Origin of the sequence: Arthrobacter sp. zg-Y1116 (assembly GCF_024385485.1) — a bacterium.
GTDB lineage: Bacteria > Actinomycetota > Actinomycetes > Actinomycetales > Micrococcaceae > Arthrobacter_B.
In genome coordinates this window covers 57,672-170,929 of the sequence record NZ_JANFLR010000005.1, presented here as the reverse complement: position 1 = coordinate 170,929, position 113,258 = coordinate 57,672, and the positions used below count along the sequence as shown (strand labels likewise).

Annotated in this window: 105 protein-coding genes and 3 tRNA genes (2 of these 108 cut by a window edge); 63 read left to right on the top strand and 45 right to left on the bottom strand. The window is 66.3% G+C overall.

Annotated features, from left to right (window positions below; translation table 11 throughout):
* A protein-coding gene (locus tag NNX34_RS15560) for an FAD/NAD(P)-binding domain-containing protein (RefSeq protein WP_255767435.1) crosses the window boundary here: on the bottom strand, positions 1–1,619 show its 5' portion. The gene continues 403 nt to the left of window position 1, outside the view; 1,619 of the gene's 2,022 nt are visible here — the first part of the coding sequence; its start codon is at positions 1,617–1,619; its stop codon lies beyond the left edge, outside the window.
* 99 nt (positions 1,620–1,718) lie between these two features.
* On the opposite strand from NNX34_RS15560, the gene NNX34_RS15555 reads away from it, so the two are divergent.
* The 4 genes from NNX34_RS15555 (at position 1,719) to NNX34_RS15540 (ending at position 5,781) form a co-directional block, all read left to right on the top strand.
* On the top strand, positions 1,719–3,848 hold the full coding sequence (locus tag NNX34_RS15555; RefSeq protein WP_255767434.1) for a prolyl oligopeptidase family protein: 2,130 nt from the start codon (positions 1,719–1,721) through the stop codon (positions 3,846–3,848).
* An 82-nt stretch (positions 3,849–3,930) separates the two neighbouring features.
* Positions 3,931–4,018, top strand: a tRNA-Ser gene (locus NNX34_RS15550).
* 84 nt (positions 4,019–4,102) lie between these two features.
* Positions 4,103–4,729 carry a GNAT family N-acetyltransferase gene (locus tag NNX34_RS15545; protein WP_255767432.1) on the top strand — a complete coding sequence of 209 codons (627 nt, stop codon included), beginning with the start codon at positions 4,103–4,105 and terminating at the stop codon, positions 4,727–4,729.
* An 11-nt stretch (positions 4,730–4,740) separates the two neighbouring features.
* The gene (locus NNX34_RS15540) at positions 4,741–5,781 is read left to right on the top strand and encodes an aldo/keto reductase (protein WP_255767431.1); all 1,041 of its coding nucleotides are present in this window, start codon (positions 4,741–4,743) and stop codon (positions 5,779–5,781) included.
* A gap of 40 nt (positions 5,782–5,821) precedes the next feature.
* On the opposite strand, the gene NNX34_RS15535 is transcribed toward NNX34_RS15540, so the two are convergent.
* Positions 5,822–6,379 (bottom strand): hypothetical protein, encoded by a 558-nt coding sequence (locus NNX34_RS15535; RefSeq protein WP_255767430.1) that lies wholly within the window; start codon positions 6,377–6,379, stop codon positions 5,822–5,824.
* A gap of 89 nt (positions 6,380–6,468) precedes the next feature.
* Between NNX34_RS15535 and NNX34_RS15530 the strand changes: the two genes are divergently transcribed.
* Positions 6,469–7,305 carry a crotonase/enoyl-CoA hydratase family protein gene (locus NNX34_RS15530; protein WP_255767429.1) on the top strand — a complete coding sequence of 279 codons (837 nt, stop codon included), beginning with the start codon at positions 6,469–6,471 and terminating at the stop codon, positions 7,303–7,305.
* On the opposite strand, the gene NNX34_RS15525 is transcribed toward NNX34_RS15530, so the two are convergent.
* The gene (locus NNX34_RS15525) at positions 7,268–7,843 is read right to left on the bottom strand and encodes a hypothetical protein (protein WP_255767427.1); all 576 of its coding nucleotides are present in this window, start codon (positions 7,841–7,843) and stop codon (positions 7,268–7,270) included. The two genes, NNX34_RS15530 and NNX34_RS15525, sit on opposite strands and share 38 nt — an antisense overlap.
* Positions 7,844–7,996: 153 nt before the next feature.
* Between NNX34_RS15525 and NNX34_RS15520 the strand changes: the two genes are divergently transcribed.
* Positions 7,997–8,839, top strand: coding sequence for an alpha/beta fold hydrolase (locus NNX34_RS15520; RefSeq protein WP_255767426.1), 843 nt, complete (start codon positions 7,997–7,999; stop codon positions 8,837–8,839).
* 64 nt (positions 8,840–8,903) lie between these two features.
* On the opposite strand, the gene NNX34_RS15515 is transcribed toward NNX34_RS15520, so the two are convergent.
* Positions 8,904–11,060, bottom strand: a complete 2,157-nt coding sequence (locus NNX34_RS15515) for a RecQ family ATP-dependent DNA helicase (RefSeq protein WP_255767425.1) — start codon at positions 11,058–11,060, stop codon at positions 8,904–8,906.
* A gap of 97 nt (positions 11,061–11,157) precedes the next feature.
* Here NNX34_RS15515 and NNX34_RS15510 point away from each other — a divergent pair, with 97 nt between their 5' ends.
* The gene (locus tag NNX34_RS15510) at positions 11,158–12,564 is read left to right on the top strand and encodes a phosphomannomutase/phosphoglucomutase (protein ID WP_255767424.1); all 1,407 of its coding nucleotides are present in this window, start codon (positions 11,158–11,160) and stop codon (positions 12,562–12,564) included.
* Positions 12,565–12,566: 2 nt separating this feature from the next.
* The gene (locus NNX34_RS15505; protein ID WP_255767423.1) at positions 12,567–13,019 is read left to right on the top strand and encodes a hypothetical protein; all 453 of its coding nucleotides are present in this window, start codon (positions 12,567–12,569) and stop codon (positions 13,017–13,019) included.
* A gap of 67 nt (positions 13,020–13,086) precedes the next feature.
* Here NNX34_RS15505 and NNX34_RS15500 read toward each other — a convergent pair whose 3' ends face one another.
* Positions 13,087–14,973 carry a phosphoenolpyruvate carboxykinase (GTP) gene (locus tag NNX34_RS15500; protein ID WP_255767422.1) on the bottom strand — a complete coding sequence of 629 codons (1,887 nt, stop codon included), beginning with the start codon at positions 14,971–14,973 and terminating at the stop codon, positions 13,087–13,089.
* Between the two features lie 303 nt (positions 14,974–15,276).
* Here NNX34_RS15500 and NNX34_RS15495 point away from each other — a divergent pair.
* From NNX34_RS15495 to NNX34_RS15475, 5 genes are all read left to right on the top strand, one after another.
* Positions 15,277–15,352: transfer RNA gene (locus tag NNX34_RS15495), tRNA-Arg, on the top strand.
* Positions 15,353–15,510: 158 nt separating this feature from the next.
* On the top strand, positions 15,511–16,242 hold the full coding sequence (locus tag NNX34_RS15490; protein ID WP_255767421.1) for a GAF and ANTAR domain-containing protein: 732 nt from the start codon (positions 15,511–15,513) through the stop codon (positions 16,240–16,242).
* Between the two features lie 44 nt (positions 16,243–16,286).
* The gene (locus NNX34_RS15485) at positions 16,287–17,720 is read left to right on the top strand and encodes an NAD(P)/FAD-dependent oxidoreductase (RefSeq protein ID WP_370647283.1); all 1,434 of its coding nucleotides are present in this window, start codon (positions 16,287–16,289) and stop codon (positions 17,718–17,720) included.
* Between the two features lie 134 nt (positions 17,721–17,854).
* The gene (locus tag NNX34_RS15480; RefSeq protein ID WP_255767419.1) at positions 17,855–18,526 is read left to right on the top strand and encodes an ABC transporter ATP-binding protein; all 672 of its coding nucleotides are present in this window, start codon (positions 17,855–17,857) and stop codon (positions 18,524–18,526) included.
* Entirely contained in the window at positions 18,523–20,589 is a 2,067-nt protein-coding gene (locus NNX34_RS15475; protein ID WP_255767418.1) for a YhgE/Pip domain-containing protein, read from the top strand. Before NNX34_RS15480 ends, NNX34_RS15475 begins: the two co-directional genes overlap by 4 nt.
* Here NNX34_RS15475 and NNX34_RS15470 read toward each other — a convergent pair.
* The 3 genes from NNX34_RS15470 to upp all read right to left on the bottom strand — a co-directional run bounded on the left by NNX34_RS15470 (position 20,586) and on the right by upp (position 23,237).
* Entirely contained in the window at positions 20,586–21,110 is a 525-nt protein-coding gene (locus NNX34_RS15470) for a histidine phosphatase family protein (protein WP_255767417.1), read from the bottom strand. The genes NNX34_RS15475 and NNX34_RS15470 overlap by 4 nt on opposite strands.
* Before the next feature lie 71 nt (positions 21,111–21,181).
* Complete coding sequence (locus NNX34_RS15465; protein WP_255767416.1) at positions 21,182–22,051, bottom strand: winged helix-turn-helix domain-containing protein; 870 nt, start codon at positions 22,049–22,051, stop codon at positions 21,182–21,184.
* Positions 22,052–22,604: 553 nt separating this feature from the next.
* Positions 22,605–23,237: a uracil phosphoribosyltransferase gene (gene upp / locus NNX34_RS15460; protein ID WP_255767415.1), complete on the bottom strand. Its 633-nt coding sequence runs from the start codon at positions 23,235–23,237 to the stop codon at positions 22,605–22,607.
* Positions 23,238–23,312: 75 nt separating this feature from the next.
* Here upp and tadA point away from each other — a divergent pair, with 75 nt between their 5' ends.
* From tadA to NNX34_RS15445, 3 genes are all read left to right on the top strand, one after another.
* Positions 23,313–23,783: a tRNA adenosine(34) deaminase TadA gene (gene tadA, locus NNX34_RS15455; RefSeq protein ID WP_255767414.1), complete on the top strand. Its 471-nt coding sequence runs from the start codon at positions 23,313–23,315 to the stop codon at positions 23,781–23,783.
* 70 nt (positions 23,784–23,853) lie between these two features.
* The gene (locus NNX34_RS15450; protein WP_255767413.1) at positions 23,854–24,339 is read left to right on the top strand and encodes a pyridoxamine 5'-phosphate oxidase family protein; all 486 of its coding nucleotides are present in this window, start codon (positions 23,854–23,856) and stop codon (positions 24,337–24,339) included.
* 75 nt (positions 24,340–24,414) lie between these two features.
* Positions 24,415–24,504 (top strand) — tRNA-Ser (locus NNX34_RS15445).
* A 60-nt stretch (positions 24,505–24,564) separates the two neighbouring features.
* Here NNX34_RS15445 and NNX34_RS15440 read toward each other — a convergent pair.
* From NNX34_RS15440 to NNX34_RS15430, 3 genes are read right to left on the bottom strand one after another with little or no spacing between them, the layout of a single operon-like run.
* Positions 24,565–25,557, bottom strand: a complete 993-nt coding sequence (locus tag NNX34_RS15440) for a phosphatidate cytidylyltransferase (protein ID WP_255767411.1) — start codon at positions 25,555–25,557, stop codon at positions 24,565–24,567.
* Entirely contained in the window at positions 25,554–26,288 is a 735-nt protein-coding gene (locus NNX34_RS15435; RefSeq protein WP_255767410.1) for a 1-acyl-sn-glycerol-3-phosphate acyltransferase, read from the bottom strand. The genes NNX34_RS15440 and NNX34_RS15435 overlap by 4 nt, the downstream gene beginning before the upstream one ends.
* Entirely contained in the window at positions 26,285–27,019 is a 735-nt protein-coding gene (locus NNX34_RS15430) for a CDP-alcohol phosphatidyltransferase family protein (RefSeq protein ID WP_255767409.1), read from the bottom strand. The genes NNX34_RS15435 and NNX34_RS15430 overlap by 4 nt, the downstream gene beginning before the upstream one ends.
* Positions 27,020–27,104: 85 nt before the next feature.
* Between NNX34_RS15430 and NNX34_RS15425 the strand changes: the two genes are divergently transcribed.
* The 4 genes from NNX34_RS15425 (at position 27,105) to NNX34_RS15410 (ending at position 30,148) form a co-directional block, all read left to right on the top strand.
* The gene (locus tag NNX34_RS15425) at positions 27,105–27,704 is read left to right on the top strand and encodes a hypothetical protein (RefSeq protein WP_255767408.1); all 600 of its coding nucleotides are present in this window, start codon (positions 27,105–27,107) and stop codon (positions 27,702–27,704) included.
* A gap of 265 nt (positions 27,705–27,969) precedes the next feature.
* On the top strand, positions 27,970–28,992 hold the full coding sequence (locus NNX34_RS15420) for a hypothetical protein (RefSeq protein ID WP_255767407.1): 1,023 nt from the start codon (positions 27,970–27,972) through the stop codon (positions 28,990–28,992).
* A gap of 447 nt (positions 28,993–29,439) precedes the next feature.
* Positions 29,440–29,715, top strand: a complete 276-nt coding sequence (locus tag NNX34_RS15415; protein WP_255767406.1) for a hypothetical protein — start codon at positions 29,440–29,442, stop codon at positions 29,713–29,715.
* Between the two features lie 118 nt (positions 29,716–29,833).
* The gene (locus NNX34_RS15410) at positions 29,834–30,148 is read left to right on the top strand and encodes a hypothetical protein (protein WP_255767405.1); all 315 of its coding nucleotides are present in this window, start codon (positions 29,834–29,836) and stop codon (positions 30,146–30,148) included.
* 27 nt (positions 30,149–30,175) lie between these two features.
* Here NNX34_RS15410 and NNX34_RS15405 read toward each other — a convergent pair whose 3' ends face one another.
* Positions 30,176–31,042, bottom strand: a complete 867-nt coding sequence (locus NNX34_RS15405) for a patatin-like phospholipase family protein (RefSeq protein WP_255767404.1) — start codon at positions 31,040–31,042, stop codon at positions 30,176–30,178.
* A 110-nt stretch (positions 31,043–31,152) separates the two neighbouring features.
* Here NNX34_RS15405 and NNX34_RS15400 point away from each other — a divergent pair, with 110 nt between their 5' ends.
* The 6 genes from NNX34_RS15400 to NNX34_RS15375 all read left to right on the top strand — a co-directional run bounded on the left by NNX34_RS15400 (position 31,153) and on the right by NNX34_RS15375 (position 39,738).
* On the top strand, positions 31,153–31,608 hold the full coding sequence (locus tag NNX34_RS15400) for a 23S rRNA (pseudouridine(1915)-N(3))-methyltransferase RlmH (RefSeq protein WP_255767403.1): 456 nt from the start codon (positions 31,153–31,155) through the stop codon (positions 31,606–31,608).
* Positions 31,609–31,738: 130 nt separating this feature from the next.
* Positions 31,739–32,359 (top strand): hypothetical protein, encoded by a 621-nt coding sequence (locus NNX34_RS15395; protein ID WP_255767402.1) that lies wholly within the window; start codon positions 31,739–31,741, stop codon positions 32,357–32,359.
* A gap of 66 nt (positions 32,360–32,425) precedes the next feature.
* A complete protein-coding gene (locus NNX34_RS15390) occupies positions 32,426–33,148 on the top strand; it encodes a YcnI family protein (RefSeq protein ID WP_255767401.1) in 723 nt (240 codons plus the stop codon).
* A gap of 120 nt (positions 33,149–33,268) precedes the next feature.
* On the top strand, positions 33,269–33,943 hold the full coding sequence (locus NNX34_RS15385) for a DUF4232 domain-containing protein (protein ID WP_255767400.1): 675 nt from the start codon (positions 33,269–33,271) through the stop codon (positions 33,941–33,943).
* 69 nt (positions 33,944–34,012) lie between these two features.
* Complete coding sequence (locus tag NNX34_RS15380; RefSeq protein ID WP_255767399.1) at positions 34,013–38,902, top strand: ATP-dependent helicase; 4,890 nt, start codon at positions 34,013–34,015, stop codon at positions 38,900–38,902.
* Positions 38,903–38,940: 38 nt separating this feature from the next.
* Complete coding sequence (locus tag NNX34_RS15375; RefSeq protein ID WP_255767398.1) at positions 38,941–39,738, top strand: DNA-formamidopyrimidine glycosylase family protein; 798 nt, start codon at positions 38,941–38,943, stop codon at positions 39,736–39,738.
* 16 nt (positions 39,739–39,754) lie between these two features.
* On the opposite strand, the gene NNX34_RS15370 is transcribed toward NNX34_RS15375, so the two are convergent.
* Positions 39,755–40,621, bottom strand: a complete 867-nt coding sequence (locus tag NNX34_RS15370) for a LysR family transcriptional regulator ArgP (protein WP_255767397.1) — start codon at positions 40,619–40,621, stop codon at positions 39,755–39,757.
* 69 nt (positions 40,622–40,690) lie between these two features.
* On the opposite strand from NNX34_RS15370, the gene NNX34_RS15365 reads away from it, so the two are divergent.
* Complete coding sequence (locus NNX34_RS15365) at positions 40,691–41,287, top strand: LysE/ArgO family amino acid transporter (protein WP_255767396.1); 597 nt, start codon at positions 40,691–40,693, stop codon at positions 41,285–41,287.
* 40 nt (positions 41,288–41,327) lie between these two features.
* Here the strand turns inward: NNX34_RS15365 and NNX34_RS15360 are convergent, their stop codons facing one another.
* Genes NNX34_RS15360 through NNX34_RS15345 form a run of 4 tightly spaced genes read right to left on the bottom strand, consistent with a single transcriptional unit; the run spans position 41,328 to position 45,868 of the window.
* Positions 41,328–42,686: a hypothetical protein gene (locus NNX34_RS15360; RefSeq protein ID WP_255767395.1), complete on the bottom strand. Its 1,359-nt coding sequence runs from the start codon at positions 42,684–42,686 to the stop codon at positions 41,328–41,330.
* Entirely contained in the window at positions 42,683–43,600 is a 918-nt protein-coding gene (locus tag NNX34_RS15355) for an ABC transporter ATP-binding protein (RefSeq protein WP_255767394.1), read from the bottom strand. Before NNX34_RS15355 ends, NNX34_RS15360 begins: the two co-directional genes overlap by 4 nt.
* Positions 43,597–44,745, bottom strand: a complete 1,149-nt coding sequence (locus NNX34_RS15350) for an iron ABC transporter permease (RefSeq protein ID WP_255767393.1) — start codon at positions 44,743–44,745, stop codon at positions 43,597–43,599. Before NNX34_RS15350 ends, NNX34_RS15355 begins: the two co-directional genes overlap by 4 nt.
* Complete coding sequence (locus tag NNX34_RS15345; protein ID WP_255767392.1) at positions 44,720–45,868, bottom strand: ABC transporter substrate-binding protein; 1,149 nt, start codon at positions 45,866–45,868, stop codon at positions 44,720–44,722. The genes NNX34_RS15350 and NNX34_RS15345 overlap by 26 nt, the downstream gene beginning before the upstream one ends.
* 165 nt (positions 45,869–46,033) lie before the next feature.
* Here NNX34_RS15345 and NNX34_RS15340 point away from each other — a divergent pair, with 165 nt between their 5' ends.
* Together NNX34_RS15340 and NNX34_RS15335 are read left to right on the top strand one after the other, a co-directional pair.
* Positions 46,034–46,558 carry a MarR family winged helix-turn-helix transcriptional regulator gene (locus NNX34_RS15340; RefSeq protein WP_255767391.1) on the top strand — a complete coding sequence of 175 codons (525 nt, stop codon included), beginning with the start codon at positions 46,034–46,036 and terminating at the stop codon, positions 46,556–46,558.
* Between the two features lie 122 nt (positions 46,559–46,680).
* Positions 46,681–47,565: a serine/threonine-protein kinase gene (locus NNX34_RS15335; protein ID WP_255767390.1), complete on the top strand. Its 885-nt coding sequence runs from the start codon at positions 46,681–46,683 to the stop codon at positions 47,563–47,565.
* Positions 47,566–47,596: 31 nt separating this feature from the next.
* Here NNX34_RS15335 and NNX34_RS15330 read toward each other — a convergent pair whose 3' ends face one another.
* On the bottom strand, positions 47,597–49,051 hold the full coding sequence (locus NNX34_RS15330) for a SulP family inorganic anion transporter (protein WP_255767388.1): 1,455 nt from the start codon (positions 49,049–49,051) through the stop codon (positions 47,597–47,599).
* Between the two features lie 235 nt (positions 49,052–49,286).
* Between NNX34_RS15330 and NNX34_RS15325 the strand changes: the two genes are divergently transcribed.
* The gene (locus tag NNX34_RS15325) at positions 49,287–50,192 is read left to right on the top strand and encodes an RluA family pseudouridine synthase (protein WP_255767439.1); all 906 of its coding nucleotides are present in this window, start codon (positions 49,287–49,289) and stop codon (positions 50,190–50,192) included.
* A 25-nt stretch (positions 50,193–50,217) separates the two neighbouring features.
* Here NNX34_RS15325 and NNX34_RS15320 read toward each other — a convergent pair whose 3' ends face one another.
* The 4 genes from NNX34_RS15320 to NNX34_RS15305 form a co-directional block, all read right to left on the bottom strand.
* Complete coding sequence (locus tag NNX34_RS15320; RefSeq protein ID WP_227924039.1) at positions 50,218–50,523, bottom strand: hypothetical protein; 306 nt, start codon at positions 50,521–50,523, stop codon at positions 50,218–50,220.
* Positions 50,524–50,697: 174 nt separating this feature from the next.
* The gene (locus tag NNX34_RS15315) at positions 50,698–51,144 is read right to left on the bottom strand and encodes a hypothetical protein (protein WP_255767387.1); all 447 of its coding nucleotides are present in this window, start codon (positions 51,142–51,144) and stop codon (positions 50,698–50,700) included.
* A gap of 917 nt (positions 51,145–52,061) precedes the next feature.
* A complete protein-coding gene (locus NNX34_RS15310; RefSeq protein ID WP_255767386.1) occupies positions 52,062–53,282 on the bottom strand; it encodes an acyl-CoA dehydrogenase family protein in 1,221 nt (406 codons plus the stop codon).
* Between the two features lie 5 nt (positions 53,283–53,287).
* Entirely contained in the window at positions 53,288–54,061 is a 774-nt protein-coding gene (locus NNX34_RS15305; RefSeq protein ID WP_255767385.1) for an SDR family NAD(P)-dependent oxidoreductase, read from the bottom strand.
* A gap of 117 nt (positions 54,062–54,178) precedes the next feature.
* On the opposite strand from NNX34_RS15305, the gene NNX34_RS15300 reads away from it, so the two are divergent.
* Positions 54,179–55,297 carry a glycoside hydrolase family 76 protein gene (locus NNX34_RS15300; RefSeq protein ID WP_255767384.1) on the top strand — a complete coding sequence of 373 codons (1,119 nt, stop codon included), beginning with the start codon at positions 54,179–54,181 and terminating at the stop codon, positions 55,295–55,297.
* A 9-nt stretch (positions 55,298–55,306) separates the two neighbouring features.
* On the opposite strand, the gene NNX34_RS15295 is transcribed toward NNX34_RS15300, so the two are convergent.
* Positions 55,307–56,179, bottom strand: coding sequence for a class II glutamine amidotransferase (locus NNX34_RS15295; protein WP_255767383.1), 873 nt, complete (start codon positions 56,177–56,179; stop codon positions 55,307–55,309).
* Between the two features lie 72 nt (positions 56,180–56,251).
* Positions 56,252–56,878: a YdeI family protein gene (locus NNX34_RS15290; RefSeq protein ID WP_255767382.1), complete on the bottom strand. Its 627-nt coding sequence runs from the start codon at positions 56,876–56,878 to the stop codon at positions 56,252–56,254.
* 115 nt (positions 56,879–56,993) lie between these two features.
* Between NNX34_RS15290 and NNX34_RS15285 the strand changes: the two genes are divergently transcribed.
* Complete coding sequence (locus NNX34_RS15285; RefSeq protein WP_227924051.1) at positions 56,994–57,533, top strand: NUDIX hydrolase family protein; 540 nt, start codon at positions 56,994–56,996, stop codon at positions 57,531–57,533.
* Positions 57,534–57,605: 72 nt separating this feature from the next.
* Positions 57,606–58,472: a DUF6707 family protein gene (locus NNX34_RS15280; protein ID WP_255767381.1), complete on the top strand. Its 867-nt coding sequence runs from the start codon at positions 57,606–57,608 to the stop codon at positions 58,470–58,472.
* Here the strand turns inward: NNX34_RS15280 and NNX34_RS15275 are convergent.
* Positions 58,469–59,485, bottom strand: a complete 1,017-nt coding sequence (locus tag NNX34_RS15275) for an FUSC family protein (RefSeq protein WP_255767380.1) — start codon at positions 59,483–59,485, stop codon at positions 58,469–58,471. The two genes, NNX34_RS15280 and NNX34_RS15275, sit on opposite strands and share 4 nt — an antisense overlap.
* A gap of 209 nt (positions 59,486–59,694) precedes the next feature.
* On the opposite strand from NNX34_RS15275, the gene tgt reads away from it, so the two are divergent.
* Entirely contained in the window at positions 59,695–60,969 is a 1,275-nt protein-coding gene (gene tgt / locus NNX34_RS15270; RefSeq protein ID WP_255767379.1) for a tRNA guanosine(34) transglycosylase Tgt, read from the top strand.
* Positions 60,970–61,042: 73 nt separating this feature from the next.
* Here tgt and NNX34_RS15265 read toward each other — a convergent pair whose 3' ends face one another.
* The gene (locus NNX34_RS15265; RefSeq protein ID WP_146364031.1) at positions 61,043–61,246 is read right to left on the bottom strand and encodes a hypothetical protein; all 204 of its coding nucleotides are present in this window, start codon (positions 61,244–61,246) and stop codon (positions 61,043–61,045) included.
* 176 nt (positions 61,247–61,422) lie between these two features.
* On the opposite strand from NNX34_RS15265, the gene NNX34_RS15260 reads away from it, so the two are divergent.
* Positions 61,423–61,653 carry a hypothetical protein gene (locus NNX34_RS15260; RefSeq protein ID WP_255767378.1) on the top strand — a complete coding sequence of 77 codons (231 nt, stop codon included), beginning with the start codon at positions 61,423–61,425 and terminating at the stop codon, positions 61,651–61,653.
* 28 nt (positions 61,654–61,681) lie between these two features.
* Here NNX34_RS15260 and NNX34_RS15255 read toward each other — a convergent pair whose 3' ends face one another.
* A complete protein-coding gene (locus tag NNX34_RS15255; RefSeq protein ID WP_255767377.1) occupies positions 61,682–62,416 on the bottom strand; it encodes a queuosine precursor transporter in 735 nt (244 codons plus the stop codon).
* Between the two features lie 191 nt (positions 62,417–62,607).
* Between NNX34_RS15255 and NNX34_RS15250 the strand changes: the two genes are divergently transcribed.
* The 3 genes from NNX34_RS15250 to NNX34_RS15240 all read left to right on the top strand — a co-directional run bounded on the left by NNX34_RS15250 (position 62,608) and on the right by NNX34_RS15240 (position 68,460).
* A complete protein-coding gene (locus NNX34_RS15250; RefSeq protein ID WP_255767376.1) occupies positions 62,608–63,261 on the top strand; it encodes a TetR/AcrR family transcriptional regulator in 654 nt (217 codons plus the stop codon).
* A gap of 93 nt (positions 63,262–63,354) precedes the next feature.
* Positions 63,355–64,200, top strand: coding sequence for a bifunctional hydroxymethylpyrimidine kinase/phosphomethylpyrimidine kinase (gene thiD, locus NNX34_RS15245; RefSeq protein ID WP_255767375.1), 846 nt, complete (start codon positions 63,355–63,357; stop codon positions 64,198–64,200).
* A gap of 354 nt (positions 64,201–64,554) precedes the next feature.
* The gene (locus tag NNX34_RS15240) at positions 64,555–68,460 is read left to right on the top strand and encodes a S8 family serine peptidase (RefSeq protein WP_255767374.1); all 3,906 of its coding nucleotides are present in this window, start codon (positions 64,555–64,557) and stop codon (positions 68,458–68,460) included.
* Between the two features lie 93 nt (positions 68,461–68,553).
* Here NNX34_RS15240 and NNX34_RS15235 read toward each other — a convergent pair whose 3' ends face one another.
* Positions 68,554–69,438: an Fpg/Nei family DNA glycosylase gene (locus NNX34_RS15235; protein WP_255767373.1), complete on the bottom strand. Its 885-nt coding sequence runs from the start codon at positions 69,436–69,438 to the stop codon at positions 68,554–68,556.
* 32 nt (positions 69,439–69,470) lie between these two features.
* The gene (locus tag NNX34_RS15230) at positions 69,471–70,919 is read right to left on the bottom strand and encodes a helix-turn-helix transcriptional regulator (protein ID WP_255767372.1); all 1,449 of its coding nucleotides are present in this window, start codon (positions 70,917–70,919) and stop codon (positions 69,471–69,473) included.
* A gap of 196 nt (positions 70,920–71,115) precedes the next feature.
* Here NNX34_RS15230 and aceA point away from each other — a divergent pair, with 196 nt between their 5' ends.
* The 3 genes from aceA to NNX34_RS15215 all read left to right on the top strand — a co-directional run bounded on the left by aceA (position 71,116) and on the right by NNX34_RS15215 (position 74,963).
* Positions 71,116–72,414, top strand: a complete 1,299-nt coding sequence (gene aceA / locus NNX34_RS15225) for an isocitrate lyase (protein WP_255767371.1) — start codon at positions 71,116–71,118, stop codon at positions 72,412–72,414.
* A gap of 89 nt (positions 72,415–72,503) precedes the next feature.
* Entirely contained in the window at positions 72,504–74,135 is a 1,632-nt protein-coding gene (gene aceB, locus NNX34_RS15220; RefSeq protein ID WP_255767370.1) for a malate synthase A, read from the top strand.
* Between the two features lie 120 nt (positions 74,136–74,255).
* Positions 74,256–74,963 (top strand): DsbA family protein, encoded by a 708-nt coding sequence (locus tag NNX34_RS15215; RefSeq protein ID WP_255767369.1) that lies wholly within the window; start codon positions 74,256–74,258, stop codon positions 74,961–74,963.
* On the opposite strand, the gene NNX34_RS15210 is transcribed toward NNX34_RS15215, so the two are convergent.
* Genes NNX34_RS15210 through NNX34_RS15185 form a run of 6 tightly spaced genes read right to left on the bottom strand, consistent with a single transcriptional unit; the run spans position 74,960 to position 83,943 of the window.
* The gene (locus NNX34_RS15210; RefSeq protein WP_255767368.1) at positions 74,960–76,312 is read right to left on the bottom strand and encodes a M1 family metallopeptidase; all 1,353 of its coding nucleotides are present in this window, start codon (positions 76,310–76,312) and stop codon (positions 74,960–74,962) included. The two genes, NNX34_RS15215 and NNX34_RS15210, sit on opposite strands and share 4 nt — an antisense overlap.
* A gap of 57 nt (positions 76,313–76,369) precedes the next feature.
* A complete protein-coding gene (locus NNX34_RS15205; RefSeq protein WP_255767367.1) occupies positions 76,370–76,561 on the bottom strand; it encodes a hypothetical protein in 192 nt (63 codons plus the stop codon).
* 32 nt (positions 76,562–76,593) lie between these two features.
* Complete coding sequence (locus NNX34_RS15200) at positions 76,594–77,679, bottom strand: hypothetical protein (RefSeq protein ID WP_255767366.1); 1,086 nt, start codon at positions 77,677–77,679, stop codon at positions 76,594–76,596.
* A gap of 5 nt (positions 77,680–77,684) precedes the next feature.
* The gene (locus NNX34_RS15195; RefSeq protein WP_255767364.1) at positions 77,685–79,049 is read right to left on the bottom strand and encodes a heparan-alpha-glucosaminide N-acetyltransferase domain-containing protein; all 1,365 of its coding nucleotides are present in this window, start codon (positions 79,047–79,049) and stop codon (positions 77,685–77,687) included.
* A gap of 14 nt (positions 79,050–79,063) precedes the next feature.
* Entirely contained in the window at positions 79,064–80,032 is a 969-nt protein-coding gene (gene dapA / locus NNX34_RS15190; protein ID WP_255767363.1) for a 4-hydroxy-tetrahydrodipicolinate synthase, read from the bottom strand.
* Positions 80,029–83,943, bottom strand: coding sequence for a Pls/PosA family non-ribosomal peptide synthetase (locus NNX34_RS15185; RefSeq protein WP_255767362.1), 3,915 nt, complete (start codon positions 83,941–83,943; stop codon positions 80,029–80,031). The genes dapA and NNX34_RS15185 overlap by 4 nt, the downstream gene beginning before the upstream one ends.
* 566 nt (positions 83,944–84,509) lie before the next feature.
* On the opposite strand from NNX34_RS15185, the gene NNX34_RS15180 reads away from it, so the two are divergent.
* The gene (locus tag NNX34_RS15180; RefSeq protein WP_255767361.1) at positions 84,510–85,655 is read left to right on the top strand and encodes a heparan-alpha-glucosaminide N-acetyltransferase domain-containing protein; all 1,146 of its coding nucleotides are present in this window, start codon (positions 84,510–84,512) and stop codon (positions 85,653–85,655) included.
* Here the strand turns inward: NNX34_RS15180 and NNX34_RS15175 are convergent.
* From NNX34_RS15175 to NNX34_RS15165, 3 genes are read right to left on the bottom strand one after another with little or no spacing between them, the layout of a single operon-like run.
* Positions 85,652–86,341, bottom strand: a complete 690-nt coding sequence (locus NNX34_RS15175) for a 4'-phosphopantetheinyl transferase superfamily protein (protein ID WP_255767360.1) — start codon at positions 86,339–86,341, stop codon at positions 85,652–85,654. The genes NNX34_RS15180 and NNX34_RS15175 overlap by 4 nt on opposite strands.
* 59 nt (positions 86,342–86,400) lie before the next feature.
* Positions 86,401–87,078: a LytR C-terminal domain-containing protein gene (locus tag NNX34_RS15170; protein ID WP_255767359.1), complete on the bottom strand. Its 678-nt coding sequence runs from the start codon at positions 87,076–87,078 to the stop codon at positions 86,401–86,403.
* Complete coding sequence (locus tag NNX34_RS15165; protein WP_227904874.1) at positions 87,071–87,370, bottom strand: type II toxin-antitoxin system VapB family antitoxin; 300 nt, start codon at positions 87,368–87,370, stop codon at positions 87,071–87,073. Before NNX34_RS15165 ends, NNX34_RS15170 begins: the two co-directional genes overlap by 8 nt.
* 139 nt (positions 87,371–87,509) lie before the next feature.
* Between NNX34_RS15165 and NNX34_RS15160 the strand changes: the two genes are divergently transcribed.
* Positions 87,510–88,409 carry a hypothetical protein gene (locus NNX34_RS15160; protein ID WP_255767358.1) on the top strand — a complete coding sequence of 300 codons (900 nt, stop codon included), beginning with the start codon at positions 87,510–87,512 and terminating at the stop codon, positions 88,407–88,409.
* A 21-nt stretch (positions 88,410–88,430) separates the two neighbouring features.
* Here the strand turns inward: NNX34_RS15160 and NNX34_RS15155 are convergent, their stop codons facing one another.
* Positions 88,431–88,943 (bottom strand): glutathione peroxidase, encoded by a 513-nt coding sequence (locus NNX34_RS15155; protein ID WP_308219754.1) that lies wholly within the window; start codon positions 88,941–88,943, stop codon positions 88,431–88,433.
* A gap of 159 nt (positions 88,944–89,102) precedes the next feature.
* Between NNX34_RS15155 and NNX34_RS15150 the strand changes: the two genes are divergently transcribed.
* Entirely contained in the window at positions 89,103–90,131 is a 1,029-nt protein-coding gene (locus NNX34_RS15150; protein ID WP_255767357.1) for an isopenicillin N synthase family oxygenase, read from the top strand.
* 75 nt (positions 90,132–90,206) lie between these two features.
* On the opposite strand, the gene NNX34_RS15145 is transcribed toward NNX34_RS15150, so the two are convergent.
* The gene (locus tag NNX34_RS15145) at positions 90,207–92,141 is read right to left on the bottom strand and encodes a BCCT family transporter (protein WP_255767356.1); all 1,935 of its coding nucleotides are present in this window, start codon (positions 92,139–92,141) and stop codon (positions 90,207–90,209) included.
* Between the two features lie 399 nt (positions 92,142–92,540).
* Here NNX34_RS15145 and NNX34_RS15140 point away from each other — a divergent pair, with 399 nt between their 5' ends.
* The 3 genes from NNX34_RS15140 to NNX34_RS15130 are packed head-to-tail and all read left to right on the top strand — an operon-like array spanning position 92,541 to position 96,306.
* Positions 92,541–92,849 (top strand): zinc ribbon domain-containing protein, encoded by a 309-nt coding sequence (locus NNX34_RS15140; RefSeq protein WP_255767355.1) that lies wholly within the window; start codon positions 92,541–92,543, stop codon positions 92,847–92,849.
* Positions 92,850–92,887: 38 nt separating this feature from the next.
* Entirely contained in the window at positions 92,888–94,144 is a 1,257-nt protein-coding gene (gene fmdA, locus NNX34_RS15135) for a formamidase (RefSeq protein ID WP_255767354.1), read from the top strand.
* A gap of 50 nt (positions 94,145–94,194) precedes the next feature.
* On the top strand, positions 94,195–96,306 hold the full coding sequence (locus NNX34_RS15130; protein WP_255767353.1) for an NAD(P)/FAD-dependent oxidoreductase: 2,112 nt from the start codon (positions 94,195–94,197) through the stop codon (positions 96,304–96,306).
* Here NNX34_RS15130 and NNX34_RS15125 read toward each other — a convergent pair.
* Entirely contained in the window at positions 96,303–96,893 is a 591-nt protein-coding gene (locus NNX34_RS15125) for a TetR/AcrR family transcriptional regulator (protein WP_255767352.1), read from the bottom strand. The genes NNX34_RS15130 and NNX34_RS15125 overlap by 4 nt on opposite strands.
* A 55-nt stretch (positions 96,894–96,948) precedes the next feature.
* Between NNX34_RS15125 and NNX34_RS15120 the strand changes: the two genes are divergently transcribed.
* The 6 genes from NNX34_RS15120 (at position 96,949) to NNX34_RS15095 (ending at position 101,002) form a co-directional block, all read left to right on the top strand.
* Positions 96,949–98,436, top strand: coding sequence for an MFS transporter (locus tag NNX34_RS15120; protein ID WP_255767351.1), 1,488 nt, complete (start codon positions 96,949–96,951; stop codon positions 98,434–98,436).
* A 130-nt stretch (positions 98,437–98,566) separates the two neighbouring features.
* A complete protein-coding gene (locus NNX34_RS15115; protein ID WP_255767350.1) occupies positions 98,567–99,232 on the top strand; it encodes an SDR family NAD(P)-dependent oxidoreductase in 666 nt (221 codons plus the stop codon).
* A 301-nt stretch (positions 99,233–99,533) separates the two neighbouring features.
* A complete protein-coding gene (locus NNX34_RS15110) occupies positions 99,534–99,803 on the top strand; it encodes a YciI family protein (RefSeq protein ID WP_255767349.1) in 270 nt (89 codons plus the stop codon).
* A 10-nt stretch (positions 99,804–99,813) separates the two neighbouring features.
* A complete protein-coding gene (locus NNX34_RS15105) occupies positions 99,814–100,113 on the top strand; it encodes a hypothetical protein (RefSeq protein ID WP_255767348.1) in 300 nt (99 codons plus the stop codon).
* Positions 100,114–100,200: 87 nt separating this feature from the next.
* Positions 100,201–100,416: a helix-turn-helix domain-containing protein gene (locus tag NNX34_RS15100; RefSeq protein ID WP_146363983.1), complete on the top strand. Its 216-nt coding sequence runs from the start codon at positions 100,201–100,203 to the stop codon at positions 100,414–100,416.
* A gap of 4 nt (positions 100,417–100,420) precedes the next feature.
* On the top strand, positions 100,421–101,002 hold the full coding sequence (locus NNX34_RS15095) for a Clp protease N-terminal domain-containing protein (RefSeq protein ID WP_255767347.1): 582 nt from the start codon (positions 100,421–100,423) through the stop codon (positions 101,000–101,002).
* Positions 101,003–101,028: 26 nt separating this feature from the next.
* Here NNX34_RS15095 and NNX34_RS15090 read toward each other — a convergent pair whose 3' ends face one another.
* The 3 genes from NNX34_RS15090 to NNX34_RS15080 all read right to left on the bottom strand — a co-directional run bounded on the left by NNX34_RS15090 (position 101,029) and on the right by NNX34_RS15080 (position 102,948).
* Complete coding sequence (locus NNX34_RS15090) at positions 101,029–101,652, bottom strand: maleylpyruvate isomerase family mycothiol-dependent enzyme (RefSeq protein ID WP_255767346.1); 624 nt, start codon at positions 101,650–101,652, stop codon at positions 101,029–101,031.
* 66 nt (positions 101,653–101,718) lie between these two features.
* Positions 101,719–102,324 (bottom strand): bifunctional 2-polyprenyl-6-hydroxyphenol methylase/3-demethylubiquinol 3-O-methyltransferase UbiG, encoded by a 606-nt coding sequence (locus tag NNX34_RS15085; protein WP_255767344.1) that lies wholly within the window; start codon positions 102,322–102,324, stop codon positions 101,719–101,721.
* A gap of 75 nt (positions 102,325–102,399) precedes the next feature.
* A complete protein-coding gene (locus NNX34_RS15080; RefSeq protein WP_255767343.1) occupies positions 102,400–102,948 on the bottom strand; it encodes a hypothetical protein in 549 nt (182 codons plus the stop codon).
* Positions 102,949–103,174: 226 nt separating this feature from the next.
* Here NNX34_RS15080 and NNX34_RS15075 point away from each other — a divergent pair, with 226 nt between their 5' ends.
* The 6 genes from NNX34_RS15075 to NNX34_RS15050 all read left to right on the top strand — a co-directional run bounded on the left by NNX34_RS15075 (position 103,175) and on the right by NNX34_RS15050 (position 107,951).
* Entirely contained in the window at positions 103,175–103,300 is a 126-nt protein-coding gene (locus NNX34_RS15075; protein ID WP_255767342.1) for a hypothetical protein, read from the top strand.
* Positions 103,301–103,379: 79 nt separating this feature from the next.
* Positions 103,380–103,772, top strand: a complete 393-nt coding sequence (locus tag NNX34_RS15070; RefSeq protein WP_255767341.1) for a hypothetical protein — start codon at positions 103,380–103,382, stop codon at positions 103,770–103,772.
* Between the two features lie 56 nt (positions 103,773–103,828).
* Positions 103,829–104,851 carry an NADPH:quinone reductase gene (locus NNX34_RS15065; protein WP_255767340.1) on the top strand — a complete coding sequence of 341 codons (1,023 nt, stop codon included), beginning with the start codon at positions 103,829–103,831 and terminating at the stop codon, positions 104,849–104,851.
* A 158-nt stretch (positions 104,852–105,009) separates the two neighbouring features.
* A complete protein-coding gene (locus NNX34_RS15060) occupies positions 105,010–106,548 on the top strand; it encodes a sulfatase-like hydrolase/transferase (protein ID WP_255767339.1) in 1,539 nt (512 codons plus the stop codon).
* Positions 106,549–106,647: 99 nt separating this feature from the next.
* On the top strand, positions 106,648–106,794 hold the full coding sequence (locus NNX34_RS15055) for a hypothetical protein (RefSeq protein ID WP_255767337.1): 147 nt from the start codon (positions 106,648–106,650) through the stop codon (positions 106,792–106,794).
* An 8-nt stretch (positions 106,795–106,802) separates the two neighbouring features.
* Positions 106,803–107,951 (top strand): N(5)-(carboxyethyl)ornithine synthase, encoded by a 1,149-nt coding sequence (locus tag NNX34_RS15050; RefSeq protein ID WP_255767336.1) that lies wholly within the window; start codon positions 106,803–106,805, stop codon positions 107,949–107,951.
* 13 nt (positions 107,952–107,964) lie between these two features.
* Here the strand turns inward: NNX34_RS15050 and NNX34_RS15045 are convergent, their stop codons facing one another.
* Complete coding sequence (locus NNX34_RS15045; RefSeq protein WP_255767335.1) at positions 107,965–108,390, bottom strand: helix-turn-helix domain-containing protein; 426 nt, start codon at positions 108,388–108,390, stop codon at positions 107,965–107,967.
* Between the two features lie 116 nt (positions 108,391–108,506).
* On the opposite strand from NNX34_RS15045, the gene NNX34_RS15040 reads away from it, so the two are divergent.
* The 4 genes from NNX34_RS15040 to NNX34_RS15025 all read left to right on the top strand — a co-directional run.
* The gene (locus tag NNX34_RS15040) at positions 108,507–109,379 is read left to right on the top strand and encodes an aldo/keto reductase family oxidoreductase (protein WP_255767334.1); all 873 of its coding nucleotides are present in this window, start codon (positions 108,507–108,509) and stop codon (positions 109,377–109,379) included.
* A gap of 37 nt (positions 109,380–109,416) precedes the next feature.
* Positions 109,417–111,132 (top strand): murein biosynthesis integral membrane protein MurJ, encoded by a 1,716-nt coding sequence (gene murJ / locus NNX34_RS15035; protein WP_255767333.1) that lies wholly within the window; start codon positions 109,417–109,419, stop codon positions 111,130–111,132.
* Positions 111,133–111,223: 91 nt separating this feature from the next.
* On the top strand, positions 111,224–112,279 hold the full coding sequence (locus NNX34_RS15030) for a DNA polymerase IV (RefSeq protein ID WP_255767436.1): 1,056 nt from the start codon (positions 111,224–111,226) through the stop codon (positions 112,277–112,279).
* Positions 112,280–112,594: 315 nt separating this feature from the next.
* Positions 112,595–113,258: the start of an amino acid permease gene (locus NNX34_RS15025; protein ID WP_255767332.1), read on the top strand. It continues 830 nt past the right edge of the window; 664 of the gene's 1,494 nt are visible here — the first part of the coding sequence; its start codon is at positions 112,595–112,597; the stop codon falls past the right edge of the window.

Genomic DNA, 113,258 nt, shown 5'->3' with positions numbered 1-113,258 from the left:
ATGGCCTCCACCAGGGTGGAAGCGGCGTATTCAGTGCCCACCCACGGGGATGAGGCGGTGAACACGCCCCGGGCCTCGTCCACGTCAAAGCGTGGATCCGGCCCGACAAAGTGCACCAGTCCGGCGCGGACCAAGGCCGCCAGCTGTTCGATCCGCTCCGGCGGCGGACCGCTGGCCAGGCCCTCGACCAGCGGCTCAAACCAGCCCCGCAGCTCGGTGAGCCAGGAAGGTTCGGCCAGGCCGCCGTCGGCCACCACTGCCTTCAGGAGGCTGCGTCCGGCGTTCAGGGCTCCGATTGCCATCTTCAACGGGTCGTCTTCCCCGGCGGCGCTTCCGGCGGCGTCCTCCTCCAGATAGGCCAGGACGGCGTTGTCCGCATCCTCGGCGCCCTTGAAGGGGCGGCGTCCCAGCGGCTGGGCCAGGGCTTCAAGATTGGTACGGCGGTTGGACGGAACGCAGGCATCCAGCACCGCTTCCTTCGCGGCGTCCCACTCCGGGCCCGGAAGGTTAAGGGCCGCTTCCAGCTGGTCAGAGAATTGCGCAGCGGTGCCGTTCAGCTCGCCGGGGGCCACCCGGGCGAGCGTGCTGTAATACGCCCAGACCGCGTCACGGTGCAGCAAGGGCCAGAGATCGTGGTCAAAACCGGGCAGCAGTCCGTCAGCCCGGAAGGCGAGCGCCCTCTCACGGGTCAGCCAGCGCAGGTGCACTCCGCGGGGGACGTAGGAGTCCAGCTTCGCCTTCGCCCGGTAGGGGGTGCCGCGGCGTGAGGCCGCAATCAGCTGCGGTTCCCGGCCAGAGGGTTCGTAGCGCAGGGCGCGGCCTGCAGGCTGCCCGGTGGACACGTACCGCCCGCCGCGGCCGACGGTGGCCGCGGCCATCACGTCAAAGAAATTCAGGCCCAGTCCGCGCACCAGCACCGGTTCCCCGGCGGGCAGGCGGGAGAAGTCGACGTCGGCCGGCACGGCAGGCGGAAGGTAGGTCAGTCCGTGGCGTTGGGCGGCGTCCTGCAGCCGTGCCTGTTCCGGGGAGAGCAGTGCGGGCAGGTGCCCCAGGGCCAGCACCACGGCGTCCGTTGCCAGAACCTGCTGTCCTTCCAGCTCGACGATCAGCCGGCCGTCCGCTTCTCGGGAGATGCCCAAGGCTTCGGTGCGGCGGTGTACGAGCTCCACGCCGTCGTCGGCAGCGGTTCTCCGCAACTGGTCGTAGGTCCACTCCAGATACCGCCCGTACAACGGACGGCTGGGGAAATCCGCGGGACCAAGCGCGGCCAGCTCCTGGCGGTCACCGGCGGAGAGACCATCCGCCGCACGAGTGCCGGCACCCATCAGCTCGCGCCACTGGTTAAAGGAGAGTCCGGCGGGCGAGGGCAGCAGGTCGCGGACCGTATCCCCGGCCGGGACCACGGTGGGGAACAGCGCCGGTGTGTTCATCAGGAAAAGCCGCGACTGATTGGTCCGCCAGACGTGGCCCGGACCCGGGTTGAAAGGGTCAATCAGCTCAATCCGGAGGGGCTGGCGCTGTGCAGCGGCCCGCCGGTTGGTCAGAAGCCGGTCCACTACGGAGAGGCCGCGGGGTCCTGCGCCAATGACAGCTACCCGGAAACTCTGCGTGTGATCCATCCATCTAGGGTATCCGGAGCCGGAGCGGCACGGGTTCGGGCAGGCGCGGGCACACCCCGTCGAGCACGACTGGAAAGCCGCGGTAGCTAGGATGGGCGCATGACATCCCCGAACCTCGACGCCGCCGATTCAGCCCCTACCGACGAGTTCCTCTGGCTGGAGGACATCTACGGAGATAAGCAGCTGGACTGGGTCCGCTCCGAGAACGCCGTGACCGAAAACCTGCTCTCGCGCACCGGATTTGAGCAGACGGAGGAACGGCTGCTCGAAGTCCTGGATTCCACGGACCGGATCCCCATGGTCGCCAAGCGCGGGGAGCACTATTACAACTTCTGGCGCGACGCAGAACACCCGAAGGGCCTGTGGCGCCGCACCACGTGGCAGAGCTACACGGCAACGGAAACCGAGTGGGAGGTGCTGCTGGACCTGGATGAGCTCAGCGCGGCCGAGGGGATCGAATGGGTGTGGGGCGGGTCCATGTTCCTGCGCCCGCAGGACGGCGTTTCCTACCGCCGCGCACTGGTGGCCCTCTCCCCCGACGGCGGCGACGCGGCCCGTTACCGGGAGTTCGACGTCGTCGACCGCGCCTTCGTGCCCGGCGGGTTCGACATCCCCGCAGCCAAGAGCCGGATCAGCTGGGCCGGCGAGGACAGCCTGTATGTGGGGACGGACTTCGGCCCGGGTTCCATGACCACCTCCTCCTACCCGCGCACCAGCCGCATCCTGCGCCGCGGGCAGGACTTGTTGGACGCCGAACCCTTCTTTGAAGTTCCCGAAGACCACATGATGGCCGTGGTGCAGCGGGACCAGACGCCCGGCTTCGAACGGGACCTGGCCGTGGACATCATCGACTTCTACAACACGCGTACTTTCCTGCGGGAGGGCGGCGACTGGGTGCAGCTTGATGTCCCGCTGGACGTGAACGTGGATGTTCACCGCCAGTGGCTGCTGCTGCGGCCGCGGACGGACTGGGAGCTCGACGGCGTTCCCCACCCCGCCGGTTCGCTTCTGGCCGCGTCGCTGGAAGAATTCACCGCCGGAAACCGGACCGTCCACCGCCTCTTCACCCCGGATGCGTCCACGTCGCTGCAGTCCTGGAGCTGGACCCGGGACCGGCTCCTGCTGAACCTGCTGCGCGATGTGAGCTCCGAAATCCTGGTCCTCACCCCCGAAGACGGCTGGCGGGCGGACATCCTGGACGCCTGCCCGCCGCTGCACTCGGTGGACGCGTACGCCGTGGATGACGAGGACGAAGAAGCCGGCAACGATTACTGGCTGATCAGTACCGGGTTCCTGACGCCGTCCACGCTGTCCCGCGGCACCTTGGCCGGTCCCGGTTCCCGGGACGGCCGCCGGGCCGAGGCGGTCAAGACCTCCCCCACCATGTTCGACGCCGCGGGACTGGCTGTCGAACAGCACTTCGCCGTGTCTGCGGACGGCACCAAGGTTCCCTACTTCCAGGTGGGCCCGCAGGACCTGGTGCTCGACGGCTCCAACCCCACCCTGCTCAACGGATACGGCGGATTCGAAGCTTCCCTGACCCCCGCGTACAGCGGAGTAGTGGGCCGCGGCTGGCTGGAGCGGCGCACCACGGACGCCGACGGCGTCGAACGGCACGGCGTCTATGTGCTGGCCAACATCCGCGGCGGCGGGGAATACGGACCCGAATGGCACCGTGCCGCCCTGCAGGAAAACCGGCACCGGGCCTACGAGGACTTCGCCGCCGTGGCCGAGGACCTCGTGGCCCGCGGCGTGACCTCCCGGGAGCACCTGGGCTGCACCGGGCGCAGCAACGGCGGACTGCTGGTGGGCAACATGCTCACCACCTATCCGCACCTGTTCGGTGCTGTTTCCTGCGGGGTGCCGCTACTGGACATGCGCCGCTACACCAAGCTTTCCGCCGGCTATTCCTGGATCGCCGAATACGGTGACCCGGACGATCCCGCGCAGTGGGAGTTCGTTCAGACGTTCTCCCCCTACCACCTGATCAAGGAAGACGTTTCCTATCCGCCCACGCTGATCTGGACGGCCACCAGCGATGACCGGGTAGGTCCGGTGCAGGCCCGCAAAATGGCTGCCCGGATGAAGGCCATGGGTGCGGACAAGGTCTGGTTCCACGAAGCGTTGGAGGGCGGGCACGCCGGTGCGGCGGACAACCGGCAGTCGGCCCGGATGCACGCCATGTCCTACGAATTCCTCTGGGAAGCGCTCACCGGAAGACTGGCCTGAGGCGTTTTGCCCTAATCGGCAAGTTGCCGGTAGTCTTGTCAGGCTGGCAGCGGAAGTTGCCGGCGTTGCAAGTATGCAAGTTGGAGACGTGCCAGAGCGGCCGAATGGGCTTCACTGCTAATGAAGTGTGGGCCTAAAGCCCACCGGGGGTTCAAATCCCCCCGTCTCCGCGCTGAAACCCCCGGGCAACCGGGGGTTTTTTTGCGTCTACCCTAGATTCACCACCGAATCGCTTCAGAAGGGGCCGCGCGTCCATGGAACACGAGAGCATCCTGCTTCACGGACCGCGGGTGACGCTGCGGGATTTCCGGGCCGACGACGTCGACGCCGTGCACGCGTTTACCTCCGATCCGGTGGTTACGCAGTGGTCCACGTGGGGACCCAATACCTGGGCCGATACGGCGTCCTTCGTCGCGGACGCTGCCGCCGAGCCTGCTGCCCCGGAGAGGACCCGGTTCACGCTGGCCGTGCTGTTCCAGAACCGTCTGGTGGGGACGGCGGCGGTGTGGACCACCAGCCCGTCCGACCGCAACGGGGAACTGGGATATACGCTGGCGCATGATGTGTGGGGGCAGGGCCTTGCCACCGAGGCCGCAGCGCTCCTGCTCGGCCATGCCTTCGGTCCGATGGGGCTGGTGCGGGTGGAAGCCACCTGCCATCCGGAGAACGCGGGTTCGGTCCGGGTATTGGAAAAGAACGGCTTCGCCTTCGAAGGCCGGCTCCGGGAACACCGGCTGGTACGCGGGAAGCGGCGGGATTCCCTGTTGTTCGCCGCCCTGCTTTCGGACCGGGAGCTTTCGGGCCGGGACCTCTGGGACCGGGAGCTTTCAGACCCCTCGGCGGATAAGCTGGCAGCCGGTTCACCAGCTTCCCTACCGTGAAGGAACTATCCATGGAAATGCGACTGCTCGGCAACAGTGGAACCTCGGTCAGCAACTATGCACTGGGCACCATGACCTTCGGCAACGAATCCGATGAGCGGGCCTCACACGCCATCCTCGACGATTACGTCCGGGCCGGCGGAAACTTCGTGGACACCGCGGATGTTTACACAACCGGTGCGTCCGAAGAGATCATCGGCCGCTGGCTGCACGCCCATCCCACGGAAGCGGCCGACGTCGTCCTGGCCACCAAGGGGCGCTTCCCGATGGGCGGCGGGGCCAACGATCTGGGCACGTCCCGGCGCCACCTGCGCCGCGCATTGGACGATTCCCTGACCCGGCTGGGCGTGGACCACGTGGACCTGTACCAGCTGCATGCCTGGGATCCCTGCACTCCGCTCGAGGAGAGCCTGGGCTTCCTCAATGACGCCATCACCGCGGGGAAGATCAGCTATTACGGGCTTTCCAACTTCACCGGCTGGCAGCTGACCAAGGCCGTCTATGTGGCCCGCGAACACGGATGGGCATTACCAGTCACGCTCCAGCCGCAGTACAACCTGCTTGAGCGGGAGATCGAATCCGAGATTGTTCCCGCAGCGCTCGACGCCGGGCTGGGGTTGCTGCCCTGGTCGCCGCTTGCCGGCGGCTGGCTCACCGGCAAGTACCACCGCGAGACGGTACCCGCCGGGAACACGCGCGTGGGCGACAACCCCACGCGGCAGTTCCAAGGGTGGGACCTGCGCAGCCACAACGAGCGGACCTGGCGGATCGTCGACGAGCTGCGGACGGTGGCTGCCGCACACTCCGCCACGCCGGCACAGGTGGCACTGGCCTGGCTGGCGGACCGTCCCGGAGTGACCTCGGTAATCCTCGGCGCGCGCACGACGGACCAGCTCGCTGACAACCTGGGGGCGGCGTTCCTGGTGCTGGCCGACGAGGAAAAGCAGCGCCTGACGGAGCTGAGCGTCCCGCAGGTCGGCAACTATCCGTACGGTCCGGACGGCCGGAACCAGCGGGAGCGTCTGCTCGAGGGCGGCCGGGCCGGGCGGTAACGCTGCTGTGCCCCTGGGAGTTCCGGGGCCCCTGAGTGCCCTACGGCTTGAGGAAGTCCTCGGGGCGCAGTTTCTGCGCCCATTTGCTGATCTCTTCTTCCCGGACCGCTTCTGATTCTGCCCCGGCTGCGGGTTTGGCTGCATCCGGCGCGGCCGCACCGGGCTTCGCGGCGTCGGGCGTGGCCGCGGACCCGGGATCCGGGATGGGCCGTACATACGGCTGCGGGTGCGCAGCCATGTTCGTGATGGCAGCCCCCGAGGCACGGATGCCGGCGCCGGTGAACATCGCGTAGAGCTTCAGCGCCTTTACCGGCTGGCCCTGTCCGAGGGCGGCATAGATCTGCCGGTGCTGATCTGCGCTCAGCAGCGCGGCAGCATCCCTGGCGGCCTGCGGCGACGTGCCGGTTGCCGCCGGCTCGGGACGGGGACGTGCAGGCCGTGCCGGCCGCGCCGGGCGTGCACCGCCCGAACCGTCGGCACCGCTGGAAGCGCCTGCCTCCGGCTTGGGGTTGGCGGCGCGGCGCTTCTCGAACCTGCCCCAGAGCGCACTCAAAACAGCGATGGATAGGACGAAGAGGATGATAACCGCAAGCTCCATACCTTGATCCTAGCTTTGCTTTCTTCGGGCCTTAAAACGACCGGTATATTGACGTCCAGCACAATGACGCCCAAATCAACGGAGATGCCATGACGTCCAGCGCCGCTTCACTGCCTTCCCTGAAATCCCTGAGTGTCGAAATTCATGACGGCGTGGCCGAAGTGCAGTTGATCGGACCCTCCAAAGGCAACGCCATGGGACCGGATTTCTGGGCCGAGCTGCCCGCAGTGTTTGACGCGCTGAGCACCGACGACGCCGTCCGGTCCGTCCTGCTCTACGGCTCCGGCGGGAATTTCAGCTACGGCCTGGACCTGCCCGCCATGGCTCCGCTGTTCGCGCCGCTGCTCGCCGCCGGCGGCATGGATGCCAAGCTGCGCGAAGGTTTCCTCCGGCAGATCAAGGACCTCCAGGACGCCGTCACCTCGCTGGCCTGCTGCGCGAAGCCGGTCATTGCAGCGGTGGACGGCTGGTGCATCGGCGGAGCCATTGACGTTATTGCCGCAGCGGACATCCGTATTGCCTCCCGCACCGCGCGCTTCAGCGTCCGTGAGGTTCGGGTAGCCATCGTGGCGGATCTCGGCTCGCTGCAGCGGCTGCCCGCCATCATCGGTGAAGGCGCCACCCGGCAGCTGGCCCTGACCGGAGAGGATTTCGACGCCGACCGCGCCGCGTCCCTCGGCCTGGTCACGGAACTGGCGGACGACGTCGTCGCGCGCGGACGCGAGCTGGCCGTGCAGATAGCTGCGAATCCCCCGTTGGTGGTGCAGGGCGTCAAACAGGTGATGAACCGGCGGACCCAGGCGCAGGTCCAGGATGGGCTGGATTATGTGCAGGTCTGGAACACGGCGTTCCTGGCCAGCCACGATTTCGGCGAGGCTACCGCTGCCTTCACTGAACGGCGTCCGCCGGTTTACCGCGGCCGGTAGGGTTTCCGGAGGGCGAGGTTCTGCCCGGCCGCACCGCGACCGAGAGGGCGGCAACGGTCACCAGCCCCAGCATCACCGCCGCCCCGGGCAGGTCGGGAAACACCGCAGGCACGATCGCTGCAGCAAGTGCCGTGATGCCCATCGCCGCAGTCCGGGCATCGCGGGTCCGCACCGCAAGCAGCAGCAGGGCAGCCCCGAAAACCGGGCTGAAGACCAGATCCGGGGTGAAGGGAACGCTGAACACTGCGAGTCCTGCGAGCGCTGCCAGGGCTCCCCGCTGCTGCCGGATCCCCCGTCTGCCCTCCCACCGTGCCGTGAGCACCCAGGCGACTACGAGCAGCGCCGCGGCCAGGATCCCGGCGCCGAAACCGACAAGCAGGGAGCCGAACCAGTTCTGCGGAAGGAAAGGGAGCTTGCCAGCGAGGTGCCAGGCCGCGCCCAGCACTGCTCCGGCACCTGTCGCCGCCGCCAGCCACCGTGTCGCGTTGTGGTCCGCCCTGCGTTTGGTGCCCGGCTCTTGCGAATCATCCTGACGCATGCGCTTCCCCTCCCGGCTACACGTGCCGCCTCCCGGATAGAGTCTGCAGCATTTGCGGGCAGCCCGCACGCTTACCGAATGGCGTTCCTTCTCTTAGCATCTTCCTCGCAACGGGAACGGCCGTTCCCGCCCGATCCGAGAGGGGAACCCCTGATGGGTTACATCGAAGCTGGCACCGAAAACAGCACCGCCATCCACCTCTACTACGAAGACCAGGGCGCCGGCCAGCCGGTAGTGCTGATTCACGGGTATCCCCTGGACGGCCATTCCTGGGAGCGCCAGACCCGCGAGTTGCTCGCGGCAGGCTACCGTGTCATCACCTATGACCGGCGCGGCTTCGGGCAGTCAAGCAAAGTCGGCTCCGGCTACGACTACGACACCTTCGCGGCGGACCTCAACACCGTGCTGGAGACGCTCGACCTCCGTGACGTGATCCTGGTCGGCTTCTCCATGGGCACCGGGGAACTGGCCCGCTACGTCAGCCGGCACGGCCATGACCGCATCGCCAAACTCGCTTTCCTCGCCTCGCTCGAGCCGTTCCTGGTGGCCAAGGAAGACAATCCCGAGGGCGTGCCGCAGGAAGTGTTTGACGGCATCGCAGCAGCCGCCCGCGAAGACCGTTACGCCTGGTTCACCAACTTCTACTCCGATTTCTACAACCTGAAGGAGAACCTGGGCAGCCGCATCAGCCAGGAGGCCGTCACCGCCAGCTGGAACGTGGCCATCTCCAGCGCGCCGGTCGCCGCCTACGCCGTGGTGCCCACCTGGATTGAAGACTTCAGGGCCGACGTAGATGCCGTCCGCGAAAGCGGCAAGCCCGTGATGATCCTGCACGGCACGGCGGACAACATCCTGCCGATCGACGCCACGGGCCGCCGCTTCCGGAAGTTGGTCCCCGCAGCGGACTACGTGGAGATCGACGGCGCACCCCACGGCCTCCTGTGGACGCATGCCGCCGAGGTCAACTCAGCCCTGCTGGAATTCGTTGGCAAATAACCGGTGGGAACTCAGCGGCGGCACGGGTTCGCCCGTCCCGCCGCTGTTGCACCGCAGGGCGCCGCTAGGCCTTCAGCGCCAGCACGAACGGCAGCACCGCTTCGGCCCCTGCTTCCCGCAGCACCCGCCCGGCTTCGGTGAGGGTCCAGCGGCTGTCCGCGAAGTCGTCCACGAGCAGCACCGGTCCGGGGTTCGCCGCGAACCAGGCGGCCCCTTCCGGAGGAACCGCAAACTGGTCCCAGACGGCGGCCAGCCGGAAGGCACTGTTGCCGCCGGGGCCACCTGCGGGTCCGCCGTGCGGCAGTTGGAGCGTCCCCAGATACGGAATCCGGCCAAGCTCCGAGAGGCCGCTCGCAAGCGAGTCCACCAACTGCGGCCGGGACCGGGACGGAATGGACACAATGGCCACCGGGCGTTCGGCCCAGCCCCACTGCGCCAGGACCTGCACGCAGCCGTGAAGCAGTGCCGAGTCCACCGGCATGTCTTCGGCGCCCGGGGCGAAGATTTCCCGCAGCCGTCCGCCCCAGCCCAGGTCGGTCAGCCGGGCCAGGGCACGCCCGCTGGAAACGGTCCGGTCCGGCTTGATCTTGCCCTTGACCGGCACACCCAGCCGGTCCATGCCCGAGGGGTACATTCCGCGCGGATCCACCTCCACGCCAACCTTGTCCAGCGCCTGGGCCGCGTTGTCGGTGGCCTCCGCCGCGACGTCGTCGCCGAACCAGCGGCCGGCACAGTTGTCGCAGCGCCCGCAGGGCGCGGCTGCCGGATCGTCGAGCTGCTGGGACAGGAACTGCATGCGGCAGCCGGTGGTGCTCTCGTAATCGAGCATCGCCTGCTGTTCCTTCACCCGGGCAGCGGCAATGCGTTCATAGCGTTCCCGGTCGTAATGCCACGGCTGCCCGGTGCCCCGCCAGCCGCCGGACACCTTTTCGACGGCGCCGTCCACGGACAGGACCTTCAGCAGCAGTTCCAACGGCGAGCGCTTCAGGTTGACCCGGGTCTCCAGCACACCGACGGACAGCACCTCCCCGGAGGCCAGCTCGGAGAGCACCGCGGTGGCCGGACCCTCGGACGGCATGGAGGATGTGGCGAAGTACTGCCAGATATCACGGTCCTCCGCACCCGGCAGCAGCAGCACATCGGCGTTCGGGGTGCCACGGCCGGCACGACCCACCTGCTGGTAGTACGCCACCGGCGACGACGGCGCGCCCAGGTGGATCACGAAGCCCAGATCGGGTTTGTCGAAGCCCATGCCCAGCGCACTGGTGGCCACCAGCGCCTTGACCCGGTTCTCCTTCAGGGCGGCTTCGGCCTCTTCCCGGTCCGCCGGGTCGGTGCGGCCGGTGTAGGCAAGGACCGGGTGTCCGGCCTTCTGCAGCAGCCGGGCGGTGTCTTCGGCGCCGGAGACGGTCAGCGCGTAGATGATGCCGCTGCCGGGCAGCTCGTCCAGGTGCGTCAGCAGCCAGGCCAGGCGCGCCTTGGGGTTGGGCAGCCGCAGGACACCGAGCCGCAGCGATTTGCGGGCCAGCGGGCCGCGGATGGTGAAGACGTCTTCGCCGCCGGCGGCGAGCTGTTCCTCAATGTCCTTCACCACGCGGCTGTTGGCCGTGGCAGTGGTGGCCAGCACCGGAACCGTAGAGGGAAGCCGCTCAATCAGGTGGCGGATGCGGCGGTAGTCCGGACGGAAGTCATGGCCCCAGTCGGAGATGCAGTGCGCTTCGTCGATCACCAGCAGCCCGGAACGCCGGATCAGCTCGGGCAGGTGCTGCTCGCGGAACCCGGGGTTGTTCAACCGTTCCGGAGAAACCAGCAGCACATCCACCTCGTCGGCCTCGAGCTTCGCGGAAATGTCCTGCCACTCCAGCTGGTTGGCGGAGTTGATGGCCACCGCGCGGACCCCGGCCCGCGCGGCGGCGGCCACCTGGTCCCGCATCAGCGCCAGCAGCGGGGAAACAATCAGCGTGGGACCTGCCCCCCGTGCCCGCAGCAGCAGGCTGGCGACGAAGTACACCGCGGACTTGCCCCAGCCGGTGCGCTGGACCACCAGGGCGCGGCGTCCGCCGGCCACCAGGGCCTCAATGGCTTCGAACTGGTCCTGGTGGAACTCCGCGGAGTCATTGCCCACCAGCGCCCGCAACAGCTCCACAGCCTCGCTGTGCAGCGAACGCGTGCTTTCGGAAACAGTGTCAGAAGCGGTGCCTTGCGTATCAGTGCTTTCCATACCATCCACTATCCCAGCCCCTTGGAACTGTTCCCTGCACCGGATTTGAACTGTGGACAAGACCGCCGCGGCGGGCGCCCCCTATAGACTGGCCAACGTGAACAATGCATTCGACCTCTCCGCGTCCTTCAAGGCCTACGACGTCCGCGGCGTCGTGGGCGAGACCATCACCCCGCAGATCGTCGAGGCCGTAGGGGCCGCGTTTGTAGACGTCCAGGGCCTGTCCGGGCAGACGGTACTGGTTGGCGGTGACATGCGTCCGTCCTCTCCCGAGTTCATCCGCGACTTCGCGCGCGGCGCCACCGCCCGCGGCGCCGATGTGCTCCTGCTGGACCTGATTTCCACCGATGAGCTCTACTACGCCTGCGGAGTGATGAATGCGGCCGGTGTGACCTTCACCGCAAGCCACAACCCGGCGCAGTACAACGGCATCAAGATGGCCAAGGCCGGCGCCGTGCCCATCTCCTCGGAGACCGGGCTCAAGGAGATCCAGGCCCTCGCCGAGCAGTACCTGAACGAGGGCGTCATTCCGGCGGCGGCGGCCACGGGTTCCATCTCCGTCCGGGACGTCCTGTCCGACTACGCCAAGTACCTGCGCAACCTGGTGGACCTGTCCGGGATCCGGCCGTTGAAGGTAGTGGTGGATGCGGGCAACGGCATGGCCGGCATGACCACCCCCGCAGTGCTCGGCGACAGCATCCTGTCCGGGCTGCCCCTGGACATTGTTCCCCTCTACTTTGAACTGGACGGGTCCTTCCCGAACCACCCGGCCAACCCGCTGGAGCCGGAGAACCTGCGGGACCTGCAGGCCGCCGTCGTCGAACACGGCGCCGACATCGGCCTCGCCTTCGACGGCGACGCCGACCGCTGCTTCGTGATCGACGAAAAGGGCGAGCCGGTCAGCCCCTCCGCCGTCACCGCCCTGGTCGCACGCCGCGAGATCGCCCGGGCCAAGGCCGCCGGCGAAGAGACACCCGTGATCATCCACAACCTGATCACCTCCCGCGCGGTGCCCGAACTGGTGGCGCACGACGGCGGCCGTGCCGTCCGCACCCGGGTGGGCCACTCCTTCATCAAGGCAGTGATGGCCAGCGAAGGGGCCGTCTTCGGCGGCGAGCACTCCGCCCACTACTACTTCCGCGACTTCTACAACGCCGACACCGGCATGCTTGCGGCCATGCACGTGCTCGCGGCCCTGGGCGAGCAGCCCCGCAGCCTCTCGGATCTGGCCCGCGAGTATGAGCCATACATCTCCTCCGGCGAAGTGAACTCCCGGGTCGAGGACGTCCCGGCCGCCGTTGCCCGCGTCCGCGCCGAATTCGAGCGCGACGGCGTCACGGTGGACACCCTCGACGGTGTGACGTTCACCGCCGACGACGGCTCGTGGTGGTTCAACCTCCGCGCGTCCAACACCGAACCCTTCCTGCGTCTGAACGCTGAAGCAGAGGATCTGCCCACCATGGAGCGGGTCCGCGACCACGTATTGAAACTAGTAAGGAAATAACAATGGCTGATGTAGAACTGAACGGATCAGAGCCCTCCGCCGAGGTCCAGGAGGACCTGAACTCCCTGCTGGGCACCGCCCTCGGCGTGACGCAGGAGCAGCTTGAGGCGCAGGGTGCGTTCCTGCCGGCCGCGCTCGTGGTGCAGAACGACGGCGAACTGCGGATGATCGCCGTCGCCCCCGAGGACAGCGACGAGGACCTGGATGCGGACTCGATGATCGAGGACCTGTACACGGTGCTGACCGAGCAGAAGGGCGAAAACCGCGCGGTTGCCGTGTTCTCCGACATCCACCTGCCGGAGGAAAACACCGACGCCATCCACATCGTCACCGAACACTCCGAAGGCGTCTGCATCTCCGCCATCCAGACCTACTCGGAGCAGGACGGCGAGTGGACGTTCAACGAACCCATCTGGGAGGGCGGCGAGCCCATCGTCTGGGCCGACGCTGAGTAACCAGCCCTAGCACTGCAAAAGGGAAGCCCCGCCGGCGTTCCGGCGGGGCTTCCCTTTTGCCTGCGGGTCAGGCGGTGGCGAAGCGGTCCTTCAACTCGGCCAGCCGGTCCTTCAGTTCCTGCGGCAGGGTGGGACCGAAGCGGTGGTACCACTCGTCGATGCCGTCAAGCTCGGTGGCCCACTCCTGCGGATCCACGCGGACGGCCTGCTCCACGTCCTCGGGGGTCATGTCCAGGCCGGTGAGGTCAATGGAATCCCCCGTGGGCACAAACCCGATGGGGGTTTCCACCGCATCCGCCTTGCCCTCGAGGCGTTCAATGACCCACTTGAGCACCCTGGCGTTGTCGCCGAAGCCCGGCCAGGCGAACCCGCCGTCGGCCGTGCGGCGGAACCAGTTGACCAGGAAGATCTTCGGCAGCTTCTCCTGGTTGGCCTTGCCGCTGAGTTCGATCCAGTGCCGCAGGTAGTCGCCGGCGTCGTACCCCATGAACGGAAGCATGGCCATCGGATCGCGCCGGACCACGCCCACCTGTCCGGCGGCGGCAGCGGTGGTTTCGGAGGACAGCGTAGAGCCCATGAAGATCCCGCTGGCCCAGTCGCGGGCCTCCGTCACCAGGGGAACGGTGGTCTTGCGGCGCCCGCCGAACAGGATGGCCGAGACCGGAACCCCGTTCGGTGAGTGGTATTCGTCTGCCAGCATGTCGATCTGGTCGATCGGCGTGCAGAAGCGCGAGTTCGGATGCGCTGCCGGGCGGCCGGCGTCGGGCGTCCATTCCTGCCCGAGCCAGTCGGTGAGGTGCGCCGGCGCCTCATCCGTCATGCCTTCCCACCAGACACCGCCGTCGTCGGTGAGTGCCACGTTGGTGAAGATGGAGTTGCCCTTGGCGATGGCACGCATGGCATTGGGGTTGGTACTCCAGCCGGTGCCGGGAGCGACACCGAAGAGGCCCGCCTCCGGGTTCACCGCACGCAGTTCGCCTTCTTTGCCGAACCGCATCCAGGTGATGTCATCACCCAGGGTTTCGACCTTCCAGCCCTCGATGGTCGGGTCCAGGAGCGCCAGGTTGGTTTTGCCGCAGGCCGAGGGGAAGGCGGCGGAGACGTAGTAGTCCTTCTGCTCCGGGCTGGTGAGCTTGAGGATGAGCATGTGCTCGGCCAGCCAGCCTTCGTCCCGGGCCATGATGGAGGCAATGCGCAGGGCGTAGCATTTCTTGCCTAGCAGCGCGTTGCCGCCGTAGCCCGAACCGTAGGACCAGATGGAGCGGTCCTCGGGGAAATGCACGATCCACTTCTCGTCGCTGCAGGGCCAGGTGACGTCCTCTTCGCCCTCGGCCAGCGGGAAGCCTACGGAGTGGAGTGCCGGCACGAAGAAGGCGTCCAGCTCTTCCATCTTGCGCAGCACGTCGGTGCCGATGTTGGCCATGATGCGCATGGAGGCGACCACGTAGGCGCTGTCGGTGATTTCGACGCCGAACTTCGGGTCTTCCGCGGCAAGGTGGCCCATAACGAAGGGCACCACGTACATGGTGCGCCCGCGCATGGAACCGGCGAAGAGGCCGTTGAGCTTGGCCCGCATCTCGCCCGGGTCCATCCAGTTATTGGTGAAGCCGGCGTCTTCGCGCTTTTCGGAGCAGATGAAGGTCTGCTCTTCGACCCGGGCCACGTCCTTGGGGTCCGAGAAGGCAGCAAAGGAATTCGGGAAGGTCTCGGGGTTCAGCCGCACCAGGGTGCCGGCATCCACGAGTTCATTCGTGAGGGCCCGGTTTTCCTCTTCGGAACCGTCGACCCAGTACACGCGGTCAGGCTGCGTCAGCTCGGCTACTTCTTTTACCCACGCAAGGAGGGCCTGGTGGGTGGTGGGTGCAGCAGCCTCTCCCGTGGTGCTGTCCAGCGGCTGGCTTGCAGCATTCTCGCCGTTCTCATCGAGAACTAGCTGACGCGCGTCATGGCCCATGACTCTTCCCTTCGTTGGGTCAGTGGTGTGTTTTGATGCTAGTTGTGCCTTTCGGGACGCTTTGCCGGTAAAGATCGCACCTTTATTGCCGCATTCGTGATCGGTCCCACAAATCCAAGAGAATCAGGGCCCCTCCCCTACTCTAATGTGACCAAGGTCACGTAGACCGGTCTAGTGACACAGACGACATGCTTCTCGATTGGTGTTGCCCTCAAAAGCCCGCTATAGTTATCTACGGCCAAACAGCCACGGAAGAACTTGAAAGAAACCGATGAGAATCGGTTTTGATACAATAGTTCTTATGCGTGCGTAGCTCAACGGATAGAGCATCTGACTACGGATCAGAAGGTTGGGGGTTCGAATCCCTTCGCGCGCACCACTCGGACCCGGTCCGATCAGGACAACTGATCGGACCGGGTTTTTTGTTGTCTCTGGATACCCGCTCCTGCCCTGCGTAGGGTGGTCGGTAAGCAACCGGGCCGGCAGCCTGCGCCGGAAGGCCTTTCCCGCAGCCGCCGGACCCCTAAGGACGCCGGTATGCCCAGTCCGAATTCCACGCAGCTGCCCTCGGTACTCATAGATCTGGTGCTGGAGAGCCCGGATGTACAGGATTTCCTCAACAGGTCAGCAGTCCTGGCCTCCCGCGAATTCTCCGGGCCGGACGGCCCCGTCTCCTGCGCCGTGACGCTCCTGCACAAATCCCGGCCCCGTGTCGTTGCCAGCAGCAGCGAGGAGGCCAGGCACCTGGATGAGATCCAGTATTCCTACGGCGATGGCCCCTGCCTCACCGCAGCACGCAGCGGCACAACGGTCCTTGTGAAGGACCTGGCCGCCGAGCAGCGCTGGCCGGGCTACACCAGCGAGGTTTCCCGTCGCGGCCTGCGCTCCATCCTCGCCGTGCCCATTGCCCTGTCCGGCGACTACCTCAGCGCCCTGAACCTGTACGCAAACCGCGAAAACGCCTTTCCCGACGCCACGGTGCAGGCGGCTGAGAGTTTTGCCCGGCACGCTGCGGCAGCCGTACGGCTGGCCATCCGCATTACCGACACAACCGCAAGGGCAGAGGACCTTGTGGCCGCCATGCGTTCCCGCACCAGCATCGATATTGCCATCGGCATCATCATGGGACAGAGCCGCTGCTCCCAGCAGCAGGCCTTCGATGTCCTGCGTGCAGCCTCCAGCCACCGGAACATGAAACTGCGCGAGGTCGCCGAATCCGTGGTGGCCTCGGTGAACGGACGACCCGCAGAAACGTATTTCGACGGGTAGGACAAGCTACCCGGTTGCCCCGCTCCCGCCGCGGTGCAAGGCTCATGTCCATGACTGAGACTCTGCAGACCGACGTAGTGGTGATTGGGGCAGGTGCCGTGGGAGAGAATGCGGCAGACCGCATTGTCCGCGGCGGGCTGGCCGCCGTCCTGGTGGAAGCGGCCCTGGTGGGCGGCGAATGCTCCTACTGGGCCTGCATGCCCTCAAAGGCGCTCCTGCGGCCCGGCACGGCGCTGAAGGAAGCACAGTCGCTGGCAGGTTCCCGTGAGGCGGTCACCGGCACGCTGGACGCCGATGCCGTCCTGGAGCGCCGGAACTCGTTCACCTCAAACTGGGATGATGCAGGCCAGGCCGAGTGGGTCGCAGGCGCCGGCATTGAACTGGTCCGCGGCCGGGCACGGCTCACGGGAGAACGCGAGGTGGAAGTGGCCGCCAACGACGGCCGGACCCTGCGGATCTCCGCGCGGCACGCCGTCGTCCTCGCCACCGGCTCCACCCCGTCCGTTCCACCGATCGAGGGCCTGGATACCACTGAGTACTGGGGCACCCGGGACGCCACCTCCGCCACCGGGATTCCGGGCCGCCTCGTCGTCATCGGCGGCGGGGTGTCCGGCGTCGAACTGGCGCAGGCCTACGCGCGCCTGGGCTCGAAGGTAACGCTGCTGGCCCGTCACGACATCCTGGGTTCCTTCCCCGACCCGGTACGTACGCTGGTGCGGGAAGGACTCGAGGCCGACGGCATCGACGTGCGCACCTCCGCCTCCCCCGCGTCCGTGCGGACGTCCGACGACGGCGGCGTGGAAGTATCGCTCGAGGGCGGCGACACCGTGGGCGGGGATCGGCTGCTGGTTTCCACCGGGCGCCGCCCTGCCCTGGACGGGCTGGGCCTTGAGGACATCGGCCTGGCCCCGAAGGCGCTGGACACCGACGATTCCGGCCGGGTGCTGGGCGTCGACGGCGGATGGCTGTACGCCGTGGGGGACGCGGCGGGGAAGGTGCTGCTCACCCATCAGGGCAAATACGAGGCGCGGGCAACCGGCGACGTGATCGCCGCGCGGGCCAGGCAGGAACCCGGCAGCGCCGAACCGGCTGCCTGGAGCCGGTACACGGCAACCGCGGACCGTTACGCCGTGCCGCAGGTGGTGTTTACCGACCCGGAAGCGGCGATGGTCGGGCGGACTCTCGAGCAGGCCCGGGCGGACGGCGTCAACGCCTCGGAAACATCGCTGGAAATCGCCGTCGCCGGCTCCTCGCTGTATGCGGACAACTACCGCGGCTGGGCTCAGATGGTCGTGGACGAGGACCGGCGAGTGCTGGTCGGGGTGACCTTCGTGGGACCGGGCGTCTCGGAACTGCTGCAGGCGGCAACGATTGCCGTCGCCGGCGAGGTGCCGCTGGACCGCCTCTGGCATGCCGTTCCCGCCTACCCCACCATCAGCGAGGTGTGGCTCCGGCTGTTGGAAAAGTACGGTCTCTGACATTATGCCGGTCCCGGTGTGGCAGACCTCTCCGCACCCCTATTTGGACTGACTAGTCAGTTTCCCGTAGGTTGGCAGATGCGCCTCTGAAGCGTGCCAGGCGCACAGCTACCCTAAGGACCAAGGCGAAGACCATGCTCAGTGCGGAAACCCTCTTTATGAAGGGGCGCCACAGTGCCCTCCTTCCTCCGACAACCCTTGAGGTGGATACCGGAGGGCTGCTGCTGGTCTCCGGCGATGACCAGTCCACCCGTACTGCCCTCGCCCTGGTGCTTGCGGGCAGGATGCGCCCCACCTCCGGCAACCTCTCATGGGGGCACAGTGCACGGCTTGAGCATCTGCGCCGTTCCGCGGCACTGATCGATTCGCCGGAGGTCAACGAACCCGAACGCCATTTCCGCGTGCGGGACCTGGTTGCCGAAGACCTGGCGCTGATCCCCCGCCGGAACCGGCCGCGGGGAAAAGCCGCCGACTGGCTGTCCGACGAAGGCCTCTCGGATCTGGGTCCCCGGTGGGTCGAGGAGCTGGAGCCGCACATCCGGCTGGATCTGCTGACCCGGCTGGCACTGGCGGATGTCGACGTGGAGCTGCTGGTCTTTGACTCTCCCGACCGCCACGACGCCGATCCGGAGGCTTGGCTGCCCGTGCTGACCGGCAGCGTGTCCTCGCCCATACGGCTGGTGACCGCCGTTGCCGTGGTGGCGCAGATCCCGCCGGACTGGACCGGACCCACTGCTGCTGCGGGGGCCGCCGCGGACACCAACGCAGCCTCGGGCACCGCCGCCGCCGAGGAGGTCTCGGCATGACCGCCTTCCGCCTGGCACTCAGCGAGCTTCGCCGCATGACCAGCGGCACCCTGCCGAAGCTGGCCATCCTCGCCCTCTCATTGGTCCCCCTGCTCTACGGCGCCGTCTACCTGTATGCGAACTGGGATCCCTACGGAAACCTCGACGGCGTCAAGGCCGCCCTGGTGGTCGACGACGACGGGGCCGACACCGCTGACGGCAGGCTCGACGTCGGCGCCACGGTCCGCGAAAACCTGCTGGAGGACGGGACCTTCGACTGGGAGATGGTTGACAGTCCCGCTGCCGCGGAACGCGGCGTGAAGGACGGCACCTATGAATTTGCCCTGACCATTCCCGGGGACTTTTCCGCGAACCTGGCCTCGGCGTCGGATCCGGCGACCGCCCGGAAGGCGACCCTGCACGTCACCACCAATGAAGCGAACAACTACCTGCTCAGCAGCATCGTGGACAAGCTGACCTCTTCCGTCCATGACACCGTGGCGGCGGAAGTCGGCGAGGAAACCGCCAGCCAGCTGCTGACCGGATTCAGCACAGTGCACGGCCAGCTGGAACTGGCCGCCGACGGCGCCGGGCAGCTCGCCGGTGGTGCAGCGACCGCGGATTCCGGGGCCGCCGAGCTCGTCACAGGGCTGGGCACCCTGTCCTCCGGAGCGCAGGCATTGGTCGCCGGGCAGGAGCAGCTGGTAGCCGGAGCCAACCAGCTGTCGACGGGCGCCGGCGAGCTGTCCGCGGGAGCGAATCAGTTGTCCTCAGGTGCGGCCGAGCTTTCCTCGGGCCTGGGCCAGCTCTCCGCCGCCACGGCACAGCTGCCGCAGCAGACACAGCAGCTGGCAGACGGCGCCCGGCAGGTGGCGGCCGGGACGGCCGGCGTGGAGGCCGCCGTAACGGCTTCGGCCGACACCGCCCGGCAGGGTGTCACCGATGCCGTGACGCGGCTGGTGCAGCGGGGCGTCCTGACGCCGGAGCAGGCCGCGGCCCTGCAGCAGGAGCTTGCCGGAACCACCGCCGGAACCGGCGGGCTGGAGCAACTGAAGGCGCTCTCCGACGGGGCTGCAGCAGTCTCGGCCGGTGCGGACCGACTTGCAGGCAGCGCTCCGCAGCTCGCCTCGGGCATCAGCACTGCGAACGACGGCGCTTCCCGGCTTTCCGCCGGCGCAGCGGACCTGTCCACCGGCGCCGCCGAGCTGTCCTCGGGGGCAGACGGGCTCGCGGGCGGCGAGCAACAGGCCATGGGCGGCACCCGGGAGCTGGCGGCAGGAGTCGACACCGCCGCCGCCGGTGCAGGCAGTCTCCAGGACGGATTGGGGCAGCTACGCGACGGATCGGACGATCTGGCCCGGCAGCTGAAGGACGGCGCGGGTGAAATCCCCAACCCGAACGATGAGGAACGGGCCAACGGCTCCGCGGTAATCGCCGATCCGCTGACCGTCAGCACGGTGGACCAGGCCGAGGCAGGCAGCTACGGTGCGGGACTGGCTCCCTATTTCCTGACGCTGGCCATGTGGGTGGGTATCTTCATGCTCGCGCAGGCTCTGCGTCCCATCAGCCGCCGGGCGCTGGCCTCCAATGCCCCGGGCTGGAAGATTGCCCTGGGCGGCTGGCTGCCGTTCCTCGGTGTCTCACTGGTCCAGGCAACGCTGCTGTATGCAGTGGTGCGGTTCGGGCTGGGACTGGACCCCGTCCATCCGGTACAGGCCTGGGGGCTGCTGTTGATGGCTTCCATGGCGTTCTCGGCTTTGATCCAGGGCATCGTGGCGCTGCTGGGTTCGGTCGGCAAGTTCGTGGTGCTGGTGCTGCTGGTGCTGCAGCTGGTCTCCTCGGGCGGCACTTTCCCGTGGCAGACCATCCCGGCGCCCTTGCATCTGGCCCACGACGTGCTGCCGATGGGCTACACCGTGACCGGGCTGCGGCAGCTGCTGTACGGAGGGGACCTAACCCAGGTCACCGGCGTCGCCGTCGGGCTGCTCGCCTACACCGCCGTCGGACTGCTGCTCTCCCTGCTGGCTGCCCGACGGCACCGGCTGTGGACCCTGAAGACGCTGCAGCCGGAAATCAGCATTTAGGCCCGGCGCACCACGAAGTCCGTGATGCGGGCGTCGCGTCCGTCCAGCTCGGCCCACGGCAGCGCGTGTTCCATGACGGTGAGGCCCGACGTCGGATAGCGGGTGGCCATTTCCATGACGGCTTCTTCGTCCGAGTCCGCCGAGGCAAGCCGCATGGCCAGGTCCTGGACGCCGGGGAGGTGTGCGATTACCAGCAGGCTGGTGACCGTTTCCGGAACGTGGTTGATGAGGCTGAGGATCCGCTCCGGCGTCGCCGCGTAGAGGCCGTCTTCAAGCTTCGCGGTCGGTGCCTTATCCCCGAGTTCCTTGCAGACCCAGGTGCAGGTCTGCCGCGCGCGCAGGGCGGACGAGCAGAGGATGAAGTCGGGAATGCTGCCGTGCTCGCGCATCCACTGCCCGGCCAGCGGCGCGTCCCGGTGTCCGCGCCCGGAGAGCGGGCGCTCGTGGTCTGCGACGTCGCGGGGCCAGTCCGCCTTGGCATGGCGCAGGAGCTGGAGTTTCTTCAGGTGGTGGCCGGTCATTAGCCAAGCTTAGCCGCGGACGGAGCCCCCGCTCCGTCCGCGGCTGCGGTCCTAAGGACCGCGGCTGGCAGCTAGATGCTGTATTCCGGCGCGGCCCAGACAACAACCTCGGGGTGCTCGTAGAAGCGGTACCCCTGCCCGCGGACCGTGCGGACGGTGTTGGCCAGCCGGCCCAGCTTGGAGCGCAGGCGCCGGATGTGGACGTCGATGGTGCGTTCGTTCGGTACCTCTTCGGCGTTGCGCCACAGGCCGGCCAAAAGCTCTTCACGCCCGACGGTCCTGCTGGCGTTCTCCACCAGGTAGTTCAGGAGCTCGAATTCCTTGAAGGTCAGGTTCAGCGTGTCCCCGTCGAGGTGCACCTCGCGGCGGGACAGGTCAATCAGGACTCCGGAGGGCCGGATAGCTGCCGGAACCGGGGGTGCCGGGACCTGCTGCGGGGCCGGCTGCCGCCGGACCGTGGGGTCCCCGAGCGCCTGCCGGACGACGTCGATGTCCGAGCCGACGGCTCCGGCAGGGGCAAGCGCCACGGCCGCATGGCTTTGGGCGCCGGGCACCAGGGTCTGCACGTAGGCCCTGATTTCCTGCGCCAGCTTGCTCAGTGACGTGCCGTTGGCCGCAGCGGTTTCTTCATCGAGGCCTACATAAATAACGAATCCACGGGCAGCCGTGTCATTGCTGACCGGCTGCGGCCCGGGAATACCGTTCGGAGTGACCACCGGCATGGGGGCGGTCATGGGGCTGGCATCCTGGCTCTGAACTGCACGGAGCGGACGGGCTCCGGTACCGCTGGAGGCCGGGATGCCATAGGACTGGTTCCCAAACGGCTGCGCGCCGTATGAGCCGGGGAAACCGCCGACGGCGGTCTGGCGCTGGGAACCTGATCCGGCGCGGTTCTGCGCGTTGCGCAGGGAGATGTGGACGTAACCGGATGCTACTGACATGTGGGACCTCATCGTGACTTGACGTCATCACGGCTCGATTGCTGGGGGTGTGCCCGGTCGAGACGGCGCCTATTATGCCCATAGTTGGGCCTGAGTCTTACCTCGGGATAGGGGTGGTTCCAGAGGTATGCATTCGACAACAACCAGTTTCCTTCGCGGCCCGGAGGCCACTCGGGAAGCCTGTGACTGCTGCTGCCGTGTTGGTGTTCACACTCCGGATTATTGCATGTCACAAAGGGATACATGCAAGTAACAAAGGGTCCGTTGTCTCACATAGTGGACGTTATGGGTCGTTTTGTGACGTAGTTCACAAAAAGACACAATGAATAGCTATGCATAAATATGTATAAGACCTAAATCTATTTCGCACCACTTCGCGGCACTGTTCGGCCATATCGAACGGCATTAAGAAAAAAGGCACCTACTCCGCAAGCAAGCTTACGAAGCAGGTGCCGTCAAGCATCGAAGCAATTGTCCACATAGTGGACAGGGTTCCGGAGCTTTTTCACTGGCGGAAGAGCCGCCGTCGCCGGCGGCCCTTCGGACGAGGTGGTTAGACGACGCCGTAAAGCCGGTCGCCGGCGTCGCCGAGGCCGGGAACAATGTAGGCGTTCTCATCGAGGCGCTCGTCGATCGAGGCGAGGACCACGGTGACGTTCGCGTCCTGGAGTTCCTCCTGGAGCACCGAGAGGCCTTCTGGGGCGGCCAGCAGGCAGATGCAGATGACTTCCGCGGCACCGCGCTGGAACATGAACTTGATGGCTTCGCGCAGGGTTCCGCCGGTGGCCAGCATCGGGTCCAGGACGAAGACCTGGCGGCCGGTGAGGTCATCCGGAAGACGCTCGGCGTAGGTGATGGCTTCCAGTGTTTCTTCATTCCGGGCCATACCCAGGAATCCGACCTCGGCCGTGGGGACCAGGCGGGTCATGCCTTCGAGCATGCCGAGGCCGGCACGCAGGATGGGAACCACCAGCGGGGTCGGCTTGACCAGGCCCGTGCCGACGGCGGAGGTGACGGGAGTCTCGATCGGAACCGGCTCCACGCGGACGGTTCGGGTGGCTTCATAGGCCAGCAGGGTGACCAGTTCTTCCGTCAGCTGACGGAAGATCGGTGACGGGGTGTCCTTGTCGCGGAGAACGGTGAGTTTGTGGGCAACGAGGGGATGATCCACTACAAGTACGCGCATGCTTCAAAACTACCATTGCGCCCTGCCTCTCTCCGCGTTCGCCCGTGCGCGCGTGAATGGGAGACGATGGCAGGCATGGAGTCCCTTTCCCGAACACACGAAACCTGGATGGACCTCGCCCTGGCCGAAGCCCGCAAGGCGCTGGAGACAGGCGACGTGCCGATCGGCGCCGTCGTACTGGCCCCCGACGGCGAGGTGCTGGGTACCGGGCGCAACGAGCGTGAGGCAACCGGGGACCCGACAGGCCACGCCGAGGTGCTGGCCATCCGGAAGGCGGCTGCCGCCGTCGGCGAATGGCGGCTGGAAGGCTGCACCCTGGTGGTGACGCTCGAACCGTGCGCCATGTGTGCCGGGGCGATTGTCCTGGCGCGGGTGCCGAAGGTGGTGTTCGGCGCCTGGGATGAGAAGGCCGGGGCCTCCGGTTCTGTGTTCGACATCCTGCGTGAGCGTCGCCTGAATCACTGGGTGGAGGTCTTTCCCGGTGTGCGCGAAGAGGAATCGGCACGCTTGCTGCGGGACTTCTTCGGCTCAAAGCGCAACTCCTAGCGTTCCGCCCGCTTCGGTTTGTACGTAGGCTTACTGATTCCGGAACGCGACAACTAAAGGAGTTTCCGTTATGGGATCAGAGCAGGACGGACGGGACACCGTCGTCAAGATTCTTGAAAAGGCTCGAATCGCCACGCTGACCACGGTGGACCTGCAGGGAAACCTGGTCAGCCGGCCGCTGCAGCTGCAGGAGGCGGACTCGGACGGCAACCTGTGGTTCTTTACTCCGGACCCCTCCCCCAAGGCCGACGAGGTCCGTGCGAACCCGCACGTGAACGTGGCCATCAGTGATTCCGAGGGCTTCCTGTCCATCAGCGGCACGGCCACTCTGACAAAGGATCAGGGCAAGATTTCCTCCCTGTGGAAAACCTCGGTGGAGGGCTGGTTCGAGCAGGGCCGCGAAGACCCGTCGGTGGCGCTGCTCAAGGTGGACTCGCATACCGCCGAATACTGGGCATCGGACGAACCGAAGATCGCCAGCCTGTTCAAGATCGGCAAGGCAGCAGCAACCGGCGGCACTCCCGATATCGGCAAGAACGACGTCGTCGACCTCTAGTTCCAACTGGGCGCCCAGGCCCTGGCGGGACTGCTTTTGGGTGTTGGGCCTTCCACCCGGTAAGGTTGACGCGTTGGTGACGTGTCCGAGCGGCCGAAGGTGCAACACTCGAAATGTTGTTTGGTGTAAAAGCCAACGTGGGTTCAAATCCCACCGTCACCGCCAGCGAAAACCCCCGGGAAACCGGGGGTTTTCTGCATTCTACGAGCCTTCGTGGTGCGTGTTTCAGGTGTACAGGAATCGCACGGCGTGAAAGAAGACCGGCGCCGCAAAGCAGAGCGAGTCCAGGCGGTCCATGATGCCGCCGTGCCCGGGGATGGTGGAGCCGAAGTCCTTGATGCCGCGGTCGCGCTTGATGGCAGACATCACCAGCCCTCCGGCGAAACCCATCACACAGGAGATGAATGCCAGGAGCGCGGCCATCAACGGGGTGAACGGTGTGACCCACCATAGGGCCGCCCCCAGCGCGGTAGCCGAAAGCACTCCCCCGATGAACCCTTCCCAAGTCTTGTTGGGACTCACGCTCGGCGCGATCGGGTGCTTCCCGAGCGTCTTGCCCCACACATACTGCAGCACATCGGAGCCCTGCACCACGATCAGCAGGAACAGGAGCAGATGCGCGCCGGTAGCCCCACCAGTCCCAGGCGCCGAGCCTTCGGCCGCATCCCGGCCTGCCTCCATGGCCAACGGAAGCTGCAGGAGCGCCGGGGCGTAACTGATGGCGTAGACGCATACCATCAGCGCCCACTGAATGGCTGCGGTTCGCTGCAGGAACCCGGTGGTCTGCCCGGCGAGTGCATTGCGCGCCGGCAGGAAGAGGAAGGCGTACACCGGGATGAACACACTGAACATGCCGTACCAGTGCTCCCACAGGAACCAGTAGTGCGCCGCGGGGATGATGAACACCAGCCACACGAGCACTTTGTGATCTCCGCGGCCGGTTGGGGAGATGGTGATGAACTCGCGCAGTGCCAGAAGTGACAGCAGCAGGAACAGCACAATCGTCACCGTCTCGCCGGCTGCCAGGACACCGCCTATCAGTGCGACCATCAACCACCAGGCGTTGATGCGCTGCTTCAGGTTCACGATGGTGCTCGTGGTGCCCAACCGGCGGCCCAGGAGCCACGCGATCACGGTGGCTAAAACCAGAACAAGGACGACGCCGCCGAGGAGTTTCAACGACGTCGAGTCCAGCAAACCCAGTTCCCAGTCGTTCACGGGTTGTCCTTCCGGGCCTGGCTACGAGGCTCCGAGCCGCCGTCGTCCTGTTTAGGGGTATCTGTGGATTGCGGCCCTTGGTGCTTAGCCAGGCCTTCCACGAGAACCTGCCGGGCGCGGGTCAGGAACGTCTGCCTGTCCTCATCGGGATCCAGGTGGAGGGGCTCGCAGAAGATGACAGTCGAGAGGTGCGGCACCGGGATCACCGCACCTTTGGGGAGGATCCGTCCGAGGTTGGCGAGCGTCACGGGGACCACAGGCACCTCGGGGTGGAGACGAGCCAGTTTGTACAGTCCGCCGTGGAACTGGGCGATCGTATCGCCGTCTCCGCGGGTGCCTTCAGGGAAGATAATCAGCGAACCACCGGCGGCCAGCACCTCACCCATGCCCTCCACCTGGCCCTTGGGGCTGACCCCCGAGTCCGACGTGCGTTGCCGGCGGCTGCTGGAGCCGTGGCGTTCGACCAAATAGGCGTTGAAGATCTGTTCGGCAAAAGCCTTACGCACCCCGGAGCCCCAGTAGTCCTTGGCTGCCACCGGGCGGGCGCGTTGCTGCAGCTCTGCCGGCAGCGCGGCCCAAATGGTGAGGAAGTCCAGGTGGCTTGAGTGGTTCGCGTAGTAGATGGCCTGCTCGGGCAGATCCAGCTCTCCGGCTGCAGCCACTACGCGCGCACCGGCGAAGGCACTGATAAGTTTCGCGAGGCTGCGCCGGGAGGCCCTGCCGACGTTCATGATGGCAAGTCCTTGCTGCGGGCACGCAGCGCAGCGCTGACACGGCGCAATCGGCGAATACAGGTGAGCAGGGAGCCTAACGCGATGAGCGCCAGCGTGCCGAACAGTGCCCATCCTTCCGACCAGGGAAGCCATGGTTCGGCGATGCCCACCAGGACGCCGATCATCAGCAGCCACATGCGGTGCGGTTTAGCCAAGGGCCCGTCAAAGAAGTTTCCCGTGCCGAGGGCTGCTCCGAGGCACCGGATGTAGGCGGTGAGTACGGCGAGTATCGCCGCAAGGAATCCCAGCGTCACCCCGAAATCAACTCGGTCGGCGGTCACCAGCCCGGCGGTGGCGATGCCGGCTGCCCCCAGGAACAGCACATCGGAGATCCGATCAGGCAGTTCATTGTAGATATCACCCACCGGTGAGCTCATACCCTTTTCCACGGCCAGCATTCCGTCGAGCATGTTCAACAACAAACGCAGCGGTATACAGGCAGCAGCCGCGGCCAGAAGGACAGCACGAATTATGGCGTCGTCGGTATGTGCCGACCAGATCAACGCAGCGGCGCCCACTGCAGCGAATACCACTGAACCGACGGAGATCTGATTGGGGGTGAGTTTCGCCGCCGCAAGAATATCCGCAGATTTAGCCGCCCATCGGCTGCTGCGCTGCGGAATTTCCCGCCTGTCCGTTCCTTGGCTCATGTAAAGTGTCCGTTCATTTGGCCCTTTGTCGTAGCTCATACGCTAATGCGAGCCGAGCGGCGGAAATGGCAGCAACCCGCGATCAATCCCGTGGTTCCACTTCACCATTCATTAGAGTGTAAGCATGAGGCGCAAATCACCCTCCAGGAACGCCCTGCGGGACCACGGAATCGCCGGCGCCTGGGGCTTCGCAGAAGCGACGTTCTTCTTTGTGGTCCCCGATGTGTGGACATCCTGGGTGGGGCTGCGCCGACCGAAACGCGCGCTCGGCACCACGGTCTCAGCCCTCGGCGGCGCAATGGCCGGAGGGGCAGTGACGTACTGGTGGGGCCGCAAGGTAGCCGCAAACACCTCGCGTAAGGCGTTGGTGAAAGTGCCGGCGGTCACGGATGCCATGATCAGCGAGGTGGAGCAGGAGATCGCCGAGTCGGGGGCCGCTTCTTTGCTGCGGGGCCCCACGCGTGGAATCCCGTACAAGCTCTACGCGCGGGCAGCCGGGCTGCAGCGGACCCCGCTGCTGACGTTTCTTGCCTGGAGCGTGCCCGGCCGGATGATCCGGTTCGTAGTGGTGACAGCGGCAGTATCCGGGATTGCTGCCCTGGGCCGCCGCAGGCTCCTTGGACTCTCTGAACGGAGCATCTCAACCGTCTTCTGGATCTGCTGGGGTGCGTTCTACGCGGTATTCATTCCGTTGAAGGCCCGTCGCGGGTCATCCCGCAATTAACCGGAACTTGATAGAGCGCGAATTGCGCTGGCTTTAAACTGAGAAGAACGCCTTAGGGCACAACAGGCTTTGACACCGTCTCCATCTAAGTCATCGCTGCATGCACTGCACTCTGATTTATAGCCGCTCGACGCAGGGCTAGAGGTTCGTCGTCATTTTGAGCAGGAGGTCTGGCACATTTCAAGGTCACCTCGAGGGATATTGAATAGGATTTTATCGGCGCGGTTGCAATCATGCTAAGAACGATTGTGCGAGTGTGTTGTGCATGAAGAACCCGCCGATCTATACGTCCGAACCAATGGCAACTCGTGCCCTCGCTGCAGAGATCCGTCAAGCACCTGAGAAGTTCATAGATCTTCTCGCGCGTCGCTGTGGAATTGTTGGGCTCAACCGTTTTCAAGGCGTGCGGTGTGAAGCCTCTGCCAGACTTGATCTGGAGCTCGAGTTCGCGATTCCTGAGTCTTTTATCGTGGGAATCGAGGCAAAGTTCGACCACGAGCTCACTCGGGACCAGGTCGACAGGCAGCTTCGCGTCGCCGATCACCTCGTGGTGCTCCTCCTCGGAGAAGAAGCAGCACCCTCCTGGCTCGTCAGCCTCGACCGCGTGCACGTCCTCACATGGGCCGAGGCACTCGCCTGTTTCGTCGATTCGCGACTCACGGTCGAGGACATCGCATCCATGCCGGTCCCGAAGTCCACAGTGGAATCCTGCTTCCGGGCGCAGCATCTGGACCAGCGCTTGCCCGAGGGCTGGCGGGTCGACGTGCGACGAGGAGGTGGCGGCATGCCGGCGGTCGAAATCGAGTCGCCAATCCTGCCCAACGGGCGGACACTGCGCGGGCAGATACAGGTAGCTGGCCGCGGAATGCCCCAGCCCGGCAAGCCGATCCTTGTCGAGTACAGCATCGGCGTTTCAGTGCCTGCTACCGCACAGGAGTATCCTGACCCAGAGCTTCCCCACCCCGAGCCCGGCTGGGTCGAGCCTCTACGGGCTCTCAACCGGGAGGTCCTTTGCGGTGAGGAGCAACGGCTGCTGGTGAGCACCCGCATGCCCGGCAAAGGTAACTCCGAATTCGGCAAGCGCAAGATTCCCCTCGCCAAGAAATACTTGCACGACACCCTGTGGCTGGCCAAGGGGTACACAGATGGATGGGCACTCGGCATTAAGTCGGTGAACCGACCGCTCGGAGAACTCGACGAAATCGCTTCGGCTACTGTGGAGATCTTCACCCGCTGGTATATGGCAGAGACCGAACGGCTGGCTGCCAGTACTCATGCCTTCGGGTGATTCACAACGTGCCCACGGTGGGCGCAGGATCAGCGCGTGAAAAAGCATGAAGCTCCGCGGTTAAAGACGTAGCCCGCAACCATCGCTGAGGCGAACGATAAATGCCCGGACGCAAAGCGTCCGGGCATTTATCGCTTTGCGGATTATCCGCAGGTGCGCAATTACTCGCGGTTCAGCTTGTCCTGAACCGTGCCGGCGACCGGCCGGTTTTCCTGTTGGACCCATCTCCACGACATGATCCCCACGAGCCCTGCCCTGCCCGACTTGCCTTCATCCGGATCCGCCGTTTACCCTAAATTTCGAGGCCCAGCAGTGCGCCCCGGAACTCCTATTTTTTTGGAATCCTGTGGACCACAAACTGCGCCTACTCGTTCGGCTCGATGCCGACCCTTCCTCCGCTGTCCTTGAAGCAACGGACTGCCTCGCGTCCGCCGGAGCGGCGAAGCCATGACTCTTTTCCGCTCCCGGCACGCTTCTGCCTTGTCCCTGTTGGACCTGCCGGCAGATCCCTTGGATGTCCAGGCGCTGGCCGCGCTGCCCCAGGGGACTTTGGAAGGCCTGACAGACCGTGTCTACCGGCAACTGGATTCCGAGCATCCTTCCGCCTACGCGCTGGAGTGGTACAGCGCATTGACCCACGAATGGGCGAGGCGGATGAGGTCCGGCGCCCGTCTGGAGGCTCCGGCCCACCATGGCGGGGCGGGGGATCACGAGGAACCGTGAGGCTCCTTGCCGGGCGTACCCTGCGCAGCGTCACCGACAAGCCGCGAGGACTGTCACCGCCTCGGCTTGGGTATTCGGCCTGCAAATTGTGTCCCGGAAAGCCTTTGTAGGATGAAGCATGGACACCAACGAACCACAGCCCACTATTGCCCAGCTGCGTGCACGCCAGACCGACCTCGTGCTCGCCCTGGCGACTGAGTCCCGCACCGACCGCCTGCAGCAGTACAGCGACGAACTGGAGTTCCTCATGAAGTACATCAAGGAGCGCGAAGAAGCCGAGGCCGCCGAAGCGGAAGCGCCCGCCGCTGCCTCAGCAGCCTCTCCCGCCGCGGACACCGCTCCCCGGGCCGACGGCGTCGAGCAGCGTGAAGACGGTGTGGTGATTGAACCGGGCTCCGATCTTGAGGCCGACGTCGACCGCGACAACCGCTAGCCGCTAGCCGCTAGCCCTCCGGGAGGGCTACCCCTCCCAGAAGCGCCGGACGACGTCGGCCATCTCCTTCGCCTGCCGCCGGCCAGCCGCCACGGAGGGACGGCGGGTGGAATCCAGCAGCATGTTGGTACCGAAAGCCTGCAAAGCCAGCGCGTCGGCTTCGATCAACAACGGCTTTCCGTCCTTCCGGATCGTTTTCAGCGCCTGCGGCAGGGTGGGGCCGAAGGGACTCTGCGGCGCCTCGAGGCCGCAGGAAACCACGAGTACCTTTCCAAAGCCGGCGGCGACGTCCGCATTGGTACCCGACCGCATACCGCCGTCCATGTAGACCCGCCCGTTGATGTGCACGGGCGGCCACACCGTCGGGACAGTGCAGCTGGCGGTGACCGCCAGGCCAAGGTCCACGCCGGAATCGCCGTCGAACACCTTGAAGCTGCCGTCTTCAGCGTCCACCACCGTGACGCCCAGTGCCTTCTCCGGCCAGGCCGGGAAGGGAACCAGTGAACGGATGCTGTTCACCCACGCTTCCTCGGTCAGCTGCGTGTCCGCTTTCAGTGCCAGCTGGCCCAGCCGTGCGCGGGCGGCCTTCTCTCCGCCGCCGCCGAAACCGGCCGCGCCCATGAGGTTCATGAACCGCTCGCCGTCGAATGCGTCCGGCTCCTGGTAATCCGGAGCACTGGCACCTTCCTCAGCAGTCTCCTGGGCGAGCGCCGCGGCCGGCACCTGCCCGAAGCGAAGCGCCGTTCCCACCACGGATCCGGCCGATGTACCGACAACGAGGTCCGCCTCGTTCAGGTCGATGCCCTGGTCCAGCAGTTCCGCCAGCAGGCCGATCTCCCAGGCGATCCCGGCAACTCCGCCGCCGCCCAACACCACCGCACGCGATTCCAACACGTTGTACCCTCCTGGCCTGCGCCGTCGAAGTGCCCTTCCATGTCCCCGCAGTGTAAGCCCGGCGCCCGCCCGGTTACCGGACCTCGGCGGTTCCGGGCTTGAATGGTTGCATGGCATTAAAAGTTCTGATGGTGGGCCGCAAGCACGAGGACTGGGTGGTTGACGGGATCCGCCGGTATGAAAAGCGGCTGAAGAAACCCTTCGACCTGACCTGGGTCCCCATTCCGCATTCGGCCCGCGAAGGCGACGCCGCCCGCAAGGAGGAGTCCGAGCGGCTGCTGGCGAAGGTCGGATCCGACTACGTGATCCTGCTGGACGAGCGGGGCAAGGCCATCACCTCGCCGACGCTGGCCCAGACGTTGCAGAGGCCGCTGGATTCCTCGCGCAACGTCACCCTGATCATCGGCGGGGCCTACGGCGTGGACCAGAGCGTCCACGACCGCGCCGACTTTGTCTGGTCCCTCTCACCCCTGGTGTTCCCACACCAACTGGTCCGGCTGATCCTCGCGGAGCAGGTGTACCGGGCCCAGGAGATCGCCGGCGGACGCCCCTACCACCACGAATAGGACAGGGGACGGCGGCGCCTGCCGCCCTGGCTCCGCGTGCGCCGGTTCTGCGGCTGCACGGTAAAGTAGGAGCAGTTTTTCAGCAGTCCGGCAGGCTCCGAGCCGCGGCCGGCGGGACCGGAAGGGAAGCATGCCCCAGCGCACCGATCCCTTCCGCCTGCTCCGCGCCGGCGTCGCCACTGCAGTCATTTTCGCGCTGGCCACGGGTGCGCACCTGGCCGGCGGCGGGATGCTCCCCGAACCGGTCCTCCTCTTTGCCCTGGCGGCCTTCACCCTGGCCGGAGTCAGTATTACCGCCGGGCGACGGTTCCGGCCCGGCAGCCTCTTCCTGGTCCTCGGCGCCGCGCAGCTCGGGCTGCACGAAGCCTTTGGCCTCCTGACCTCCGGCGTCCAATGCCTGCCCGGTGCTTCCTCCCACCACGGCGTTGCCGTGGTCTGTCCGGAGGCGGCGCCGCTGCCCGGGACCCAGGACGCCCTCTCCGGTCTCCACGCGCTCCAGCACGACGCCGGCCCCGCACTGTTCCTCGCGCACCTCGCCGCCGTGGCGCTGTCCGCGCTGCTGCTCGCGCGGGGCGAGGACGCCCTGCACGCCACGGCGGCCTGGCTGCGGCCGCTGTTCACGCCGCCGGCCCCGGTGACGTTCCGGCCCGTCCGGCCGCCGGCGATTTCCGGTCCCGCCGCCGGAACCCCGCGCGCCCGGTACTGCTCCGCGCGCCCGCTGCGCGGGCCGCCGTCGTACGCATTGGCCTAATTCCTTTTCCAGTATTTCCCGCCTCCAGCGCGGTTTTTTGGCAATGCGCCACCGAAAGGCTTTTCCATGCGTACCTCCTCCTCTGTCCTCCTTGCCGCCGGCGGCACCGCCGCTCTGATGGCGCTTGGCCTGGGCCCCGCGGCCGCCCATGTGCATGTCACCCCCGACACCACCGGCGCCGGCGAGTCCGCCCTGCTGACCTTCGACCTCTCGCACGGCTGCGAGGGCTCCCCGACCACGGCCCTGACCTTCACTCTCCCGGACGAACTGGCGGACGCCACCCCCACGGCCCACCCCGGCTGGGACATCAGGAAGGTCACCGAGGAGCTCGCGGAGCCGCGGACCCTGCCCAACGGCTCACAGGTCAGCTCGCGGACCAGCGAGATTATCTACACGGCCAGGGAACCGTTGGCCGACGGCATCCGGGACACGATTACCCTCGGCGTCGACCTGCCCGACGCCGAAGACACCACCCTGGCCTTCCCCGTGCTGCAAAGCTGTGAAAAGGGGGAAACGGACTGGTCCCAGGTCCCGGCCGCCGGCCAGTCCAGCCACGACCTCGACTCTCCGGCGCCTACGGTCACCATCACCGAAGCGGACGACGACGATGATCACGCCGCCGGCGATGAGCACGGCAGCACCTCCGGCACGCCGGAAAGCGCCGATGACCGGGATGACGACGTCGAGGCCGCCGAAGTTGCCGGCTACGTTGGCCTGGGTGCCGGGTTGCTGGGCCTTGCGGCAGGTGTCACTGCCCTGATCCGCACGCGCGGCCGCAGCCGGGCCTAGCCCGCGGACCTGAGCGGGCGCCGGGCAGCTTGCTTCCGGCGCCCGTAACGGTTTTGCGTCATTCCGTTCCGCCGGGCGGGGCGGATTGACGCGCCCCCGCCCGACGGGAAAGGTGAGAGCATGATCACCTTGGCACCTGCCTCCCCCGTCAAAAAGTCCTCCCCGTCCCGCAAGGCACTAGCCCTGGTGGCTTTGCTGACTCTCTCCGGTTCCGCGCTGGCCGGCTGCGGCGGCTCAGGGGACGACGGCGACGCGTCGGTGTCCCCGTCGGCGTCAGCCAGCGAGACCACGCCCGCTCCGTCCCCATCGACCGAATCTGCTTCTGCTCCGGCGTCCTCACCGGCCACCGGAGGCGGGGCAGCGGCCGTTGGCCCCGTTCCCTGCACTGCCGACATGCTTGCCGGCGCTGTGGAGAACGTTCCCGGCGGCGCCGGTGCGGACGGTATCTCCCGCGTCCTGGTGCTGACCAACATCTCCGCTGACGGTACCTGCACCGTGGCCGGCTATCCGGGTGTCTCCTACCTCGACGCCGCCGGACAGCAGGTGGGCGCACCGGCCGCCCGGAGCGAGGGCGCGGCCGCCGTTCCCGTCACGCTGGCACCCGGCCAGGCTGCGGCCGCCGAGCTGCGGGAAACCGTGGCGCAGAAGTACGGAAACTGCCAGGTGCAGGAGACTGCGTCCCTGCTGGTCTACCCGCCGGAGGACACCGCTTCCCTGACCGTCCCCTACCCCTCCACGGGTTGCACCAACGCGGATATCGAGCTGATGCAAGTGGGTATCCTGCAGGCACGTTGATTTTCGGCCCGCAGCCGAACCCCCGGTGGCAGCAGCCAAACTGTCACCGGGGTGGGGAAGAATAGTGGCATGACATCGGCATCTTCGGTGCTAGCCAAGTTCACCCCCGCCACCCGGGAATGGTTCGAGGGTGCCTTCACTGCGCCCACCCCGGCGCAGGTGGGAGCTTGGGATGCGATCTCGGAGCGGGCCAATGCGTTGGTGGTCGCCCCCACCGGGTCAGGCAAAACCCTGGCCGCGTTCCTCTGGGCGCTGGACAGCTTTATCGCCTCTGCCGCCGCTGCCGGCCCCGAAGGCCTGCCGCCCGCCGAACTGCCGCTTCCGGAACTGCCGGAAGCCGCTCCCAAACCCGCGGGACGGAAGCGCACCCGGGAACCCAAACGCAAAACCAAGGTCCTGTACATCTCCCCGTTGAAGGCCCTCGGCGTCGACGTGGAACGCAACCTCCGCTCGCCGTTGATCGGCATTACGCAGACGGCCAAACGGCTGGGGCTGCCGGCGCCGTCCATCACCGTGGGCGTCCGGTCCGGGGACACCCCGCAGAATGAGCGGCGCGCCCTGCTGACGCGGCCGCCGGACATCCTCATCACCACGCCCGAATCCCTGTTCCTGATGCTCACATCCTCCGCCCGGGAAACCCTGACCGAAGTGGAAACCGTGATCGTGGATGAGGTGCACGCCGTGGCAGGCACCAAACGCGGCGCCCACTTGGCCGTGACGCTGGCGCGGCTGGACGCCATGCTGGAAAAGCCCGTGCAGCGGATCGGGCTCTCCGCCACGGTGGAGCCGCACGAAACCGTGGCGCGTTTCCTTGGCGGCAACGCTCCGGTGCGGATCGTGGCGCCGCAGTCCCGGAAGAACTGGAACCTCACCGTCACCGTTCCGGTGGAGGACATGACGGATCTGGGCAACGCACCTACCACTGAGGACACCGTTGAGGGCGGTTACGCTCCGCAGGCGAGCATCTGGCCGCATGTGGAGGAGAAGATTGTCGACCTCATCGAGGCCAACCGCTCCACCATCGTGTTCGCCAACTCCCGGCGCCTCGCCGAGCGCATCACCGCCCGCCTGAACGAGATCCATGCCTTCCGGCTGGAGGCTGCGCAGGCGGCCACCGGAACGGACGGGATCCCGGCCCCGGCAGCACCTGCACGTCCGCCGGCCCAGATCATGGCGCAGGCCGGGGTGTCCGTGCTGCGGCGCGAGGACCTCGCCGTCGAAGACGACACGCCCGTGCTCGCGCGGGCGCACCACGGCTCGGTGTCCCGGGACCAGCGGGCCCTGATCGAAGACGACCTGAAATCCGGCCGGCTGCGCTGCGTGGTGGCCACCAGCTCGCTGGAGCTCGGCATCGACATGGGGGCCGTGGATCTGGTGGTGCAGGTCGAATCGCCGCCGTCGGTGGCCAGCGGCCTGCAGCGGGTGGGCCGGGCCGGGCACCAGGTGGGCGAAATCTCCCAGGGCGTGATGTTCCCCAAGCACCGCGGCGACCTGCTGAACTCGGCCGTCACCGCCGAACGGATGCTCGCGGGCCAGATCGAACCCCTGGCCATACCGGCCAACCCGCTGGACATCCTCGCCCAGCAGACCGTGGCCGCCGCCGCGCTGGGTTCCATCGACGTGGAGGAATGGTTCGACGTCGTCCGCCAATCCGCGCCCTTTGCCGGCCTGCCGCGCTCCGCGTTCGACGCCACCCTGGACCTGCTTTCCGGCCGCTACCCCTCGGACGAGTTTGCCGAGCTGCGGCCGCGGATTGTCTGGGACCGCACCGAAGGCACCATTACCGGCAGGCCCGGAGCGCAGCGCCTCGCCGTCACCTCGGGCGGCACCATCCCCGACCGCGGCCTCTTCGGTGTCTACCTGGTCGGCGATTCCGAAGGAAAGAACAGCCGCCGGGTCGGTGAACTTGACGAGGAAATGGTCTACGAATCCCGGGTCGGGGACATTTTCGCCCTGGGTGCCACGAGCTGGCGGATCGAAGACATCACCCATGACCGGGTGCTGGTCTCCCCCGCCTTCGGCCAGCCCGGCAAACTGCCGTTCTGGCGCGGGGATACCCTCGGCCGGCCGGTGGAGCTGGGCCGTGCCCTGGGCGCCTTCGTCCGTGAGATGGCCGCCGCTGATGACGCAGCGGCCCGGGAACGCCTGACCGCCGTCGGTCTGGATGATTGGGCCGCCGGCAACCTGATCAATTACCTGCGCGAGCAGCAGCAGGCCACCGATGTGGTGCCCAACGACCGGTCGCTGGTGGTGGAACGCTTCCATGACGAACTCGGCGACTGGCGGGTAGTCCTGCACAGCCCGTACGGCATGCCTGTCCATGCGCCCTGGGCACTCGCTGTCGGGGCGCGGCTGCACGCCCGCTACGGGCTGGATGGATCTGCCATGGCATCCGACGACGGCATTGTGCTGCGCGTGCCGCTGATGGAGGACGAACCGCCCGGCGCCGAGCTGTTCCTGTTCGACCCCGAGGAACTCGATTCCATTGTCACCGCCGAGGTTGGCGGCTCGGCGTTGTTCGCCTCACGGTTCCGGGAGTGCGCGGCGCGAGCGCTGCTGCTGCCGCGGCAGAACCCCTCCAAACGCACCCCGCTCTGGCAGCAGCGGCAGCGGTCTGCGCAGCTGCTGGATGTCGCCAAAAAGTACCCCACGTTCCCGATCCTGCTCGAAACGGTCCGCGAATGCCTGCAGGATGTCTATGATCTGCCGGCCCTGAAAGACATTGCGTCCGGGATTGAACGGCGCGAGATCCGGTTGGTGGAAACCACCACGCCCTCGCCGTCGCCGTTCGCCCGCTCCATGCTGTTCGGCTATGTAGGTGCGTTCCTGTACGAGGGCGATTCGCCGCTGGCCGAACGCAAGGCCGCCGCCCTGTCCCTGGATCCCACGCTGCTCAATGAGCTGCTGGGCCGGGCCGAACTGCGCGAACTGCTGGATGCGCGGATCATCGCCCGGATCGAAAGTGAACTCCAGCGCCTGGCTCCGGACCGCCATGCGCGCGGACTGGAAGGCGTGGCGGACCTGCTGCGGCTGCTCGGCCCGCTCTCCGTTCCCGAGGTCGCCGCCCGCCTGCAGCCGGTGGAGCTCCTCACGGACGACACCGGGACGGCAGTGGAACCGGCTCCGGCCGCCGCCGCTCCGGAGGATGCCGAAGAGCTGCTCGAGCAGCTGGTCCGCGCCAACCGGGCCCTGAAAATCGGCATGGCCGGCAGCACCCGGTATGCGGCCATCGAAGACGCCGCCCGGCTGCGGGACGCCCTCGGAGTTCCGTTGCCGATGGGCGTGCCGCTGGCGTTTATCGAACCCGTTGCGGATCCGCTCGGTGACCTGGTGGGCCGGTATGCACGGACCCACGGGCCTTTCACCGCCGCTGAAGCCGCCGCCCGGCTGGGCCTCGGCGTCGCCGTCGTCACGGGCACCCTGCAGCGTCTGGCCGGCGAGGGACGCGTCGCGGAGGGCGAATTCCGCCCGGCCGAAACGCTGCTTCTGGACGCGGCCGACGGCGTCGACTCCACCCCCCCTGCCACCGTCACCGTTCCCGGCTCACCCGCCGGAACCGAATGGTGCGACGTCGAGGTGCTGCGGCGGCTGCGCCGCAGTTCGCTGGCGGCCCTGCGTTCCGAGGTGGAGCCGGTGGACCCGGCCACCTACGGGCGGTTCCTGCCGGTCTGGCAGAACGTGGGTTCGGCGCTGCGCGGGCTCGACGGCGTGGCCACCGTGATTGACCAGCTTTCCGGCGTGCCGATTCCGGCATCGGCCTGGGAACCGCTGATCCTGGGCTCCCGGGTGCGCGACTACGCCCCGGCCATGCTGGACGAGCTGACCGCCACGGGCGAAGTGGTGTGGTCCGGCAGCGGTTCCCTGCCGGGCAACGACGGCTGGATAGCCCTGCACCTGGCCGAAAACGCGCCGCTGACGCTCAACCCCTCCCCCGATTTCGAGCCGGGCAGGCTGCACCAGCGGCTGCTGGAACTGCTGGGCAACGGCGGCGCGTACTTCTTCCGCCAGCTCGGCGACGGCCTCGCCGCGGACGGCATGGCCGAAACGGATGCGAACATCATTTCCGCGCTCTGGGAACTCGTCTGGGCCGGGCGGATCAGCAATGACACCTTCACCCCGGTGCGGTCCCTGCTCTCCGGCGGGAAAACCGCCCATAAGCAACGGGCCGCCACCCCGCGTGCCCGCACCGCACGGATGGGACGGCTGGGCCGGGCACCCGGGGCGTCGCTGACGGGCAGCTCCATGCGGCTGGCGGCCGGCGGCGCGTCCTCCCCGGCACTCCGCAACGCTCCGCCCCTGGTCGCGGGGCGGTGGAGCATGCTCCCCGCAGTGGAAACCGACGCCACCCTGCATGCGCACGCCACGGCCGAGCTGATGCTGGACCGGTACGGTGTGGTCACCCGCGGCTCCGTGGCCAGCGAAGGCACCCCGGGCGGTTTCGCCCTGCTGTACCGGGTGCTGGCCCGGCTGGAGGAGATGGGCAGGTGCCGGCGCGGCTACTTCATCGAGCAGCTCGGCGCCGCCCAGTTCGCCGTGCCCGCCACGGTGGACCGGCTGCGTTCCTTCTCCGAAGACGCGCAGTTGAAGCAGCCCGAACCGTCCGCCGTCGCCCTGGCTGCCACCGATCCGGCGAACCCCTACGGCGCCGCCCTGCCCTGGCCCACGCTGGAGGGCGGACACCGGCCCGGCCGCAAGGCCGGGGCACTGGTGGTCCTGGTCGACGGCGAGCTTGCACTGTACGCCGAACGCGGCGGCAAGACCCTCCTGACCTTCACCGAGGAGCCGGCCGCCTTGGAGCTTTCCGCTGCCGCCCTGGTGCGGATTATCCAACGGGGCGCGGCGGAGAAAATGGCCATCGAGAAGGTCAACGGGACGGATATCCTCGATACGGACGCTGCACGGGCACTGACCGCTGCCGGTTTCTACACCACGCCGAAAGGGCTGCGCTACCGTGTCTGACGTGCTGGCCCAGTGCGGAGTCGAACCGGGGAGGAACCGTGCCTGAGGGCGATACCATCTGGCGGGCGGCGAGGGACCTCAATGCCGTCCTGGCCGGCAAAGAGCTCACCCGGTGCGATATCCGCGTCCCGAAATTCGCCACCACCGATTTCACCGGCTCCGCCGTGCAGGACGTCGTGTCCCGCGGCAAGCATCTGCTGATCCGCGGCGGCGATCCCGTGGACGGCTGGATCCTCCACTCCCACCTGAAAATGGAGGGGCTTTGGCACGTTTACGCGCGCGGCGAGAAGTGGCGCCGGCCCGCGTTCAAGGCCCGCTGCATCCTCGAAACGGACACCCACCAGGTGGTCGGCTTCGACCTCGGGTTCCTTCGGGTCCTGCCCCGGTCGGACGAGGATGACGCCGTCGGCTACCTCGGCCCGGACCTGCTGGGGCCCGACTGGGACGCCGAAGAAGCGCTGCGCCGCCTCTCCGCCCAGCCGGACCGGCCCATCGGCCTTGCCCTGCTGGACCAGCGGAACCTCGCCGGAATCGGCAACATCTACCGGTGCGAGCTGTGCTTCCTGGCCGGCATCCACCCGCTGACCCCGGTCTCGGACGTCCCGGATCTACCCCGCCTGGTGGACCTGTCCAAGCGCCTCTTGGAGGTCAATAAGGCCCGCTCCCGCCGGATCACCACCGGCGCCATGGGCCGGGACCAGCTCTGGGTCTATCGCCGGGAACGGCGGGGCTGCCTGCGCTGCGGCACCAAGGTGGCGCATGAGCTGCTCGGCGACACCGAGATGGAAATGCGGGACCTGTATTACTGCCCGCACTGCCAGCCGTTTCCGAGTTAGCCGGGGTCGGGCTTCCTTACCTGAGCTGCCGGCCGGCCCGCCGGATTGAGTCACCGATGCGGTGCAGCCGTTCCGAGTCCAGCTTCCAGGCCTGCCAGTACAGCAGGACGTCCCGGTGCGCACGCTCATCGAGCAGCACCAACGTCCCGTCCTTGAGCTCGTTACCCAACTGCAGTTCCGGCAGCATGCCCCAGCCGAGTCCTGCACGGACCGCAGCCACGAAGGCCTCCGAGGACGGGATCGTGTGCCGGGGCGGTCGTCCGTCAACGCCGCGTGCCTGCAGGAACCGGCGCTGCAGATCGTCCTTGGCATTGAATTGAACCACCGGCATGGCTGCCCAATCGACACCGTCTTCGCGCGCGAAGCGCTGCTGCAGGTCAGGCGTCGACACCGGGAGATAACGCATGGCGCCCAAGGCCTCGACCCTGCAGCCGTTGACCGGTGTCGGATCGGCAGTGACGGCGCCGATTACGTCCCCTTGGCGCAACAGCTGCGCACTGTGGTCCTGGTCTTCGACGTGCAGGTCCAGGGTGCTGTCCGTCCACTCGGCTGCTTCAGAGAGGACGGGGACGAACCATGTGGCGAGGGAGTCCGCGTTGACGGCCACCGGCGTCGGCGTCCGCGGTGACGTGCCACCCGAGAGCGCGGAACGGGTTTCCCCTTCCAGCAGCTGCACCTGCCGTGCCATGCGCAGCAGAACCATGCCCGCATCCGTCGGAGTGCAGGGTGTCCCCCGGCGAATGACGACCTGGCCCACGGAGCTTTCCAATGCCTTGATGCGCTGGCTTACCGCGGACGGACTGATATGCAGCCGATCCGCCGCCGCTTCGAACGTGCCCTCGTCTACGACGGCGGACAGTGCGCGGAGATGCTCAAAGTTCATGAAGCAAACCTAATGCATCCTTCAAATCATTCGTTTGTCTGAACCACTGCAGCTGGTTACCGTCGAGGAATGCTAAGTATCTGGGCAACCGGAATGGTCACCGGTTTCGGACTGATTGTGGCCATCGGGGCGCAGAATGCCTTCGTCCTGCGGCAGGGACTGCGGCGGGAACACATCGGCGCGGTAGTGGCCCTGTGCATCATCAGCGATGCCCTGTTGATCTTCGGCGGCACCGCCGGAATCGGGGCATTGGTGTCCCGTTTCCCGGCGGTCCTGGACATCCTGCGCTGGGCCGGCGCCGCCTATCTCGCCTGGTGGGGTATCCGCTCGCTGATCTCCGCCGCCAGGCCCTCGGCACTGGAAGCACAGGCACCGCGGGCCAAGGGCACCGTCATCCTGACCACCCTTGCCCTGACCTTCCTGAACCCGCACGTGTATCTGGACACCGTGGTGCTGCTGGGCAGCCTGGCAAACCAGTACGGTTCAGACACGCGCTGGATTTTCGCCGCCGGCGCCGCAGTCGGCAGCCTCATCTGGTTTACCGCGCTGGGCTACGGTGCCCGCAGCTTATCTGGGGTGCTGAACCGGCCGCGCACCTGGCAGATTGTGGACCTGCTGATCGGCGTCGTTATGCTGTTCCTCGCCGTCCGGCTGGTCTTGGGCTGATCCGGACGACGGCGGTGGTCCGGCCGTGCGTGCTCGCCGGCTAGGCCCGCGGGGCGTGCGTGGCCGTGACCCAGCGCAGCAGCGAGTACAGCAGCTGGGAAGCGCCGGGCATAAAGCCGGATCCGTGGTGGTAGACCGGGTCCATGGTGGTCACCAGCAGGCGGGCAGGCTGGTTTGCCTCATCCACATACAGCAGCGTGCCGGATTCGGCGCCGTCCTCTTCCATCACCACCAGCGAGCGGGCACCGGGACGCGGATGCAACAGCCCGTGATGATGCCAGGACACCGACCAGGGGGTGAAGAACTCCCACATCGGATCCTCAGGCAGCCGCAGCCGGGTGCCGTTGTCCTCGCCGGTGCGCCACATCCAGAACACCGTGGGGCGGAAACTGTAGCCGACGCCCGGCAGCCACTGTTCAACCTTGTTCTCACCAAGCACGATCACGGTTTTCCCCGGGTCGGACAAAGCGGCCAGGATGGCCGGAACAAAGCGCCCAAGCTGGCCCTGATGCAGCCGGTCGCTGACAATCACCACGTCCAGGTCCGCGAGTACGGCCGGATCGGCGTCCGGAAGATAAACGGACTCCAGCCGGTACGGCGCCAGGGCCGGGTCGGCCAGGGTCCGCAGGGGCTGGAAGGTGCCGCAGTGCAGCAGCCCGATCCGCGGGGCGGCTGATCCCTCGGTGCGTGAAACGGCGGAGGGCCGGGGTCCGACGACGGCAGGAGCGGGGGCGGGGGCCGGCTCGGCCGCGGTGCGTTCCCCGGCTTCCAGCCACTGCACCAGGTTCGGGCCCAGCACGCGGGCGGAATACTGATCGTCGCTGAAGCTCTCCAGGTCGTTGCCGCCGTGCACCAGCACTTCGCCGGAGCCGATCCTGTAGCTGTAGTCCAGCGGGAGCAGGTACTGGCCGATGCCGGTGACCACGGTCGCGCTCTCGGGCAGGTCCAGGTGATAGCCGCGGCCGTAGAAACCGGCGACGCCGATCTCCTCCAACCGCTCGTAGCTGTGGGTTCCGGGCACCCCGGTGCGGTAGTGCAGGTCCCGGTAGTCAATGCCTGTCCAGACCGGGTGTGGAGAGACCGGATGCGGCCGGACGTCCTGCGCGCCGCGGAATTCCAGCTTGCGCCAGACCGCCAGCCCGTCGATGAAAGGCTTAACCACCTGGCCGTTGACCAGTACCCGGCCGCCGGCGCGGACAAAGCCGGTGAGCGCTTCGCGGTGCTTGCCCAGCAGGAGATGGTCCACGCCGCCGCCGATCACCAGCCCGTCGGCCGAGAGGATCCGGGCGCGGGCGGCGTCGTCGTCGAGGTCGTAGGCGTCGACATCCTCGAAGGCGCCGCGCCAGGTGGTGTCGGTCTGGCCACGCATCGGCGTGCCGCCGATCAAGCGGATAATCACGGGTGTTCCTTTCCAAGGGGTGTTCGTATTTCCACCGGAGTCGGCCCTGGCGCCGGTGCCCCGACTGCGCCGGGCACCGGGCAGGCACGGCAGGACGGGCCGAAATCCGGGACCGCGATCACGCGTTCGCCGGATACCGTGCCCACGGTGGGGGTGCAGATCGGCAGGCCGTAGACCTCGGAGAGGGCGGGGCCGGTAAGCAGCTCCTCGGTAGGTCCCCAGCGGACGTCGTGGCTGCCGACAAACAGCAGTGCGTTGCGGGACACGTGGAGTGCGTGGTCAGGATGATGGGTGGTCATGATGACGCCCATGCCCTCCGCGGCCAGTCCGGTGAGCACGCTCAGCACGCGGGACTGGTTGTTCAGGTCCAGTGCCGACGCCGGTTCGTCCAGGACGAGCAGTTCGCAGCCCGAGGCCACGGCCCGGGCAATCAGCACCAGCTGCCGCTGCCCGCCGGAGAGGGTGGAATAGTCGCGTCCGGCCCAGCCTGCCACGCCTACCCGTTCCATGGCCGCATCGGCGGCGGCATGGTCCTCCGGGCGCGGAGTCTGATAGGCGCGCAGGTGCCGGGTGCAGCCCATCAGCACCATGTCGGCGACCGTGAAGGACGGACCCGCGCCGTGGTCCTGGGGCACGTATCCGATGCCTGGCGCACCGTGAACCGTGCCCTCACGCGGGGCAAGCAGCCCGGAGAGGCACTTGAGCAGCGTGGTTTTGCCGCGGGCGTTGGGCCCCAGGATGGACAGGACCTCCCCGCGTTCCAAGGAAAATTCCAGGTTCCGGAAGAGCCACGGACGCAGCCGGGAATAACGGAAACCGAGGCCGGTGGCCTGCAGCAGCGGTGCGGAGTCAGCCACCGGGCTGCCCGTCAGGGGATCCCCGGGAACCGGGCGGGGCAGGGAAACGAGGGTCATGAGAGCTCGGCTTTCTTCTGCGAACGGGCCAGCAGCAGCACGAAGACGGGGGCGCCGATGATGGCGGTGAGGATGCCGAGCGGAAGTTCGCTGCTGCTGATGGAACGGCTAAGGGTGTCGATGAGCATCAGGTAGGTACCGCCCAACAGCAACGACGCCGGCAGCAGGATCCGGTGGTCCGGTCCCACCCAGATCCGGGCGAGGTGCGGAACCACGAGTCCCACCCAGCCGACGGCCCCCGCCACGGCGACGGTGCCTGCCGTCATCAGGGCAACGGCACACAAAAGCACCACCCGGGAGCGCTGCGGATTCACGCCCAGCGCGGCGGCGTCGTCGTCCCCCAGGGACAGCACATTCAGGCGCCAGCGCAGGGCCAGGACTATCACCGCGCCGATTGCCACCGGGACCAGTGCGGTGAGCACCTTGTCATAGCTGGCCGCGGCGATGGAACCGAGCAGCCAGTGCACGATCGAGGGCAGTTCGGAGTACGGGTCGGCCAGGTAGGTCATGAAGGAGACCAGCGCGTTGAAGAACGCCGCCACCACAATCCCGCCCAGGACGATCATCAGCATGGCGTTGTCCCGTCCGCCCAGCCGGCCCAGCAGCAGGACGCCGGCGAGTGCGGCCAGTCCGAACCCGAAGGCACCGCCGACCATCCAGCCGCCGGACAGGCCGAGGGTGAGCACCAGTACCCCGCCGAAGGACGCCCCGGCAGTGACGCCGATAATGTCCGGGCTGACCAGCGGATTGCGGAACAGCGCCTGCAGGCAGGCGCCGCCGAGCGAGAGCGCTCCGCCCACCAGGAAGGCCAGCAGCACGCGAGGCAGCCGTACATCCAGGACCACGGTGGCTTCCTGGTCGGTCCAGGTCCGGCGGAGCATCCCTTCGCCGCCGAAGAGTGCGGTGACTTCGTTGAACAGGATGCGCAGGATTTCGTTCGGCGGCACCCAGTACCGGCCGGCGGCCATGGAAACCAGGGCCACCGCACACAGGATCAGGACGCAGAGCGGCAGGATCAACCGGCGGCGGGCCGACGACGGCGGGGCACCTGCGGACGACGGCGATGTCGAGCCGTCACGGGCAGGTGCAGGTGCGCTGGAGCTATGCGGAGCCGCCATCTCAGCCGCGGAAGACGTCGTAGCCAACGCTGGCGCCGTTCAGGTCCAGCCGCAGTGCGGCATCAATCTGGGCTTCGCTCACTTCGTACCCGTAGAGGTACGCAATCTTTTCCTTCATGGCGGCGCGCATGGTGTTGCTGGTGCGGCCGGGATGGAACACCTCGGCTGCCCACTGCCACATCAGCGGGGACTCGGCGCAGGGAACCTCCCAGCGATAGCCACCCAGCGGGGCCTTGTAGACCCGGCGGTTTTTCACGGCAGATACGGAGGCGAGGGAGGGATCCGCGTAGACCTCGGCCGGGGTGCGGGTATCGAAGCCGCCCAGCGTGATGACCTCGGGATCCCACTCAATCAGCTGCTCGGCGCTGACCACGTTCTCGGCGGAAAGGTTCTCCGCCGCCATGTTCTGCCCGCCGGCCAGCTCCATCCAGTAGTGCATGTAGGAGGACTTGTTGGAGGCCGAATAGCCGTCGCCGGACTGGCCCAGGTGGACCACCCGCACGGGCGTGGAAACCGCGGCGAGTTCATCCTCCAGCCGGCCGATTTCGGCGTGCATCCAGTCCACGATTTCGGTGCCGCGCTCAGGCTTGCCGAGGATGGTGGCGAACAGGGACACCCAGGTTTCCAGGTATTCCTGCGTTCCGTAGAGCAGGCAGACCGTTTTGAAGCCGGCGTTTTCCAGCGGCTCCACAAGTCCGTCGCCCTGGTCCGCCCACTGGAACACAACGTCGGGCTCCAGTTTGGTGATGGTCTCGATGTTGGGGGTGAAGCTCGACGGCGCGATGGTGGTGGTGGTTTTCGAATCGGGGAACATCTCCCCGAACAGGCCCTGCCGGTTGGCCTGCAGCGTGGATTCATTGATGCCCACGATCTTGGCGTACCCGCCGTCCACGGCAGCCAGCATGGAGGGAGAGGGGATGACGGTGGTGGCGATTTTCTGCACCGGCCCATCGAAGGAAACCTGGACGCCGCGCATATCAGTCACGGTGAAACCGCCGGATCCTGCCGCATTCCCTGCCGCCGCCACAGTGTCACGGGTGGAGCAGGCCCCCAGCGCCAAGGCCAGGAAGCCGAGCCCGGCTCCGCCCAGGATATTGCGGCGCGAGGGTCCGGTTTTGGGACCGGACGGGGAGATTTCGGGTGCAGTCAAGGACGTTCCTATCGCAGGCGAGAGGTAAGGATTACCTAAGGGGACACCTAACATCTGACCACAGCCGAAGAGATTACATCACGTTTTTATGCCCTAATTGCAGTGTGAAATGCATCGCATTAATTCCTAGGCGTCCTACCTTCCAGCGAGGCTAGGATTGGACGAATGGACACCCCAAAACAGCTCCCGGAGCAGGACGGCTACTGGTACGGCCCCGATCCGGAGCATCCAAAAGCCCGCGCCGTGCTGGATGCAGTGCGCAGCTACCGCGCCGCCGAGACCCTGGTCCGCCGACGCACTCAGGGTGCCATGGGGATGAACGAAAACGACCTCCTGGCCATGCGCTGCCTGATGCAGGCCCGGCAGGCCGGTGGAAGCCTCAGCCCCAAGGACCTGAGCCGGCTCCTTGGGATCTCCACCGCCTCCACCACTGCACTTATCGACCGGCTGGAACGCGGCGGATACGTCCGACGGCGTGCCCGGCCCAATGACCGCCGCGCCTGGGAGATTGTCCCCACCGACGCATCGGACGCCGATGTTCGCCAGACCGTGGGTGATATGCACCGGCGCATGATGCAGGCCGCGGCAGAGCTGTCACCGGAGGAAGCCGGGATTGTCATTTCCTTTATGGACCGCCTGCGTTCCGCGCTGGAGGAACCGAAGCCGGATCCGGGGAAGCCGCAGCACTGATCCCGCCCGGGATTTGTCGTCGCACCGGGAATCCAGACCCGAAAGCTGGACTCAACTGCGCACCCATCCTATCGTTAGCCGGATTAGTAAATAGAAAAACTAGCTAATAATCCGGGGGCGGCATGGACAGGTATCCAGCATCAAGAACCGCAGCATCCCCTGTTTCCGACGCCTCGGGCTTTAGCGCCCATGTACTCATCGGCGGCCGGTTCTGCCTGGACGAACCTATCGGGCGGGGCACTGCCGGCTACGTCTGGCGGGCTACCGATCTGGCGTCCCTGGAGAAGGTGGCGGTAAAGATCTTTTCCGCCCCGCTTGGGCACAGGCCGGAGGGGCATGAAGCCATCCGGGAAGCGGCCGCGCTGCGGGCCGTCGAGAATCCGCACGTGGTTCGGATGATTTCCACGGGCACCATCAGCCACCCCGGCACCGGCGTGCAGACGCCGTACCTGGTCCTGGAACTGGTGCAGGGCACCGACCTCCGGCAGAACCTCTCCGGCGGGCTGCCGCCCAGCGACGCTGCGCGGCTCGGCGTCGAGCTCGCCGCCGGACTTGGCGGCGTGCATGCTGCGGGGTACATCCACCGGGACGTGAAACCCTCGAACATCCTGGTGGATCCGGCAACCGGCCACGCCAAAATCACGGATCTGGGCATCGCCGTCAGCAGCCAGGGGGTCGGGGATAAGGAACCGTCCTACGGGAGCCTGCCCTACATGAGTCCCGAGCAGGTGCGGCGCGCACCCCTGACCTCCGCCACGGATATTTACTCGCTGGGACTTGTCCTGCTCGAATGCCTGACGGGGGTCCGCACCTTCGACCTGCCGCAGGTCGAATCCATGGTGGCCCGGACGGTCCGCGGACCGGTGATCCCGCCCGCGCTCCCCGCCGGATGGCGGTCGCTGCTGTCCGCCATGACCTCGCTCTCGCCGCGCGAACGCCCCAGCGCCGAGCAGTGCCGGGTGGAGCTGGCCTCCCTGCAGCAGCCCGCACACGCCGCCGCCGCCTGAACACGGGCAACCGCGCGGACGCGGCCGGCAGCTAGGGCAGCTTGCCGGCCATCCGTTCGCGCATCTGGCCGCTGGCCCCATTCAGTCCGGTGATCCGCACCTCGGTTCCGCGCCGCCGGTACTTCTCCGTCACGGCGTCGAGCGCAGCCACGGTTGACGCGTCCCAGACGTGGGAGCCACTCAGGTCAATGACCACATTCGCCGGATCCAGGACGTACTCGAACTGGGAATACAAATCATTCGAGGAAGCGAAGAACAGCTCGCCGTTCACCGTATAGACGGCGGTGGCATCGGCGTCGTTCCCGGTGACCGTGCGATCCACGGTGACGAAGTGCGCCACCCGGCGCGCGAACAGCACCATGGCCACCAGCACCCCGACGCCGACGCCGCTGGCCAGGTTGTGGGTCCAGACGGTCACGGCCACGGTGGCCAGCATGACGGCGGTTTCACTCTTGGGCATCATCTTCAGTGTGGACGGGCGGATGCTGTGCCAGTCGAAGCTGGTGACCGCCACGAAGATCATCACGGCCACCAGGGCTGCCATCGGAATCAGGGCCACAACGTCTCCCAGGACAACCACCAGGAGGAGCAGGAATACCCCGGCCAGGAACGTGGAAATCCGGGTTCGGGCACCGGAGCCCTTCACATTGATCATGGTCTGGCCGATCATCGCGCATCCGCCCATGCCGCCGAAGAATCCGGTAATGAGGTTGGCTGCACCCTGGCCCCAGGCTTCGCGGGTCTTGTTGGAGCGGGTGTCGGTGACATCATCCACCAGCTTGGCCGTCATCAGCGATTCCAGCAGCCCCACAAATGCCACGGCCAGTGCGTAGGGGAAGACCACCTGCAGGGTGTCGAGGCTGAAGGGCACATCGGGCAGCAACAGCGACGGCAGGCTGTCCGGCAGTTCGCCTTTGTCCCCGACGGTCGGGACGGAAAGGGACGCGAACACCGTGATGGCCGTGAGGACCACGATGGCCACCAACGACGCCGGCACCGCCGCCGTGAGCCGGGGCAGGCCGAAGACGATCAACAGCCCAAGCGCCACGAGCGGATAGACAAGCCAGGGCACCCCCAGCAGTTCGGGCACCTGGGCAATGAAGATCAGGATGGCCAGCGCGTTGACGAAGCCGACCATCACCTGGCGCGGAATGAAGCGCAGGAGTTTCGCCACGCCAAGCAGTGCCAGCAGCACCTGGAAAACCCCGGCCAGCAGCACGGCGGCAATCATGTACTCCACGCCGTGGGAGGCCACCAGCGGTGCAATCACGAGGGCCACAGCCCCGGTGGCGGCGGAAATCATGGCCGGACGGCCGCCGAGGAACGCGATGGAGACAGCCATCGTGAAGGCCGAAAACAGGCCGATCCTCGGGTCCACCCCGGCAATGACCGAGAAGGCCAGGGCCTCGGGGATGAGCGCAAGGGCCACCACCAGTCCGGCCAGGACCTCCGTCTTGAGCAGTTTCGGCGAACGCAGGGTACGCATGACCGACTGGCGCTCTTCCGGCGTCAGGGCCGGCGTCGTCGTTGGAGGCGGCGCTGTCCGCGTCGGCTCCTTCTGGTCAACAGGAGGAAGAAATGGTTCGGTGGCCACCGGGCTCCGTTTCGGATGATGGGGTTTCTGCGGCAGGATCTGCCTGGATTGCGAGGAGGGCGGGCCTGTTCTACCCAGAACAGCCAAGCCCAATTTAAGCCCGCACGCGCGATATCCTGAAACCGTGATGCAGTCCCCGCTTCCCGTGCGCAACGGAGTCAACGCCACCCGCCTGCGCCTTCCCGGTGAAGGACCGTGGGACACCGCCATGGACTACGTGCTTGAACGGTTCGGCCATGTGGATCCGGACGGAATCATAGAGCGGTTCGAACGCGGTGAAGTAGTGGGCATGGGCGGCATTCCGCTGACCGCGGCCACTCCCCTGACCGAGCACACCTTCATCTGGTACTACCGGGAGCTTCCGCCCGAAGAGCGGATCCCGGTGGAGATCGGCATCCTGCACCAGGATGAGGACCTGCTGGTGGTGGACAAGCCGCATTTCCTGCCGACGACGCCGGGCGGCATGTACGTGGCCGAGTCGGCCCTGGTGCGGCTGCGGGTCCAATTGGGGATTCCGGACCTGATTCCCATGCACCGCCTGGACCGCATGACCGCCGGCGTGCTGCTGTTCTCCACCAACCCCGAGACCCGGGGCAAGTACCAGACCCTCTTCGAGAAGCGCCGGATCAGCAAGGAGTACGAAGCGGTGGCTCCGGTGCGGGAGGACCTCGACCTGCCGCGGATTGTCCGCAGCCGGATGATCAAATCCCGCACCTACCTGCTGGCCCAGGAGGTCGAGGGCGAACCCAATGCGGAGACCCGGATCGAGCTGATGGAGACCAGCGGCGGGCTGGGCCGGTACCGGCTGCTGCCGCATACGGGGAAGACCCATCAGCTGCGGGTGCACATGGCATCGCAGGGCATCGGCATCCTGAATGATTCGTTCTACCCGGAGCTGCTGCCCCAGGCGCCGGACGACTATTCCCGGCCGCTGCAGCTGCTGGCGCGGTCCGTGCAGTTCACCGATCCGCTGACCCGCCTGCCGGTGGAGTACCGCAGCCGGCTTTCCTTGGACGCTTTCCCCGGCGCCTAGGGCCGTCCTTTTACAGCAGGTCCTCCTACAACACCGTCCAGCGTCCGCGCATCCGCCGGAGCACACGCAGGTCCTGCCCGTTCGCTACTTCTTCCACTGCGGCACGCATGTTGATGGCGGCGCGGCGGGCCCGTGAGTTTTCCACGGACCATTCATCGTCCGGGACGGTGAAACGCAGCGTGATCCGCGGAACCCCGGAGACGATATCCAGCTGGTTTGCCTCCACGTGGTGGGCGGCCCCCAGGGCGGCGACGGCCGTTTCCATGACGGCCTCGGGCGGATTGCCCGGCTTCAGTCCGAGAATATTCAACTGGACGCGGAAAGAAGGCATGGATCCAGCCTAGTGCGGATGCCGGGGGTGCCTGCGACGCCGTCCATCACCGGACCAGCACCCCGTCCGTTACGGGCAGGAGCCGGGCACAGGCATGGGGCCCGGCGGGCAGTCCGTAGACCACTCTCGCCGGACCCCATGAACGTATGCGCCGTTGCCTGGGGCGTCGTCGGCTTAGACGTCGTCCGGGTTGAAATCGGCAAGCGGGTCGCCGCCGCGGTGTGCGGGGTCATCGCTGGCGTCTTCGTCGCCTACCGTCGGATCGCCGAAGTCGACGTCGTTGGCGGCCTCGCCGATGGTCGGTGCTTCCGGCGGAATCTGCGTGTCCCCGTTCAGGAAGCGCTCTTCGGCGGTCTCGTCGCGGAGGGTCTGATCGGAGAGCTCACCGGGTTCGTTCAGCGGTGCTTCCTCGCGGATCAGCGGGTCTTCCTGCCAGTTGTCCGGGTTGTCTTCTGCTGCCCCGGGGTACGTGAGGTCTTCAGCGTCCACCAGCTCATCCTGCTCCAGCAGCTCGTCTTCGGACACCACCGTCAGCTCGTCCGGAGTGGCCACAGCGGCGACGTCGTCGGCGAGAACCGGATCGTCGCCCAGCTCGGGATCGGGAATGCTCTGCTCGGTCATAAACCATGCCTTTCACGTCCGGTGAACCGGGCCGCTGTTCCTGCGGCCCATTTAGTAAGCCTACTGATCCTGAGGGCGGCATGCCACCCGGCCGTTCCGCCGGGCAGCAAATGGTGCCCGGCCGTCAGCGCCAAGTGCAGGCCTCGAAACCGTGGAAATCAACACTCTGGCCCGGTTCTATCCCGGCCAGCCAGCTCCCTCTGCGCCGGGGCGGGCAACCACCCGGGGCGGGCAACCACCCGGGGTGGGAAACCCTGCGGTTTGGGGCAATCCCTGGGGTTTGTGTCGATCCCTGCGCCGCGCGAAGCGGGGAACCCGACAAACCGAAGGGATTCGGACAAATCGTAGGGAAACGCCCGGAAACGGCCTGCGGCAAAGGCACTTCGGCACGCAGGACTGGGGCCCCTGCTTCCCGGGCAAGCCTTTCGGCCAGCGGCCGTGCGATTTCCGCCTGGTTTGGGAATTTGCTGCCGGTTTGGGAAAACGCTCCGCTGCGCAGCGGCAGGGATTTCCCAAACCGGCAGGTTTTTCCCATAACGGAGCAAAACCGGATCGCTTCGGAGCGACCTTACGGGCCAAACACCCGAGTTAACCGGTTCAGCGTTCGGCCCGGCTCCTTTCAGCCACCCCGCAGGCGGAAACCCTGCGGTTTGTTGCAATCCCTGCGCCGCGCAACGCGGGGAACCCGACAAACCGAAGGGATCTGCACAAACCGAAGCGTCTGGACGAAGGCGGCACGCCGGGGCTCCGCTGCTGCCTGCACCAACCGGGGCTCCGGAGGGGCCTGGATAAGGCGGCTTTAATATTTCCCGCGAGCTCTGCGAGCGCGGAAATTTCGTTGCCGCCGTTCCAGGCCCCACGGGGACCCACCCCGACGCACGCAGCAGACCCCACCCCGCAGGATCCAGCGAAGACCCCTAACGCAGGGCCGATACCCCGGTGATGTCCCGCCCGACAATCAGCGTGTTGATCTCATAGGTGCCTTCATACGTGTAGATGGCCTCGGCGTCGGCGAAGATCTTGGCCATCCGGTAGTCGGTGACAATCCCGTTGCCGCCGAGGATGCTGCGGCCCAGTGCCACGCTTTCGCGCATCCTGGCACTGGCGTAGGACTTCGCCAGGGCGGCCCGCGCCATATCCCCGGAGGCTGTGCCGGCGACGGGCGCTTCGTTACCGGGTACGGGGTAGCCACCGTGTTCGAGCTCGGTAACCCGGGCCAGCATTCCGGTGCTGGCCACCGCATTGCCGAGGATCTGCACCAGCTGCTGCTGGATCAGCTGGAAGGCTGCCAGCGGGCGGCCGAACTGCAGGCGTTCGACGGCGTACGCGCGGGCGACGTCGAACGCGGCCAGCTGGGCTCCCACCGCCTGCCAGCCGACCATGATCCGGGATCCCTGCAGCAGCTGCTTGGTGTCGTCGAAGCTTTCCACGCCGGCGAGCAGGTCAGCGGCGGGCACCCGGACGTCAGTCAGCACAATGTCCGCGTTCTGCACCGTTCGCAGCGCGGTCTTGTTCTCGATCCGGGTCCGGGTTACTCCGGGCAGGTTCGCGTCGAGCAGGAAACCGCGGGTGTGTCCGGTTTCCGGTTCCCGCGCCCACAGGACCATGTAGTCGCAGAACGTGCCGTTGCCGATCCAGCGTTTGGCACCGTTCAGCACCCATGTGTCGCCGTCGCGCACGGCGGTGGTGGACATGCCGCCGGCAACATCGGAGCCGTGTTCCGGCTCGGTCAGCGCGAAGGCACCGGTAATCCGCAGCGCACGGGCGTCGTCGAGCAGCCGGGACTTCTGCTCCTCGGAGCCAAAGACATGCAGCGCTTCGACAAACAGGTCATGGTGGACCATGAAGAACGTGGCGAGCGAGGTGTCGGCGCGCGTCATTTCCGCGATCACCAGGCCTGCGAACAGCGGCGAGTAGCCCTGCTGGACAGGCGTGGAAAGTTCCAGCTGTGCCAGCTTCGGCAGGAGGTCGGAGGGGAAACGCGCCTCGTTCCACCAGTCCACGGCGTGCGGCAGCACTTCCTCGGCGAGGAAGCGCCGCAGTTCGGCAAGCTTGGCTTTCTCGGTGTCGCTGAGCAGGTCTTCGAAACCGTAGAAATCGGCGTCGGGCAGTTGGTGCAGTGGTGCGGAGGAGCTCATGAAGGTCAGCGCGGTCCCATCCGGATGGCGCCGTCCAAGCGGATGGTCTCGCCGTTGAGCATCTGGTTTTCAATGATGTGGGCTGCCAGGGAGGCGTATTCCGTGGCCCGGCCCAGGCGCGAAGGGTGCGGCACCTGTGCGGCCAGGGAATCCTGGGCGGCCTGCGGCAGTCCCGCCATCATGGGTGTTTCGAAGATTCCCGGCGCGATGGTGACCACCCGGATCAGGTGCCGGGCCAGCTCACGCGCCAGCGGGAGCGTCATGGCGGCCACGCCGCCCTTGGAGGCGGAGTAGGCGGGCTGGCCGATCTGGCCGTCAAAGGCGGCAACGGAGGCGGTGTTGATGATGACGCCGCGTTCCTCGGTCCCGTTGGCGGTGACCGGATCGGTTTCGGCCATGGCAGCGGCGGCGAGCCGGGTGACATTGAAGGTGCCGATCAGGTTCACGCTGACCACGCGGGCAAAGTCCTCCAGCGCAAGGACGCCGTCGCGGCCCAGCACCTTGCCCGGTGTTGCGATACCCGCGCAGTTCACGGCCACCCGGAGCGGTCCTGCAGCCATGGCTGCTTCGACGGCGGCCTGCATCTGTTCCGGGTTGGTGACGTCACCGGGGACGAACCGGGCGTTGTCGCCGAGTTCCGCTGCATAGGCAAGGCCCTCGGACTGCGGCAGGTCCACCAACACCACGGAGGCGCCGGCGTCGTACAGCCTCCGCGCCGTGGCCCGCCCGAGTCCGGACGCTCCCCCTGTGACTATGGCTGATGCGCCTGCGATGTCCATGCGTTCCTCCTGGCAGATTTGCTCACCGGCAGTGTCGTCTATGTCACACCGGCAGTATCCGAGCCTACTGTGCGTTGGCCGGTGCCGCATCTTCGGCGGCTGGCATAGGGTTGGCGCATGCTCTACGAGGATTCCGACGACCGCGCCGAGACCGCCGCGCGCACCGTGAGCGCCGCGTTTGGCCGTTCGTTTGCCGGGTTGCCCGGGACCCATCTGGCTGCCACCAGCCGCCCGGCCTCGCTGCTGCAGCAGCTGCGCCAGCCCTGGCATTACTGGTGGCAGGCACACTACCTCGATGCCCTGATCGACGCCGGCCTGCGCGAACGCCGCACCGGCACGCCGTTCCGCGGACCGGAGCATCCCTCGGCTGCGGACCTGGCACCGGCGCTGGTGCGGACCATCGGACTGCGGAACCGGATGCACTACACCAACCGTTTCTATGACGACATGGCGTGGCTGGCCCTGGCCGTCGGCCGCCTGAACTCGTTGTCGGGAGCGCGGGACCGGCAGCGCCCCTACCGGAAAATCCTCTCCACCCTGAACACGGCGCTGGAGTCCGCCCACACCCCGGAACTGGGCGGCGGCATCTACTGGAACAAGGACCGCAACTTCAAGAACACCCCGGCCACCGCTCCGGCTGCCCTGCATTTTGTCCGCACCGGATCACGGGACCGGGCGCAGGAGCTGGTGGATTGGCTCAACGCCACCGTGCTGGATCCGGAAACCGGACTGTATCTGGACGGGGTCAAGGTGGTCCGGGGCCGTCCGCAGCTGGAGAGCACCGTGTTCACTTACAACCAGGGGCCTGTCCTGGGTGCCCTGCTCGAGCTCGGCGGCAGTGCCAACCTCACCCGCGCTGCGGAACTGGTGCGCGCCGTCGACACCCACCTGACCGACGACGGCGGCACCTCGCGCGTGCTGCGCACCCACGGCACCGGCGACGGCGGTCTTTTCACCGGCATCCTGGCGCGCTACCTGGCCCAGGCCGCCGTGTCCCCCGCCCTGCCGGAACCGTCCCGCCGGACGGCGGCCGCGCTGGTGGAAGCCACGGCGACGGCACTGTGGGAGGGCCGGAGCAAACGGGCGGACTGGATCCTCTTCTCCGCCAAGCCGCTGGTACCGGCCGCCGTATCCTACCCGGGCGGCTCCGCCGTCGGGCTTTCCACCCAGCTTCAGGCCTGGATGGTCCTCGAAGCGTCGGCGCGGGTGCAGCGGGCCGGGGCGGACCTCACCTGAGGCACAGCATCAGCCCGTCTTGAGCGGGTGCTGCGACGCCGCCGCTGCCGGGTCCAGATCCGCCAGCGTGATCAGGTGCTGCGGGTGCTGCGGGAGCGGAAACGTGCGCAGGACATTGAGGTCGCTGTCCACATGCAGCATTTCGCCGGAGTCCAGCAGCCGCCAATTCGGGTTGGCATCCATCTTTTCGGTTGCCACCAGCACTTCCGGCCGCTTCTCCTCGCGTATCTGGTCACTGTGGACGCTGATCCGGCTGCTCCGCTTCTCCCCCACCGGACCGCCCGGCCCCTGCTGCAGGACGTACAGCGGATGGGTGTCCGGGTAGCGCACGGCCCACAGCTCGGTGGCGGTGGTGAGGATGATGTTCACCGCGTACAGCCGCAGGTTCTGCGCAATCCAGGTCAGCGTTGATGCAATCGCAGCCGAAACGTCTCCGCCGTTCACCCTCGCTGCGCCGGTGATAAGGGCGAAGACCCGCTCGCTGTCCGTCTCCCCCTTGACCAGGTGGTACATCTCCAACTGGCGCAGCCGGTCATCGAGCTTGTCCAGGTCCTCCACCACCCCGTTGTGGGCCAGGAGACGGTTGTCCTGCTCAAAGGGGTGCGTGTTGACGTCCGTGTCCCCGCCGGTGCTGGCGTAACGCACGTGCGCCAGGAAGGTGGTGCTTTCCAGTTCCCGGGCCTCCTGGGCGTACTGCACATCCTGATACGCAGCGATGGGCGCTTTATCGACCACCGGGCTGCCGTCGGGGGCAAACGTTCCGATCCCGAAGCCGTCCGCTTCCTTACGGCTCTGCTGGGCCAGGCTGTCCGGGGCCGTGAGCAGCCAGAACGTTGCCCGGACCGGATCCTTCCCGGCATGCATACCAAAGAGTCGGCACATGTGGACCTCCTGGGGGCGGTTCTGGTGGACGGATGGGGCCCCGGTTGAACCGAGGAAGCCAAGCCGCGGCGGCTAGGCGTTAGGCGCCTGCCCCACCGCTGACGGAGGTGACGGCTTCCGTTTCTGCGGATAGGGCGCGCGGTGTTCGCTGAGCATCTGCACATAGTCCGCGATCCAGCGCTCGCGGGTTGCCTGCGTCTTGAGGCCTTTGAGCCGGATGTACATGGCGAAGCGGTTCTGCGATGTCAGCACGTCGAACATTTCCTGGGCTGCGGGAACGGCGGCGATGGCCGCCCGAAGGTCCTCCGGGATTTCCGCTGTTGCCGATCCGGCGTAGGCGGCATCCCAGCGGCCGTCCACCTTCGCGCTGAGAACGGCGTCCCGTCCGGCCGGATGCATTCTGCCTTCCGCTTCCAGCCGGTTGATGTAGCCAACGTTCCGCAGCGACCAGTTACTGCGCGGACCGCGCGGCTGAAACCGCTGCAGGTAGCTTTGCTCGTCGCGCCGGTCAGCCTGCGCATCGATCCAGCCGAAACAGAGTGCTTCCTGAAGGGCCTCGCGATACGTCAACCGGGTGACGCTTCCGCCCTTCTTCCCCAGCACCAGGCGGACGCCGACGGATAACCCGTAATTGTGCTCCAGCCACTCCCGCCAGGCCCCGGCATCCGGCAGGAGAAGCTCCGGGAGGTCCCGTGTCATAGCCCAAGTCTAGGGATGCACCCGCCGGGCTGAAAGGGTCCGGGCCGGTTCAGCCGATGGCCGAAGCGTAGCGTGCCGTGTGACGGGCACGGCACCTTTGGGGTAGAACACTGCTATGAACGTTCGTACTCCTGACCCGTATCCAGGCTGGCTCTCCGAGGAAGATCTCTACGAGGCCAGGCAGCGCCTGCCCATGGTTTACGTCGAGGCGGTGCCCGTGCGGTGCGACCCGCTGGGCTACGTCACCGAGGTTGGGCTGCTGCTGCAGGCGACGCCGGAAGGCCAGATGGTACGTTCCTTCGTTTCGGGCCGGGTGCTGTACCGCGAAACCATCCGCGGGGCCCTGCTGCGCAACCTGGAGAAGGATCTGGGGCCGATGGCGCTGCCGCAGCTGCCGCCCACCCTGGTGCCGTTCGCCGTCGCCGAGTATTTCCCCTCCCCTTCGCAGAGCGGGCTGACGGATGAACGCCAGCACGCCGTGGCGCTTGCCTATCTGATTCCCGTGACCGGTGAGTGCAATCCCCGCCAGGACGCACTGGAACTGTCCTGGCTGACTCCGGACGAAGCACTCAGCCCCGCGATCTACGCCGAATTCTCCGGCGGCCGCGGAGACCTGCTGCGCCAGGCACTGGCCTCGGCCGGCTGGGGCCGCTGAAAAAGTCGCAGCTGACAAGCTTTATATACTGGAGGTTCTGGGGAGCCGAGGTCCAACCACGAAGGAATCGCCATGTCTGAGAGCCTGCCGGAAACGTACGCGTTCCGGGTCAACGCGGAACTGCTTGCCCCCGGACAGATCCTTGTCCCGGGTGAGGGTGCTGCAGAACCACTGGCTCCGGTAGCCGGAACCAGTGTGGAGGCCGATGATTTCGGTGTTCCCGCGCTGGTGCTCGCTAAATTGGACGACGGGACTTCGCTCCGGCTGGCCTACGGATCAGCCGTCCGGGTACAGGCTCCGGCTCCCGAAGGTGCGCCGTCGGATGCTGTTCGACAGGTGCCTTCGGAGGAAGACAACGCGGCCGAAATCATTGCCGACGCCGCGGCCGCCCACCCGGAAAACTCAGCCGTACAGGAGATTGCAGCGCGCCTGGACCGTGGTTTGAACGTGAAATCCGGCAGCCACCTGCAGGATGTCCGAGATTTGGCCCACATTCTCTACATCGATCTCGGTGATGCTGAAAACGCCCTGAGGGTCTGCAACGTCATCACCGGGCTCCCCTTTGACGGGAACTTTGGCCGTTGGAACTGGATCCAGGGCGCTTTGGCCCTGGCGGCGCACATCACCCATGAGGCCGGCGACGCCGAGAGCGCGGCGGCGTACAGCCATGCTGTGCGTGCTGCGGACACATCCGAGACCGACCCGATGAAGGCCAAGCTGGCTGCCGAGCTGCTGCAGCGCCAGCTGAACGAACCCAACCTGTACGACCGCGAAATCCACCGGGCTGCCGAGGCCGGAAAAGATGCCAGCGAACGGGAATGGCGGGTCCTGCGCCTGAACGCCCTGCTCTACCTGCGCTCCCACGGCGGTTCGCAGACGCTGTCCGACGCGGAGCTGGACCGGCGCATCCGCACCGAGCTGATTGCCGTGCGCGGCTAGGCGGACTTCCGCTTCTTTTGCTGCAGCTGCTTTTGCCGGACATGGACGGCCACCACCACGGCCATGCCGACGACGGCGCCGATCAGCGTTTCAATGCCGCGGTCCCGCAGCAGCTCCATCGGGTTGCTCGGGTGCGCCAGCTCCGTGCTGACCAGCGCCAGCGGCGTGACCACCACCTGGGCCAGTGCGTATTGCCGGGCGATGAACATCTCCGCCCCGAACTGGCAAGCGGCAATGACCAGGACCATCTGCCAGGGCTCCAGGCCCGGAAGCAGGATCAGCGCCGTCAGCAATAGGCCGCCGAACGTGCCCAGGATGCGCTGCAGGCCGCGGTGGACCCGGTGGCGTACTGTCGCGCCGATCAGCGGAACGGTCGCCGCGACCATGGCCCAGTAGTTGTGGCCGATGCCCAGCAGGGTGGCGATGGATCCTGCCACCACTGCGGCCACCGCATACTGCAGCCCGTCAATGTAGATGAGGCGGCGCTGGGCCGGCGTGAAGCGCAGGCGTTCCGGTGGTTTCCATTCCGTGCGGTACTTCTGCACGAGCATCCCGGACAGGCCCAGCAGGATGGAGAAGGCCACCGTGAGGACTGCGGTGAGCATCCCCTGCCAGAGCGGAGGATGGTTCGGGACGGAGGATATGGCGGCGAAGGCGAAGATATGGAACAGGGAGCCGACCGGGCGCAGCCGCCAAAAGCCCGTGGCAATGGTGCCGAAACCGGCTACTGCCGTGGTGCCGATGACGGTTCCCCAGTCATCCAGGTCCAGGCGGGCGCACAGCGCTGCCGCCAGGATGACGGCCAGCATAAGTGTCCCGGCGCGGCCCTGGTGGCCCAGTCGCTGGCGGTGCGGTTCGTTCCGGCCGTAGATCCCGGTGAAGGCACCGAACGTGGCGAAAATGGCCAGGTCGATCCGCCCCAGGAAAAGCAGCAGGAGAAGCGGAACTCCCACTCCGATGGCGCAGCGGATGGCCGCGTGGTGGTCGTTGTGTGCCGGAGCGATCCTGAACATTTCCTGCAGGTGCGTCAACGCGGGTGGCCTCTGCCTTTCGTGCCGTAGGCATCGGGGGTGCGGGGATATTCCGGCGGCCGGGTGCATGGTCGGTTGAATTCCGCCAATCCAACCTATCCCCGGGAAAGCACCAGCAGATATAAATGTGGTGCATCTCCCAGCGGCCAGGCCCGGCGGAAGGCCGGCGCGGAGTAAGGCAAAATGGAGGGGTGTCTTCCTCAGCCTTTTCCTTCACCCTCGGTAAGCGCCTGCGCGAAACCGCCCCTGCAGCGGCCGAACAGCGAGTCGAGGCGAACGGCGGCGGCTTTCAGGGCCGCACCGGCACCATCTCCACGCCGCACGGCGAGATCGCCACTCCGGCGTTCATCGCGGTAGGTACCAAGGCCACGGTCAAGGCTGTGCTCCCCGAGTCGGTCGCGGAGCTCGGCGCCCAGGCCGTATTGGCGAATGCCTATCACCTGTATCTGCAGCCCGGCCCGGACATCCTCGATGAAGCCGGCGGTCTGGGAAAGTTCATGAACTGGTCCGGCCCCACCTTCACCGACTCGGGCGGATTCCAGGTGATGAGCCTGGGTGCGGGCTTCAAGAAGGTCATCAACATGAATGCCGACGGCACCACGCACGCCACCGGGTCGGACGACGACGTCGCGCCCGGCAAGGAACGCCTGGCACATATCGACGACGACGGCGTCTGGTTCAAGTCCCATCTGAACGGCGACAAGCATCGCTTCAGCCCGGAAATCTCGATGCAGGTGCAGCACAAAATCGGTGCCGACATCATGTTCGCCTTTGATGAGCTGACCACGCTCATGAATTCCCGCGGATATCAGGAAATGTCGCTGGAACGCACCCGGCTTTGGGCCCTGCGGTGCCTTGCCGAGCACCAGCGGCTGACCGAGGAACGCTCCGACAAGCCCTACCAGGCCCTGTTCGGGGTGCTGCAGGGCGCGCAGTACGAAGACCTGCGGCGTAAGGCAGCCCGGGATCTCGGTGCCATGGACTTTGACGGCTTCGGACTGGGCGGGGCGTTCGAAAAGGAAAACCTCGGCACCATTGTCCGGTGGTGCACGGAGGAGCTTCCGGAGAATAAGCCCCGCCACCTGTTGGGGATTTCCGAGCCGGATGACATTTTCACCGCCATCGAAAACGGCGCCGACACCTTCGACTGCGTTTCTCCCACCCGGGTAGCCAGGAATTCGGCGTTCTACACGCCGTACGGCCGTAAGAACCTCTCCAATGCCAAGTTCAAGCGGGACTTCGGGCCGTTGGTGGAGGGCTGCGACTGCTATACCTGCACCCATTACACCCGCGCCTACATCCAGCACCTGTTCAAGTCCAACGAGATGGTCAGCCACACGCTGATTTCCATCCACAATGAACGCTTCACCGTGAAGCTCGTTGACGATGCCCGGCTGTCCATCGACGACGGCACGTTCTTCGATTTCAAGGCGGAGGTCCTGGGCAAGTACTACAGCGGTAAGTAGCTGGTCTACCTACCGCTGTAATCCTTGCGTGCGATGTGCCGAGTTCCAGTGGTTCTGCAGAGAGCCAAGCCGGCTAGGAATTGTCCGGCTTAGCCTGGGTCGATTCATCCTCTTCCAAGGCGGGCTGGGCATCCCGCTCCTCGTCTCCGGGGCTCGAATCCTTCTCCTGGGCGTCTTCGATCATTGCCTTGGTGACTTCGTCGTTGAATTCCTCCGCGGTTCCGGCAAGATTTTCATCTACTGCCTTGGCACCGGGGTTCGGGACTGGATTGCTCATGTTTGTCTCCTGCCGTACGGGGGAAGTGAAGCTCTGGCGTTCCCCCACCTTTGCACACCTGGGCAGGGATTTCGCCCGGTGACCTGATTGGCGTTTCCCCGCACGGTAGGGCCCGTTGCCGCTAGGCTCGGAGCGGAGGCCTGGCGGTCTTGCAACGGCTATTCGAAGGGGTCAGCATGGCGGAAAAGCAGGGGAATCCTGTAGTGCGGCGCGGGCACGGCAATGTTGGATGGACCATCCAGATCCTCGTTACGCTCTCCCTGCTGCTGGCGCTGGTAGTGGTGGCGGCATGGAAGCCACCCTCCCAAGCGATCATCACCGTCGCCATTTCCCTCGTCCTCGGGCCGCTTCTGATGTTCATGGGGACGCGGCGGAGCAGCGGACGCCGCGCCGAATCGCGGCAGTGACGGGGAGCACCGAACCCGGCCCCCGCCCCTACGCCGCGACAGGCTCCAGCACCGGCTCCACGTAGCTGGGTTCGCGCTTCTTGATGACCCGGATGACCAGGGCCGTGACCGGCACAAAAAGGTACTCAATGAGCGTCTTGTAGAGGAAGCCGAACAGGACGTAGTTGAAGAACCCGCCGGCGTCGGTAATCCCGATGACCGGAGCCGCAATGGCACAGAAAATCAGGGTGTCCGCAAACTCCCCCACACCGGTGGACAGCATCAACCGTCCGGCCAGTGCCTTCTCGCGGAACCGCTCCTTCATCCGCACCAGCACCATCGAGTTCAGCAGTTGGCCGGCCAGGAACCCCAGCAGGCTCGCCAGGACAATCTGCCAGACCGGACCGAGAGCTACTTCCAGTGCAGCCTGCTTCTCCAGCCCGTAGGCGTCATTGAACCCCGGCAGCGCAATGATTAAGGCAAAACTGGCGACGGCGAGAAGTGCCATCGCAAAGCCGGTGAAGATGGCGCGGCGGGCGGCTTTGAAACCGTAGACCTCGCTCACCACGTCGCCGAGAATGTACGCGAGCGGGAAGAGGAAGAAACCGCCGTCGGTGACAATGTCCCAGCCGCCGGGAAGGGAAAACTGTACGCCCTTGGAGGCACCGATATTCGAAATGACGATGACCACGCACATCAGGGTGAGGATCAGGTCGTACTGGGAGCTCCCGCGGGAGGCGTAGGCTGCAGCGTTTTTCACAGCTGTCCGTGGCTGTGCGTTCATGGCATTTCCGTTCGGTTAGTGGTTCGCCTGGCTTTCGCCGGCTGTATTAGCACTGTGCCCGCTGCCCCGGGCAGCCCCGCAGGGCCGCATCCATTCTGCCACGCCCGGTCCGCTCCTGCCGCGCACCCGATTTTGAACACGTTCAAAAAAATGGTCTACTAAACGCTGAAAATACTGCAAAGGGAGCATCATTGGCCGTCACCGCCAAGAGCGAACAGACGCGCCGGCTCCTCATCGACACCGCGCTGCGCCTCTTCGCCTCACAGGGCTACGAAAAGACCACCATGCGCGCTGTCGCACAGGAGGCAAACCTTTCGGTAGGCAACGCCTACTACTATTTCCGTTCCAAGGATGACCTCCTCCACGAGCTTTACCGGTCCCTCCAGGATGAACACCGCTCCCTTGCGCTGCCGCAGATCCGCGAGGGCCACAACCTGGGCGAAAACCTGGCGGTCATTCTGTCCACCGGCCTGACAACCATGGAGCCGTACCACGCCTTCGGCGCGCATTTCCTGCGCGACGCCATGTCACCGAACCGCCGGGAGGACGACGCCGTCGGGCGGGGGAAATCCATCGCGATGTTCCGGCAGGCGGTGTCGACCGCCCGGCCGCAGCCGCCCGTGGCTATCCGCGACGACCTGCCCGAACTGCTCTGGCTGATGCATATGGGGATCACCTTCTTCTGGGTGTATGACCGCTCCCCCGGACAGCGCAGGTCCCACCGGCTGGCCGCGAATCTGGCCCCGCTGGTGGCCAAACTCGTGATCCTGTCCCGGCTCCCGGTGGTCCGGAACATCATGGAGGACGTAGTCCGCCTGCTCCGAGGCGTCCGCCGGGACGGTTAGCCCGCAGCGCCGCTGGGGCACGACGGCGGCGCGCCGTAACAGCGCGTCTTACAAGGGTGGCCGGTTCCGCCGTTTTGGGTGGAAGATGGAGCCATGTCTGCAAACACACCCTCTTCTGCGCCCTCAGCTCCGGCCGTCACGCTCACCATCGCAGGTTCCGAAGCCACCGGCGGCGCCGGCGCCCAGGCCGACCTGAAGACCTTCCAGGAACTCGGCGTCTACGGCATCACCGCCCTGACCTGCATCGTGTCCTTCGATCCCAACAACTCCTGGAACCACCGGTTCGTCCCGGTGGACCCGCAGGTCATCACCGACCAGCTCGAAGCCATCATGACCGCCTATGACCTCGACACGGTCAAGATCGGCATGCTCGGCACCCCGGCAACCATCGACGTCGTTGCCAAGGCGCTGCAGGCCCAGGACTGGAAGAACCTCGTGCTGGACCCGGTGCTCATCTGCAAGGGCCAGGAACCCGGCGCGGCACTGGATACCGACAAGGCGCTCAAGGCCCAGATCCTCCCGCTGGCCACCTTCGTCACCCCCAACCACTTCGAGTCCATGTCCCTGTCCGGCATGGATTCCATTGAGACCGTGGAAGACCTGCAGGAAGCAGCCCGCCGCATCCATGAAGCCAGCGGAGCCGTAGTGCTGGCCAAGGGCGGAGTCCGGCTGGAAGGCGACGACGCCGTCGACGTCTTCTACGACGGCGAAACCATGGAGGTCCTGCGGGCACCCAAGGTAGGCGAGGTAGCTGTCAGCGGTGCCGGTTGCACCCTCGCTGCGGCTATCACTGCTGAACTGGGCAAGGGGGCCACGCCTCTGGAAGCGGCAAAGACGGCGAAGGCGTTCGTCACGGAAGGTATCCGCAACCGCGTTTCCTCCAACGCACCGTTTGATGCGCTGTGGCAGGGCAACGCCGGCCAGGGCCCGGCGCTCTAACTGCGTCAACCCGCCCAAACACAAGCCAGAAGAATCACGGAAGGAGCCGTCCCCGCAACGGGGCGGCTCCTTCCGACGTTAATTCGACCCGCGGGCGCTGAAATTTACAGCCTGAATTGCTAAAAAACAAGGGTCAAAGTAGTAATTCGCTATTAATAAGTCCAACCTTTGCACTGGGCGTTTGCTCCTCTATTGTGACCCTACGGCTGCTTGGTTTGGGGGCCGTTACGTGCACGCTGACACTCCTTACGGGGGTTGGAGGCACAACGGAAAACCTGCCGCAGTGTGTCAGCAGCCGTGCAATTGTCTCTTGGACATGCCCGGTAGCGCTCGGTGGAATGTTCAAGGAGCGCAATGAGATTGTCCATCCATCACAAACCCGGCGCGGTTGTCACTGCCGCATTCGCCGGGATCGCACTCACAGCGGGCCTCGGCCTGAGCCTGCCGGCGCAGGCCACTGAGACACCTGCCGGCGGCAATGAACTCACCGAGGGCATCTCCCTCGAGCGGTTCGCCGAACAAAAAGTGTCCCCCAGCCTGCGGGACGCCACCGGCCAGGTTTCGGTTTACGTGCAGTTCACGGGCGAAGGCGCCTTTGAACAGACCCAGCCCGAGGAGGTCAAGGACGGAAAAGCGGAGCCGGTGGTGAACAAGCCCCTGGTCGAAGAGATCCGCAGCGACATCACTTCGCAGGCAGAATCAGTGGCACAGGAAGCTGCCGCGAGCACCCTCTACACAACCACCAACACGCTCCCCGGGACCGCGATCGTGGGCGACGCCGAGGCCATCCGCGAGCTGGCCGGCCGCTCGGACGTTGCCCGCATCACCAAGATCGTTCCGAAGCACGTCGATAACAAGGGCGCGGATATTGATACCCGGGCCCTGAACACGTGGGTGGAGCGCAAGCAGACCGGAGAAGGCATCACCATCGCCGTCCTGGATACCGGCCTCGACTACACCCACAGCGATTTCGGCGGCCCCGGCACCATCGAGGCCTACCAGGCAGCACAGGCTTCGGCCACCATTCCCTCGCCCGGGAGCGGCCTTCTTGATTCCAATAAGTTCATTGGCGGCTACGACCTCGTTGGCGATGACTACGATGCCGATCCCGACTCCCCCACTTACCAGCCGGTCCCCCGGCCGGACCTGAATCCGCTCGACTGCGGCGGGCACGGCACCCACGTGGCCGGCACTGCCGCCGGGTACGGGACCAACAACGACGGCTCCACCTTCCGAGGCGACTACTCCACCCTCACGGCGGAGCAGGTCAATTCCATGCGGATCGGCCCCGGTTCCGCACCGGATGCCCAGCTCGTGAGCATCCGTGTCTTCGGCTGCGCAGGCTCCTCCGAGGTGGTCGGCCAGGCGCTGGACTACGTGCTGGACCCCAACGGCGACGGCGACTTTTCGGACCGTGCCCAGGTAGTGAACATGTCCCTCGGCTCCGACTACAGCCCGGTTGACGATCCCGAAAACGACATCGTCAACAAGCTCACCGAACAGGGCATCCTTTCCGTTGTCGCTTCGGGCAACGCCGGAGATGTCTATGACATCGGCGGTTCCCCCGGGAACGCAAAGTCGGCCCTGACCGTGGCCAGCACCATCGGTTCCCGGGTCACTCTCGACCGCGCCGACGTCCTCGCTCCAGCCGAACTGACCGGATCCGTCGCCGGGCAGTACTCCTCCAACTTCAATTACTCGGACCCGGCAGTTACCGAAGCACAGCTCACCGGCAATGTGGTGATGGCTCCGGCAGACAACCGCTTTGGCTGCAACGCCTTCCCTGCCGGTTCCCTGACCGGTAAATGGGTCTGGATCCAGTGGGAAGAAGACGCTGCTTTCCCCTGCGGCTCGGGGGTCCGGTTCAATAATGCCCAGGCCGCCGGAGCCACCGGCGTGGTGCTCGATTCCCCGCGTGCGGTCTTTGAATCGGGTATCGGCGGAAACGCCACCATCCCCGGCATCCAGCTCAACGCCGAATCCTCGGACCGACTGCGGCCGTCCGCAGAAGCGGGGACCTTGACCCTGCGCCTGTCGCCGGCCTACATGGCCACCGCCAGCGCCCCCTCGGGCGCCGGTGACACCGTCAGCCCGTTCACCTCCCGCGGAGTGCACGGTTCCAACGGCATCGTGAAGCCCGACGTCGCGGCGCCGGGTTCGGCTATTGGATCAGCAGCCGTCGGCTCCGGCACCGGTGCAGCTGTCAGCAGCGGCACGTCCATGGCCACCCCGCATGTGGCCGGTATTGCGGCCCTGCTCTACGCGGCTACGGATTTGAACCCGTACGAGGTCAAGACCGCCATCATGAACACCGCCACGCATGACCTGCTCACTGCGTCCGGTGCCGTTCAAGGGCCCAACCGGGTCGGTTCCGGCCGGGTAGATGCCCTTGACGCCCTGAATAACAAGGTCCTGGCCTACGCCACGGAGGACCCGGCCCTGACCAGCGTCAACTTCGGCGTCCTGGAGCTCGGCAAGGAAGCACTGGTGCTGACCCGGCAGGTCACGGTGGAGAACAAATCCGACCGCCCTGTGTCCTACAACGTCAGCTACCTGCAGGCGTCCACCATGCCCGGCGTCGTCATCAGCACCACACCTTCGGTGAACGTGCCGGGCAACGGCAAGGCAACCGTGGACGTGACCTTGAGCATCTCCGATCCGGCTGCACTGGCCAAAACCATTGATCCGGCTGCCGAGACCGACCAGTTGAGCATTACCAGGCAGTTCCTGGCGGACGTTTCCGGCCGGGTGCAGTTTGCCGGCAACGGCACGCCCACCCTGCGCGTACCCGTCTACTCGGCCCCGAAGCCGACGTCGGATATGAGTGCCGGCAAGGAAATCGCCTTCGCCGACTCCGAGGCATTGAAGAGCACCGTGACCCTGCAGGGCCGCGAACTCAACCAAGGCACGGGTGCCTCGCGCTACCTGTCCCTGGTTTCGCCTTTGGTCCTCGGCGCGCAGAGCCCGCGGCTGGAATCCGTGAAAATGGATTCCATGTACGCCATGGACCTGCAGGCCGTGGGCGCATCTTCCACGATTCCGACGCTGAAGGCTGCCGGCGGCAATCTTCAGACGTCCGTCGTGAACTTCGGCGTCAGCACCTGGGCCAACTGGCCCATGCTGGGCGGTGCGTTCGAGATTGACGTGGAGATCGACACCAATGGTGACTCGGTCCCGGACTTCGTCACCTTCACCTCCCGCGCGGCCGACGTGGACCTGGTTCTGGCTGCGACTTACCGTTTGACCCCCGGCGCCGCTCCGGTAATGGTGGACCAGACCGGTGCCAACGGTGTCCAGGGCGGCACTGATACCAACACCTTCGATACCAATGCGGTTACCCTGCCGGTTTCAGCAGCGGCCCTGGGCCTGGATGTAAACGCGGCATCGGCACCGTTGCGGTACCGGGTCACCACCTGGAACCCGTACAGCGTGGATGAACAGGGCGAGAGCGTTCCTGTCGACACCACCGAGTACATCCCGTTCGACGCGGCCAACCCGGCATTGACCTTCGCGGGCGCCACGCCCGCCAGCCTGTTTGCGGACGTCAACGGCGGCAAGATGGATGTCACCCGCAGTGCGGGCAACACCGACGCCAAGGCGCTGTTCCTGCACCTGCACAACGCCACCGGAGACTTGAGCGGCACCAACGGTGACGGCGGCAAGGCGGAAGTGGTCCCGATCAAGGTTCCGGCCAAGGTGGTTCCGACACCGACGCCGACACCTACCTCTACGGCCACGCCTAAGCCGACGGTGACACCGAAACCCACGGCCACGCCTAAGCCGACGGCGACGCCCAAACCCACGGCTACACCTAAGCCGACGGCGACACCCAAACCCACGGCTACACCCAAGCCCACTGTGAAGCCGACGCCGGTCAATCCGGTCAGCGCGGTCAGCAAGTGCTCGGGTTCGGGTGCCGAGATTGCGGTGACGGTCAAGAACACCGGGACCAAGCAGGCCAACGTGACGGTGAAGTCCAACTACGGCACCGCTACGGTGAACAAGCTGGATCCGGGCAAGAGCAAGTCGGTGGTCGTCAAGACCCGCCAGTCCTCCATCAAGGCAGGCGACGTCACCGTAACCCTCACCTCCACGGGTAAGGGCAAGGTCGAAAAGGCCACCTACAAGGCTCACTTTGAAGCCCAGAAGTGCAAGGGCGGCAACGGCCACGGCGGCGGTCATGGCGGCGGCCACGGCGGCGGCCACGGCGGCGGTCATGGCGGCGGCCACGGCGGCGGCCACGGCGGCGGTCGCGGCTAGGACATCATGCTGACCTAGCCAACCAATAAGGCAGCGGGCCCCGGAGAAATCCGGGGCCCGCTGTTTTTCTGGGTCGGAAGCCCTGCCGCGCAGCTACTTCAGCAGCCGGGACATCCTCCGGTCCGCCAGCAGCTTGCCGCCGGTCTGGCAGGTAGGGCAGTACTGCAGGGAGGAATCCGCGAAGGCCACCTCCCGGACGGTGTCCCCGCACACCGGGCAGGGCTCACCGGTCCGCGCATGCACCCGCATGGCCTGCCGCTTGGAGTCCTTCAATTCCGCGGCGGGACGCCCGGACGCATTCTCGATTGCAGATTCCAGGACGGCACCCATGGCTTCGAACAACCGTTGGACCTCGGCCGGTCCCAGCTTCGCGCCGATGGCAAACGGAGACAGATGCGCTGCATGCAGGATCTCGTCGCTGTAGGCATTGCCGATCCCCGCGATGGCTGATTGGTCCCGAAGCAGCCCCTTGATCTGGCCGTGATGGGTGCCGACCAGCTCCCCGAAAGCCGCCGGGTCGACGTCGAGCGCTTCCGGCCCCAGCCGGGCAATCCCGGGGACGTCGGCGAGGTCCCGGACAACGTACACCGCCAGCGACTTCCGGGTGCCCGCTTCCGTGAGGTCAAAGCCCGGTTGCGCCGAGCCGTCCTCCGTTGCGAACCGCACCCGCAGCGCCATCGCTCCCCGGCCCGGCCGCAGCCGGCCCGGCTTCAACGCATCGGACCAGCGCAGCCAGCCCGCCTTGGCCAGATGCATCACCAAATGCACTCCCCCGGCGGTGACCACCAGGAACTTCCCCCGGCGTTCGACGTCGGTCACCGGACCGGCATAGAGCTCCTCCAGCGGCACCGCCGCGGTTTTCAGCACGGGGAAAGACAGCACTTCGACGTCGGCGATCACCAGTGCGGGGGCATCGGGCGGGAGCAGCTTTGACCGCAGGTAATCAACCAGTCCCTGTACTTCAGGCATCTCGGGCATGCCAACACCCTAACGGTGGTCCGGTGGCGGCGTCACTGCTCCGAATGCGCCTGCAGGAACGAATACACCTCGGTCTCGTCGACGCCGGGGAACGCACCGGGCGGCAAGGCAGCCAGCAGGTGCGAATGCGCCCGTGCGCTGGGCCAGGCAAAGCCGGACCACTCGGACGCCAGCTCCCCCGGCGGGGTGCGGCAGCAGTCCGGATCGGGACAGCGCGATTTGGACCGTTCCGTGGTGTCCCGGCCCCGGAACCACTTCACGTGCTGGTACGGCACCCCGATGCTGAGCGAAAACTTGCCGGCCGAACCCCGTTCCGTACGTGCCGTGCACCAGTAGGTGCCGGCCGGAGTGTCGGTGTACTGGTTGAATGCACTGAACTGGTCCGGCACGGAAAAGACCTCCCGAGAGGTCCAGTACCGGCAGATCGGCTGGCCCTCAATGGCGCCGGTGTGGTCCGCAGGGAACGTCACGCCGTCGTTCTCGTATGCCTTATAGACAATGCCGCTCTCATGCACCTTCTGGAAATGGGTGGGAATACCCAGATGCTCGGTGGCGAGATTGGTGAACCGGTGCGCAGCAGTTTCATAGGACACCGCGAAGGCGTCCCGGATGTCCTCCACGGCAATCTCCTTGGCGGCCTTGGCCCGCTGCAGGAACTCGACCGTCGCCTTTTCCGGCAGCAGCAGCGCAGCGGCGAAGTAGTTCGTGGCCACCCGCTGGCCCAGGAACTCCCCGTAGCTGCTGGGCGTCTGGTGCTGAAGCACGTAGTGTCCCAGGGCCTGCAGCAGTACGGACCGGGGATCGTGGTCCGATCGCTGGGACTGGGTCAGGTAGATGCGCCGGTTCTTCAGGTCGGTGACCGAACGCGTGGAGTGCGGCAGGTCGTTGACATGGTGGAGGCTGAAGCCCAGGTGCGCCGCAATATCGGCGATCACGTGCTGGGACAGCGGACCGGACGTGTGCCCCACCGAATCCAGCACCTTCTGTGCCTCGGCCTCGTATTCGGGGAAGTAGTTGTTCCGCTCGCGCATCATGGCCCGCAGTTCGCCGTTGGCCCGGCGGGCCTCCTCCGGGGTGGCCACCTGCTCGTTGAGCCGGCGCTCGAGCTCGGCCTGCAGCCCCACCAGGGATTCGAGGACGTCGATGGGCAGCCGTGAACCGATCCGCACCTTCGGCAGGCCCAGGGAAGCATAGAGCGGGCCGCGCTGCGCCCGCTCGAGTTCGATTTCCAGCGCGGCACGCCGGCTCGGCGGCTCCGCGCCCAGCAGGGAATCGATGCTGACGTCCAGCGCAGCGGCCAGCGCCTGCATCATGCCGAGCTTGGGCTCGCGCTTGCCGTTCTCGATGAGGGACAACTGGGACGCCACGGTTCCGACGGCGGCGCCCAGGTCATCGAGTGTCATGCCCTTGGCCTTGCGCAGGTGCCGGACACGGCGGCCGAGGCTGATGACGTCCAGCGTGCGCTCGGCGTCGGGCCCCAATCCGCCCTTTGGGGAGTCAGGAGCGGGTCTATTCCATGTAGTAGGCGTCACATTTTTAGATTACGCGAAGAATCGCGTTTCTTTCCATAGAAAACCCCTAGAAGAGGGCTTGTTGTTGGCACAGGCTTAGTTCACAGCAGGAAATTCCGGTTTGAAGCGGACCGGTTTGAATGAATGATTTCAAGGAGATACAAGCATGAGCCAGGACCAGTCCACCGCCCCCACAGCAGAACAGCTCACTTCCGACTGGGAGACCAACCCCCGCTGGGACGGCATCGAGCGCGACTACACCGCCGACGACGTCGTCAAGCTGCGCGGCCGCGTCCAGGAAGAGCACACGCTGGCCCGCCGCGGTTCCGAAAAGCTCTGGGACCAGTTGCGCAACGCCGGCGATGAGGGCTACACCAACGCCCTGGGCGCCCTCACCGGCAACCAGGCCGTCCAGCAGGTCAAGGCCGGGCTCAAGGCCATTTACCTCTCCGGCTGGCAGGTAGCCGCCGATGCGAACAACTCCGGCCACACCTACCCGGACCAGTCCCTCTACCCGGCCAACTCGGTTCCCACCGTGGTCCGCCGCATCAACAACGCCCTGCTGCGCGCCGACCAGATCGAATTCGCCGAAGGCATCCAGAGCGTCGAGGACTACCTGGTGCCGATCGTGGCTGACGCCGAGGCCGGCTTCGGCGGCCCGCTGAACGCCTACGAACTGATGAAGGCCATGATCACCTCCGGCGCCTCGGGTGTGCACTGGGAAGACCAGCTTGCCTCGGAGAAGAAGTGCGGCCACCTCGGCGGCAAGGTCCTCATCCCCACCGGCCAGCACATCCGCACCCTGAACGCCGCCCGCCTCGCGGCCGACGTCGCCGGCACGCCCACCGTTGTGATTGCCCGCACCGACGCCGAAGCAGCCACGCTGATCACCTCCGACGTCGATGAGCGGGACCAGGAGTTCATCACCGGCGAGCGCACCGCGGAAGGCTTCTACAAGGTCCGCAACGGCATTGAGCCCTGCATCGCCCGGGCCAAGGCCTACGCACCGTACTCGGACCTGATCTGGATGGAAACCGGCACGCCGGACCTGGAGATGGCCCGCAAGTTCGCCGAGTCCGTGCGGTCCGAATTCCCCGACCAGATGCTGGCGTACAACTGCTCGCCGTCCTTCAACTGGAAGAAGCACCTGGACGACGAGACCATCGCCAAGTTCCAGCGCGAACTCGGCGCCATGGGCTTCAAGTTCCAGTTCATCACCCTGGCCGGCTTCCACGCCCTGAACTACTCCATGTTCGACCTGGCGCACGGCTACGCCCGCTCCGGCATGAGCGCCTACGTGGAACTGCAGGAAAAGGAGTTCGGCTCCGAATCCCGCGGCTACACCGCCACGAAGCACCAGCGTGAGGTTGGCACCGGCTACTTCGACGCCATCGCCACGGCACTGAACCCCGAAGGCAGCACCCTGGCCCTGGCCGGCTCCACGGAGTCCAGCCAGTTCCACTAAACCCGGTCCTGCGGGGGCGCCGGCTGCATCCGCAGCGGCGCCCCCGCGGCAACACCGCCACAGTTTTGAAAGACCACAAGGAGAACGCCATGAATGACCCGATCACCCTGAACGGCATTTCCCTCACCGCTCCCGCAGTGCGGCGGCAGGAGGAAATCCTCACCCCGCAGGCGTTGGACTTCGTCAAGGCGCTGCACCGGGCCACGGCCACCCGCCGGCAGGAACTCCTTCAGCAGCGTCAGGCCCGCCGGACGCAGATTTCCAACGGTGCGGACCCGACGTTCCTGCCCGAAACCCGGAACATCCGCGAGGACGACTCCTGGCAGGTGGCCCCCACGGCTCCGGGGCTGGAAGACCGGCGTGTGGAGATCACCGGCCCGGTGGACCGGAAGATGACCATCAACGCCCTGAACTCCGGCGCGAAGGTATGGCTGGCCGACATGGAGGACTCCTCCACGCCGTCGTGGTCCAACGTCATCAACGGCCAGTTGAACCTGCGCGACGCCCTGGACCGGCGCATCGACTTCACCTCCCCGGAGGGCAAGGAATACCGGGTGCAGGGCGCCTCGCTCACCGAGCTGCCCACCATCGTGGTCCGCCCCCGCGGCTGGCACCTGCCGGAAAAGCACATGCTGGTGGACAACACCCCGATCGCCGGCGGTCTCGTGGACTTCGGGCTGTACTTCTTCCACAACGCCCAGCGCCTGATCTCCCAGGGCCGCGGCCCCTACTTCTACCTGCCGAAGATTGAAAACCACCTCGAGGCACGGCTCTGGAATGACATCTTTGTCCTGGCCCAGGACCTGCTCGGCATCCCGCAGGGAACCATCCGCGCCACGGTCCTGATCGAAACCATCACCGCCGCGTTCGAGATGGAGGAAATCCTCTACGAACTGCGGGACCACGCTGCAGGCCTGAATGCCGGCCGCTGGGACTACATCTTCTCGGTGATCAAGAACTTCCGGACGCGCGGACCCCGGTTCGTGCTGCCGGACCGGAACATGGTCACCATGACCGCACCGTTCATGCGTTCCTACACCGAGCAGCTTGTCCGCGCCTGCCACCGCCGCGGCGCCCACGCCATCGGCGGCATGGCTGCCTTCATCCCGAACCGCAAGGACGCCGCAGCCAACGACGTCGCCATGGAGAAGGTGCGCGCCGACAAGACCCGCGAGGCCGGCGACGGTTTCGACGGATCCTGGGTGGCGCACCCGGACCTGGTGCCCGTGGCCATGGAGGTGTTCGACGGGGTGCTCGGCGACCGTCCCAACCAGCTGGAGAAGACCCGTGAAGACGTGGTGCCCAACGACAAGGCGCTGCTGGACATCGCTTCCACGCCCGGCGTCATCACCGAGGCCGGCATCCGCAGCAACATCGAGGTGGGCATCCGCTACATCGAGTCCTGGCTGCGGGGCAACGGTGCGGCCGCCATCAACAACCTGATGGAAGACGCCGCCACCGCGGAAATCTCCCGCTCGCAGATCTGGCAGTGGATCCACTGCTCCGCCGTGACCGACGAGGGCGACGTTGTGACCCACCAGTGGGTGGAGGAACTGCTCGACGAGGAGTTCACGAACCTGCAGCGCTTCGAGGGCGACCGCTTCGACGACGCCCGCGAGCTTTTTGAGGAAGTTGCCTGCGGGGAACATTTCCCCACCTTCCTCACCGTGCCGGCCTACGCCCGCTTCCTGCATGAATCGCAGGAGCTGGCCGCGGCCTAACCCCTGGGGGGGTGACGCGGATACCGCTTCAGTATCCGCACCGGCAAGGGCCGGGAGTACTTCCGCTGGTGTTCGAACACTGCGGGAATTGCTCCCGGTCCTTTCTGCGTTGCACCCGATATGAAGATTGATATCTGGTCCGACATTGCCTGCCCGTGGTGCTACATCGGCAAGCGCCGCTTCGAGGCCGCCCTCGCCCGTTTCCCGCACCGGGACGAGGTGGAAGTCCACTGGCACAGTTTCCAGCTCGATCCGTCCCTGCCCGACCACTTTGACGGCACCGAGGTCCAGTACCTCAGCGAACGCAAGGGCATCGACCCCGAACAGCTCGCCGGAATGCTGGACCAGGTGTCGGTCCAGGCGGCGGGCGAAGGCCTGTCCTACGACTTCGATTCCCTCGTAGTGGCGAACAGCTTCTCCGCGCACCGGCTGATCCATCTGGCCAAGGCGGAAGGCGGCCCGAAGGCTGCCGATGCCGCCAAGGAAGCACTGCTTTCGGCCCATTTCGTGAAGGGAAAGGACATCGGCGCGGCAGATGACCTGCTGGAAATCGGCACCGGCATCGGGCTGCCCGCGGACCGGGTGAAGGCCGTGCTGGCCAGTGACGAATACGCCGACGCCGTTCGCGCGGACATTGCCCAGGCCCGCTCCCTGGGGATCAGCGGCGTCCCGTTCTTCGTGCTCGATGACAAGTACGGCATTTCCGGTGCGCAGCCTGCCGACTTGTTTGCCTCCGCCCTGGAACAGGCCTGGCAGGAATCGCACCCGCTGGTTCACCTGACGCCGAAGTCAGCGGACGGACCTGCCTGCGGACCTGACGGCTGCTAGGCCCTGAAAACGGCTGCCGGGACCGTGGGTTCGAACAGCCACGGTCCCAGCAGCCCGCTGGCCGAGACACCGGCGGCGGCATATGCCTTGTCGGCGAGGTCCAAAAAATCAGAAGTACCGGCACAACCGTGCCGGTACTTCTGCGTCCACTCCTGCAGCAGTTCGAAGAAGATCCCGTCGCCCGCGCTGCGCCGCAGGACATGCAGGGTCAACGCTCCGCGCCGGTAAACCCGTTCATCGAACATGGCCGCCGGCCCGGGATCGGCCAGCTGCAGGTCCTGCCGCTGGTGCCGCAGCCACTCCAGGTCGGCCGCGGCCCGCTGGTCGCTGCCGGCGCCGTCGGCCGCCTCCGACCACAGCCACTCCGCGTAGGTTGCGAAACCCTCGTGCAGCCAGATATCCCGCCAGCTGCCGGCCGTGACCGAATTGCCGAACCACTGATGCGCAAGTTCGTGGGCCACCAAAGACGCCGACCCCGAATCCAGGTGGTTGCATCCGAAGACCGACACCGACTGCGCCTCCAAAGGGATCTCCAACTCGTCGTCGGTCACCACCACCGTGTACCGGCCGAAGGGATAGGGCCCGAACCGGGAGGTAAACAGGGTCATCATGGCGTCCTGCCGGGACAGCGCGGCACTCGCGCGGCCGGTCAGGGACGGGGGCGCAACGACGGACTGCGGTACGTCGCCGGGCAGTTCCAGGTACTCGTACCGGCCAATCTGGACCGTCGCCAAATAGCTGGACATGGGGTCGGGTTGTTCGAAGACCCAGGTCTCCCGGCCGCGGCGGTCTTCGCGGGAGACCAGCTCTCCGTTGCACGTCACCCGGTAGCCGGACTCCACCGTCACGCTGATCCGATACCGTGCTTTGTCCGCAGGCAGGTCGTTACAGGGAAACCAGGACGGAGCCCCGGTCGGCTGTCCGGCAACGAGGGCGCCGTCGGTCAATTCCTCCCAGCCGATGTCTCCCCACAGGCCGTTGCCCGCACGCGGCTTGCCCCGGTAGCGGATGCCCAGCCGAAACGTGTCACCGGCCTTCAGCTCCCGACTGGGCGTGATCGCCAGTTTGCCGCGTCGCTGCCGGAAGGAACGGACGTCCACCGGAGTTCCGGCGCACCAAAGCAGGACTTCTTCCACCCGCATCGGCCGGTCCAGGTCCAGGATGAGCTGTTCAATGTCGACCAGGGCCGAGCCGGCGAGGCGCGCCTGCCCCTTGAGCCGGTTGGGGCCGACGTCGTAATCCAGTGTCAGGTCATACTCGATGATGCTCAGGTCCGTGGAGCCTGACGCGGGGGTATAGGGATCGGGCGCGTGGTGCTGGTGTTGGTGGTGGGATCCGGTCGGCGACATGGCGGACATCCTGACACGGCGCGGCGTTTTCGCCACGGGTAGCTCCGGGAACCGGCCTTAGTTTTCAGCGTCCCGGGCGTATTGGCGCCACCGCTGCCGGTCCGCTTCGGGCAGGTCCTCCCAATCGGGTGCCGGGGGCATCCACAACCCGGGAAGCAGCGCCGCCCGTTCCTCGTACAGTAACCTGCCCTCGTCGGCTGCGTCGGGGTCCGTCCAGGCCGTCCCGTCGCCGGCAGGTGTTTCGCTCACGCTTAAACTCTAAGCGACACCGCAAAAACGCATCAGGGATTATGTGAAGAAACATCCTCCCGCGGTTTCCCTTCGCGCCCGCTCTCCAGCGGCCGGTCCCGTGTTCGGTCCAGCAGCCGGGGGTCTTCCGCCGGTGGGGACCACCCCGTATGGGTCCGTGGTCTTGCCGCAGTCTGGCGGTCCGACGCCGCCGTCTTGGCGAGTGTGCCGGCGCCGGGCGGCGAACCCCGCGGCGTCCGCCGACGCCCGGCCCTTTTGAGCGCCAGCCGGATCAGCAGCCCCAGCGCCGCCAGTACGCCGAGGGTCGTCAGCGTGCCGGTCAGCGTCTCCAGCCTGTGCTCGACTGCCGCTGCCTTCTCTTCGGCCCGTGCGGCAGCGGCGGCAGCTTCGGAGGCGGCACTGGACGCCGTGAAAACGTCTTCCACGGTCCCCATAACGATGCGGTCGCCCGGGACGGCCCTGCGCAGCAACCGTGTGACCGTGGCCAGGTCCGTGGAAATGCATCCCCACGTTGGTGCGTACCCGGCATGGAAGAAGATCGCGAAGGAGGCACCCTGCCGGGTCGGCATATCCGGCGGGCGGTTCCAATTGATCACGGCTGCCTGTTCATAGAGGCCCTGCTCCATGTACCGCCAAAGGTTTTCGTCTGCTCCTCCGCCTTCCCCTTCGAAGTACTGGTTATAGGTCTCTCCGTGCTGTCCGCCCCACCGGGAGGATGGTTTCAGCTCGTGATATTCCAGTTCAGTGCCCGGGTTGCTGCGGCCGAGCGCCTCGGTGAAGCTGAAGGACCCGGTCGGTGAATACAAGGTGTTCTCCCACATGCTGCCCGGGGGTGCAAAGCCGTTGCGGCCGCTGAAGCCCCAGGACTGCCATTCCTGCACATAGCCCCCGTCCTCGAAGACGCAGCCGGTGAGGCGGGTTTCCGCGGCTCCGTACTTTTCAGCCGTCGCGAAAGTGACGCGCTTGGCTTTCTGGACGGAGTAGCGGACTTCCCCCGCGTTGAGCCTCGCACAGGGGTCGTGCTCCTGCTCCGCGCCGGCGGCCGGCAGCGGAGGCAGCAAAAGGGCGGCAAGCAGCACCGAAGCTGCCGCAAGCCCGAAACGGCGTGCACGACTCAACAGCATCAACTGCGCTGACGGGACCGGTGACGGGCCCGGCCTTCCGGCTCCGGCGGAGCCGGCGGATAGGGCGGGGCGGGTGGGTACGCCACCTCGCGCGGTGCCGACGGGGACGGGGCAGCCGGCTCAGCCGGCGTTCCCGCAGCCGCTGGGGCAGCCGTTGTCGGCGACGTCCGGCTCTTCCGCTGGCCTCCGGCGCGCTCCAGGTATCTGTTCCGCGCCCACTTCGAGGCTTCGGCAACTCCCTTCTCCAGCGGCCCCTGGGCGGCGTACCGCAGCCAGATGGCGGCGAAAGCCGAAAGGATGGCCAGCTGGAGAATCATTGCCGGCACTGGCTGGTCCGCCAGCAGCCCGGTGGCCAGGAGTATCAGGTGCAGGGAGTACAGGGTCAGGGTCATCTTTCCCAACAGGGCCAAGGGCTGCAGGAGCCGCCCGCTTGCCCGCCCCAGCAGCAGCAGGACCGCCAGGAACGCCGCCGAGGTGCCGATGGTGTTGGCCAGCACCAACGGCGTACTGGAATAGGGGGCCAAGGAGGCGAGCCACCACCACGAATCTGTCGGCATCACCGGGTCCGGCCCCCAGATCAGTATCTCTTCAACGGTGTCCTCGGGGGCCGAGGACCATACCGACGTCGTGTCCACCAGTTGTTGCCGTCCGCCGAAGGGGCCGAGGATGAGGGCGGAAAGGACTGCTGTTGCAAGGGCAAGGCCGATGCCGGCCGCCAGCAGCCGAATCTGCACCACCCGTTCGGCCAGGTCCAGCCGACCGATGGCCAATCCGACGCAGACGTACGCCATCCAAGGCAGTGCGGGATACGTGCCCGAGAGAAGGACCTGGCCAAGGACACCACCGGGGGCTTCGACGAGCGTGGTGAAGGTGGGTTCCACTCCAAGCATGTCCGGCAGCACATCCCTGGTGGCGTGCATCAGGATGGGGCCGGCGGCAGCGATACCTGCAGCAAGAACCAGCAGGGTCCGCACGCGCAGCCCGAGCAGTGGAAGGGCGAGCAGGAACATCACTCCGTAATAGACGAGGATCACCTGGGCGTTGATGGCGAGGTAGCCGAGAAACAGCCCGATGACGGTGATGAGGGCAGCGCGCACCGCAAGTCCGTATCGGACGGCAGCCATCTCCCGTCCCCGCGGCGGGTGCTTGCCGCCTGACATAAAGGCCAGCGATATCCCGGCAAGCAGGGCAAAAAGTGCGGCTCCTCGGCCGGCGAACAGAAGCCAGGTGAGCGTGGGTGCGAACTCCTCGTTCCAGGCGGGCAGGATGTGGATTGCCATCATGGCGATCAGCGCCGCTCCCCGGGCAGCATCGACACCGGTGACCCGCCGTTTGCCCACCGCTGCCAGAGCCGACCCGCTCATGCTTCCCCCTTTGCTCAATGCGCCCGTGCCAGAGTTTCGGGGAGTGCGGGGGCGGGCGCAAGCGTAGTCGGCAATCCCGCGGCGGCGAGGTCCGCCACAAGCAGTTCGGTCTCCTCTTCGCTCAGGTCCGTCAGCGGCCCCCTGACGGGGCCGGCGGGCAGCCCCAGTTTCCGAAGCGCGGCCTTGGCCGATGCCGCGCCGGGGCACCGGAACATACCGGTGTAGATCGGCAGCAGGTCACGGTGAATCCGCAGCGCGTCATCCACCCGGCCCTGCCGGTACGCGACTGTCAGGGCACGCAGCCGGTCAGCGGCGACGTGTCCGACCACCGAAACGACGCCGACGGCACCAACGGACATCAGGGGCAGATTCAATGCGTCATCACCCGAGTAATAGACCAGCTCGCTGTGCTTCATGACCCAGGAGGAGGATACGAGATCCCCCTTGGCGTCCTTCACCGCAACGATGTTCGGATGGCGGCCGGCCGCCACCAAGGTTTCGGGGGCGATTGCGACGCCGGTGCGGGCAGGGATGTCGTAGAGCATCACCGGCAGGTCGGTGCTGTCGGCAATGGCTTCGAAGTGGCGCAGCAGGCCTTTTTGCGTGGGGCGTGAATAGTACGGGGCAACCACCAGCAGCCCGTCTGCCTTCTGTTCGGCCGCGGCCCGAGCCAGCTCGATGCTGTGCCGTGTGTCGGTGGAGCCCACTCCGGCGATAACCCGCCGCTCGGTGCCCGCGGTGACCCGCTTGGCGGAATGGATCATCGACGCTTTTTCCCAGTCCGAGGTTGCGAAGGACTCCCCGGTGGTGCCGTTGACCACCACGCCGTCATTCCAGCCGGTCCGCAGCAGCCATCGGGCCAGCTCCTCGGCGCCGGTCTGGTCCAGTTGGCCGCGTTCGTCCATGGGCGTGACCATTGCGGTCAGCACGGTGCCGAACCGCCGGGAGACCGTTGTCCCTGCGTTGTCCGTAGATGTACTCATAATCCTGCTCCTACAGTTTTGTACTCGATCGATTTACGGTGGCGGGCACGGCGTTCCGTGGGGCGGCTCTGGCCCCAATGTGCCAACGGGTTCCCGCACCAGGCGCTGTTCGTTGGGACGCTTTCCCCGCGCATCACCAACGAGCAGCCACCAACGGTGCCGCCCACTTCGATGGCGCTGCCCGGCAGCACGATGCTGTTGGGTCCCAGCGTGGAACCGTCGCCCAGCGTTACTTCGTCCAGGCGCATGATCCGGTCATGGAAAAGATGGGTCTGCAGTACCGTGCCGCGGTTGATGCTCGCTCCGTCGCCCACCTGTATCAGGTCGAATTCCGGCAGCCACCAGGTTTCGCACCAAACGCTGCGGCCGATCCGCGCCCCCATCCAGCGCAGCCAGGCGTTGAGCATCGGGGTGCCCAGACTCATCCGCACCAATCCGGGAACGGCGAGGGATTCCGAAAACACGTCCGCCAGCTCGTTCCGCCAGACAAAGGAACTCCACAGCGGGTACTCCGAAGTTTCGAAACGGCCCACCAGCAGCCACTTCGCCATGACGGCGATGAGCGCTGCGGCGATCCCGCTCAGCAGGAGGACCGGACCGGACCACAGGACGGCCGTGAGGAACCCGAAGGTGTCATACAGTCCGGCCAAAGCCCACACGGTCAGCAGGGCCAGCCAGGCCGTGATCACCGCCGGCAGGATCCTGCAGGCTTCAACTGCGCTTCGGGCAACCAGCAGGCGTCGGGGAGGATCGTAGGTCCGTGCGGTGTCCCCCACCTGCACCGGCCGCGGAAGCTCAACCGCCGGACGCCCGAACCAGGACGTACCCGCCGGCATATTCCCGGGAGCCGAAGAAAGTACCGCGATCAGGGAGTTCCCCGGCACATGTGTGTCCGGCCCCACGATCGCCGAGTTCCCGACGAAGGATTGTTCCGCGACACTCGCGGGACCGAGGTGCAGCCATCCCTGCCGCACCCGCCGCGCCGACATCATGGAATGGTCCGCCAGGAAGGTCCGGTCCTCCAGCCGCGTCAGGTGCGGCACGGTTTCCATAGTGGAGATTTCCACGTGCCGGCCGACCTTCGCGCCCAGGAGCCGCATCCACACCGGCGTGAGCACGCTGGCATAGATCGGATACATCGTAATCAGCGACCGGCTAAGCATCAGGTTGCTCAACCAGGACGCCCAGCCTGTCATGCCGTCCGCCGGGTGCATGCCCGGCGGCATCAGGTGGGCGGTACCGCGGACCACGGCGGCGGTGAGCGCGAGGAACATCAGCATGGAAATCACCACGAAGACCGGTGCCCAGACGGCCAGGATCCACAACGCATCGGTGAAAGAGGAAACACCGTTCAGCAACCACAGCATCAGGGCGGATCCGGGTGCTATGGAAAGGAGATTCAACAACGCGATGCCGGCCAGGGACGCCGGGTAGAGCAGCCGCACGCTTCGGGATTCAGCGGCAGGCGCTGCTTCCTCGGGCCATCCCGCCCCGGCGCTGCCGGTCTTCCGCATCTGGGATCCTGCCCAGAGCTCATAGGCGGGGATTTCGCCGGAGACCAGGGTGCCCGGTTCCGTTTCGGCTCCGCGGCCCACTTTCGCCCCGCCCATCAGCGTGGACCGTGCACCGATCCGTACGTCTTCACCGATCTGGATCCTGCCGATGTGGAGCTGCCCGCCTTCGATCCAGTGGCCCGCCAGGTCTACTTCGTATTCGATCGAAGTCCGGTCGCCGATCGACGCAAAACCGGTAACGGGCGGCATGGCGTCAAGGTGCACGCCTTCGCCGATGTTGCAGCCCAGCTGGCGGGCATACCATGTGCCGAGCGGGGATCCCATGATGGGTTCGAGCTTGCAGTACGTCACTATCCGCTCCGCTGCCCACAGCCTCAGGTGGGTGCTGCCGCCGCGCCGATAAATGCCGGGGCCGATCCCCAGGAGCAGCAACCTTGAGGACACCACCGCGGCGATCATCCGTGCCGGCAGGCTGTACAAGGCCAGCCAGGCCGCAAGGGTGGGAACCACGGGTGGATCCGGGGTCCAGGGGCTGCCCACGACATGGAACATCACCATGCATACGACGGCGATGCCGGTGACGTACCGCAGGCCCGTGATCCCGTAGAGCGCCACGATCAGCGGCGCCTGGACCACCCCCAGCCACCAGGGCGATTCGGGGGTTTCGCGGACGTCCAGGGTTGAATCGCGCAGTGACGCCAAGTGCTCGGACATCGTGATCAGCGTCGGGTGCTCGTAGATATCGGCGACCGAGACCTTCGGGTAACGTTCCCGCAGTGCAGAGACCAATTGGGCGGCGGCCAGGCTGGCTCCGCCCAGGGCAAAGAAATCGCTTTCCTCGGTCAGCGGCAGCGGGCCCAGCAGATCGGTCCACCGCTGGCCCAGCCAACGCAGATCGGCGTTGAGCTCCACCCGGACGTCGGTGGGGGTTTCCATCACAGGCAGGGGCCAGGGCAGGGCCTTGCGGTCAACTTTCCCCGAGGCCTTCATCGGCAGCTCATCGACGATCCCCAGCGACGGGACAATGGATGCCGGCAGGTTCTGTGCCAGTTGGGCGCGTGCGGCGCCAAGGTCCAGGGTGGCGCCGGCAGCCGGGACCAGGTATCCAGCCAGCACCTGGTTTCCGGACTGGGTGGAATGGACAGCGGCTGAAGCCGCGGCCACGCCCGGCAGCCGGCTTAGGGCATCGTCAATCTCGCCGAGTTCAACCCGCCGGCCGCCCAGTTTGATCTGCTCATCCACTCGCCCCACGAAGACGAGGCCCTCTTGGTCTGCACGAACATGGTCTCCGCTGTAGTAGGCCCGCTCCCATCCGAGGGCGGGAAGCGGGGTGAATTTCTCGGCGTCCTTTTTCGGATCGAGGTACCGCGAAACCCCTACACCGCCGATGACCAGTTCGCCCACTTCCCCCCAGCGCACGGGGTTCCCGTCTTCGCCGATGACGGCGAGGCTCCAGCCGTTCAGCGGCAGGCCAATCCGGACGGTGGACTGTCCGTCCAAAAGCGCGCCGCAGGCTATCACCGTGGTTTCAGTGGGGCCGTAGGTGTTCCAGACCTCCCGCCCGGGGGCTGCCAGACGCCGGACCAGGTCCTCCGGGCAGGCTTCACCGCCGAAAATCAGCAGCCGCACGCGGTCAAGGGTCTCGGTGGACCAGTGCGCGGCAAGGGTGGGCACTGTTGAAACGGCAGTGATCCTCCGTTCAACGAGCCAGGGGCCGAGGTCGGCCCCGGACCGCACCACGGATCGAGGCGCCGGAACCAGGCACGCACCGTGGGCCCACGCCAGCCACATCTCCTCGCATGAGGCGTCAAAGCTGACGGACAGCCCGGCCAGGACCCGGTCCCCCGGGGAAAGCGGCGCACCGGCGCAGTAGAGCGAAGATTCGGCATCCACCAGGGCAGCCGCGGAGCGGTGGGTGACGGCCACGCCCTTGGGCTTACCCGTGGAACCGGAAGTGAAGATGATCCACGCATCGTCTTCGGGGTGCGGTTGGGGGCTGTGTCCCCCGCTGGGGACGCCCTGGAGCAGGTTCAGCTCCAACCCTGCTTCAATTACCGCGCAGACTCCGCCTTCGGCCCACACCGTTTCGGCACGGCCGGCCGGTTCGTCCGTATCCACCGGGACGTAGGCGGCCCCGGAGTACAGCACCCCGAGAATAGCTATGTACAGGTCCACGGATCCGGAGGGGACATAGATTCCCACCCGGTCTCCTGCACCGATGCCGCCGGCCCACAGCCGTTTCGCGAGGTCCTGCACACGGAGCTCAAGTTCGGCGTAGCTCAAGGAGACGGTTCCGTCATCGATGGCGGGTGCGCCCGGATAGGCGGAGACCGTTTCGGTGATGATATCGACCAGTGTCCGCTGCTCCGGTGTGCGGCCCCCGTGAAGTACCGCCAATCCTGCGGGAACGTGACCGGGGCTTGCTACTGATGGTTCCCTTTGCGGAAGGGGTGGTGCGGTCTTGCTGCCGGAGGCGGCCGGGTGCCGGATGGCTAATGGTCCTGTCGCCACGGCTTGCGGGTTTTCGGGCGTGTTCATAGAAAGCAGTTCTCCCTGCTGGTACATCTCATATCCGTGGTCGAGGGACCACAACCTGAGCCCGGCGACGGCCGGGGCGATGCAGGGAAGACTAGGAAAATGACGGCGGGTTCACATGAGTACCGCGGGCACGCAGGAGTCCATTCGGTACGGGGTTAATTACTTCCCCACCTCCGCGGCTACTCGGACCACTACCCGAACTGAATTTCGTTCCATGGGCGTCCCGCGTCAGGACGGGCAACCAGGGCACAGGTAAAAACCTCTTCCGGTGCTTCACAGCCTGCGCTTAGGTTTCCGATAGGTTACGGACAGATGCCGTTGGTTGTGTGGTCCACCCCGGCACTCGACAGGGGCGCTGGACAACACCTGCCGATGGGATCCAAAGCATGTCTTCCTTAGCTACATCGAGGCCCAGGCTGTCAGGAGTGGACGCTGCGCGCGGGCTGGCGCTTTTCGGGATGATGGCGATCCATGTCCTGCCTGCCGCGGACGAAGACGTCGAGCCGACGCTGACGTGGCTGCTGTTCGCCGGCAAGGCGGCCGCGCTCTTTGCCCTTCTGGCCGGGGTGACCTTGGCCTTCACCACCCGAAAAGCTCGGACGGAAGGGGGACACTTCCTGGCTGCGGCCCGGTGGAGCCTGGCGGCAAGAGCGGGACTGGTCACCGCCCTTGGCCTGGCCATCGCCTATGTGGACATGGACGCCTTCATCATCCTGGCGTACTACGGCGCCATGTTCCTGCTGGCAGTTCCGCTGCTGGGGGTATCCACCCGGACGCTGCTCATCGCCGCGGCGGGGTTCGCGCTGCTGGGGCCGGCCCTGATGCAGGGCCTGCGGGATTACCTCCCTGCGCCCGGGTACGACCCCACGTTCTCCACTGTGGTCACCGAACCCGGCGTCTTGGCGAGCCAGCTTTTGCTGACAGGAACCTACCCCGCCATTCCATGGCTGGCCTACATTGCCGCCGGGCTCGCTATCGGCAGGATGAGCCTGGACCGGACCAGAGTGCAGCTGGTGCTGCTGGGGTCAGGCGCGGCACTTGCCGCGGCTGCCTGGTTCGGCTCCCGGCTCTTGCTCGCCGGTCCCGGGTTCGACCGGTTGCTGGCATCGGAACCGTATCTAGGTTCCGACGATCTCCAGGGCATCCTGGTGTGGGGCACCGACGGGTACCTTCCCACCAGCTCCTGGTGGTGGCTGTCCATCGCCGCACCGCACAGCACCACACCATTCGACCTGCTGCACACCATGGGAGTTGCCACGGGCCTGCTCGGCGCCATGCTGCTCGTCGCACGCTTTGCGGGCAAGGCGTTGCTTCTTCTGTCCGCGCCCGGCCGGATGACGCTTACCCTGTACTGCACCCATCTGCTTTTCCTCGGCACCGGGGCACTGGCCGACCTCCCGGAATTCTCCCTCTGGCTTCAGATCATCGCATTCGTAATCTTCGCGGTGATCTGGCAGCGTGCGGGGAAACAGGGGCCGTTGGAGAAACTCGTCTCCCGTGGCGCCGCTTCCGCGCGGGACTCCGTCCTTCGACGGCACCCGGACACCCGTTCCGCCAAGCGGGGCCGCTAAGCCAACCCGTCCGCCTTACCCGCGTCCACGGCGTAGGACAGCGCAAAGGAGGCGGGCAGCCCCAACTCCTCCGGCTCGACGTCGTACGCGCGCAGCCCGGTGAACCCGACGCCGTTTCCGCGCCCCCGTTCGCCGAAATCCGTTTCCACACTGCGGGGATCAACCCGCAGCCCCTGCCCGGACGCCTTCAGCAGGGCTTCCTTGCGTACCCAGATCTGCGCCCGCAGGCGGGGGCGGTTCGGAACCGGGACGGCGGCGATGGCCGCCTTTTCCGTATCGGTGGCCATGACGTCCTCGACCGCCGTATCCGCGAAAGCCCGTGCGGCTGCGTCTTCCAAATCCACTCCCACACGCGTCTCGGCGAGCGCCGCCGCGAGCCAGTTCCCGGAACGGCTGAAACTGACCTTGAACGGGATTGGCTCGCCCGCAATGAAATAGCGCGGCTCCCCGTGGCTTCCGTCATTGCCGTGCAGGCAGTCGGGACAGTGCGCCGCTGCGCTCACCGCATCCTCGGGTGCGTGCAGGTACGCTGCCACGAAGGACCGGGCGGCCAGCCGTCCGGCCAGGAAACGACGGCGGTCCTCCTCGTGATGGAACCCCTCCGCCCGTGCGCGTACGGCGGCGCCCAAGCTGTCCGCTGCCCGAAGGTCCACCGTGTCCAGCGGCCATACGGCCAGCCGCAGCACTCCCGGTTCCTGCCGGGGTGGAAACGTGTGTGTTTCACTGTGCGGCAGGCCCACCGCGGTTACTGTCCGTCCGGCGTCGAAGTGCCAGGACAGCTCAGGGCACCCGGGCCCGCTGCCACGGCCTGTTCCGCCGGGAGAAGTTCCTGGAATCCGGAGCCGATCACCACGTCCACCGATGCGTCCGTCCGCTCGTCCATAACGTAGTCCGTGCCGGGAATGTGCTGCTGCAGCGTGTAGGCAGCGGCGGCCCCGGAGGGTCCGGAAAGCACCAGCGCGGTCATGCCGGAACGGTTCACGCTGCTGTTGCCTACCCGGTCCACCCGGAAGCCGCGCTCATTCAGGGCGTCTCCGACGGTTCCGCCCAGGCCCGGCGACGCCGTCGCGTTGTAGACATTGACCGTCACGGTGGCGGGGTCCAGATACGGAAAAGGCCCGGCCGGACATTCGTCCACCGGACCCGCAGAGGTACTGGGTGCTGCCACGGGCAGCCGTACCCACCCCGAAATCAATCCCTGCGCCAGGATCACCGCGGCCACCAGGAACAACGCCAGGATCCCGACCACTGAATTATGCAGCCGGCGGCGCCGTCTCGCGCGCCGGACCAGCTCCGGTTCGTCGGTCGGTGCAAATACCGCACCGAGGTCGCCGCCGGTGATGATCCGGTGCCCGTGCCATTCCCTTGGATCGTTCCTCGCCGGGTTGCCGCGGTGCCGCCCCTCTAGGGGCTCCTTAGTCATCGAGGACCAGCACGCGTGCGTGCAGTATGGTCCGCTGGTGCAATGCCGTCCTTACGGCCCGGTGCAATCCGTCTTCAAGGTACATGGTGCCCTTCCATTGGACGACGTGCGGGAACAGGTCTCCGAAAAAGGTGGAATCCTCGGCCAGCAGCGCGCCAAGGTCCAGTGTGGCCTTCGTGGTCACCAGTTCATCCAGGCGAACCTGCCGGGGAGGTACCGCTGCCCAGTCCTTCGGTGTTACGTATCCATGGTCAGGGTAGGGGCGTACGTCGCCAACAGCTTTGAAGATCACTAGTACAGAGTAGATAACATCCGCACCCAAAGAAACAGCGGTGCTCGGGCGCGCCGTCCCCAAAAGCCCCGATTAGGCCGCTGTTTACCCCCGAGACACGAAAATGCGGTCCGGACAGTAGACACGGGATACTGGGAAGGTGAACACCTCTGCTCCCCGAATCGGTCTCCTGCTCGACGTCGACGGCCCCGTGGCCAGCCCTGTCTCCCGGAGCGTCCGTCCCGCCATCATCCGGGACCTGGTTACCCTGGCATCCGCAGGCTGGCCGGTCATCTTCAATACGGGCCGGTCCGACGCCTTCATCCGCGAGCAGGTCATGCAGCCGATGATGGCCGCCGGGCTGCCGGAAGGGGTACGGCTGCACGCCGTGTGTGAAAAGGGCGCCGTCTGGTTCTCCTTCGACGGGACCGGATCAGACCAGCCCCAGGTGGACCCGGAATTGAAGGTCCCCGGCGACTACGCCGAGGCCATCCGCGACCTGGTGGCCGCCAAGTACTCCGAGACCATGTTCTTCGACGAAACCAAGCTGGCCATGGTCTCCGTGGAGCAGCACGTACAGGTGGACAACTCGGATTACCTCACGGACCAGCGCCGCTTCGACGCCGACGCCCTGGAACAGATGTCCCTGGCCGGACTGGGCGGCCGACGATTGGAACATGCCATTCCGGACGCCCGCGGAGCCGTCGCTTTCCGGATTGATCCCACCATCATCTCCACCGACATTGAAGCCATGGGGGTGGGCAAGGACCTGGGTGCACGGCGCGCACTGTCCCTGCTCGAAGCGGACGGCACGCCGGTTCCGCACGTCTGGCGGACAGTCGGGGATTCCCGCACCGATTACGCCATGGCTGACGAACTGCACGCGCTGGGGTACGACGTCGCGCACGTGGACGTGCGGCCGGCGGACGGTGTCCCGTCCACGCCCTATCCGGTGCTGACGGCCGGGTCCCTGATTCACGACGACGCCGGCGCGGCCTACTTTGAACGCTGGGTGGCAATGGCTGCCGGGGAAGCGGGGGACGACGCCGTCGTCGCCTAGCACTCCCCCGGCGCCGAAGCCCTACTCCAGGCGCAGTACCGCTTCGACGGATTGCTGGATTTCGGGTGCCCCGGGGGCGACGGCGGACGCGAAGCGGCCCACAATCTCGCCGCTGTCGGTGATGAGGAACTTCTCGAAGTTCCAGCCGATGTCGTCGCCCAGCTCGCCGTCATGGAACCGGGTCAGGGCTGCGTAGAGCGGGTGCCGGTTCGGTCCGTTGACATCGGCCTTGGCGGTCAGCGGGAAGGTGACGCCGAAGTTCCGCGAGCAGAACTCGGCGATTTCTTCGTTGGTGCCCGGTTCCTGCCCGGCGAAGGAGTTGCTGGGCACGCCGAGGATGCTGAAGTTCCGGTGCTCATACGTTTCGTAGAGGGCCTGCAGTCCCTCGTACTGGGCGGTGAACCCGCAGCGCGAGGCAACGTTCACCACCAGCACGGCCTTACCGCGGAACAGTTCTCCGAAGGTGGTTTCGGTGCCGTCCAGCATGGTGAGGGGAATGTCGTACAAGTTGTCGTTCACGGCGTTGGTCTCCACGGAGCTCCCTTTCGATTGGCCTGCTTCCATTGCATCCCATTCCCGCCGCAATACCGAATTCCCGCCTCCGGTGCCTGCCGAACGAAACACCGGGACGTGATTCATAGCACTTCGTAATATTCGGTTCGAACTTGACATACCCGGTGATAACTTGCCGCTATGAGTGTGATTCCCGAGTCAATTCCCGTCCTGGACCTGAGCACGGCACGCAATGCCGACGGCTCCTTCAATCCCGAATTCATCGATCAGCTGCGCGATGCCACGCACCGGATCGGGTTCTTCCAGCTGGTCGGCTACGGTGCCGCCCAGGCCCGGGTCGAGGAACTGTTCGATGTCACGAAGCGGTTCTTCAACCTGCCGCTTGAGGACCGGTTGGCCCTGGACAACCGTAATTCCCCGCACTTCCGCGGCTACACCCGGCTCGGCACCGAAATCACCAAGGGCCGCCCGGACGCCCGCGAGCAGGTGGACTTCGGCCCGGAACGCGCACCCGTGACGGACTATCCTGCGGACCAGCCGTACTGGCTGGTCCAGGGCCCCAACCAGTTCCCGGACGAGGTGCTGCCCGAACTGCGCTCCACCGCCATGGACTGGGCCGAGGCGATGAGCTGGGTGGGTGCGGAGCTGCTCAGCGCCATCGCGGTGTCCTTGGAACTGCCCGAGGACCACTTCACCGAACCCTTCGAGGACACTCCCGCCTGGATGGCCAAGCTCATCCACTACGTGGGCGGCGTCGTGAAGGAAGCCGGCACCCAGGGCGTCGGCGCGCATGCCGACTACGGCTTCATCACGCTGCTGCTGCAGGATTCGGTGGGCGGCCTGGAAGTAAAGCCTCACGAGTCCGACACCTGGCTTCCGGTGGAGCCCATCCCCGGCGCGCTGGTGGTGAACCTGGGCGAAATGCTCGAGGTGGCCACCCAGGGCTACCTCTCCGCGACCATCCACCGTGTCCTGGCGCCCGCTCCCGGCGTGGACCGGTACGCCATTCCGTTCTTCTGGTCGCCGCGGCTGGACACGGTGATCAACCCGGTGCAGCTTCCCGCCGAGCTGGCTGCGCAGTCCCGCGGCATTTCCGATGATCCGGACAACCCCATGCTGGCTTCCTACGGCGCGAACGTCCTGAAGGGCTGGCTGCGGGCGCACCCGCAGGTGGCCAAGCTGCACCATCCGGAGCTTGCGGGGAAGTAAGGGGCGGCTCAGCCCGACGGCAGCGGACGCGGGAACCATGTGGTTCCCGCGTCCGCTTTCAGTTCGGCAGGAGCGCTAGTCGACGGCGCCGGCCTTCACCTTGCCCGAAGGCTCCTCCTCCGGGCCCTCCACGACGTCCGGGTCCTGCACGTTGTCCGTGTACCACTCGGTGAGGGCGGGGTCGTCGCTCTCAAAGTCGGCGCCGGCGCCTTCGGCTTCCGGCACGTGCGCGGTGCCGAAGACGAAGTCGTCTCCGTGCTCGTCGATGCCGCGGCGCACACCGCCGCTGATGGCCTCCAGCGCATACCGGCGCCGGATCATCAGCGGGTCATTGCGCAGGTCCTTGGCCCAGGAGACCATCACGCCGACGAGGATGACGGTGAACGGCAGGGCGCAGGTCACCATGATGGCCTGGAGTCCCGAAAGGGCGTTCTGGCCCCCGGCCAGCAGCAGGAACAGGGCGATCAGCCCGAGTGCCGCCGACCAGATGATGGTCACCGATTTCGAGGGTACGGGCCGGCCCGACTGGGACATCGAGCCCATGACGTTGGCGGCCGAGTCCGCGGCGGTGACGAAGAAGACCACAATCGCGAGCATGCACACGATGGCCGTCACGGAACTGAACGGCAGGTTGGCCAGCAGATCGAACATAACGTTCTCTCCGGAGCCCTTCATGGTCAGCTCAAGCCCGTTCTGGTTCATCCAGATGGCGGTGCCGCCGAAGACCGTGTACCAGCAGACGGAGATGGTCATGGGAACGAAAACGACGACGGTGACGAACTGGCGCAGGGTGCGGCCCTTGGAGATCTTGGCGATGAACATTCCCACGAACGGCGACCAGGAGATCCACCAGGCCCAGTACAGGGTGGTCCAGCCGGTCAGGAAGGCCTCCTGCTCGGCGCCCTGGCCGGCGAAGACGGTCAGCATGTCCGGCATGTTGCCGACAAACGCGATGAGCGAGGCCGGCAGCAGATCGAGCAGGAAGAACGTCGGCCCGGCCAGCAGGACAAAGAGCGTCAACAGAATGACCAGGGTCATGTTGAGGTTGGAGAGCAGCCGGATGCCCTTCTTGATGCCGGCGACCGCGGAGATGGTGAAGACAACCGTCAGCAGGCTGATGGCGACGACGACGAAGCCGTTGCCCAGCTCCTGGCCCGTGATGATCGAGACTCCGGTGCGGATCTGGAGCGCGCCGATGCCCAGCGAGGTCGCGGTGCCGAACAGTGTCACCAGCACGGCGGAAACGTCGATGATCTTTCCCAGCACCCGGTTGTTGCCGTCGGGGAAGACCGGTTCGAACAGCGACGAAATCAGCGGCAGCCGGCCGCGCCGGAACGAGGCGTAGGCCAGGGCGCCGCCCACCAGGGCGTAGATGACCCAGGCGAGACTGGCCTGGTGCAGGAAGGTGGTCGACATGGCCGGCAGGATGGCGCCGGAGGTGCCGGCCTCGGCATCAGTCGAGGGCGGTGGGGAGAGGAAATGGCTGAGCGGTTCCATCGGCCCGTAGAAGATCAGCGCGATGCCCAGACCAGCGGCGAACAGCATGGAGATCCAGGACGTCGTGGAGTACTCCGGCGTGCTGTCGTCGGCCCCCAGCCGGATCTTGCCGGTCGGCCCGAAGCCGACCACCAGCATGAAGATCGCGGCGGCAACCATGGTGGCGTTAAACAGCCAGCCGAAATGCACAACCACCCAGCCCTGTATGCCGGTGCCCACGGAACTGAGGTTGCTGGGCGCAAAAATCGCCCACGCCAGAACGGCGAGAGAGATGGCCATGGCAAGGATGAACACGCTGCGCCGGGTCGGATAGCTGACCCCGGTGTCCTCAACGCTGATGCCCGGAACCAGCCCGGGATGGAGGCTAAGCGCCGGGGCGGAAGCAGCAGTACGCAGCGCTTTTTTCACACGTTCAACTGGGCGGCCGGCGGGTTTGCGCATCGGCGACCCGGTCACGTTTGAACCGTCGGTGGTGCCTGCGACGGGCGCTGGGGGTGAAGATTCGGAATTCATAACGCTAAACTTTAGGGTATAAAACGTCAATTACAGTAAATCTTGGATTCCACCAGTGCCCTCCCGATCGGTCGCAGAACCGCCCGCATAGCACTAATACCGCGGTAGGACCAATCGAGCGAAAGCGCTCGATCCATGCTCCACGGAGAGCCCTGCGCCCCGGAAGTATTGCATTTTACTCACCGATGCAATCGATAGAAATAGCAAAAGTCCCGATAATTATATCTCTTTATAGTTTCTTCCGATAATTCGCGGAAAACAATTCCAACCGGCCGAATATCGCCATCACTCACCTACCGTTGACTCGCTCCCGCCCCGTCCCTAGGCTGTCGGGCAAGCCGGAGCGGCACCGCCATTTCCATTCCAGGACGCTCCCTCGGTGATCGAAAGGCTTTCGACATGCCGCTCTACGCCTATCGCTGCGTTGCCGGCGGTTCAGCCGGGTTAATCTGCGCCGATTTCGAGGTCCAGCTCGCCATGGGCTCCGCCCCTGCTTCCCTCCCCTGCCCCGCCTGCGGGGCTCCCGCCCGGCGTCGCTTTACTGTGCCCAACCTCTCTCGCGCTTCCTCCACCGCGTACCGCCTGATCGAGTCCACGCAGCGCTCGGCGTCGGAGCCCGCCGTCGTCCGCTCCCCCGGCCCCGGCACCCGCCCGGCCGGCAATATCACCACCAATCCGCTCCACCGAAAGCTGCCCCGCCCCGACTAAAACTCCGCGCAAGAGACCGCCCCGTTGAAGGAGAAGCCATGCCCAAGACCGTCTTTCCCCTTGATTCGTCCCGGAAGTTCGAGGACCAGGAAAAGCTGGGGCACAACCGGTGGCATCCCGAAATACCGCCCGTCGCGGTACTCAAGCCAGGTGAGGCCTTCCGGGTGGACTGCCGCGAGTGGTTCGACGGCGCCATCGTCAATGACGATTCCGCCGAGGACATCCTCAACGCCCCGCTGCTGACCGTGCATAAACTCAGCGGCCCGTTCGCGGTGGAAGGCGCCCGTCCCGGCGACCTGCTCGTGGTGGACATCCTCGACGTCGGCCCCATTCCGCAGGAAGACTCCGGCCCGCTGGCGGGACAGGGCTGGGGTTACACCGGGATTTTCGCCCGCGAGAACGGCGGCGGGTTCCTCACCGAGCAGTTCCCCGACGCCTACAAGGCCGTCTGGGATTTCACGGGCCAGACCGCCACCTCGCGGCACGTTCCCGGCGTCTCCTTTACCGGCCTGATCCATCCCGGACTGATGGGGACCGCGCCGTCGTCGGACCTGCTCGCCAAGTGGAACCGGCGGGAAGGCGACCTGATTGCCACCGACCCGCACCGGGTGCCGCCGCTCGCGCTGCCGCCGGAGGCCGAACACGCCGTACTCGGGGGCCTGCCCCGGGACCAGTGGGAGCGGGTGGGCGCGGAAGCTGCCCGCACGGCGCCGCCGCGGGAGAACGGTGGAAACCAGGACATCAAGAACCTGTCCAAGGGGAGCCGGATTTTCTATCCCGTGTTTGTGGACGGCGCGAACCTCTCGGTGGGTGACCTGCACTTCTCCCAGGGCGACGGCGAAATCACCTTCTGCGGCGCGATTGAAATGGGCGGGTTCATCGATCTGAAGGTGGACCTTATTAAGGGCGGCATGGAGACCTACGGCGTCTCCGAAAACGCGGTCTTTATGCCGGGCAACGTGGATCCTCAGTTCAGCGAGTGGATCGCGTTCTCCGGCACCTCGGTGACGCTCGACGGCGAGCAGCGCTACCTCGACTCGCACCTGTCCTACCAGCGGGCCTGCCTGCACGCGATCGACTACCTGACGAAGTTCGGTTACAGCCCGGAACAGGCCTACCTGCTGCTGGGCGCCGCACCGATCGAGGGCCGGCTGTCCGGAGTGGTGGACATCCCCAATTCGTGTTCCACCGTGTACATTCCGACGTCCATTTTCGACTTCGATGTCCGCCCGTCGGCGGCCGGACCGTTCCGGATTGATTCGGGAATCGGAGCGCCGCGGGCAAGCCGCACTTGAGCCGCGGGGCCGTGCGTTTACGGTGTACACAACCGGGCTAAAATACCCCTGTGAATACCAAAAACTTCCCGCACCTCATGGCCCCGGGGCGCATGGGCCCCATGGAAACGCAGAACCGCATCGTCCTGCCGGCGATGGACATGAACGTCTCCGAGCACGGCGAGATTGAACAGCCTGAAATCGACCACTACGTGGCCCGTGCCGCGGGAGGCGCCGGACTGATCATCACCGGTGCCTGCGCCATCGCGTTCCCGCACGGCGCGGCGTCCATGAAGGAGCCGGGACTGTCGGATGACAAGTACATTCCCGGTCTCAAGGCGCTGGCCGATGCCGTCCACGCCGCCGGCAGCAAGCTCTGCATCCAGTCCACGCACCACGGCAAGGTTGCCCGCGTGGACGTCGCCAATGACCGTCCGGTGCTCGCACCCAACCAACCGGACTACTCCTATGACATGTCCGCCCTGGCGGACAGCACCCGCGAAGAGCTCGGCAAGATGGGCGCCGCCACCGCCGGCAAGAAGACCGCCTACCGCGAGATGACCGCCGAGGACATTTCCTGGCTGGTCTCCACCTGGGCCGACGCCGCCGAACGCGTCGCCAAAGCCGACGCCGACGCCATCGAGATCCACGTGGCGCACGGCTACATCCTCGGCGTCTTCCTTAACCAGCGGGACAACCTGCGCACGGATGAATACGGCGGCGTCCTGGAAAACCGGGCCCGGCTGGCCTGCGAGGTCATCAGTGCGGTCAAGGAACGGGTGGGCGATCGCCTGGCCGTCCTGGTCCGTGTGGCCGGTGAAGAATACGGGCAGGAGGGCGGCCTGACCCTCGACGAGGCGATCGAGGCCTCCAAGCTGTTCGAAAAGGCCGGCGCTGACGCCATCCACGTCACCGGCTGGGGGCGCAACCCGTTCGACAACTTCACCGACGGCCCGCTGCCCAACAAGGTGGGTGCCTACCTGAAGAACGCCGCGGAGATCAAGAACCACGTCAGTGTTCCGGTGATCGCCGTCGGCCGGATGCTGCCGGAGGTGTCCGAGAAGGCGCTGGCCGCCGGACAGATCGACTTCGCCGCCATGGGACGCCAGCTGCTGGCCGACCCAGAACTGCCGAACAAGCTGCGCGACGGCAAGTTCGACCAGGTCCGCCCCTGCATCAACTGCTACCTCTGCGTCGCGGAGAACTTCTTCGACGACACCCCGTTCTGCGCGGTCAACCCGGCACTGGGCAACGAGGCGCTGCTGCCGCTGAAGCCTGCGTCCGCGACCAAGCACGTAGTGGTTGTCGGCGCCGGTCCCGCGGGCCTGGAAAGCGCCCGCGTCCTGACCGAGCGCGGCCACCGGGTCACCGTGGTGGACAAGTCGGACCGTCTCGGCGGGACCATGTGGTTCTCCACCATGACCACCCCGGACAACGAACGGCTGCTGAAGTGGTTTCGGTCCGAGATTCGGCGCCTGAACATTGCGGTGAAGCTGAACACCAAGGCCACGGTGGAATCCATCCGGGCCCTGCACCCCGACCACGTGATCGTGGCCACCGGCGCCGTCCGGCCCAAGCCGGACTTCCCCGGCGGCGACCTGCCGATCGTGCAGACCGGCGACACGCTGCGGGCCATGATGCTCGGCACCGCCACCGCTGAGGAAGCCGGCGCCGTGTTGAGCACCCTGGGCAAGCTCGGCCGCCTCTCCGGTGTGACCAAGAGCCCGGAGTTTGTCCGCCAGTTCACCAAGGTCTGGCTGCCGATGGGCAAGGACGTCGTGGTGATCGGCGGTTCCCTCGTGGGCCTGGAGCTGTCCGAGTTCCTTGCCGAGCGCGGCCGCCGCGTCACGCTGCTGCATGAAAAGCAGCAGCTCGGCCTGCCGCTGGCCATGCCGCGCCGCTGGACCGCCGTGAAGGAATCCGAAAAGCACGGCGTGAAGATCCACCGCAACGCCTCGATCACCCGCATCACCGAGAAGAGTGTCGAGTGGACCGTGGGCGGGGAAAGCTTCTCCGCCCCTGCGGACATGGTGGTCTACGCGGACGGCACGACGTCGGCCTCACCGCTGGCGGATGAGCTGCGGGCCGCGGACATCAGCTGCGACGTCGTCGGCGACGCCGGGGAGGTCAACTACATCCACGGCGCCATCCACTCATCCTGGAAGGTGAGCACCGAACTCTAGGCCGGCATTGCCTTCTCCTTCGGAGGCGCGAGAAGCCGGCAGGCCGCTGTGATGGCGGCCTGCCGGCGTCGTTCGCGGGCGGCGTCGGAATCCTCGGCCCTGCCGGTGTAGAGCAGTTCCGGGGACTGCGCCCATGCGGTGGCCAGCGAAAAAAGCAGGGTCATCAGGTCATCCGGATTCCAGGCAGGATCTATGATCCCCTGCGCCTGGGCGGCGGAAATATCGGCGGATGTCGGCCCCGGGCGGCTGCTGGGGGCCAGCACTTCCGGCGCCCCCTCGAGCCGGGCCCAGTCCAGCATGCGCAGATGCTCGGGGTGCTCCACCGAGTGGTCGTAAAGGGCGCCGACGAACCCGGGAAGATCCAGCGCATCCCGCGGAACCTGGTCCGTGGTCTCCTGCAGGTTCGTCGCCAGCACTGCGGCGAACAACGCATTCTTCCCGCCGAAATACGCATAAAGGCGTTCCTTGCTGGCGCGTGCCTCTTCCGCAATACGGTCAACACGGGCACCGGCCAGCCCATACTGTGCAAACTCTTTTCGTGCTGCAGCCAGGATCCTGGCCCGCGTGGCTTCGCCGTCGGTTCTCATACCTGTAGTCTAGCTAAGCCAACCAACCAGTTCGTTTGATTAGGATTTCCCCTTCATGGACCGCACCACCCCTTCCGGCCTGCCCCGGGCCGCCGCCGTCGACCACTCGGCACATCCGCACCGCTGGCTGCTGCTGGCCGTCCTGGCGCTGGCCCAGCTGATGGTGGTCCTGGACGGCACCATCGTGAACATCGCACTGCCGGACGCGCAGCGCGAACTGGGCATGTCCGACGGCGACCGCACCTGGGTGGTCACGATCTACGCACTGGCCTTCGGCTCGCTGCTGCTGCTCGGCGGACGCATCGCCGATTACTGGGGCCGCAAGCGCACGTTCATGGTGGGAATGGCCGGCTTTGCCGTGGCCTCCGCCATCGGCGGTTTTGCGGAAAGCACCGAAATGCTCCTGGCTGCCCGCGGCCTGCAGGGCGCCTTCGCCGCACTGCTGGCACCGGCGTCGCTCGCCATCCTGACCATCACCTTCCCCTCGGGCAAGGACCGCATCAAGGCCTTCGCCGTGTACGGTGCCATCGGCGGCGGCGGCGCGGCCATCGGCCTGCTGCTTGGCGGCGTCCTGACGCAGTACGCCAGCTGGAACTGGTGCCTGCTGGTCAACGTGCCGATTGCGATTGTCGCCATGGCCGCCGCCCTGCCGCTGATCCGGGAGAGCAAGGCCCACGGCAACACCCGCTACGACCTGCCGGGCGCCGTTCTCGTGGTGGCCGGACTGGCTTCGCTCGTGTACGGATTCTCCCAGGCCGAAAACGGCTGGGCACGTGTTGAAACCATTGCCTTCCTTGCCGCCGGCGTGCTGATCCTGGCGCTGTTCGTGTTCGTGGAAAGCCGCGTTTCCAACCCGCTGCTGCCCCTGCGCGTGCTGACCAACCGGGTCCGCGGCGGCGCGTTCCTGACCTCCACGCTGACCGGCGCTGCCCTGCTGGGCGGCATCCTGTTCCTGATCTTCTACTTCCAGATTGTCCTGGGCTACTCGCCGCTGAAGTCCGGCCTTGCGTCGCTGCCCATGACCATCGCCATCACCGTCGGCGCCGGCGTCCTGTCCAAGTTCCTGCCGCGCACCGGCGTCCGCCTGCCCATGACCGTGGGGCCGATCGTCGGCGCTGCCGGCCTGATCTGGCTCTCCTTCATCACGGTCGAGGGGAACTACGCCCTGGAGGTCCTCCCCGGACTGGCACTGCTGGGCTTCGGCCTCGCGATGATCTTCGTGCCGCTGCAGAACGTAGCCCTGGCCGGCATTGACGAGCACGACGCCGGCGTGGCCAGCGCCGCTGTATCGGCCACCCAGCAGATCGGCGGGTCCATCGGCACCGCACTGTTCACGGCCGTCTACACGGCCGGCATCACTTCCTACCTGAGCAGCAACGGCGGCCAGCCTGCCGCAGAACTCGAGGCGCTGGTGAACGGTTACTCCACCGCGTTCGTCTGGGCCGGCGTCGCGCTGTTCCTCGCTGCCCCGATCGGCTACTTCATGATCCGTCCGTCCAAGGAGGACCTGCTGAAGGTCCCCGAGGTAGCCCCCGTCGGCTAAGGCGGTCCCACCTCTGATGACCGGAACCGGTCCCGCGAAAGCGGGACCGGTTTCTTTTTCATGCGCCCGAAGCACGTGCCGGGCAGGAAACCTCCGGAATTATTCGGCACCCCACCCAGTTAGCTTCCCCATGACTACTATCGCGATCATTGGTGCAGGACGCGGCCTGGGTGCCGCCGTGGCACGACGTTTCGGCGCAGAGGGATTCTCCGTTGCGCTGATCTCCCGAAGCCAGGCCAAGGTGGACGCCCTTGCCGAAGACCTCGGCAAGGCCGGAATTCCGGCCCGGGGCTTCGCCGCCGACGTCCGCAATCCGGAATCGATCGCCGCTGCCCTCGAGGCTGCGGCCGAAACCCTCGGCCCGGTCGAGGTGCTGCAGTACAGCCCCCTTCCGCAGAAAGACTTCATGCGGCCCGTCCTTGAGACGACCGTAGCGGACCTCCGGGGTCCTGTTGAGTTCTCCATCTACGGCCCGGTGGCCGCAGTCCACCAGGTGCTGCCCGGAATGCGGTTCCTTGGTGAAAACCGAGGCACCATCCTCTTCGTCAACGGCGGATCAGCAGTGAAGCCCGGACGCGGTGTCACCGGAACCTCGGTGGCGTTCGCCGGGCAAGCCGCTTACGCACAGCTCCTCAACGAGGTCCTCGCTGAGGAGGGCATCCACGTATCGCAGCTCATCATCGGCGGCCGCATCATCGAGGGTGATCCGGAAAAGGATCCCGACGTTCTCGCCGGTGTCCTCTGGGACCTCCACACCCGTCGGGACACGTTCCGCCGCCAGATCAGCGCGGACTAATCAGCGTGGGTGATCAATCGAGTGAGCCGCCCCGTCGGCGAACTTGAACACGGCACTTCAGAAAGAGGCCCGGGCAACCGGGCCTCTTTCTCTGTCCGGAGCAGCGTTTTCGGTGTATTCAGTGTTCCCTGTACCGCGCAGGTGCGACAGTCTCGCGGAAACTCGAACCCTCACATCGCAGAACGGACCGGCTGCCATGAAATACGCGATCCTCGTTTATTCGAACCCTCAGCCATGGGGCCACCCAACGGGGAACTACTTGCCTGCGTTCCAATCCTTACCGAAGTCCGAGCGGCAGCGGATGGACACCGAATTCGATTCGTTCCTCACCGAGCTGCAGGAGAGCGGGGAGCTTCTCGGCGGTGAGGCACTGGGGGATCCGGCTGGCGCGCAACTGGTCCGCTGGGAAGAGGGGCCGGTCATCAGCAGCGGACCGTATGCTGCACCCGGGGAACATCTCGCCGGGATGTTCTTCATCCAGGCCGGTACCCCGCAGCGTGCGGAGGAAATCCTGGCCCGGTTCGCCTCCCCCGGCGAAACCGTCGAACTGCGCCCGATCGCGAATATGTGATTATTCCTTTATGGAGAACTTCGAGCGCCCAGTTGCCTTTCGCGCGACGGCATTCATCCGCCCGTCGAAGTGGCTGCACCGGCCGGTGCGCGCAATCCGCTACGACGCCTATTGGCGGGACGGACGCCTGGAGTTCGGTGTAGACCTGTTCAAGTTGCTCCGCGGCATGCACACCACGGACTCCTCGACCCTACAGACGAACCTGCGCGCCACCTGCCCGGAAGTCGGCCGCGGCAGGTGGGTGCACGAGTCCGGCAGCGTCATGACGGGACCCGTTCCACCGGAGCCAATGCAGGGCACGGAGCGTTAGCAGCCCCTACAGCCCGGTCCGCCGTAGATCTCGACAATTCGTCAACTCCTATTGACACGGACACTCCGTCAATCTAGGTTGACGCTTATGGAAGACCATTCCCCCTTGGCCGCCGCGGCGGCGAGTCCCGATCCGGCTACCGGGCTGCGCGCCGTCGTCGCCCTCGGTAGGCTGCGCGACCAGCTCGAGGCCGTGCAGGTTGCCAATGCCCGGGCGCAGGGCTGGTCCTGGCAGGCCATCGCCGACCAGCTCGGCATCAGTAAGCAGGCAGTGCACCAGAAGTACAACCGGAAAGCGAAGTAGCGCCATGTTTGAACGGTTCACTCAGCAAGCCCGCCAAAGTGTCGTCTCCACCCAGGAAGAAGCCCGCACCTTGGAGGCGACCCAGATCCTCCCGGTGCACGTGCTGATCGGCGCGGTGTCCACCGTGGAAACATCCACCCCTCGGCTGGCGTCCGTGCTGGCCGAGTGCGGCCTCACGTCAGCGCAGCTGCGTGCGGACCTACGCGGCATGGGCCCGGACTCCGGGTACGACGACGCCGCCGCCTTGGAATCCGTCGGTATCGACCTGGACGAGGTGCGCCGCGCCGTCGATGCACAATTCGGGGAAGGCACCCTGGACGCCGCCGCCGGTCCCGCCCCGCGGCGTCGTCGCCTGTTCGACTCCCTCAAAGGCGGGCACCTGCCCTTCAGCAGCGGCGCGAAAGCCGTACTGACGAACAGCCTGCGCGAATCAACGGCCCGGAAGGACGGCTACATCGGGACGGAACATCTACTGCTGGGAGTCCTCCGCGGCGCCGATCCCGCAGCTCTGTCCCTGATCAGCCGACACGTGGGGCCGGAAGACCTGAGGGTTCGGATTCTCGGCACCATGGACGCCGCGGCCTAGGTCCCGGCGCCCGCGCCGAGCCCGGTTCACCAGTCCGCCAGCTTCGTGTCCGGAGCCAGCGGCCCCCGGCCCGCCAGCCAGGCCATGAAGCTGCGCTGCTGGTTCGGGGGCCCGAGCCGTTCCGGAACCGTGGCGAGCAGGACAGGAAGGTCCCACGCGACGTACTCCTCGGGCCAGTCCGCGGGTGTATAGCCGAGCCCCAGGTCCACGTGGTGCATCTCGACTTCGCGGAGCCGATGCGCCGGGCAGGCAGCCACGCCGTAGGAGTCATCGCCCAGGAGGTGGCCGTTGGGCCATCCTGCCGCCTCGGACAGGTTCAGGACCTCCTCGAGGTGCAGCATGCTGGAGCTGAGGTCAGCGATGATTTCTGCGGCGGCCCGGCCGGCACCCTCCTCGATCTCCCGGGTGCGCTGTTCGGATCCGCCGGGATATCTCGGAACATCGTGGCCTTCGAGGGCGCCGGACAGCCGGCGGGCGTGGGCATCGGCGTTCCGCGCCAGATGGGTCAGGACGTGACCCACGGTCCAGCCAGGCAAGCGGCTTGGCGCCAGGACGTCCGTGTCGGTTAGGCCTGCGACACGACGCATCAGACGCGCCTGGGCCGCAAAGCATAGTTGCGCCGCCCGCTGAGGATCCTCTTCCAGATTCACAATGCCCCGCCTTCCCGCCGGCTCCCGTTTGGACGTTATTGTCCATCGCCGGGGTCGGAACGGGTCTCAGGCGCGGCCCAGCACCGCCACCAGGAAGTCCGACTCGGGCGTAAACGGCCGCAGGTCCCACGTGGAGAACCGCTGCTGGACCTCAAGGCCGGCCGCGGCGGCGTCGTCAAAGAACGTCTCGAAGGCATACCCGCGGTTTCCGCCGAACCCGATAACCACCCGGCCGTCGGCTGCAAGGTGCCCGCGCATCCGGGTCAGGACGTCGACGGCGGTTCCCGGTGCCAGGAAGGTCATCACGTTGCCGGCGCAGACAATCAGGTCGAACGGTTCGGAAACGCCTTCGGCGGGCAGGTCCAGTTCCGAGAGGTCCCCGACGAACCACTGCAGGTCCGGGAAGTCCTGCCGGGCGGCGTCGATAAGTTCCGGATCGACGTCGACGCCGACGACGGCGTGGCCGCGCCGCGCCAGTTCCCCGCCCACCCGGCCGGGACCGCAGCCGGCGTCGAGGATCCGGGCTCCCCGCGGCAGCATCGCGTCAATCAGCCGGGCTTCGCCGTCGAGGTCCTGGCCCTGCTCCCGCATGGCCTCGAACCGGGAGATATACCAGGCGGAATGCCCGGGATTCTGCCGCTTTTTCGCTTCCCAGAGGGTTTCGTTTCGCATCTTCCAAGCCTACGTCGCGAAACCGGCGGCCGGTCAGCCAACAGGGCTGCCGGCCGCCGGGCGGAGACGCCTCGGCTAGGCCTGAACGGCCTTCTTGCCCTTGCGGTACTGCCCCATCGACTTGAAGTAGTGATTCGACGGGGTCAGGAACAGCAGCACCATTGCGGCCAGCGTCAGGAGGACGGATATCAGCGTCACCCAGGCTGTTTCGTAGACCGGGATGACGCTTGCGAAGAACTGCACGCGCGAATTCAAGGCCGTAAGCACCGCAACAACAATGAGGACGATCCGGGGCCAGCCGAGGCCCATCCGGGACAGCAGGGCAATCGCTGCGAGGATGACGGCGGTGATGACTCCTGCCCAGACATAGTCGGAGATTTCGTTGCGGATCCAGATGGGGACGTTGTCCGGGCCCAGGAAGCTCTCAATTTCGGACTTATGGTCATCCTTATTCACGGCCATGATTCCCACCGGAATCCGGATCAGCACCAGGGCCGCTGCCGCCAGCAGCAGCCAGAAGGCCATCTCCACCGTCTTCGGACGTGCAGGTGCGTTTCCGGGTGCTACCGGCTGGGCTCCTGCGTAAGGATTCTGGTTGGCGTCCTGCGCTATTTTCTCGGTCATGCTTCCCCCATAAAACTGGCTGATTCCGCGGCAGATTTGCCGGGCCGGTAGGTAGCCTATCCGACCCCCGGAGCGCTGTGCGCCCGGCGCTTAGCGGTGCAACGCCACCACCCCGCAATAAAAAACACCTGCACCCGGGGTTCCATCCCGCCATTGTGGGGCAGGATGGGTGTACCCAGCCGGGGCCGCATGAGCCCCGGACCGCACAGAGGGAAGGCATTATCCAATGGCAGATCTAGGCGGCATGGCAGACAAGGCGAAGGACGCAGCCAAGGACAACCCGGAGAAGGTTGACCAGGCTAAAGACAAGGCGAAGGACGCCGTCGACGGAAACAAGGACGACAAGAAGTAGCAACGTCGTCCAACAGAGCCGGACCGTCCCCGCGGGGGCGGTCCGGCTCTTCACGGGCGTCACGGGAAATGGGGGAAGAATGTCGCTGAGCACGTCGCGGGTGAGCATTGTTGCGGATCTGCGCTCGTATGGTGAGGAGGCCGCTGCACAGTGGGCGTGGGAAGCGCCCCGGGAGGTGCTGGAGGAGGTTCTGACCGTCGCAAGCTGGGTGCTTTATAACGGTCCTGGCCTAGCCGACGGTTCCAGCATGCTGATCAGCAAGGCGGTCGCCCTGGCGGGGGTCTACGTTCACGAATCCCGTCCCCGGGACCTGCACCGCAAGCGGAGGGACTTGAGGGCCCACTCTGCCACCGTCGCCAATGACACCCCTTACGCACGGGAGCGCTTCCTCGGCAGCGATGACTACGATGCCGTCGGTCCGGATGCACGCAGTTATTGGGGCCAACAGCAGCTGCCGCAGGCGAGCACCTGACCCGGTTATTGTCCGCACCGGGGAATAGAACGCAGCCCGGGTTTCTTGTACCGCCCATGAAAGCAATCGTGTACTCCGCCACCGGCCCCTCGTCCGTCCTCTCCCTCGTTGACCGCGACGCCGCCGCCCCGGGCCCCGGCGAAGTGCGGGTTCGGGTTACCGTTTCGGGCGTGAATCCCACCGACTGGAAGGCCCGCGCCGGCAGCAGCCTGGCGTTCCCCGAGGTGGTGCCGAACCAGGACGGCGCCGGGATTATCGACGCCGTCGGCGAGGGCGTGACCGACCTTCAGGTGGGCGACCGGGTGTGGATCTACCTCGCAGCCCACGGCCGTCCGACCGGGACCGCCCAGGAATTCACCGTCCTCCCCGCCGACCGAGCGGTGCGGCTTCCGGACGGCATCGGCTTCGACGTCGCCGGCAGCCTCGGTGTCCCCGCGATGACCGCACACCGAGCCCTCACCGTCCACGAACACGGCCCGTCCCGGCTCGCCCCCGGAGCCCTCGCAGGCCGCACCGTCCTGGTTCAGGGCGGCGCCGGAGCCGTAGGCCACGCCGCCATCCAGTTCGCCGCCTGGGCCGGCGCCACCGTGATCGCGACGGTCAGCAGCGACGCGAAGGCAGAGCTCGCCGCCGCTGCCGGAGCCCACCACATCGTCCGCTACCCGGACGACGCCGAAGCCGACCGGATCCGCGAACTCGCACCGGACGGCGTCGACCACATTGTCGAAGTGTCCCCCGCCCAGAACGCCGCCCTTGACGTGGACGTCATCGCCAACCACGGCAGCATCGCCTACTACGCGAACAACAACGGCGAGGAATTCACGGCGCCGATCGTTGCGAGCTTCGCGAAAAATGTCCGTTGGCAGGGCGTCCTTATATATACGGTGGGGACCCAGGCCCAGCACGCCGCGGCAGAGGACATTACCGCAGCACTGCAGGACGGCGCGCTGCCTGTCGGTGAGTCCGCGGGACTGCCCCTCACCTGGTTCCCCCTCGAGGAAACCGCCGCTGCGCACGACGCCGTCGAGAACGGAACCACCGGCAAGATCCTCATCCGCGTTGGTGACGAGAACGCCTAGACTCCGGATCTTTCGCGGAGGTGTACACCCCGTTCCTGAGGGATGAACCAAGGTTGAACAGGTAGCATGACGGTACTATTCTTCTTTGACCCCGAGATCGGGTTGGATGTCAAGGGTGCCCGGCGAAAACGCGGGCACCTGGAACGCGAGGTATCTTCATGTCTGGCCAGATTCTTGACGTGACCCGACGGGTCGGCGTCGTTATGGGACGTGTCTTGGTCTACGTCCTGATCTGGCTCGGGTTGGCGATGCTCATTGCGGCTGCGGGTATCCGGTTCTTCTGGGGGGAAATCTCCGTGGGCCAGATGCTCCTGAACCTCGTCTCGGTGGAGACCGACGGCGGCGGCGGGGGCATTGTCTGGCTCGGCATCCTGGGCGTCGGTGTCCTGCCCCTGCTCATCACCGGCGGGATCGCCCTGTGGCAGTACTTCCGCCGCCGCAAGCGCCGCGACGGGGAGGACGCGCCTAACCGCTCACCGTGGATTATGCGCACCGTCTCCACCCTCCTGGTGGTCGCAGTGGTCATTGGCGGCACCACGGCCTTCGCCAGCACGGTGGGCATGGCCGACTACATCAAGGCGGCGAACTCCAAATACAACATCGGCGACTACTACGTGGAGCCGACCGTCACCGGGGCGGAGCAGAAGCGCAACCTGGTGCTGGTTTATCTCGAGTCCGGGGAAGCCACCCTCGCGGATGACCAGCTGTTCGAAAAGGACGCCTTCGTTCCACTCAAGGACACCACGCAGCCTTCCAAGGGGTGGCAGAGCGTGGAGAATTTCCAGCAGTACGAGGGCGGCGGCTGGACCATGGCCGGCCTAGTCTCCACGCAGTGCGGCGTCCCCCTGAAGGGCGTGGGCTCCTCCGACCAGAGCAGCGACGCCAGCAAGCTAGACGACGACGGCGACACTTACCTGGGCGGGTCAACCTGTCTTGGGGACGTCCTGGAAGAGCAGGGGTACACCAACGTTTTCCTGGGCGGCGCCAACGCCTCCTTCGCCGCGAAGGACACGTTCCTGGGCACCCATGGCTACTCCGAAGTGAAGGACCTCTCCGACTGGCGCGACGCCGGCGAACCGGAAGAGAACTTCCGCAAGGACTGGGGCCTGAGCGATGAACGCCTCATGGCACATGCCAAGGAGGAGGTCGACAGGCTGCATGCCGAGGCGGAGGAAACCGGGAAGCCGTTCAACCTCTCCATGCTGACACTGGACACGCACGAACCGGTGCACGTCTACGACTACTGCAACGTGGATACCGAGAACAATGTGACCTCCGTGTTCTCCTGCTCCATGACCGAGGTGGCCGGATTCGTGGAATACATGGAACAGCAGGGGTACCTCGAGGACACCGCCGTGGTAATCATGGGCGACCACCTCAAGCACATGAGTGCCGGCGACGCTTTCCACGAGCAGCTGGACCATCACACCAACCGCACTATCTTCAACCGGGTCTGGGTTCCGGGCCAGGCAGCAGGCACCACGCTGCGCCCCGGTGCGGACCAGCTGAGCATGTACCCGACCATCCTCGAAGCCGCAGGCCTGACCCTCAAGGACCGTCAGGCCGGGCTGGGTGTATCCGCCTTCACCTCGGAGATTCCGGCCGAATCGGCGCAGGCCATGGAGCGGGATGCCTACGTCGAACTGCTGGAATCGCTTTCCCCGCAGTTCTACGCGGAGGCCTGGGCCGGGCGGTAGGCACCAACAGGCCCTGTTCGCTCCGCCTCCAAGCGCCCGGCTGCGGTGCATGTATGGTTCAGAGTCAGGAACCGCCTCGGTTCCGCTACAGGAGCGAACATGTCTGACAAGTCCCCGCGCCAAGCAGCATCGAAAAAGTCCGGCAAGTCCATCAAGGAAAAGCGTGCCGAGAAGAAGGCCGCCGCGGCTCCGCCCGCCCTCGACAAGGCCGCCGGCACCAAACCTGCACCGCCCAAAAAGAAGTGAACCGCCCCGTGGAGCGTCTCACCCTCGGCGTCCTGTCCAGCACACGCAAGCCCGATGAGCGGCGGCTGGCCATCCACCCGCTTCACCTGGAACGCATCGCCCCGGAGGTCCGGCGGCAGCTGCTCCTGGAAGAAGGCTACGGAGAGAAGTTCGGCGTTCCGGACATGGAGCTGAAGCCGCTCGTTGGTGCTGTGCTCCCGCGGGCGCAGATCCTGGCGGAGGCCGACGTCGTCCTCCTGCCCAAGCCGCAGCCCGAGGACCTCGCCGAGCTGCGGGACGGGCAGACCCTCTGGGGCTGGCCGCACTGCGTCCAGGACCGCGCCGTCACCCAGCTCGCCATCGACAAAAAGCTCACGCTGATCGCCTTCGAAGCGATGAACCATTGGGCTGCCGACGGCGGTTTCGGCCTGCACGTCTTCCACAAGAACAACGAGCTCGCCGGGTATTGCTCCGTCCTGCACGCCCTCAGCCTGACTGGTTCAACCGGCGACTACGGGCGCCGGCTCAGCGCCGTCGTCATCGGCTTCGGCGCAACGGCACGCGGCGCGGTCACTGCCCTGAATGCGCACGGCATCCATGACGTCCAGGTCCTGACCAACCGCGGCGTCGCGGCGGTCGGGTCGCCGATCCACTCCGCGCGGATTGTTCAGTTCGACCGTGACGACAACTCGCCGTTCCTCAGCGAGGTCATCACCGAAGACGGCCGGGTGCCGCTGGCCCCGTTCCTTGCCGAGAGCGACATCGTGGTCAACTGCACTTTGCAGGATCCCAACGCACCGCTGACCTACCTGCGCACCGATGACCTGGAGGCGTTCCGGCCGGGCAGCCTGATCGTGGACGTGTCCTGCGACGAAGGCATGGGCTTCGAGTGGGCGAAAACCACCACGTTCACCGACCCGATGTTCGAGGTGGGCGAGCACATCAACTACTACGCCGTCGATCACAGTCCGTCCTACCTTTGGAACTCCGCCAGCTGGGAAATCAGCGAGGCGCTCCTGCCCTTCCTGGAAACGGTCATTGCCGGTCCTGCGGCGTGGACGGAGAACGAAACCATCCGGCGGGCAATTGAAATCCGCGACGGTGTGATCCTCAACGAGGACGTGCTGCAGTTCCAGCAGCGGGAGCCCGCCTACCCGCATCCGGCGCTGGGTTCCTAGCCTGGGCCAGGGGTCAGGCGCCGCGGGAGTCGTAGGCGGCGCGCTCGGTGAACACGTCGTCCATGTGCTGTTCCGCCCAGGCCTTGATGCCGCGGGTTAGTCCGTGCAGGGAGCGCCCGAGATCGGTGAGCTCATAGCTGACGGTCACCGGCACCGTGGGGGTGACGGTGCGGGTGAGGAGACCGTCCCGCTCCAGTGAGCGAAGTGTCTGGGTGAGCATCTTCTGGCTTACGCCGGCCAGCACCCGGGACAGCTCGGAGAAACGCAGCGGGCGGGGATCGCCGTCGCAGTCCGGCCCGCTGCCGAGGGCGGCCAGGGCCAGCGTGACCCATTTATTGGAGATCCGGTCCAGCAGTTGCCGGCTGGGACAGGCATCCAGGAACGCGTTATACGCATCTTTCTCCTGCGCTCGTTTCTCTGCCGCTGTCATCGTGGCCATTGCTGCCCTGCCTTCCGGGTTACTTGGGCACTTTCAGGTGCCTACTTCCTGCGGGGAAGTTGCGTCTCCATAGTGGACTGCGGAAGTAAAGGATCACCACCCCTGAAAGGCAGAACATGAGCACATTTACCACATCGCTTCCCGGCGGCACCTGGACCTTGGGCGACCTCGAGGTGTCCCGCTTTGGATACGGGGCCATGCAGCTCGCCGGGCCGGGGGTGATGGGACCTCCGCCGGATTACGACGGCGCCCTCGCGGTCCTGCGCGAGGCCGTCACTCTCGGCATCACCCACGTCGACACCGCAGAGGCCTACGGGCCGCACATCACCAACTCGCTCATCCGCGAGGCGCTGCACCCCTACCCCCGGACCCTGCATGTGGTGACCAAGGTGGGGGCCGACCGCGACGACCAGGGCGGATGGACCCCGGCACGGAAGCCCGACCAACTGCGCCGTGCCGTCGAGGAGAACCTGGAGACACTCGGTCTGGATGTACTGGACCTGGTGAACCTCCGCATGGGTGACGCCCATGGAACCGTGCCCGGATCCCTTGCCGAAGCGCTGGAGACACTCGCGGAGCTCCAGCAGCAGGGGCTCATCCGGCACCTCGGCGTGAGCAACGTGCTGCCCGAGCAGGTAGCCGAAGCACGCAGCGTTGCCCCCATCGTCTCGGTGCAGAACATGTACAACCTTGCCTTCCGCCAGGACGACGGCCTGATCGATTCCCTCGCGCAGGACGGTATCGCCTACGTGCCGTTCTTCCCGCTGGGAGGTTTCAGTCCGCTCCAATCCGAGGAACTCTCCGCCATCGCCGCACGCCTGGGTTCAACCCCCATGTCCGTGGCCCTGGCGTGGCTGCTGCAGCGTTCCCCGAACATCCTGCTTATCCCCGGCACCTCCTCCGTAGCGCATCTGCGGGAAAACGTGACCGGCGCTGCGCTGATGCTGTCCACGGAGGATGTCGCGGAGCTGGACACCATCGGCGGGTAGCGCGGGTTCCTGCCGCGTATCTGGAACGATGGCCTCCATGAGTTCAACCGCGGCGCCCTCGAATGCCGATCAGGCAGACCGGGAGGCCCGCGTGGCCCCGAACAGCGGTTCGGCCGCGCGGGCCAGCGCTGTTATGGCAGCCGGCACCGTCGTGTCCCGGGTGCTCGGCCTGGTCCGGACGGCGCTCCTCGCCGCTGCTATCGGCGCCTCGGGTGGGGTGTCGGACCTGTTTTCCTACGCGAACGCCCTGCCGAACTTCATCTACCTGATGGTCGCCGGCGGGGTGTTCAACGCCGTTTTGGTGCCCCAGATTGTCCGGGCCAGCCGGCAGCCGGACCGGGGCGCAGATTACGTCAGCAGGATCCTGACCCTCGCCGTAGCGGCGCTGCTGGTCCTCACGGTGCTGGTGACGCTGGCGGCTCCGGTGATTATCGATGCGGCGACGCGTTTCACGGACGGCAACCTCGCCCTGGCCACGGCGTTCGCCTACTGGTGCCTGCCGCAGATCTTTTTCTACGGGTTGTACGCCGTGCTGGGCCAGATCCTGAACGCCAACGGCTCCTTCGGTCCGTACATGTGGGCTCCCGTGGTGAACAACCTGGTGTCCATCGGCGCACTGGTGGTGTTCCTGTCGCTGATGGGCGCCGAACAGGCAGAAGCGTATAAACCCGAAACGTGGACGCCGGAGCATACGTTCCTGCTGGCGGGAGGCATGACGCTCGGCGTCGCCCTTCAAGCGCTTCTCCTGTTTCTCCCGCTTCGACGCCTGAAACTGGGACTGAAGCCGAAGTTCGGCCTGCACGGCACGGGGCTTGGACGCACGGGCCGGCTGGCATCCGTCACGATCGTCACGATGCTGGTCGGCAACGGCCTGTACTTCGTCAACCTCTACGTTGCCACCATCGCCTCCGACGCCCGGCAAACACTCACCGACTCGGGCCGGCCGGACCGGATCGCGGGCCTGGCCAACCTGGACATCGGGGCCATGGTCTACCAACTGCCGCACGCCGTGATCGCCCTGTCCTTGGCCACGGTAATGTTCAACCAGCTTTCCGCTGCCTATGCCGGCGGGAACCTTCCGGAGGTACGCGCGGTGCTGTCCCGGGGGCTGCGCATCACCGGTGTCGCCACGGTGTTCGGCGCGGCGGCTCTGCTGGCATTCGCCGGGCCGCTCGGAATGCTCTTCAGCGAATCGCCCGAGGTGGCCACCCTCAACGGAATCATCATCGCCATCCTCGCCGTGGGAGCGCCGTTCCTGAGTGCCAACTTCCTTCTCGGCCGGGTCTTCTATGCCGGTGAGGATGTGAAGACGCCGCTGAAAATCCAGCTGATCCTGTCCGGAGTTGGAGTGGTTCTCGCCGTTATTGCGGGCGTACTTGATCCCCGGTTAATTGTGCCGACGCTCGCCGCCGCCTATTCCCTCGGCAACATGATCGCCGTCGTCGTCAGTCACCTCTTCCTCACGCGGGCGATTGGTCCTTACGGTGCCGGACAGGTCTTTGACGCGCACGTCCGGTTCACGGTTGCCGGCATTGTCGCTGCCCTCGCCGGGACAGCCGTGTCCTGCGCGTTCGGAGGGTACGACGCCGGCGGGTACCTTTGGCAGTCGAAGTTCCATGCCCTTGTGGTGCTCTCCGTGGGCGGGGTCGTGATGGGCGCTGTGTACCTGGGCATGCTGAAACTGCTTCGGGTGGCCGAGTTGGGCCAGCTTGCCGGGTCGCTGCAGGCGCTGCTCCGGCGGGGCCGCACCTGACCGTCGCTGCGCCCCGGTTATTTGGTGGGCCGGGGGCGGTGCGTCCCAGCGCCCGTTAGGGCACACTGGTCGCGTGAACGCGATCCCCTGGGTGCTGCACGTCGACCTCGACCAGTTCATCGCCGCCGTCGAAGTGCTCCGGCGCCCGGAACTTGCCGGCAAGCCGATCATCGTCGGCGGCCGGGGCGACCCGACCGAACGTGCCGTGGTGTCCACGGCTTCCTACGAGGCCCGGGCGTTCGGCGTCGGGTCCGGCATGCCGCTGCGGATCGCGGCCCGGAAGGTGCCCGACGCCGTGATCCTGCCGGTCGATGCCGAGGCCTACCTCGAGGCCTCGGACACGGTGATGGCCACGCTGCGCGCCCAGCCCGGCGCCGTCGTGCAGGTTTTGGGCTGGGATGAGGCCTTTGTGGGTGTGGAGACTGAGGACCCGGAAACCTACGCCCGCCAGCTCCAAGCCGACGTCCTGGACCGCACGCAGCTGCACTGCAGCGTGGGCATCGGCGACACCCTGATCCGCGCCAAGAACGCCACGGATTTCGGCAAGCCCGCCGGCGTCTTCCGCCTTACCACCGCGAACTGGCTCGACTTCATGGGCGAACGGCCCACCAAGGAGCTGTGGGGCGTCGGGAACAAGATCTCGGGCCGGCTGGCGAAGCTGGGAATCAATACTGTTGCCGAGCTCGCCGCGGCCGATCCGCAGGCGCTGGTTCCGGAGTTCGGGCCGAAGATGGGCCCCTGGTACAACGAGCTGGGACGCGGGGACGGCACCAGCGTTGTGGACGACACCCCATGGGTCGCCCGGGGACACAGCCGGGAGACCACCTTCCAGCAGGACCTCACCGAGCCGGCCCAGGTGGACGACGCCGTGCGGGAGCTGACCGCGCAGGTCCTGAAGGATGTGGCAGCGGAAGGGCGGCCGGTGATCGGGCTGACCCTCAAGGTCCGGTACGCGCCGTTCACCACCAAGACGCATGCACGGAAGATCCCGGAGACCTTCGACCGGGAGGACGTCCTCACCCGAGCCCTGGATCTCGCCGGCGCCATCGAACCCGGCCGCCCGATCCGGCTGTTGGGCCTGCGGGCCGAAATGGCAATGCCCGACGACGCCCGGAAGGGTCACACGCCTACGCGCGGCGGGTGGTGAAGGGCCTGCACCCGTTTTGACGCTCCCGTGTGACTACTGCCATAGTCTTCGGGTGAACTTGTCAGGGATCCGAACAATCGGACAGCATGAGTTAGCTCCTGCGAGCGCCCCTCAACGCACTCTGCGGCGGTTTAGAGGCTGAGCAGGCGCCTGACAGAACACATCGAAGAACCCCCGCCTTTCCCTGCCCTAGGGGCACACGCCCTGATCCGGCGCAGGGAACCCGTACCCCGGACCGGGCCGCCCGCCGGCGAGCAGCCCCCCGAACTCTTCAGCCCGCAGCACCCCGCGGGGCTGAGCAAGCAAAGGACCCCCATGACACAGCCATCACCGGTCACGCAGAGGCCGGCGATCCCGGACTCCGCGCGTGCGGCGAACGCCTCTGAACCCACCTTCCACCACGAGGAAGAGGGCTATCACAAGGGGCTCAAGCCCCGCCAGGTCCAGATGATCGCCATCGGCGGCGCCATCGGCACCGGGCTGTTTATGGGTGCCGGCGGCCGCCTGGCCACGGCAGGGCCGTCGCTGGTCATCAGCTACGCCGTCTGCGGTTTCTTTGCCTTCATGATTCTGCGGGCCCTCGGCGAGCTGGTTATGCACCGGCCCTCCTCCGGCTCGTTCGTCTCCTACGCCCGCGAGTTCTTCGGCGAGAAGGCCGCCTTCGTCACCGGCTGGCTGTACTGGCTCAACTGGGCGATGACCGCGATCGTGGACATCACCGCCGTCGCGCTCTATATGAACTTCTTCCGGAAGTACTGGCCGCCCATCGCGGATGTACCGCAGTGGACCTGGGCCCTGGCCGCCCTGATCCTGGTGCTGGGCCTGAACCTGGTCAACGTCAAGGTGTTCGGCGAACTCGAGTTCTGGTTCGCGCTGATCAAGGTGGTGGCCCTGGTTTCCTTCCTGATCGTGGGCATCTGCTTCGTCATCTTCGGCACCCCCGTGGACGGCCAGCAGGTCGGCTTCAGCCTGATCTCGG

Bases quoted from the DNA above. Each gene is read 5' to 3' on its own strand.
- NNX34_RS15095 (WP_255767347.1), top strand. From the start codon at position 100,421: ATGTTTGAACGGTTCACTCAGCAAGCCCGCCAAAGTGTCGTCTCCACC.
- NNX34_RS15400 (WP_255767403.1), top strand. From the start codon at position 31,153: ATGGCATTAAAAGTTCTGATGGTGGGCCGCAAGCACGAGGACTGGGTG.
- murJ (WP_255767333.1), top strand. From the start codon at position 109,417: ATGAGTTCAACCGCGGCGCCCTCGAATGCCGATCAGGCAGACCGGGAG.
- NNX34_RS15275 (WP_255767380.1), bottom strand. From the start codon at position 59,485: ATGTTCAGGATCGCTCCGGCACACAACGACCACCACGCGGCCATCCGC.
- NNX34_RS15150 (WP_255767357.1), top strand. From the start codon at position 89,103: ATGAGTGTGATTCCCGAGTCAATTCCCGTCCTGGACCTGAGCACGGCA.
- NNX34_RS15065 (WP_255767340.1), top strand. From the start codon at position 103,829: ATGAAAGCAATCGTGTACTCCGCCACCGGCCCCTCGTCCGTCCTCTCC.
- NNX34_RS15140 (WP_255767355.1), top strand. From the start codon at position 92,541: ATGCCGCTCTACGCCTATCGCTGCGTTGCCGGCGGTTCAGCCGGGTTA.
- NNX34_RS15530 (WP_255767429.1), top strand. From the start codon at position 6,469: ATGACGTCCAGCGCCGCTTCACTGCCTTCCCTGAAATCCCTGAGTGTC.
- NNX34_RS15210 (WP_255767368.1), bottom strand. From the start codon at position 76,312: ATGTCGCCGACCGGATCCCACCACCAACACCAGCACCACGCGCCCGAT.
- NNX34_RS15470 (WP_255767417.1), bottom strand. From the start codon at position 21,110: ATGACCGGCCACCACCTGAAGAAACTCCAGCTCCTGCGCCATGCCAAG.
- NNX34_RS15055 (WP_255767337.1), top strand. From the start codon at position 106,648: ATGTCTGACAAGTCCCCGCGCCAAGCAGCATCGAAAAAGTCCGGCAAG.
- NNX34_RS15485 (WP_370647283.1), top strand. From the start codon at position 16,287: ATGTCCATGACTGAGACTCTGCAGACCGACGTAGTGGTGATTGGGGCA.
- NNX34_RS15450 (WP_255767413.1), top strand. From the start codon at position 23,854: ATGGGATCAGAGCAGGACGGACGGGACACCGTCGTCAAGATTCTTGAA.
- NNX34_RS15215 (WP_255767369.1), top strand. From the start codon at position 74,256: ATGAAGATTGATATCTGGTCCGACATTGCCTGCCCGTGGTGCTACATC.
- NNX34_RS15430 (WP_255767409.1), bottom strand. From the start codon at position 27,019: ATGAGCTACGACAAAGGGCCAAATGAACGGACACTTTACATGAGCCAA.
- NNX34_RS15500 (WP_255767422.1), bottom strand. From the start codon at position 14,973: ATGGGCCATGACGCGCGTCAGCTAGTTCTCGATGAGAACGGCGAGAAT.
- thiD (WP_255767375.1), top strand. From the start codon at position 63,355: ATGTCTGCAAACACACCCTCTTCTGCGCCCTCAGCTCCGGCCGTCACG.
- NNX34_RS15145 (WP_255767356.1), bottom strand. From the start codon at position 92,141: ATGAATTCCGAATCTTCACCCCCAGCGCCCGTCGCAGGCACCACCGAC.
- NNX34_RS15325 (WP_255767439.1), top strand. From the start codon at position 49,287: ATGCAGTCCCCGCTTCCCGTGCGCAACGGAGTCAACGCCACCCGCCTG.
- NNX34_RS15110 (WP_255767349.1), top strand. From the start codon at position 99,534: ATGGACACCGAATTCGATTCGTTCCTCACCGAGCTGCAGGAGAGCGGG.
- NNX34_RS15385 (WP_255767400.1), top strand. From the start codon at position 33,269: ATGATCACCTTGGCACCTGCCTCCCCCGTCAAAAAGTCCTCCCCGTCC.
- NNX34_RS15380 (WP_255767399.1), top strand. From the start codon at position 34,013: ATGACATCGGCATCTTCGGTGCTAGCCAAGTTCACCCCCGCCACCCGG.
- NNX34_RS15540 (WP_255767431.1), top strand. From the start codon at position 4,741: ATGGAAATGCGACTGCTCGGCAACAGTGGAACCTCGGTCAGCAACTAT.
- NNX34_RS15265 (WP_146364031.1), bottom strand. From the start codon at position 61,246: ATGAGCAATCCAGTCCCGAACCCCGGTGCCAAGGCAGTAGATGAAAAT.
- NNX34_RS15435 (WP_255767410.1), bottom strand. From the start codon at position 26,288: ATGAACGTCGGCAGGGCCTCCCGGCGCAGCCTCGCGAAACTTATCAGT.
- NNX34_RS15465 (WP_255767416.1), bottom strand. From the start codon at position 22,051: ATGTCAGTAGCATCCGGTTACGTCCACATCTCCCTGCGCAACGCGCAG.
- NNX34_RS15075 (WP_255767342.1), top strand. From the start codon at position 103,175: ATGGCAGATCTAGGCGGCATGGCAGACAAGGCGAAGGACGCAGCCAAG.
- NNX34_RS15040 (WP_255767334.1), top strand. From the start codon at position 108,507: ATGAGCACATTTACCACATCGCTTCCCGGCGGCACCTGGACCTTGGGC.
- NNX34_RS15415 (WP_255767406.1), top strand. From the start codon at position 29,440: ATGACTCTTTTCCGCTCCCGGCACGCTTCTGCCTTGTCCCTGTTGGAC.
- NNX34_RS15125 (WP_255767352.1), bottom strand. From the start codon at position 96,893: ATGAGAACCGACGGCGAAGCCACGCGGGCCAGGATCCTGGCTGCAGCA.
- NNX34_RS15335 (WP_255767390.1), top strand. From the start codon at position 46,681: ATGGACAGGTATCCAGCATCAAGAACCGCAGCATCCCCTGTTTCCGAC.
- NNX34_RS15480 (WP_255767419.1), top strand. From the start codon at position 17,855: ATGCTCAGTGCGGAAACCCTCTTTATGAAGGGGCGCCACAGTGCCCTC.
- NNX34_RS15085 (WP_255767344.1), bottom strand. From the start codon at position 102,324: ATGCGAAACGAAACCCTCTGGGAAGCGAAAAAGCGGCAGAATCCCGGG.
- NNX34_RS15365 (WP_255767396.1), top strand. From the start codon at position 40,691: ATGCTAAGTATCTGGGCAACCGGAATGGTCACCGGTTTCGGACTGATT.
- NNX34_RS15060 (WP_255767339.1), top strand. From the start codon at position 105,010: ATGTCTGGCCAGATTCTTGACGTGACCCGACGGGTCGGCGTCGTTATG.
- NNX34_RS15520 (WP_255767426.1), top strand. From the start codon at position 7,997: ATGGGTTACATCGAAGCTGGCACCGAAAACAGCACCGCCATCCACCTC.
- NNX34_RS15525 (WP_255767427.1), bottom strand. From the start codon at position 7,843: ATGCGTCAGGATGATTCGCAAGAGCCGGGCACCAAACGCAGGGCGGAC.
- NNX34_RS15070 (WP_255767341.1), top strand. From the start codon at position 103,380: ATGTCGCTGAGCACGTCGCGGGTGAGCATTGTTGCGGATCTGCGCTCG.
- NNX34_RS15515 (WP_255767425.1), bottom strand. From the start codon at position 11,060: ATGGAAAGCACTGATACGCAAGGCACCGCTTCTGACACTGTTTCCGAA.
- NNX34_RS15115 (WP_255767350.1), top strand. From the start codon at position 98,567: ATGACTACTATCGCGATCATTGGTGCAGGACGCGGCCTGGGTGCCGCC.
- NNX34_RS15260 (WP_255767378.1), top strand. From the start codon at position 61,423: ATGGCGGAAAAGCAGGGGAATCCTGTAGTGCGGCGCGGGCACGGCAAT.
- aceB (WP_255767370.1), top strand. From the start codon at position 72,504: ATGAATGACCCGATCACCCTGAACGGCATTTCCCTCACCGCTCCCGCA.
- NNX34_RS15300 (WP_255767384.1), top strand. From the start codon at position 54,179: ATGCTCTACGAGGATTCCGACGACCGCGCCGAGACCGCCGCGCGCACC.
- NNX34_RS15235 (WP_255767373.1), bottom strand. From the start codon at position 69,438: ATGCCCGAGATGCCTGAAGTACAGGGACTGGTTGATTACCTGCGGTCA.
- NNX34_RS15420 (WP_255767407.1), top strand. From the start codon at position 27,970: ATGAAGAACCCGCCGATCTATACGTCCGAACCAATGGCAACTCGTGCC.
- dapA (WP_255767363.1), bottom strand. From the start codon at position 80,032: ATGAGTACATCTACGGACAACGCAGGGACAACGGTCTCCCGGCGGTTC.
- NNX34_RS15315 (WP_255767387.1), bottom strand. From the start codon at position 51,144: ATGACCGAGCAGAGCATTCCCGATCCCGAGCTGGGCGACGATCCGGTT.
- NNX34_RS15555 (WP_255767434.1), top strand. From the start codon at position 1,719: ATGACATCCCCGAACCTCGACGCCGCCGATTCAGCCCCTACCGACGAG.
- NNX34_RS15340 (WP_255767391.1), top strand. From the start codon at position 46,034: ATGGACACCCCAAAACAGCTCCCGGAGCAGGACGGCTACTGGTACGGC.
- NNX34_RS15330 (WP_255767388.1), bottom strand. From the start codon at position 49,051: ATGCGTACCCTGCGTTCGCCGAAACTGCTCAAGACGGAGGTCCTGGCC.
- NNX34_RS15410 (WP_255767405.1), top strand. From the start codon at position 29,834: ATGGACACCAACGAACCACAGCCCACTATTGCCCAGCTGCGTGCACGC.
- NNX34_RS15425 (WP_255767408.1), top strand. From the start codon at position 27,105: ATGAGGCGCAAATCACCCTCCAGGAACGCCCTGCGGGACCACGGAATC.
- NNX34_RS15545 (WP_255767432.1), top strand. From the start codon at position 4,103: ATGGAACACGAGAGCATCCTGCTTCACGGACCGCGGGTGACGCTGCGG.
- fmdA (WP_255767354.1), top strand. From the start codon at position 92,888: ATGCCCAAGACCGTCTTTCCCCTTGATTCGTCCCGGAAGTTCGAGGAC.
- aceA (WP_255767371.1), top strand. From the start codon at position 71,116: ATGAGCCAGGACCAGTCCACCGCCCCCACAGCAGAACAGCTCACTTCC.
- NNX34_RS15100 (WP_146363983.1), top strand. From the start codon at position 100,201: ATGGAAGACCATTCCCCCTTGGCCGCCGCGGCGGCGAGTCCCGATCCG.
- NNX34_RS15355 (WP_255767394.1), bottom strand. From the start codon at position 43,600: ATGACCCTCGTTTCCCTGCCCCGCCCGGTTCCCGGGGATCCCCTGACG.
- NNX34_RS15240 (WP_255767374.1), top strand. From the start codon at position 64,555: ATGAGATTGTCCATCCATCACAAACCCGGCGCGGTTGTCACTGCCGCA.
- NNX34_RS15045 (WP_255767335.1), bottom strand. From the start codon at position 108,390: ATGGCCACGATGACAGCGGCAGAGAAACGAGCGCAGGAGAAAGATGCG.
- NNX34_RS15295 (WP_255767383.1), bottom strand. From the start codon at position 56,179: ATGTGCCGACTCTTTGGTATGCATGCCGGGAAGGATCCGGTCCGGGCA.
- NNX34_RS15475 (WP_255767418.1), top strand. From the start codon at position 18,523: ATGACCGCCTTCCGCCTGGCACTCAGCGAGCTTCGCCGCATGACCAGC.
- NNX34_RS15120 (WP_255767351.1), top strand. From the start codon at position 96,949: ATGGACCGCACCACCCCTTCCGGCCTGCCCCGGGCCGCCGCCGTCGAC.
- NNX34_RS15535 (WP_255767430.1), bottom strand. From the start codon at position 6,379: ATGGAGCTTGCGGTTATCATCCTCTTCGTCCTATCCATCGCTGTTTTG.
- NNX34_RS15170 (WP_255767359.1), bottom strand. From the start codon at position 87,078: ATGACTAAGGAGCCCCTAGAGGGGCGGCACCGCGGCAACCCGGCGAGG.
- NNX34_RS15320 (WP_227924039.1), bottom strand. From the start codon at position 50,523: ATGCCTTCTTTCCGCGTCCAGTTGAATATTCTCGGACTGAAGCCGGGC.
- NNX34_RS15080 (WP_255767343.1), bottom strand. From the start codon at position 102,948: ATGACCGAGAAAATAGCGCAGGACGCCAACCAGAATCCTTACGCAGGA.
- NNX34_RS15505 (WP_255767423.1), top strand. From the start codon at position 12,567: ATGGCTGATGTAGAACTGAACGGATCAGAGCCCTCCGCCGAGGTCCAG.
- NNX34_RS15390 (WP_255767401.1), top strand. From the start codon at position 32,426: ATGCGTACCTCCTCCTCTGTCCTCCTTGCCGCCGGCGGCACCGCCGCT.
- NNX34_RS15255 (WP_255767377.1), bottom strand. From the start codon at position 62,416: ATGAACGCACAGCCACGGACAGCTGTGAAAAACGCTGCAGCCTACGCC.
- NNX34_RS15285 (WP_227924051.1), top strand. From the start codon at position 56,994: ATGAACGTTCGTACTCCTGACCCGTATCCAGGCTGGCTCTCCGAGGAA.
- NNX34_RS15490 (WP_255767421.1), top strand. From the start codon at position 15,511: ATGCCCAGTCCGAATTCCACGCAGCTGCCCTCGGTACTCATAGATCTG.
- NNX34_RS15195 (WP_255767364.1), bottom strand. From the start codon at position 79,049: ATGAGCGGGTCGGCTCTGGCAGCGGTGGGCAAACGGCGGGTCACCGGT.
- NNX34_RS15280 (WP_255767381.1), top strand. From the start codon at position 57,606: ATGTCTGAGAGCCTGCCGGAAACGTACGCGTTCCGGGTCAACGCGGAA.
- tadA (WP_255767414.1), top strand. From the start codon at position 23,313: ATGGAGTCCCTTTCCCGAACACACGAAACCTGGATGGACCTCGCCCTG.
- upp (WP_255767415.1), bottom strand. From the start codon at position 23,237: ATGCGCGTACTTGTAGTGGATCATCCCCTCGTTGCCCACAAACTCACC.
- NNX34_RS15290 (WP_255767382.1), bottom strand. From the start codon at position 56,878: ATGACACGGGACCTCCCGGAGCTTCTCCTGCCGGATGCCGGGGCCTGG.
- NNX34_RS15305 (WP_255767385.1), bottom strand. From the start codon at position 54,061: ATGGACATCGCAGGCGCATCAGCCATAGTCACAGGGGGAGCGTCCGGA.
- NNX34_RS15105 (WP_255767348.1), top strand. From the start codon at position 99,814: ATGGAGAACTTCGAGCGCCCAGTTGCCTTTCGCGCGACGGCATTCATC.
- NNX34_RS15310 (WP_255767386.1), bottom strand. From the start codon at position 53,282: ATGAGCTCCTCCGCACCACTGCACCAACTGCCCGACGCCGATTTCTAC.
- NNX34_RS15395 (WP_255767402.1), top strand. From the start codon at position 31,739: ATGCCCCAGCGCACCGATCCCTTCCGCCTGCTCCGCGCCGGCGTCGCC.
- NNX34_RS15370 (WP_255767397.1), bottom strand. From the start codon at position 40,621: ATGAACTTTGAGCATCTCCGCGCACTGTCCGCCGTCGTAGACGAGGGC.